101 protein-coding genes, 1 tRNA gene and 2 pseudogenes (1 of these 104 cut by a window edge) are annotated in these 114,071 nt (G+C 72.7%); 74 read left to right on the top strand and 30 right to left on the bottom strand.

Annotated features, from left to right (window positions below; translation table 11 throughout):
• Positions 1-233 precede the first annotated feature (233 nt).
• The 16 genes from ACIP84_RS11780 to ACIP84_RS11705 all read left to right on the top strand — a co-directional run bounded on the left by ACIP84_RS11780 (position 234) and on the right by ACIP84_RS11705 (position 17,162).
• Complete coding sequence (locus ACIP84_RS11780) at positions 234-752, top strand: DUF2617 family protein (RefSeq protein WP_073908232.1); 519 nt, start codon at positions 234-236, stop codon at positions 750-752.
• A 75-nt stretch (positions 753-827) separates the two neighbouring features.
• Positions 828-2,501: a polyamine aminopropyltransferase gene (locus ACIP84_RS11775; protein WP_401797494.1), complete on the top strand. Its 1,674-nt coding sequence runs from the start codon at positions 828-830 to the stop codon at positions 2,499-2,501.
• Positions 2,502-2,563: 62 nt separating this feature from the next.
• A complete protein-coding gene (locus ACIP84_RS11770) occupies positions 2,564-3,442 on the top strand; it encodes an SRPBCC family protein (protein ID WP_401797491.1) in 879 nt (292 codons plus the stop codon).
• Between the two features lie 106 nt (positions 3,443-3,548).
• Positions 3,549-4,334, top strand: a complete 786-nt coding sequence (locus tag ACIP84_RS11765; RefSeq protein ID WP_355970205.1) for an aldose 1-epimerase — start codon at positions 3,549-3,551, stop codon at positions 4,332-4,334.
• Between the two features lie 23 nt (positions 4,335-4,357).
• A complete protein-coding gene (gene pyrE, locus ACIP84_RS11760) occupies positions 4,358-4,897 on the top strand; it encodes an orotate phosphoribosyltransferase (RefSeq protein WP_073908223.1) in 540 nt (179 codons plus the stop codon).
• 222 nt (positions 4,898-5,119) lie between these two features.
• Positions 5,120-6,142 (top strand): class II fructose-bisphosphate aldolase, encoded by a 1,023-nt coding sequence (fbaA, locus tag ACIP84_RS11755; RefSeq protein ID WP_355964249.1) that lies wholly within the window; start codon positions 5,120-5,122, stop codon positions 6,140-6,142.
• 103 nt (positions 6,143-6,245) lie between these two features.
• Positions 6,246-7,436: a MalY/PatB family protein gene (locus ACIP84_RS11750; RefSeq protein WP_401797487.1), complete on the top strand. Its 1,191-nt coding sequence runs from the start codon at positions 6,246-6,248 to the stop codon at positions 7,434-7,436.
• 73 nt (positions 7,437-7,509) lie between these two features.
• Entirely contained in the window at positions 7,510-8,964 is a 1,455-nt protein-coding gene (locus ACIP84_RS11745; RefSeq protein WP_355964247.1) for an MFS transporter, read from the top strand.
• A 142-nt stretch (positions 8,965-9,106) separates the two neighbouring features.
• Positions 9,107-9,520: a DUF3151 domain-containing protein gene (locus tag ACIP84_RS11740; RefSeq protein WP_319315868.1), complete on the top strand. Its 414-nt coding sequence runs from the start codon at positions 9,107-9,109 to the stop codon at positions 9,518-9,520.
• A gap of 106 nt (positions 9,521-9,626) precedes the next feature.
• Positions 9,627-10,553, top strand: coding sequence for a DUF3152 domain-containing protein (locus tag ACIP84_RS11735; protein WP_401797483.1), 927 nt, complete (start codon positions 9,627-9,629; stop codon positions 10,551-10,553).
• 124 nt (positions 10,554-10,677) lie between these two features.
• Positions 10,678-11,535, top strand: a complete 858-nt coding sequence (locus tag ACIP84_RS11730; RefSeq protein WP_355964245.1) for a tryptophan 2,3-dioxygenase — start codon at positions 10,678-10,680, stop codon at positions 11,533-11,535.
• A gap of 10 nt (positions 11,536-11,545) precedes the next feature.
• Positions 11,546-12,745, top strand: a complete 1,200-nt coding sequence (gene kynU, locus ACIP84_RS11725) for a kynureninase (protein ID WP_401797971.1) — start codon at positions 11,546-11,548, stop codon at positions 12,743-12,745.
• A 136-nt stretch (positions 12,746-12,881) separates the two neighbouring features.
• Positions 12,882-13,751, top strand: coding sequence for an alpha/beta hydrolase (locus ACIP84_RS11720; protein ID WP_401797480.1), 870 nt, complete (start codon positions 12,882-12,884; stop codon positions 13,749-13,751).
• A gap of 147 nt (positions 13,752-13,898) precedes the next feature.
• On the top strand, positions 13,899-15,221 hold the full coding sequence (locus ACIP84_RS11715; RefSeq protein WP_355964243.1) for a histidine kinase: 1,323 nt from the start codon (positions 13,899-13,901) through the stop codon (positions 15,219-15,221).
• Positions 15,218-15,880 carry a response regulator transcription factor gene (locus ACIP84_RS11710; protein ID WP_355964242.1) on the top strand — a complete coding sequence of 221 codons (663 nt, stop codon included), beginning with the start codon at positions 15,218-15,220 and terminating at the stop codon, positions 15,878-15,880. Before ACIP84_RS11715 ends, ACIP84_RS11710 begins: the two co-directional genes overlap by 4 nt.
• 85 nt (positions 15,881-15,965) lie before the next feature.
• Entirely contained in the window at positions 15,966-17,162 is a 1,197-nt protein-coding gene (locus ACIP84_RS11705; protein WP_401797476.1) for a cytochrome P450, read from the top strand.
• Between the two features lie 121 nt (positions 17,163-17,283).
• Here ACIP84_RS11705 and ACIP84_RS11700 read toward each other — a convergent pair whose 3' ends face one another.
• Positions 17,284-18,729 carry a hypothetical protein gene (locus ACIP84_RS11700; RefSeq protein ID WP_401797474.1) on the bottom strand — a complete coding sequence of 482 codons (1,446 nt, stop codon included), beginning with the start codon at positions 18,727-18,729 and terminating at the stop codon, positions 17,284-17,286.
• Positions 18,730-18,875: 146 nt separating this feature from the next.
• Positions 18,876-19,673 carry a diacylglycerol kinase gene (locus ACIP84_RS11695; protein ID WP_355964239.1) on the bottom strand — a complete coding sequence of 266 codons (798 nt, stop codon included), beginning with the start codon at positions 19,671-19,673 and terminating at the stop codon, positions 18,876-18,878.
• Between the two features lie 142 nt (positions 19,674-19,815).
• Here ACIP84_RS11695 and ACIP84_RS11690 point away from each other — a divergent pair, with 142 nt between their 5' ends.
• Positions 19,816-21,099, top strand: a complete 1,284-nt coding sequence (locus ACIP84_RS11690; protein WP_355964238.1) for an adenylosuccinate synthase — start codon at positions 19,816-19,818, stop codon at positions 21,097-21,099.
• A gap of 133 nt (positions 21,100-21,232) precedes the next feature.
• Here ACIP84_RS11690 and ACIP84_RS11685 read toward each other — a convergent pair whose 3' ends face one another.
• Positions 21,233-22,063 carry an oxidoreductase gene (locus ACIP84_RS11685; protein ID WP_401797470.1) on the bottom strand — a complete coding sequence of 277 codons (831 nt, stop codon included), beginning with the start codon at positions 22,061-22,063 and terminating at the stop codon, positions 21,233-21,235.
• Between the two features lie 119 nt (positions 22,064-22,182).
• Here ACIP84_RS11685 and ACIP84_RS11680 point away from each other — a divergent pair, with 119 nt between their 5' ends.
• On the top strand, positions 22,183-23,136 hold the full coding sequence (locus ACIP84_RS11680; RefSeq protein ID WP_401797467.1) for a LysR family transcriptional regulator: 954 nt from the start codon (positions 22,183-22,185) through the stop codon (positions 23,134-23,136).
• Here the strand turns inward: ACIP84_RS11680 and ACIP84_RS11675 are convergent.
• The gene (locus ACIP84_RS11675; protein ID WP_401797464.1) at positions 23,133-25,082 is read right to left on the bottom strand and encodes a serine/threonine-protein kinase; all 1,950 of its coding nucleotides are present in this window, start codon (positions 25,080-25,082) and stop codon (positions 23,133-23,135) included. The two genes, ACIP84_RS11680 and ACIP84_RS11675, sit on opposite strands and share 4 nt — an antisense overlap.
• Before the next feature lie 294 nt (positions 25,083-25,376).
• Between ACIP84_RS11675 and ACIP84_RS11670 the strand changes: the two genes are divergently transcribed.
• The 3 genes from ACIP84_RS11670 to ACIP84_RS11660 all read left to right on the top strand — a co-directional run bounded on the left by ACIP84_RS11670 (position 25,377) and on the right by ACIP84_RS11660 (position 28,523).
• The gene (locus tag ACIP84_RS11670) at positions 25,377-26,318 is read left to right on the top strand and encodes an NADP-dependent oxidoreductase (RefSeq protein WP_355964234.1); all 942 of its coding nucleotides are present in this window, start codon (positions 25,377-25,379) and stop codon (positions 26,316-26,318) included.
• Between the two features lie 237 nt (positions 26,319-26,555).
• Entirely contained in the window at positions 26,556-27,404 is an 849-nt protein-coding gene (locus ACIP84_RS11665; RefSeq protein WP_401797462.1) for an FG-GAP repeat domain-containing protein, read from the top strand.
• Positions 27,405-27,608: 204 nt separating this feature from the next.
• Positions 27,609-28,523, top strand: coding sequence for a glycoside hydrolase family 19 protein (locus tag ACIP84_RS11660; protein ID WP_401797459.1), 915 nt, complete (start codon positions 27,609-27,611; stop codon positions 28,521-28,523).
• A gap of 4 nt (positions 28,524-28,527) precedes the next feature.
• Here the strand turns inward: ACIP84_RS11660 and ACIP84_RS11655 are convergent, their stop codons facing one another.
• Positions 28,528-28,761, bottom strand: coding sequence for a DUF397 domain-containing protein (locus ACIP84_RS11655; RefSeq protein WP_401797456.1), 234 nt, complete (start codon positions 28,759-28,761; stop codon positions 28,528-28,530).
• Positions 28,758-29,594 (bottom strand): helix-turn-helix transcriptional regulator, encoded by an 837-nt coding sequence (locus ACIP84_RS11650; protein WP_401797453.1) that lies wholly within the window; start codon positions 29,592-29,594, stop codon positions 28,758-28,760. The genes ACIP84_RS11655 and ACIP84_RS11650 overlap by 4 nt, the downstream gene beginning before the upstream one ends.
• 157 nt (positions 29,595-29,751) lie before the next feature.
• On the opposite strand from ACIP84_RS11650, the gene ACIP84_RS11645 reads away from it, so the two are divergent.
• The gene (locus ACIP84_RS11645) at positions 29,752-30,168 is read left to right on the top strand and encodes a hypothetical protein (RefSeq protein WP_401797970.1); all 417 of its coding nucleotides are present in this window, start codon (positions 29,752-29,754) and stop codon (positions 30,166-30,168) included.
• A gap of 9 nt (positions 30,169-30,177) precedes the next feature.
• Positions 30,178-30,511, top strand: a pseudogene (locus ACIP84_RS11640) (VapC toxin family PIN domain ribonuclease).
• A gap of 14 nt (positions 30,512-30,525) precedes the next feature.
• Here ACIP84_RS11640 and ACIP84_RS11635 read toward each other — a convergent pair.
• Positions 30,526-30,981, bottom strand: coding sequence for a MarR family transcriptional regulator (locus ACIP84_RS11635; protein WP_355964229.1), 456 nt, complete (start codon positions 30,979-30,981; stop codon positions 30,526-30,528).
• Entirely contained in the window at positions 30,978-31,601 is a 624-nt protein-coding gene (locus tag ACIP84_RS11630; RefSeq protein WP_401797450.1) for a DJ-1/PfpI family protein, read from the bottom strand. The genes ACIP84_RS11635 and ACIP84_RS11630 overlap by 4 nt, the downstream gene beginning before the upstream one ends.
• Before the next feature lie 199 nt (positions 31,602-31,800).
• Between ACIP84_RS11630 and ACIP84_RS11625 the strand changes: the two genes are divergently transcribed.
• The 3 genes from ACIP84_RS11625 to ACIP84_RS11615 all read left to right on the top strand — a co-directional run bounded on the left by ACIP84_RS11625 (position 31,801) and on the right by ACIP84_RS11615 (position 34,790).
• Positions 31,801-33,165 carry an aspartate aminotransferase family protein gene (locus tag ACIP84_RS11625; protein WP_209495572.1) on the top strand — a complete coding sequence of 455 codons (1,365 nt, stop codon included), beginning with the start codon at positions 31,801-31,803 and terminating at the stop codon, positions 33,163-33,165.
• 68 nt (positions 33,166-33,233) lie between these two features.
• A complete protein-coding gene (locus tag ACIP84_RS11620) occupies positions 33,234-33,941 on the top strand; it encodes a GntR family transcriptional regulator (protein WP_355964227.1) in 708 nt (235 codons plus the stop codon).
• A 198-nt stretch (positions 33,942-34,139) separates the two neighbouring features.
• Positions 34,140-34,790 (top strand): hypothetical protein, encoded by a 651-nt coding sequence (locus ACIP84_RS11615; RefSeq protein WP_355964225.1) that lies wholly within the window; start codon positions 34,140-34,142, stop codon positions 34,788-34,790.
• Between the two features lie 67 nt (positions 34,791-34,857).
• On the opposite strand, the gene ACIP84_RS11610 is transcribed toward ACIP84_RS11615, so the two are convergent.
• Positions 34,858-35,562: an SLATT domain-containing protein gene (locus ACIP84_RS11610; protein WP_355964252.1), complete on the bottom strand. Its 705-nt coding sequence runs from the start codon at positions 35,560-35,562 to the stop codon at positions 34,858-34,860.
• Positions 35,563-35,829: 267 nt separating this feature from the next.
• Between ACIP84_RS11610 and ACIP84_RS11605 the strand changes: the two genes are divergently transcribed.
• The 9 genes from ACIP84_RS11605 to ACIP84_RS11565 all read left to right on the top strand — a co-directional run bounded on the left by ACIP84_RS11605 (position 35,830) and on the right by ACIP84_RS11565 (position 44,654).
• The gene (locus ACIP84_RS11605) at positions 35,830-36,165 is read left to right on the top strand and encodes a YbaB/EbfC family nucleoid-associated protein (protein ID WP_015034576.1); all 336 of its coding nucleotides are present in this window, start codon (positions 35,830-35,832) and stop codon (positions 36,163-36,165) included.
• 105 nt (positions 36,166-36,270) lie between these two features.
• Entirely contained in the window at positions 36,271-36,870 is a 600-nt protein-coding gene (recR, locus tag ACIP84_RS11600) for a recombination mediator RecR (protein ID WP_041662562.1), read from the top strand.
• Positions 36,871-36,905: 35 nt separating this feature from the next.
• Entirely contained in the window at positions 36,906-37,568 is a 663-nt protein-coding gene (locus ACIP84_RS11595; protein WP_355964222.1) for a DUF5063 domain-containing protein, read from the top strand.
• A 50-nt stretch (positions 37,569-37,618) separates the two neighbouring features.
• Positions 37,619-38,056 (top strand): hypothetical protein, encoded by a 438-nt coding sequence (locus ACIP84_RS11590; protein WP_401797444.1) that lies wholly within the window; start codon positions 37,619-37,621, stop codon positions 38,054-38,056.
• A complete protein-coding gene (locus ACIP84_RS11585) occupies positions 38,053-39,951 on the top strand; it encodes a tetratricopeptide repeat protein (RefSeq protein ID WP_401797442.1) in 1,899 nt (632 codons plus the stop codon). The genes ACIP84_RS11590 and ACIP84_RS11585 overlap by 4 nt, the downstream gene beginning before the upstream one ends.
• Before the next feature lie 115 nt (positions 39,952-40,066).
• A complete protein-coding gene (locus ACIP84_RS11580) occupies positions 40,067-41,338 on the top strand; it encodes an aspartate kinase (protein ID WP_073908126.1) in 1,272 nt (423 codons plus the stop codon).
• Positions 41,335-42,393 carry an aspartate-semialdehyde dehydrogenase gene (locus ACIP84_RS11575; protein ID WP_401797438.1) on the top strand — a complete coding sequence of 353 codons (1,059 nt, stop codon included), beginning with the start codon at positions 41,335-41,337 and terminating at the stop codon, positions 42,391-42,393. The genes ACIP84_RS11580 and ACIP84_RS11575 overlap by 4 nt, the downstream gene beginning before the upstream one ends.
• Positions 42,394-42,654: 261 nt before the next feature.
• Positions 42,655-43,461, top strand: coding sequence for a SigE family RNA polymerase sigma factor (locus tag ACIP84_RS11570; RefSeq protein ID WP_401797435.1), 807 nt, complete (start codon positions 42,655-42,657; stop codon positions 43,459-43,461).
• Positions 43,458-44,654: a hypothetical protein gene (locus ACIP84_RS11565; RefSeq protein ID WP_401797432.1), complete on the top strand. Its 1,197-nt coding sequence runs from the start codon at positions 43,458-43,460 to the stop codon at positions 44,652-44,654. Before ACIP84_RS11570 ends, ACIP84_RS11565 begins: the two co-directional genes overlap by 4 nt.
• Position 44,655: 1 nt before the next feature.
• On the opposite strand, the gene ACIP84_RS11560 is transcribed toward ACIP84_RS11565, so the two are convergent.
• Together ACIP84_RS11560 and ACIP84_RS11555 are read right to left on the bottom strand one after the other, a co-directional pair.
• The gene (locus tag ACIP84_RS11560) at positions 44,656-45,396 is read right to left on the bottom strand and encodes an SURF1 family protein (RefSeq protein ID WP_355964215.1); all 741 of its coding nucleotides are present in this window, start codon (positions 45,394-45,396) and stop codon (positions 44,656-44,658) included.
• Between the two features lie 56 nt (positions 45,397-45,452).
• Positions 45,453-47,297: a prolyl oligopeptidase family serine peptidase gene (locus ACIP84_RS11555; protein WP_401797428.1), complete on the bottom strand. Its 1,845-nt coding sequence runs from the start codon at positions 47,295-47,297 to the stop codon at positions 45,453-45,455.
• A gap of 62 nt (positions 47,298-47,359) precedes the next feature.
• Between ACIP84_RS11555 and ACIP84_RS11550 the strand changes: the two genes are divergently transcribed.
• Positions 47,360-48,184 (top strand): class I SAM-dependent methyltransferase, encoded by an 825-nt coding sequence (locus tag ACIP84_RS11550; RefSeq protein ID WP_401797425.1) that lies wholly within the window; start codon positions 47,360-47,362, stop codon positions 48,182-48,184.
• 193 nt (positions 48,185-48,377) lie between these two features.
• Here the strand turns inward: ACIP84_RS11550 and ACIP84_RS11545 are convergent, their stop codons facing one another.
• Complete coding sequence (locus ACIP84_RS11545; RefSeq protein WP_355964208.1) at positions 48,378-49,403, bottom strand: Lrp/AsnC family transcriptional regulator; 1,026 nt, start codon at positions 49,401-49,403, stop codon at positions 48,378-48,380.
• A gap of 149 nt (positions 49,404-49,552) precedes the next feature.
• Between ACIP84_RS11545 and ACIP84_RS11540 the strand changes: the two genes are divergently transcribed.
• From ACIP84_RS11540 to ACIP84_RS11530, 3 genes are all read left to right on the top strand, one after another.
• Entirely contained in the window at positions 49,553-50,956 is a 1,404-nt protein-coding gene (locus ACIP84_RS11540; protein WP_355964207.1) for a tetratricopeptide repeat protein, read from the top strand.
• 20 nt (positions 50,957-50,976) lie between these two features.
• On the top strand, positions 50,977-51,993 hold the full coding sequence (locus ACIP84_RS11535) for a YdcF family protein (RefSeq protein WP_401797421.1): 1,017 nt from the start codon (positions 50,977-50,979) through the stop codon (positions 51,991-51,993).
• A 171-nt stretch (positions 51,994-52,164) separates the two neighbouring features.
• Complete coding sequence (locus ACIP84_RS11530) at positions 52,165-52,446, top strand: hypothetical protein (RefSeq protein ID WP_355964203.1); 282 nt, start codon at positions 52,165-52,167, stop codon at positions 52,444-52,446.
• Positions 52,447-52,485: 39 nt separating this feature from the next.
• Here the strand turns inward: ACIP84_RS11530 and ACIP84_RS11525 are convergent, their stop codons facing one another.
• Positions 52,486-53,688 (bottom strand): serine/threonine-protein kinase, encoded by a 1,203-nt coding sequence (locus ACIP84_RS11525; RefSeq protein WP_401797418.1) that lies wholly within the window; start codon positions 53,686-53,688, stop codon positions 52,486-52,488.
• Between the two features lie 278 nt (positions 53,689-53,966).
• Here ACIP84_RS11525 and ACIP84_RS11520 point away from each other — a divergent pair, with 278 nt between their 5' ends.
• Both ACIP84_RS11520 and xerC read left to right on the top strand, forming a co-directional pair.
• On the top strand, positions 53,967-54,845 hold the full coding sequence (locus ACIP84_RS11520; protein ID WP_355964199.1) for a glycosyltransferase family 2 protein: 879 nt from the start codon (positions 53,967-53,969) through the stop codon (positions 54,843-54,845).
• Positions 54,846-55,988: 1,143 nt separating this feature from the next.
• Positions 55,989-56,415 (top strand): annotated as a pseudogene (xerC, locus tag ACIP84_RS11515) (tyrosine recombinase XerC); the annotation flags it as partial.
• Between the two features lie 97 nt (positions 56,416-56,512).
• Here xerC and ACIP84_RS11510 read toward each other — a convergent pair.
• Both ACIP84_RS11510 and ACIP84_RS11505 read right to left on the bottom strand, forming a co-directional pair.
• Positions 56,513-56,586 (bottom strand) — tRNA-Pro (locus ACIP84_RS11510).
• 297 nt (positions 56,587-56,883) lie between these two features.
• Entirely contained in the window at positions 56,884-57,822 is a 939-nt protein-coding gene (locus tag ACIP84_RS11505) for a metallophosphoesterase (protein WP_319316004.1), read from the bottom strand.
• Between the two features lie 74 nt (positions 57,823-57,896).
• On the opposite strand from ACIP84_RS11505, the gene ACIP84_RS11500 reads away from it, so the two are divergent.
• A complete protein-coding gene (locus ACIP84_RS11500; RefSeq protein WP_355964191.1) occupies positions 57,897-58,361 on the top strand; it encodes a GatB/YqeY domain-containing protein in 465 nt (154 codons plus the stop codon).
• An 81-nt stretch (positions 58,362-58,442) separates the two neighbouring features.
• On the opposite strand, the gene ACIP84_RS11495 is transcribed toward ACIP84_RS11500, so the two are convergent.
• Complete coding sequence (locus ACIP84_RS11495; RefSeq protein WP_401797413.1) at positions 58,443-60,701, bottom strand: transglycosylase domain-containing protein; 2,259 nt, start codon at positions 60,699-60,701, stop codon at positions 58,443-58,445.
• 416 nt (positions 60,702-61,117) lie between these two features.
• On the opposite strand from ACIP84_RS11495, the gene ACIP84_RS11490 reads away from it, so the two are divergent.
• The gene (locus ACIP84_RS11490) at positions 61,118-61,462 is read left to right on the top strand and encodes a WhiB family transcriptional regulator (RefSeq protein WP_015034550.1); all 345 of its coding nucleotides are present in this window, start codon (positions 61,118-61,120) and stop codon (positions 61,460-61,462) included.
• Positions 61,463-61,535: 73 nt separating this feature from the next.
• On the opposite strand, the gene ACIP84_RS11485 is transcribed toward ACIP84_RS11490, so the two are convergent.
• A complete protein-coding gene (locus tag ACIP84_RS11485) occupies positions 61,536-62,894 on the bottom strand; it encodes an ArsA family ATPase (protein WP_401797410.1) in 1,359 nt (452 codons plus the stop codon).
• Positions 62,891-63,853, bottom strand: coding sequence for an ArsA family ATPase (locus tag ACIP84_RS11480; protein ID WP_401797407.1), 963 nt, complete (start codon positions 63,851-63,853; stop codon positions 62,891-62,893). Before ACIP84_RS11480 ends, ACIP84_RS11485 begins: the two co-directional genes overlap by 4 nt.
• A 122-nt stretch (positions 63,854-63,975) precedes the next feature.
• Here ACIP84_RS11480 and ACIP84_RS11475 point away from each other — a divergent pair, with 122 nt between their 5' ends.
• From ACIP84_RS11475 to ACIP84_RS11455, 5 genes are all read left to right on the top strand, one after another.
• A complete protein-coding gene (locus tag ACIP84_RS11475; protein ID WP_015034547.1) occupies positions 63,976-64,134 on the top strand; it encodes a DUF4177 domain-containing protein in 159 nt (52 codons plus the stop codon).
• Positions 64,131-64,601 carry a RidA family protein gene (locus tag ACIP84_RS11470; protein WP_355964182.1) on the top strand — a complete coding sequence of 157 codons (471 nt, stop codon included), beginning with the start codon at positions 64,131-64,133 and terminating at the stop codon, positions 64,599-64,601. The genes ACIP84_RS11475 and ACIP84_RS11470 overlap by 4 nt, the downstream gene beginning before the upstream one ends.
• 120 nt (positions 64,602-64,721) lie before the next feature.
• Positions 64,722-65,588 (top strand): NUDIX hydrolase, encoded by an 867-nt coding sequence (locus ACIP84_RS11465; RefSeq protein ID WP_355964180.1) that lies wholly within the window; start codon positions 64,722-64,724, stop codon positions 65,586-65,588.
• On the top strand, positions 65,585-66,415 hold the full coding sequence (locus ACIP84_RS11460) for an MBL fold metallo-hydrolase (RefSeq protein ID WP_401797402.1): 831 nt from the start codon (positions 65,585-65,587) through the stop codon (positions 66,413-66,415). Before ACIP84_RS11465 ends, ACIP84_RS11460 begins: the two co-directional genes overlap by 4 nt.
• 115 nt (positions 66,416-66,530) lie before the next feature.
• Entirely contained in the window at positions 66,531-67,415 is an 885-nt protein-coding gene (locus ACIP84_RS11455; protein WP_355964177.1) for a prohibitin family protein, read from the top strand.
• A gap of 101 nt (positions 67,416-67,516) precedes the next feature.
• Here ACIP84_RS11455 and ACIP84_RS11450 read toward each other — a convergent pair whose 3' ends face one another.
• Positions 67,517-68,191 (bottom strand): Crp/Fnr family transcriptional regulator, encoded by a 675-nt coding sequence (locus tag ACIP84_RS11450; RefSeq protein WP_015034542.1) that lies wholly within the window; start codon positions 68,189-68,191, stop codon positions 67,517-67,519.
• A gap of 254 nt (positions 68,192-68,445) precedes the next feature.
• Here ACIP84_RS11450 and nth point away from each other — a divergent pair, with 254 nt between their 5' ends.
• The 3 genes from nth to ACIP84_RS11435 all read left to right on the top strand — a co-directional run bounded on the left by nth (position 68,446) and on the right by ACIP84_RS11435 (position 71,570).
• Complete coding sequence (gene nth / locus ACIP84_RS11445) at positions 68,446-69,480, top strand: endonuclease III (protein WP_401797399.1); 1,035 nt, start codon at positions 68,446-68,448, stop codon at positions 69,478-69,480.
• A 119-nt stretch (positions 69,481-69,599) separates the two neighbouring features.
• The gene (locus ACIP84_RS11440; RefSeq protein ID WP_355964173.1) at positions 69,600-70,304 is read left to right on the top strand and encodes a CoA pyrophosphatase; all 705 of its coding nucleotides are present in this window, start codon (positions 69,600-69,602) and stop codon (positions 70,302-70,304) included.
• A gap of 66 nt (positions 70,305-70,370) precedes the next feature.
• A complete protein-coding gene (locus tag ACIP84_RS11435) occupies positions 70,371-71,570 on the top strand; it encodes a MarP family serine protease (RefSeq protein WP_355964171.1) in 1,200 nt (399 codons plus the stop codon).
• A gap of 109 nt (positions 71,571-71,679) precedes the next feature.
• Here the strand turns inward: ACIP84_RS11435 and ACIP84_RS11430 are convergent, their stop codons facing one another.
• The 6 genes from ACIP84_RS11430 to ACIP84_RS11405 form a co-directional block, all read right to left on the bottom strand.
• Entirely contained in the window at positions 71,680-71,877 is a 198-nt protein-coding gene (locus ACIP84_RS11430; RefSeq protein ID WP_355964169.1) for a hypothetical protein, read from the bottom strand.
• A gap of 213 nt (positions 71,878-72,090) precedes the next feature.
• Complete coding sequence (locus ACIP84_RS11425) at positions 72,091-73,029, bottom strand: alpha/beta fold hydrolase (RefSeq protein ID WP_073908085.1); 939 nt, start codon at positions 73,027-73,029, stop codon at positions 72,091-72,093.
• Positions 73,026-73,523 carry a phage holin family protein gene (locus ACIP84_RS11420; RefSeq protein WP_401797393.1) on the bottom strand — a complete coding sequence of 166 codons (498 nt, stop codon included), beginning with the start codon at positions 73,521-73,523 and terminating at the stop codon, positions 73,026-73,028. The genes ACIP84_RS11425 and ACIP84_RS11420 overlap by 4 nt, the downstream gene beginning before the upstream one ends.
• 57 nt (positions 73,524-73,580) lie before the next feature.
• A complete protein-coding gene (nhaA, locus tag ACIP84_RS11415; RefSeq protein WP_401797390.1) occupies positions 73,581-74,975 on the bottom strand; it encodes a Na+/H+ antiporter NhaA in 1,395 nt (464 codons plus the stop codon).
• A gap of 237 nt (positions 74,976-75,212) precedes the next feature.
• Positions 75,213-77,168: an acetate--CoA ligase gene (gene acs / locus ACIP84_RS11410; protein ID WP_355964164.1), complete on the bottom strand. Its 1,956-nt coding sequence runs from the start codon at positions 77,166-77,168 to the stop codon at positions 75,213-75,215.
• Positions 77,169-77,407: 239 nt separating this feature from the next.
• Positions 77,408-79,762, bottom strand: coding sequence for a SulP family inorganic anion transporter (locus tag ACIP84_RS11405; protein WP_401797387.1), 2,355 nt, complete (start codon positions 79,760-79,762; stop codon positions 77,408-77,410).
• Between the two features lie 313 nt (positions 79,763-80,075).
• Between ACIP84_RS11405 and ACIP84_RS11400 the strand changes: the two genes are divergently transcribed.
• Entirely contained in the window at positions 80,076-81,410 is a 1,335-nt protein-coding gene (locus ACIP84_RS11400) for a hypothetical protein (protein ID WP_401797384.1), read from the top strand.
• Here ACIP84_RS11400 and ACIP84_RS11395 read toward each other — a convergent pair.
• The gene (locus ACIP84_RS11395) at positions 81,398-82,384 is read right to left on the bottom strand and encodes an ATP-binding protein (protein ID WP_355964159.1); all 987 of its coding nucleotides are present in this window, start codon (positions 82,382-82,384) and stop codon (positions 81,398-81,400) included. The genes ACIP84_RS11400 and ACIP84_RS11395 overlap by 13 nt on opposite strands.
• A 102-nt stretch (positions 82,385-82,486) precedes the next feature.
• On the opposite strand from ACIP84_RS11395, the gene ACIP84_RS11390 reads away from it, so the two are divergent.
• Entirely contained in the window at positions 82,487-83,305 is an 819-nt protein-coding gene (locus ACIP84_RS11390) for an oxidoreductase (protein WP_355964157.1), read from the top strand.
• Between the two features lie 448 nt (positions 83,306-83,753).
• Here ACIP84_RS11390 and ACIP84_RS11385 read toward each other — a convergent pair whose 3' ends face one another.
• A complete protein-coding gene (locus tag ACIP84_RS11385; protein ID WP_401797380.1) occupies positions 83,754-84,620 on the bottom strand; it encodes an HAD family hydrolase in 867 nt (288 codons plus the stop codon).
• A 450-nt stretch (positions 84,621-85,070) separates the two neighbouring features.
• Here ACIP84_RS11385 and ssd point away from each other — a divergent pair, with 450 nt between their 5' ends.
• From ssd to ACIP84_RS11350, 7 genes are read left to right on the top strand one after another with little or no spacing between them, the layout of a single operon-like run.
• Positions 85,071-86,243 carry a septum site-determining protein Ssd gene (ssd, locus tag ACIP84_RS11380; RefSeq protein ID WP_401797377.1) on the top strand — a complete coding sequence of 391 codons (1,173 nt, stop codon included), beginning with the start codon at positions 85,071-85,073 and terminating at the stop codon, positions 86,241-86,243.
• A complete protein-coding gene (locus ACIP84_RS11375; protein ID WP_401797374.1) occupies positions 86,240-87,406 on the top strand; it encodes a TadA family conjugal transfer-associated ATPase in 1,167 nt (388 codons plus the stop codon). Before ssd ends, ACIP84_RS11375 begins: the two co-directional genes overlap by 4 nt.
• Entirely contained in the window at positions 87,403-88,293 is an 891-nt protein-coding gene (locus tag ACIP84_RS11370) for a type II secretion system F family protein (RefSeq protein ID WP_401797371.1), read from the top strand. Before ACIP84_RS11375 ends, ACIP84_RS11370 begins: the two co-directional genes overlap by 4 nt.
• Positions 88,290-89,129: a type II secretion system F family protein gene (locus ACIP84_RS11365; RefSeq protein WP_401797368.1), complete on the top strand. Its 840-nt coding sequence runs from the start codon at positions 88,290-88,292 to the stop codon at positions 89,127-89,129. The genes ACIP84_RS11370 and ACIP84_RS11365 overlap by 4 nt, the downstream gene beginning before the upstream one ends.
• Positions 89,130-89,134: 5 nt before the next feature.
• A complete protein-coding gene (locus ACIP84_RS11360) occupies positions 89,135-89,377 on the top strand; it encodes a DUF4244 domain-containing protein (RefSeq protein ID WP_401797365.1) in 243 nt (80 codons plus the stop codon).
• Positions 89,364-89,750 (top strand): TadE family type IV pilus minor pilin, encoded by a 387-nt coding sequence (locus ACIP84_RS11355; RefSeq protein ID WP_401797362.1) that lies wholly within the window; start codon positions 89,364-89,366, stop codon positions 89,748-89,750. The genes ACIP84_RS11360 and ACIP84_RS11355 overlap by 14 nt, the downstream gene beginning before the upstream one ends.
• Positions 89,747-90,178, top strand: coding sequence for an Rv3654c family TadE-like protein (locus ACIP84_RS11350; RefSeq protein ID WP_401797360.1), 432 nt, complete (start codon positions 89,747-89,749; stop codon positions 90,176-90,178). Before ACIP84_RS11355 ends, ACIP84_RS11350 begins: the two co-directional genes overlap by 4 nt.
• Here the strand turns inward: ACIP84_RS11350 and ACIP84_RS11345 are convergent.
• Complete coding sequence (locus ACIP84_RS11345; protein ID WP_401797357.1) at positions 90,063-92,597, bottom strand: DEAD/DEAH box helicase; 2,535 nt, start codon at positions 92,595-92,597, stop codon at positions 90,063-90,065. The two genes, ACIP84_RS11350 and ACIP84_RS11345, sit on opposite strands and share 116 nt — an antisense overlap.
• Before the next feature lie 81 nt (positions 92,598-92,678).
• Here ACIP84_RS11345 and ACIP84_RS11340 point away from each other — a divergent pair, with 81 nt between their 5' ends.
• The 14 genes from ACIP84_RS11340 (at position 92,679) to ACIP84_RS11275 (ending at position 113,000) form a co-directional block, all read left to right on the top strand.
• On the top strand, positions 92,679-93,032 hold the full coding sequence (locus ACIP84_RS11340; RefSeq protein WP_015034520.1) for an STAS domain-containing protein: 354 nt from the start codon (positions 92,679-92,681) through the stop codon (positions 93,030-93,032).
• Positions 93,033-93,047: 15 nt separating this feature from the next.
• Entirely contained in the window at positions 93,048-93,506 is a 459-nt protein-coding gene (locus tag ACIP84_RS11335) for an ATP-binding protein (protein ID WP_355964144.1), read from the top strand.
• A 293-nt stretch (positions 93,507-93,799) separates the two neighbouring features.
• Complete coding sequence (locus tag ACIP84_RS11330; RefSeq protein WP_401797353.1) at positions 93,800-96,109, top strand: sodium-translocating pyrophosphatase; 2,310 nt, start codon at positions 93,800-93,802, stop codon at positions 96,107-96,109.
• 257 nt (positions 96,110-96,366) lie between these two features.
• Complete coding sequence (locus tag ACIP84_RS11325) at positions 96,367-97,032, top strand: small secreted protein (protein ID WP_355964141.1); 666 nt, start codon at positions 96,367-96,369, stop codon at positions 97,030-97,032.
• Between the two features lie 252 nt (positions 97,033-97,284).
• The gene (locus ACIP84_RS11320; protein ID WP_401797350.1) at positions 97,285-98,847 is read left to right on the top strand and encodes a methyltransferase; all 1,563 of its coding nucleotides are present in this window, start codon (positions 97,285-97,287) and stop codon (positions 98,845-98,847) included.
• A complete protein-coding gene (locus ACIP84_RS11315; RefSeq protein ID WP_355964138.1) occupies positions 98,844-99,854 on the top strand; it encodes a helix-turn-helix domain-containing protein in 1,011 nt (336 codons plus the stop codon). The genes ACIP84_RS11320 and ACIP84_RS11315 overlap by 4 nt, the downstream gene beginning before the upstream one ends.
• Before the next feature lie 112 nt (positions 99,855-99,966).
• Complete coding sequence (locus ACIP84_RS11310; protein ID WP_401797347.1) at positions 99,967-100,968, top strand: ATP-binding cassette domain-containing protein; 1,002 nt, start codon at positions 99,967-99,969, stop codon at positions 100,966-100,968.
• Positions 100,965-101,759 carry an ABC transporter permease gene (locus ACIP84_RS11305; protein ID WP_401797344.1) on the top strand — a complete coding sequence of 265 codons (795 nt, stop codon included), beginning with the start codon at positions 100,965-100,967 and terminating at the stop codon, positions 101,757-101,759. The genes ACIP84_RS11310 and ACIP84_RS11305 overlap by 4 nt, the downstream gene beginning before the upstream one ends.
• A gap of 70 nt (positions 101,760-101,829) precedes the next feature.
• Positions 101,830-102,621, top strand: coding sequence for an ABC transporter permease (locus tag ACIP84_RS11300; RefSeq protein WP_401797341.1), 792 nt, complete (start codon positions 101,830-101,832; stop codon positions 102,619-102,621).
• Positions 102,622-102,815: 194 nt separating this feature from the next.
• Complete coding sequence (locus ACIP84_RS11295) at positions 102,816-103,013, top strand: hypothetical protein (protein WP_355964131.1); 198 nt, start codon at positions 102,816-102,818, stop codon at positions 103,011-103,013.
• A 237-nt stretch (positions 103,014-103,250) separates the two neighbouring features.
• Complete coding sequence (gene topA / locus ACIP84_RS11290; RefSeq protein ID WP_355964130.1) at positions 103,251-106,094, top strand: type I DNA topoisomerase; 2,844 nt, start codon at positions 103,251-103,253, stop codon at positions 106,092-106,094.
• A 124-nt stretch (positions 106,095-106,218) separates the two neighbouring features.
• Entirely contained in the window at positions 106,219-109,683 is a 3,465-nt protein-coding gene (gene tmk, locus ACIP84_RS11285; RefSeq protein ID WP_401797337.1) for a dTMP kinase, read from the top strand.
• 96 nt (positions 109,684-109,779) lie between these two features.
• Entirely contained in the window at positions 109,780-110,586 is an 807-nt protein-coding gene (locus ACIP84_RS11280) for an ABC transporter ATP-binding protein (RefSeq protein ID WP_401797334.1), read from the top strand.
• Positions 110,583-113,000 carry an FtsX-like permease family protein gene (locus ACIP84_RS11275; RefSeq protein ID WP_401797331.1) on the top strand — a complete coding sequence of 806 codons (2,418 nt, stop codon included), beginning with the start codon at positions 110,583-110,585 and terminating at the stop codon, positions 112,998-113,000. The genes ACIP84_RS11280 and ACIP84_RS11275 overlap by 4 nt, the downstream gene beginning before the upstream one ends.
• An 11-nt stretch (positions 113,001-113,011) precedes the next feature.
• Here the strand turns inward: ACIP84_RS11275 and ACIP84_RS11270 are convergent, their stop codons facing one another.
• Together ACIP84_RS11270 and ACIP84_RS11265 are read right to left on the bottom strand one after the other, a co-directional pair.
• Positions 113,012-113,656 (bottom strand): response regulator transcription factor, encoded by a 645-nt coding sequence (locus ACIP84_RS11270; RefSeq protein ID WP_355962573.1) that lies wholly within the window; start codon positions 113,654-113,656, stop codon positions 113,012-113,014.
• Positions 113,644-114,071, bottom strand: the final stretch of a protein-coding gene (locus ACIP84_RS11265) for a sensor histidine kinase (protein ID WP_401797328.1). The gene runs 910 nt beyond the window's last position; 428 of the gene's 1,338 nt are visible here — the last part of the coding sequence; its start codon lies beyond the right edge, outside the window — the gene reads right to left on this strand; its stop codon occupies positions 113,644-113,646. Before ACIP84_RS11265 ends, ACIP84_RS11270 begins: the two co-directional genes overlap by 13 nt.

Raw genomic sequence — 114,071 nt, 5'->3', positions numbered from 1 at the left:
TGTCGATCAGTTCTGATTGAACAAGTGAACTGTGGGGTCCCCGAAGGGGTTGGAAAACACAGCAAGTTGGGTAAAAACGCTGCGAGTCGTCCGGCGTCCGTGGTTCTCTCGCTCCTGACAGAGACAGCCCTCGGACCGTGTGTGGACCCGAGCCGGCGATTCCCCACTCCCGTTGAACCCTTCTCCGGGGCGCCCCCGGCCCACCCGTCAAACCGTGTTTGCGGAGCCGACCCATGCTCACCACCCTGAAAACGTCCTACACCGATACCCGCGCGGCCGATCTGGCCTGGGCCCTCGGGCGCGAGCCGCTGCCCGCACTGGCCGTGCTCGACCTCGAACTCTCCGGCGCCAAGCTGCAGTTGAGGCTGCTCGGCGCTTCCCACCAGGTGCTCCTGGAAGAGGAGGGCCGCAGCTGTTCGGAGACCGTCGCCTGCATGCCGGGCAGCAGCACCCCGCTGCCGCTCGGCGTCTCCAAGCGTGTCGGCGAATGGGAGTACGAATTCGCCGCCCGCGTCGAGACGCTCTCGCACGGCTCCTTCGCGGGCCGGGCGCAGGAGCTGCTGGCACTCGTCGCCGACCACCCGAACGGACTCGCGGGGACCTTTCCCGGCTCCCCGCACGCCTTCACGGCGATGCTGGCGCAGCGCCACGAGGGCCAGGTGCGCTGGCGCACCTGGCACGCCTACCCGCAGGAGGGGCAGTTGGTGGTGACCAGGACCCGTATCGGCGTACGTATGCCTGCAACGCTCTGATACGCCCTCCCGGCGCTCCAGATCCACTCGTGTGGGTGACAGGGGGCGCCCTGGTCGTGACGTAGCGTTACGGTCATGATCGAGCCGACCGTGACCATGCCACCCAAGAGGGTGCGGCGTGCGCCCGTGCGGCGGCCCGAGCCGCCGCGCGAGACGGTGCGGTTCCCGGTCCTCGCGGTGGTCTTCGTCTGCGCCGCCTGCGGCCTGGTCTACGAACTCGAACTCGTCGCGCTCGCGTCCTACTTGATCGGCGACTCCGTCACCCAGGCCTCCGTGGTGCTCTCCGTCATGGTCTTCGCCATGGGGGTGGGCTCGCTCCTCGCCAAGGCGCTGCGCTGCCGCGCCGCCGTCGGGTTCGGCCTGGTCGAGGCCGTCCTCGCGCTCATCGGCGGCACCTCGGCGATGGTGCTGTACGCGGCCTTCGCCTGGTTCGGCGAGTCGCGGTACGTCCTCGTGGCGTTCTCGCTCGCCATTGGGGTGCTCATCGGCGCGGAGATCCCCCTCCTGATGTCGCTCATACAGCGGGGCGACCGATCGGGCCGGTCCGGACGGAAGGCCTCGCTCGGGAAGCAGGACGACGCCGCCGGGACCGTCGCCGACCTCTTCGCCGCCGACTACGTCGGTGCCCTGGTCGGAGGCCTCGCCTTCCCCTTTCTGCTGCTGCCCTGGCTCGGCCAGCTCACCGGCGCCCTCGTCACCGGCGCGGTCAACGCCGTGGCGGGCGGCGGCCTCGTCCTCTGGGTGTTCCGCCGCGACCTGACCGTCCGCTCCCGGGCCCTGCTCGTCGCGGTGAACGTGTCGGTCCTCGCCGTCCTCGCCACGGCGACCGTGCTCGTCGACGACTTCGAACAGGCCGCCCGCCGGGCGGTGTACGGCGAGCGGGTGCGGGTCGCCGTCCACACCGAGCTCCAGGAGATCGTCGTGACCGGGGGCCGGGAAGGCCCGCCCGACCTCTTCCTCGACGGCCGCCTCCGGGTCGCCGGCCAGGACGAGTACCGCTACCACGAGGCCCTCGTCCATCCCGCGATGAACGGCCCGCACGCCCGGGTGCTGATCGTGGGCGGCGGGGACGGCATGGCCGCCCGCGAGGCCCTTCGCTACCCGAAGGTCCGCTCCGTCACCGTCGTCGAGCTCGACCCCGGCGTCGTCCGCCTCGCCCGGACGGACCCCGCCCTCGCCACGCTCAACGGGCAGGCGTTCCGGGACCCGCGCGTCCGGGTGGTCCACGCGGACGCCTTCCACTGGCTCCGGGGCGCCACCGATCCTCTGCAGGAACGGTACGACGTGGTGATCTCCGATCTGCCCGACCCCGGAATCACCCCCAGCGCCAAGCTGTACGCCCAGGAGTTCTACGGGCTCGTGGCCCGGATCCTGAGCCCCTCCGGACGGTTCGCCGTGCACGCCGGGTCCGTCACCGACCGGCCCCGCACCTACTGGACCGTGGACGCCACCCTGCACGCGGCCGGCTTCGCGACCCGCCCCTACAGCGCGAGCGGCCGCACCCCCGGCTTCGCCGCAGGACCCGACCGCGCCGACCGCGCCGACGGTACGGGGCGGGGCCCCGGCGACTGGGGCTTCCTCCTGGCCGTACAGGGCAGCCGCCCGCCCGCCCTCGGCCTCGCCCCCGACGCGCCCCGGCTGCGCTCACTCGGCGAGCACACCCTGGAGGCCGCGGCGCGCCGCGCCGAGCGCGGCCGGGGCGCCGAACCGCCCCCGTCGACGCTGGTGCACCCGCGGTACGGAGGGTGAGGGAACCGGGTTCCGCGCCGAACGGGCGACGCCGCGCCCCCGTCTGAGTAGGCTCGGCTTCCATGGAGCATGAGGTGTTCGTCCCGGTCCCGGCCGAGGTTCTGCGTGCGACGCTCACGGACCCGGCCCGGGTGGTCCGCTGCGTCCCCGGTCTCCAGCGCGACGCCGACGCGGAGGCCGGTCCTCTGACGGGTCGGCTCAAGGTGCGGGTCGGCGGCAACACCATCACCTACCGGGGCGCCCTCAAGGTCGTCGAGCGGGACGGTGCCATCACCTACGAGGGTCATGGGACCGAGGCCCGGGGCAAGGGCACGGCGGAGCTGTCGCTCACCGTCGTCCTCACTCCGGTGGCCGAGGGCACCAGCCTGAGCTTCACCGGCGGCCTGACGGCGGTCGGCCGGCTCGCCGAGGCGACGGACGAGGCCCGGTCCACGGCGGGCGCGCGGATGCTCGACAAGTTCGTGGAGGGGCTGGCGGCGCTGGCGGAGAAGCCGGACGCGCCGGAGAAGCCGGAGGAGCCGGAGGAGCCGGAGGCGCAGGCGTCTGCCGAATCAGCGGCCGCCGCTGCCGAGGAGGTCGTCGAGCCCGACTCCGACGACGACGGCGTCGACGACGGTGTCGAGGAACCGCGCCGGAGCTCCGTCTTCGACGCGCCGGTGCCGCCGCCCTCCCTCGATCCCCTCCTGGACGAGGACTTCGGCACCACACCCATCGAGTTCCCCGCCCCGCAGCCCGCCGCCGAGGCCGCCCACGCCCGCCGGACCATGATCGGCCGCAGCGCCGAGGAGGTCGACCACGCGCCGCCGCGCGGCCGGTACGCCCCGGTTCCCGCGCCCGAGGCGTCGAGCGCCGGTGCCACCCTGCGCTGGATCGCCCCGGCCGCGGCCCTCGCGCTCGCCTCCGCCGTGGTCGTCAGCCGCGCCCTGCGCCGACGCCGCTGACGCGATCTCGCGCCGTGCACGGCCCGCCGCTGACACGGTCACCGGCGGGCACTGCGCCGCTGCACTGCGCCGAAGCCGCCGCCGCGATTAGGGTCGGGGCGTGAGCATGCAGACGCACCTGACGGCGGGCGACGCCGAGTTGACCATCAGCCCCGAGAACGGCTGCCGGATCGAGAGCCTGCGCATCGGCGGCACCGAGGTGCTGCGCCAGGGCGAGCGGTTCGGCACCTTCCCGATGGTGCCCTGGTGCGGACGGACCGAGAACGGCCGCTTCCGCAACGGCGCCACCAGCCACCAGCTGCCGGTCAACGCACCCCCGCACGCCATCCACGGCACCGTCCGCGACCTCGCCTGGAAGACCGCGCGGGTCTCCGCGACCGAGGCCGTCTTCATCTGCGAGCTGGGTGACCCGTGGCCGTACAAGGGACGGGTCACCCAGGTCTTCGAGCTGGCCGAGGACGCCCTCACCCTCCGCTTCGGCGTCGAGACCTACGACGACTCCTTCCCGGCCCAGGCCGGCTGGCACCCCTGGTTCCTGCGGAACCTCGGGCAGGGCGGCCAGGACGTGCGACTCGACTTCACCCCGGCCTGGCAGGAGGAGCGCGGTGACGACCACCTCCCGACCGGACGCCGGATCGACCGCACCCCCGGCCCCTGGGACGACTGCTTCGGCATGCCCGAGGGCGTCGACGTCACCCTCACCTGGCCGGAGGAGCTGGAGCTGAAGGTCACCAGCCGCGCCGAGTGGGTCGTGATCTACGACGAGCCCGAGGAGGCCGTCTGCGTCGAGCCGCAGTCCGGTCCGCCGAACGGCCTCAACACCCACCCCCGGCTGGTCACCCCCATCGACCCCCTGGAGGTCGAGAGCACCTGGCGCTGGCGCCGCCTCTGAGCAGTGCCCTTTAAGCTCGGGGCATGACTGACGTACGCGCTGAGCTGCTCCAGCAGATCAAGGACAAGGCCGTGGTGCACGGCAAGGTGACCCTCTCCTCGGGTCTGGAAGCCGACTACTACATCGACCTGCGCCGGATCACGCTGGACGGCGAGGCCGCGCCGCTGGTGGGTCAGGTCATGCTCGACCTGACGGCCGACCTGGACTTCGACTGCGTCGGCGGTCTGACCCTGGGCGCCGACCCGGTCGCGACCTCGATGCTCCACGCCTCCGCCGCGCGCGGACAGCGCCTCGACGCCTTCGTCGTCCGGAAGGCGCAGAAGGCGCACGGCATGCAGCGCCGTATCGAGGGCACGGACGTCAAGGGCCGTCGCTGCCTGGTCGTCGAGGACACCTCGACCACCGGCGGCTCGCCGCTGACCGCCGTGGAGGCCGTCCGCGAGGCCGGCGGCGAGGTCGTCGCCGTGGCCACGATCGTCGACCGGGGCGCCGCCGAGGCCATCGCCGGGGCGGGTCTGGCGTACCTCACGGGCTACCAGCTGGCCGATCTCGACCTGGCGTAACCGCCGCGAAGTCGTGACTTAGGCCCCGGACATCGGCGATTGCTGTCCTGACCTGCGGTTTTACCGAGGGGCGGGGTGTTTCACGTGAAACACCCCGCCCCTCGGCATGCCGGGCCCGTGGGAGCCCGGAGAAGAGTCTGGAAGGATGGGCGTCGACGATGACGTCGCCCCCAGGTCAGGGACAGCAACGCACACACCCCGCACATCACAAGGAGCGGACGAATGCCCATCGCAACCCCCGAGGTCTACAACGAGATGCTCGACCGGGCGAAGGCAGGCAAGTTCGCCTACCCGGCCATCAACGTGACTTCGTCCCAGACCCTGCACGCCGCCCTGCGCGGCTTCGCGGAGGCCGAGAGCGACGGCATCATCCAGATCTCGACCGGCGGAGCCGAGTTCCTGGGCGGCCAGTACAAGAAGGACATGGTCACGGGCGCCGTTGCCCTGGCCGAGTTCGCGCACATCGTCGCCGCGAAGTACGACATCACGGTCGCGCTGCACACCGACCACTGCCCGAAGGACAAGCTGGACGGCTACGTCCGTCCGCTGCTCGACATCTCCGCCGAGCGCGTCGCCCGCGGCGAGAACCCGCTGTTCCAGTCGCACATGTGGGACGGCTCCGCCGAGACCCTCGCCGACAACCTGGCCATCGGCCAGGAGCTGCTCGCGAAGGCCGCCGCCGCCAAGATCATCCTTGAGGTCGAGATCACCCCGACCGGTGGCGAGGAGGACGGCGTCAGCCACGAGATCAACGACGAGCTGTACACCACCGTCGACGACGCGCTCCGCACCGCCGAGGCCCTCGGCCTGGGCGAGAAGGGCCGTTACCTGCTCGCCGCCTCCTTCGGCAACGTGCACGGCGTCTACAAGCCGGGCAACGTCGTCCTCCGCCCGGAGCTCCTCAAGGACCTCCAGGCCGGTGTCGCCGAAAAGTACGGCAAGGCCTCCCCGTTCGACTTCGTCTTCCACGGCGGCTCGGGCTCCACGGCCGAGGAGATCGCCACGGCCCTGGAGAACGGCGTCGTGAAGATGAACCTCGACACCGACACCCAGTACGCCTTCACGCGTCCGGTCGCGAACCACATGTTCAAGAACTACGACGGTGTCCTGAAGGTCGACGGCGAGGTCGGCATCAAGTCGACCTACGACCCGCGCACCTGGGGCAAGCTGGCCGAGGCCGGCATGGCCGTCCGCGTGACCGAGGCGTGCGCGGCGCTGCGCTCGACCGGCACCAAGCTGAAGTAAGCGCCGAGGCAGGCGTTGGACGAGCGGCCCGGCACCCCCGCCCTGGCGTGGGGGTGCCGGGCCCTCGGCATGTCGGGAGAAGAGCGATGTCGGGAGAAGAGCGATGTCCGGAGGAGAGACCACGGTGACGACGACGTACGACTTCGACCGGGAGATCGACCGGCGCGGGACCTGGTCGGTCCAGTGGGACGGGATCGCGGACCGCTTCGGCGTCCCCGACCTGCTTCCCTTCACCATCTCCGACATGGACTTCGCCTCCCCGCCGGAGGTCCTCGCGGCCCTGCGCGACCGCGTCGACCACGGCGTCTTCGGCTACACCGACTGGCGGCTCGGCGAGTTCCGCGAGGCGATACGCCACTGGTACGCCACCCGGTACGGGGCCGAGATCGACCCGGACACCCTGGTGTACGCGCCCTCCGTGCTCAACCAGCTCTCCCAGCTCCTGCGGATGTGGACCCGACCCGGGGACGGAGTCGTCGTCCACACCCCCACGTACGACGGCTTCGGCAAGGCCGTCACCGGGCTCGGACGCGAGCTGCGCGGCGTCCCGGTCGGTGACACCGAGGCCCTCGAACGGGAGCTGGCCCGGCCGGACAGCAAGGTCCTGCTGCTCTGCTCCCCGCACAACCCGACCGGCCGGGTGTGGACGGAGGACGAGCTCCGGGAGTTCGCCGCGCTCGCCGAGCGCCACGGCGCGGCCGTCGTCAGCGACGAGATCCACGCCGACCTGACCACCGAGGGCCACCGCCACATCCCGTGGACCAGGATCGCCGAGCGCGGCCGGGGCCACCGCTGGGCGCTGGTCACCTCGGCCACCAAGGCCTTCAACTTCCCCGCGCTCTCCGGCTCGTACGGGATCATCGGCGACCCCGACGAGCGCGCGGCCTTCGTCCGGCGCATGGAGACCGGGGAGGGGCTCGCCTCGCCCGCCGTGCTCTCACTGACCGCCCACATCGCCGCGTACCGGCACGGCGCGAACTGGCTGGACGAGCTGCGCGCCTATGTGGCGGGCACGATGACCATGGTCCGTGAGGAGCTCGCGCTCGGCCTTCCCGATCTCCGCTGGGCACCCCCGCAGGCGGGCTACCTGGCCTGGATCGACCTGCGGCCCCTCGGCATCGAGGAGACCCGGCTGCAGGAGGAGCTGATCACCGTCGAGAAGGTCGCGATCATGCCGGGCGGGGTGTACGGCACGCCCGGCTTCGTCCGGCTGAACGTCGGCTGTCGGCGGGAGAAGGCCCAGCGGGGTGTGGCCGCGCTGGTCCGGGCGGCGGGACGGTTGCGCACCGCCTGACACGGGCGTCCCGCGGGCGGCGGACGCCCGCACCGGGGTGCACGGGGTGGCCTCCGCGAGGACCATGGCTGGCATGGGCGAACGTGACGTGCGGATGGCCTCGAGGACCGGGCGATGGATCGTGTTCACGACCGTCCTCGGCTCCGGTATGGCGCTGCTCGACTCCACCGTCGTCAATGTGGCGCTGCCGCACATCGGCGAGGACCTGGGCGCCGACCTGGCCGTTCTCCAGTGGACGGTCAACGCCTACATGCTCACCCTGGCCGGGCTGATCCTGCTCGGCGGATCGCTCGGCGACCGGTTCGGGCGGCGCCGGATCTTCGTGATCGGCGTGGTGTGGTTCGCGCTCGCCTCGCTCCTGTGCGGCCTCGCCCCGAACGCCGGGGTGCTCATCGCCGCCCGCGCCCTCCAGGGCGTGGGCGGGGCGCTGCTCACCCCCGGGTCCCTGGCGCTGATCCAGGCGAGCTTCCACGAGGACGACCGGGCCAGGGCGGTCGGGCTGTGGTCCGGTTTCGGCGGGGTGGGAGCGGCGATCGGGCCGTTCGTGGGCGGCTGGCTGGTGGACGGGCCGGGCTGGCGGTGGGTGTTCCTGCTGAACGTGCCGCTCGCCGCCCTCTGCGTCCCCGTCGCGCTGCGGCACGTCCCCGAATCGCGGGACGAGACCGCGCACGGCCGCTTCGACGTGCTCGGCGCGGTCCTGGGCGCGGCGGCGCTCGCGCTCGTGACGTACGCGCTGATCGGCGAGGCCTGGTGGGCCGGGGCGGCCGGGGTCCTCGTCGGCGCCTGGTTCGTGGTCGTGGAGCGGCGGCGCGGCGAACGCGCGATGGTGCCGCCGTCGATCTTCGCGTCCCGGATGTTCACCGCGGTCAACCTGGTGACGCTGTGCGTGTACGCGGCGTTCGGCGGCTTCTTCTTCCTCGCCGCCCTCCAGCTCCAGGTGGTGGCCGGCTACTCGGCGCTCGGCGCCGGTACGGCCCTGCTGCCCACGACCGTCCTGATGCTGCTGCTCTCGGCGAAGTCCGGGGAGCTGGGGGAGCGGATCGGGCCCCGGATCCCGCTGACGGTGGGGCCGCTGCTGTGCGCCGCGGGCATGCTCCTGATGCTGCGGGTCGGCGAGGACGCCTCGTACGTACGGGACGTGCTGCCGGCGCTGCTGGTGCTCGGGCTCGGGATGACGGCCCTGGTCGCGCCGCTGACCGCGACCGTGCTCGCCTCGGTGGACGTGTCCCGGGCGGGTCTGGCCAGCGGCATCAACAACGCGGCGGCGCGGGCGGCCGGGCTGCTCGCGGTGGCCGCGCTGCCGATGCTCGCCGGGATGGGCCCGGAGGCGTACCTCTCGGCGGAGGAGTTCGGGTCGACGTTCCGGCGGGCGATGCCGATGTGCGCGGGGGTCCTGGTGGTGGGCGCGGCGATCGCGTGGACGACGATGCGGACTCCCGCGGCGGCGGACTGCCACCCGGAGTGCAAGGTGCACTGCGGGGTGACGTCCCCGCCGCTCGACCCGGGCCGGCGGGACGCCTCGGCCTGAGGAGGCCGGGGGGTACGTCCGCCGCAGGGTGTCCGGGGCCCGGGGGGCCGGTGCATCCCTGCCGTTGGGTGCCCGGGCCCCCGAAGCCGGTGCTTCCCCGCCGTGGGGCCTTCGGCAGCCGGGACTGAGGCAGACTGGCCCCATGGCCATGCATGAGAACCTCCTGGGGGGACCGGCCCCCACCCACCTGCCCGACGACCCGGGTCCGCGCGAGCTGCTCGCGAACGGGACGGCGCCGGCGGAAGTCGCCGCGAAGTACCCGACCTCCTCGCTCGCCTGGGCCCAGCTCGCGGACGACGCGTACGAGCGCGGCGCGGTCGTCGAGTCGTACGCCTACGCCCGTACCGGCTACCACCGCGGCCTCGACGCGCTGCGCCGCAACGGCTGGAAGGGCCACGGCCCGGTGCCGTGGGAGCACGAGCCGAACCGCGGCTTCCTGCGCGCCCTGCACTCGCTCGCCCGCGCGGCCGGCGAGATCGGCGAGAAGGACGAGTTCGAGCGCTGCACGACCTTCCTGCGGGACTCCTCGGAGACCGCGGCGGAGACGCTCGGCTGATGTTCCCCGCACCTGCCGAACGCCCTTTCCCTCCGCATGAGGGAAAGGGCGTTCGAAACGCCCGGTACGATCCCCGGGACCGCAGGACCCGAGGGGGGAGTCTGTCGTGGGCAAGCGTGGTGCGACCGCAGGACGGCGGCGAACGGGCAGGAGGCGCAGGTCCGGGCGCCGGCTCGTCCTGCCGACGCTGGCCCTGACGACGGTGGCGCTCGGCGCCGGCGTCGCCCTCGCCCACTTCGACGGCCCGCCCGCCGAGGTCACGGCTGCCCCGGCCATCACCCCCGCGCCGACGGCGACCACCGAGAGCCCGGCACCGGGGAAGACCACTCCCGCCCCCCGGTCCGCGACGGCGAAACCGAAACCGCCGCCGAAACCGAAGGGGACCTCGTCCCCGAAGCCGAAACCGAAGCCGACGCCCAAGCCGACGCCGAAACCGACGTCGGTCCCGGTGAAGCCGCCGACCGTGCCGAAGTCCGGCGCCGGGACCTTCGTCACCGCGCAGGCCACCGGCGCACCCGTCGGCGACAGCGGCGAACTGCGCCGCTACCGGGTCCAGGTCGAGGAGGGCATCGCGCTGTCGGCGCGCGACACGGCCGCCGAGATCCAGCGGATCCTGGCGCATCCGCGCGGCTGGGCCGCGCACGGCCGGGGCCGCTTCCAGCTGGTCTCGGGGGAGGCCGACTTCGTCATCCGGATCGCCACCCCGGACACGGCCGACGCGCTCTGCCTGCAGCAGGGTCTGGACACCCGCGGCGAGCTGAACTGCGAGACCACCGACGGGGTCGTGGTGAACCTCAGGCGGTGGATGCTGGGCTCGCCGACCTTCGCGGGGGAGGCCGCCGAGTACCGGCACCTGATCATCAACCACGAGGTCGGGCACGAGATCGGCATCCGGCAGCACATGGGCTGCCCGGGTCCGGGCAGGCCCGCGCCGGCGATGATGCAGCAGATCAAGGGCCTCGACGGATGTCGGTCGAACGCATTTCCGTATGACGAAGACGGGAGCTACATCACCGGGCCGATCGTGTCATGATGCGCTTGGGACGGCGCGCGACGAAGCCCGCCTCCCGAGGGGACCGGGGCTCCCGTGACGCACGGACGACCGTGCGCACGGTGGAGCAGACCGCTACCCGGTAGTTCGTATCGAGGAGACAGAAATGTCACTCTCCCCGGGTTCTCCCGACTCCGGAGCCGGTTCGGTCGCCAACGACCCGAACCTCGACTTCGCCGGCACGACGCCGTACGAGGACTATGTCCAGGCGGACGTCCTGACCCACCTCCAGCACCTCCGCTCGGACGACCCCGGCGAGATGGTCTTCCTGGTCACCACCCAGGTCATGGAGCTGTGGTTCACGGTCATCGTCCACGAGTGGGAGACCGCGAGCCGCGCCCTGCGCGAGGACCGCGTCCCCGTCGCGATGGACGCGCTCAAGCGCTCCGTGCGCGAGCTGGAGGCCCTCAACCACTCCTGGCGGCCGCTCGCCCAGCTCACCCCCGCCCAGTTCAACGCCTACCGCGCCGCGCTCGGCGAGGGCTCCGGCTTCCAGTCCGCGATGTACCGCCGGATGGAGTTCCTGCTCGGCGAGAAGTCCGCGTCCATGCTCGTCCCGCACCGGGGCGCCCCCCGCGTCCACGCCGAGCTGGAGAAGGCGCTCCACGAGCCGAGCCTGTACGACGAGGTCCTCGGGCTGCTCGCCCGCCGCGGCCTGCCCGTCCCGGCCGCCGTCCTCGGCCGTGACCTCGCGCAGCGGTACGAGCCCTCCGCCGAGGTCGAGGCGGTCTGGGCCGGGATCTACGCGGACGCCGACCAGAACGGCGAACTCGTGCGGCTCGGCGAGGCGCTCAGCGACGTCGCCGAACTGGTCTGGCGATGGCGCAACGACCATCTGGTGGCGACCCGCCGCGCGATGGGCTCGAAGACCGGCACCGGCGGCTCGGCCGGCGTGGCCTGGCTGGAGAAGCGGGCGCAGAAGAACGTCTTCCCGGAGCTCTGGACGGCGCGCAGCCATGTCTGACACCGATGCCATGGCAGACCTCCAGAAGAGGGCCCAGGCCCTCGACACCGCGGACGAACTCGGCAAGCACCGCGAGAAGTTCGCCCTCGACGCCGGGACCGTCTACCTCGACGGCAACTCCCTCGGCGCGCTGCCCGCCCACGTTCCCGCCCGGATGGCCGACGTCATCACCCGCGAGTGGGGCGAGCTCCGCATCCGCTCCTGGGACGAGTCCGGCTGGTGGACCGCGCCCGAGCGGATCGGCGACCGGATCGCCCCGATCGTGGGCGCCGCCCCGGGGCAGGTCGTGGTCGGCGACTCGACCAGCGTGAACGTCTTCAAGGCGGTCGTCGCGGCGGCCCGGCTGAGCGCCGGCGACCGCGACGAGATCCTCGTCGACGCGACGACCTTTCCCACGGACGGGTACATCGCGGAGTCCGCGGCGCGGATGACGGGGCACCGGATCGTGCCCGTCGACCCGGCCGGCATGGCCGCGGCGGCCGGTCCTCGGACGGCCGCCGCGCTCGTCAACCACGTCGACTACCGCACCGGCCGCCGCCACGACCTGCCCGGGATCACGGCCGCGCTGCACGCGGCGGGCGCGCTCGCCGTCTGGGACCTGTGCCACAGCGCGGGCGCCCTGCCGGTCGGCCTGGACGCGCACGGGGTCGACCTGGCCGTGGGCTGCACGTACAAGTACCTGAACGGCGGGCCCGGTTCGCCGGCCTACCTGTACGTCGCCGAGCGCCACCAGGCCGCCTTCGACTCGCCGCTGCCCGGCTGGAACTCGCACACCGACCCGTTCGCCATGACCCCCGGGTACGAGGCGGCCGCGGGCGCCGTACGGGGCCGGGTCGGGACGCCCGACATCCTCTCGATGCTGGCCCTCGAAGCGGCGCTGGACGTCTGGGACGGCGTCGCGATCGAGGACGTACGGGCCAAGTCCCTGGCGCTCACGGACTTCTTCCTGGAGTGCGTGCGCGCGTACGTGCCGGAGGGCCGCGTCACGTCCGTGACGCCCCAGGCGCACGACGAGCGCGGCAGCCAGACCGCGCTCGCCTGCGAGAACGCGCCCGCCGTCATGGCCGAGCTGATCAAGCGCGGTGTCGTCGGGGATCTGCGCCGCCCCGACATCCTGCGGTTCGGCTTCACCCCGCTGTACGTCGGCTTCGCGGACGCGGAGCGGGCGGCGCGGGTGCTCGCGGAGGTCCTGGCGGACCTGCCCGGCTGAGGCCCCGACCGGGTTCCGCGCATCCTCGCGCGGTCTCGTACGGTCCGATGATCGCCCGATCTGCGGGGGCTCCACTCCTGGTACCGTCCCCGCAGGTCAGGCCAATTCGGCCCCGTATCCGAGAGGTTGGAACAGCATGCCGGACCCCGCCGCGCGCGATGCCGCCGAAGAGGCGTCGGCCTTCTCGCACCCGGCCGTCCCCCCGGACGTCTCCGCCGCGTACGGCGACCACCCGGACCAGGTCATCGACTTCTACGCCCCGCGCGGCGGGGGTAACCGGGTGCCGCTCGTCGTCGCCCTGCACGGCGGGGCGTGGCGGGCGCCGTACGACCGGCAGCACCTGACCCCGTTCGTGGACTTCCTGGCCCGGCGCGGCTTCGCCGTGGCGAACGTCGAGTACCGGCGCGGCAGCGACATCCCCCGGCAGGGTGGTGCCACCCCGGTCGCCGGCCGCTGGCCCGAGACCTTCGACGACGTCGCGGCCGCCCTCGACGCCCTGCCCGAACTCGCCGCCGCCCACCTGCCGCAGGCCGACACCGGCCGGATCGTGCTCACCGGCCACTCGGCGGGCGGCCATCTCGCCCTCTGGGCCGCCGCCCGGCACGTCCTGCCCGCCGGCTCCCCGTGGCGACTGCCCGCCCCGCCCGAGCTGCGCGGGGTCGTCGCCCTCGCCCCCATCGCCCACTTCGGACGTGCGGTCGAGCTGGGGGTGTGCGGCGGCGCGGTCACCGAACTGCTCGGCGACCCGTCCTCGTACGAGGCGCGGGCGGCCCACACCGACCCCTCGGTGCTGCTGCCGACCGGGATCGCGACCACCGTCGTCCAGGGCCGTACGGACGTCGACGTGCCGTACGCCGTCGCCGACGCCTACGCCGAGGCGGCCGCGAAGGCGGGCGAGACGGTCGGCGTGACGCTCCTGGAGGAGGTCGGCCACTTCCCCCTGATCGACCCGGCGGCGGACGCGTGCGCGGTGGTGGCGGAGGAGATCGCCCAACTCGCCTGGTGAGCCGGAGCCTGACCCCCGCACCTTCGGGGATCCGGACCCGCGCTCCTCGGGCCGGCGGACGGACGCGCGCCGGGGGCCATAGTCCTCAAGGGGGACCCGGAAGGATCCGCATCGAGCGGGACGACCGGGTTCCCCGCCGCCCGTACCGTGGTGCGGGTGACCCAGACACAGACCCCCGAGACGAGCCGCGCCCCCGAGTTCCACCTGGTCCAGGTCGTCCTCGGCGGCCTGCGGCAGGACCTGTTCCGCGACGCGTCGGCCTACCGGCCGCTCCAGCCCGCCGAGGTGAACCCCAAGGTGGCGCGCTTCCTGCCGAAGACGATACGGCCGCATCTCGGCCTCTTCCCGCACGCTGTCGTCGCGTTCCTCGCCCTGATCGCCTTCGCGATGGGGTACGAGGAGTTCGACACCACCTTCGCCCCGCTGACGCTGTTGGTCGTCTGCACCCCGCCCGCCGTCGTGCTGCTCACCCTGGTGCGGCCGGTCCTCGCCTTCTGGGCCTCGCTCGCCAGCGCGCCCGTCATCGGCTACCTCACCGGCTACGACGCCGGCTGGCCCTGGTCGCACATCACGTTCTTCTCCCACCTCGCGGTCCTCGGCGTGGTCGCCGCCCGCTCCCGGCCCCGCGCCTCGGCGTGGATGTGGCTCGTGACGGCCGGCTTCTGCCTCTTCACGGAGATGTTCCTCGGGAGGGGATACAACTCCGACGCCGTCCCGCTGCTCTTCGTCGCCGCCCTGGTCCTCCTCGCCGTGACCGTCCTCCAGGTCCGCCGCCAGGCCGACCGCGAGGTCACCGCCCAGCAGACCGTCACCGCCCAGGAGCGCTCGAAGCGGACCCTGCTGGAGGAGCGCACCACCATCGCCCGCGAGCTCCACGACGTCGTCGCCCACCACATGTCGGTCGTCGCCATCCAGGCCGAGGCCGCCCCGTACCGGGTCGAGAACCCGCCGCCGGAGCTGGAGCAGGCCTTCCTCACCATCCGCGAGAACGCGGTCGCCGCACTCACCGAGCTGCGCCGCATCCTCGGTGTCGTCCGCGCCGAGGACTACGAGGCCCCCGACGCCCCGCAGCCGACCCTCGCCGACCTCGACTCGCTCGTCCGCAACGTCCAGGACGCCGGGCTCGTCGTCGAGAAGACCGTGACCGGCGCCGTGCGCGAGCTGCCGCAGGGCGTGGAGCTCTCCGCGTACCGCATCGTCCAGGAGGCCCTGTCGAACGTGCTGCGGCACGCGCCGGGCGCCGCCGCGAAGGTCGAGGTCAGCTATGTCCTCGGCGGTCTGGGCCTGCGCATCGCCAACGGCCCGGCCCGCGGCCTCGTGAAGCCTTCGCCGGGCGCCGGCCACGGCATCACCGGCATGCGGGAGCGTGTGACGATGCTGGGCGGGGAGATGACGGCCGAGGTCACCGAGGACGGTGGCTACGAGGTGACGGCCTTCGTCCCCGTGAGCCGTGAGGAGAGTGACCAGTGATCCGCGTGCTGATCGTCGACGACCAGATGATGGTCCGCGAGGGCTTCTCGGTGCTGCTCGGCGCGATGCCGGACATCGAGGTCGTCGGCGAGGCCGTCAACGGCCGGGAGGCCGTCACCCAGGTCGCCGCCCTCCACCCCGACGTGGTCCTCATGGACATCCGGATGCCCGAGCTGAACGGCATCGACGCCACCCGGGAGATCGTCGCCGCCGACGCGGACGCGAAGGTGCTCGTCCTGACCACCTTCGACCTCGACGAGTACGTCTACCAGGCGCTGCGCGCCGGCGCCTCCGGCTTCCTGCTCAAGGACGCCTCCGCCCGGCAGCTCGCCGAGGGGGTGCGGGTCGTCGCGGCCGGCGAGGCGCTGCTCGCGCCGACCGTCACCCGGCGGCTGATCACCGAGTTCGCGAAGGCGCCGGGGAGCTCTCCGCGCCCGCCGGCGATGGCGCAGATCGGGGAGCTGACGGAGCGCGAGACGGAGGTCCTGGTGCTCATCGCGCAGGGTCTGTCGAACTCCGAGATCGCCGAGCACCTGGTCGTCGCCGAGTCGACCATCAAGACCCATGTGAGCCGCATCCTGGTGAAGCTGGGGCTGCGGGACCGCACGCAGGCGGCGGTGTTCGCGTACGAGGCGGGCCTGGTGCGCGTCGGCGGTTAGGGCCTGGCCGGGCGGATCGCGGCCGGGGCCCTGATCCGCCGGACAGGCCCTGGAACGGGTTCGGGCGTGCGGGTAGCGTCCGGTCATGGACGCTGTCGAGGCCGTTTACGACCCCTTCTCCCCGGAGTTCGTCGCCGATCCGTACCCCGCCTACGCCGCACTGCGGGCGGCGGGCCGCGCCCACTGGCACGGCCCGACCCGCCAGTGGCTGATCCCGCACCACGAGGACGTGTCCGCGCTCCTCAGGGACCGCCGGCTCGGCCGGACGTACACTCACCGCTTCACCCACGAGGAGTTCGGGCGGGAGGCGCCGGACGCGGCGTACGAGCCCTTCCACACGCTCAACGACCACGGGCTGCTCGATCTGGAGGCGGCCGACCACAGCCGCATCCGGCGCCTGGTGTCGAAGGCGTTCACGCCGAGGACGGTCGAGAACCTGGCGCCGGCGGTACGGCGGCTCGCCGCCGATCTGGTGGGGGATCTGGTGGCGGCGGGCGGCGGCGACCTCCAGGCGGCGGTCGCCGAACCGCTGCCGGTCGCGGTGATCGCCCGGATGCTGGGCGTTCCCGAGGACGACGAGGAGCGGGGGCGGCTGCGGCCCTGGTCGGCGGCGATCTGCGGGATGTTCGAGCTGAACCCCTCGGAGGAGACGGCCCGGCGGGCGGTCGAGGCCTCCGTCGAGTTCTCGGGCTATCTGCGGGAGCTGATCGCGCGGCGGCGGAAGAGCCCGGGGGACGATCTGATCTCGGCGCTCGTCGGGGTGGGGGAGCTGACGGAGCAGGAGATGATCTCCACCTGCGTCCTGCTCCTGAACGCGGGCCACGAGGCCACCGTGAACACCACGGTCAACGGCTGGTGGACCCTCCTGAAGCACGGCGTCCGTCCGGATCCCGAAAAGTTGTCCACAGCTGTGGAAGAACTTCTGCGTTACGACACCCCGCTCCAGATGTTCGAGCGCTGGGTCCTCGACGACATCGAGATCGGCGGCCAGGTCATCCCGCGCGGCTCCGAGGTCGCGCTCCTCTTCGGCTCGGCCAACCGCGACCCGGCCCGCTTCGGCCCGACGGCCGACGCACTCGACCTCACCCGGGCCGACAACCCGCACATCACCTTCGGGGCGGGCATCCACTACTGTCTCGGCGCGCCGCTCGCCCGCCTCGAACTGACCGCGGTCTTCGGCGAGTTGCTCCGCCAGGCGCCGAACCTGCGGCTCGCGGCGGAGCCCGTGTGGAAGCCGGGGTACGTGATCCGGGGCTTCGAGGAGCTGCTCGTGGAGGTGTGAGCACCGCGGACGCGGACCTGATGGGGTCCAGGCCGTCTCCGGGCCCGGGAGGCAGGTGCCCGAAGGGGGAGAGGTTCAGGGCCGCCTGCGGCAGGCTGGGGATCATGGACCGCTGGGCGGTCTACAGGGCGGCCCGGGGGGCCGAGTCCTCCTCCTGACGGGCCGGAGCGTCCACGGCCGGGGCGTCCACGGGCGGGCTGTCCGCGGCCGGGGCGTCCATGTGCGGGGCGAGCCGGGCGAGGAGCGCGGCGCCCTCCACCCCTCCGGCCGGCTGGTACGGCCCCGCCGGCCACAGCGCGCGCTCCTCGAACCGCGGGACGACGAACGGCAGCCCACCGGCGGAGAAGTCGCGCCAGCCGCGCAGCTCGACGGTCCCGGTGGGCTCCGACGGCAGTCCGAGCCACGGGTGCTTGGCGGTGCCGGGCGCCAGCAGCGGCAGAAGCCCCTCGGGCAGGTCGTGCGGCCCGCCCTGGGCGGGGAAGGCGACCAGGACGGGAACCCCGTCCCGCGGGTCGTGGAGCAGGACGTACCGCCGCGGGACCGGTACGGGGGAGTGCGCGGCCCGCGCCATCAGGCGGACCGCGGGAATCCCGCGGGTCAGCAGCTGGTGGCCGGAGTACGCGAGTGCCGCGACCCCCACGATCGCCACCAGGAACAGCTTCATCAGGCCGCTCCCCTCGGGCCGGATGACCGCCGCCAGGGCCGCCGCCGCGCAGAGGGCCAGCGCCCCGAGGACCCGGCCGGCCCCGGAGGCCCGCCGCAGGCTCCGCACGCGCCACCACGGCACCTCGCGGACGTCCGCCTCCGGCCGCCGATCCCGGTTCCGGGGCCGCACCGGCGTCTGGTTCCGTGCCACGGCCTGCCGCCCGGCGTGGGCCGCGAGCCGCGCGTACGTCGGGGCGCCGGACGTGTCCGGCTCGGGCGGCCTGACCAGACTCACGCGGGGGCCGGGAACGGTGGTCGGGACCGGGCCGGGGACCCGCACCTCCGGAACCCTCACCTCCGGCTGGACCGGGTTCGCCCGGGCGAGGAGGCCCGTCCGCGCGGCCTGCTCCACGATCCGCCGTCGCGCCCGCCGGTGCTTCACCGGCCTGGTCCAGATCAGCGCCCCGCCGCCGGGCGGCGCGAGCACCCCGCCCCTGGTCGGGTCCCCGCACCACCACATCACCCCGTCGGGGCCCGGCCGCAGCGGCTCGTACCGATGGCGCATCGCGACCACCTCCAGCGCCCACAGCCCGTCCCCGGCCGGGGACCGCAGCACGACGGCCTCGGTGCTCCGCATGCTCCGCACGGCGACCGCGGCATGCGCCGACCAGGGCCCGGAGCCGAGCACGCGCCTCATCCGGCGGGCCAGCGCCCAGGACCCGGCACCGGCGCCGGCCACGAGCACGCCCAGGGCGACGAGCGCGCCGATCAGATCGTCCGCCCAGGGCTCCCCGGGTGCCACGAGCGCGACCCCCGCGGCGGGGACGAACAGGACGCACCCGCCCGTCATCACCCCGCTCGCTCTTCGCCCGTACCGGTCCAGAGCCTTCGCCGTCTCCGGCAGGTCCGACGCCCGTCCCATCCCGCATCCCCCGTCGCGCGTTCCGTCCACCCCGCGCGTGACGTTAGTCCGCCGCCGTGCCCCGGCACCACTCCTGGCGGTGCCGGTACCGGCCGGAGCGGTGCCGGCCCGGCCCAGCTCCGGCCCGGCTCCGCTCCGGGCCGGCGTCAGCCCCTGGGCAGCGTCAGCCCCCACGCCTCCCCCAGGACCGTCCAGGTCCGGCGGCGGACCGGTCCCGAGACGCGGCCGTCCGCGCGGTACCGGAAGTCCGGGCCCGAGACGGTGAGGACGCGGGCGGTCGTGTGCCGGGGCGGGGCGGCCGAGGGATGGACGACCACCTCGGCCGCACCGGCGACCGAGCGGACCGTGAGGCTCTCCAGCGGGGTGTCGACATCGGTGAGCAGCACCCCGTCCGCCTCCACCCGCAGCCGGTGGGCGCGGACCGCGAGGGCCGTCGGGGCCGGGCGGACCAGCGTGCGGACGAGGGAGCGGCAGGTGCCCCAGACGGTCGCGGACGCCGGGGCGAGGGCGGGTGAGGCCGGCACTTCGAGGTCGCCGAGGACGACGCCGTCGCTGTCGTCGACCAGCAGGTCGAGGCGGCGTACGGTCCCGTCGAGGACGGCGCGGGCGGCCGCCGGGGTGGAGCGCGGCACGCCGAGGGCGTGGGCGAGTTCCAGGGCGTCAGGGGCGCCGATCGGGACGAGGGAGAGGGCGCCCGCGGCGAGCTCCCGCTCACGGTGGAGGAGGGCCACCGTACGCAGCAGCGCGCGGTCGTCGCCGAGCACCACGGGGCGGCGGGAGCCGCGCCTGGCCAGGGCGCGGACGAATTCCTCCGGGCTGTCCGGCAGGCAGATCTTCGCCTCCGCGCCCGCGGACAGCACATCTTTCGCGATCCGTACGGACTCGCCGTCACTTCGGCGGGCGACCGGGTCGACGATGACCAGCAGCTGGTCGTGATCCGACACCTCGGTCCTTCCTCGGGTAGCATCTTTGTGCAAGAGCCCCTTGCGCTATTGCGCCAGGGGCTTCGTCTATTCCGGGGCACACCGGTGAGGCGGCCTCGGCCCCTGACCTTGGACATGCCCCACCCGGAAGGGGTGTACGCCTGTGCCCGCACTTGTGCTGCTCGGTGCTCAGTGGGGTGACGAGGGCAAGGGAAAGGCCACCGATCTCCTCGGTGGATCCGTTGACTATGTAGTGCGCTACCAGGGCGGCAACAACGCCGGCCACACCGTCGTCGTCGGCGACCAGAAGTACGCGCTGCATCTTCTCCCTTCCGGAATCCTCTCGCCGGGGTGCACCCCGGTGATCGGAAACGGTGTCGTCGTCGACCCGGCGGTCCTGCTCTCCGAGCTGAGTGGACTGAACGAGCGCGGCGTCGACACGTCGAAGCTCCTGATCAGTGGCAACGCCCATCTGATCACCCCGTACAACGTCACCCTCGACAAGGTGACGGAACGGTTCCTCGGCAAGCGCAAGATCGGCACCACGGGTCGCGGCATCGGCCCGACCTACGCCGACAAGATCAACCGCGTCGGCATCCGGGTCCAGGACCTGTACGACGAGTCGATCCTCACCCAGAAGGTCGAGGCGGCGCTGGAGGGCAAGAACCAGCTCCTCGCCAAGCTCTACAACCGCCGTGCCATCGACGCGGAGCAGATCGTCGAGGAGATGCTCCAGTACGCGGAGCAGATCAAGCCGTTCGTCGCGGACACCACGCTCATCCTGAACAACGCGCTCGACGAGGACAAGGTCGTCCTGTTCGAGGGCGGCCAGGGCACGCTGCTCGACGTCGACCACGGCACGTACCCCTTCGTCACCTCCTCGAACCCGACCGCGGGCGGCGCCTGCACCGGCGCCGGCGTGGGCCCGACGAAGATCAGCCGGGTCATCGGCATCCTCAAGGCGTACACGACCCGTGTCGGCGCCGGCCCGTTCCCGACGGAGCTCTTCGACGCGGACGGCGAGGCGCTGCGCCGCATCGGCGGCGAGCGCGGTGTCACCACCGGCCGTGACCGCCGCTGCGGCTGGTTCGACGCGGTGATCGCGCGCTACGCGACCCGGGTCAACGGCCTGACGGACTTCTTCCTCACCAAGCTCGACGTGCTGACGGGCTGGGAGCAGATCCCGGTCTGCGTCGCGTACGAGATCGACGGCAAGCGCGTCGAGGAGCTGCCGTACTCGCAGACCGACTTCCACCACGCGAAGCCGATCTACGAGATGCTGCCGGGCTGGTCCGAGGACATCACCAAGGCGAAGACCTTCGACGACCTGCCGAAGAACGCGCAGGCGTACGTGAAGGCGCTGGAGGAGATGTCGGGCGCACCGATCTCCGCGATCGGCGTGGGCCCCGGCCGCACCGAGACGATCGAGATCAACTCGTTCCTGTAGCGATACGAGTGGTGGGCACCCGTTCCGCTGGGGCGGGACGGGTGGGCACGACGGACGGCGCCCCCTGCCGGGCCCGGGCTTTGTAGCCTGGACCGGCAGGGGGCGCTGTCGTGCCCCCGACGGGGCGGCGACGCTACGCGTCCAGCTTCGTGTCGCGGCCGACCTTCTCCCAGGTCCTGAGGTCGTCCCGCACCTGGTCCAAGTGCCCCAGGATCGTGTCGATCGAGTCGTCCCCCAGGGCCAGCCGCAGCGGCGTCTCGTCCGCGTTCAGCGCGGCCAGCACCGCCGCCGCCGCCTTCGCCGGGTCGCCCCCCTGCAGGCCCCCGCCCGTCTCCACGAACGCGCGGGTCGCGCCCACCGTCTCCGTGTAGTCCGCGATGCCGTCGCCGCTCAGGCTGTGGTTGCCGAAGAGGCTCGTGCGGAAGGCGCCCGGTTCGACGATCAGGACGTCGATGCCCAGCGGCCGTACCTCCGCGGCGAGCGCCTCCGACATGCCCTCCAGGGCGAACTTCGTCGCGCTGTACGCGCCGAAGCCGGCCATCGACATCTGGCCGCCGACGCTGCTGAGCTGCACGATCGCGCCCGAGCGGCGGGCCCGCATGTGGGGCAGGACCGCGCGGGCCAGCGCCGCGGGGCCGAAGACGTGGACGTCGAAGAGGGAGCGCAGCTCGGCGTCGGAGGTCTCCTCGACCGAACCGACGTGTGTGCGGCCCGCGTTGTTGACGAGGACGTCGATGCGGCCGTGGCGCTCGGCGACCTCCGCGACGACCGTGTCGACGGCCGCCGTGTCGGTGACGTCGAGCGCGACCGGGTCGACCTGGTCGGGGTGGGCCGCGACCAGGTCGTCCAGGGTCTCGGTGCGGCGGGCCGCGGCGACCACGATGTCGCCGGCCGCGATCGCCGCCTCGGCGAAGGCGCGTCCGAAACCGCTGTTGGCGCCCGTGATCAGCCAGACCTTGCTCATGGGGATCCCTCTTCCTCTTGCTCGTTCCCGTTCTCGTTCTCGACTTCGCTTCCGCGACTCGACCAGCCTGTGTCACCGGGCCGTTGCCGGTCCAAGATCTGCTGTGATAACCCATGGTTATGACCATGGACGTGCACGGGCGTGACCTGAGGTACTTCGTCGCCGTCGCCGAGGAGCTGCACTTCACCCGTGCCGCCGAGCGGCTGTACGTCTCCCAGCCCGCGCTCAGCAAGCAGATCCGGGCCCTGGAGCGGCAGCTCGGCGCACCCCTCTTCGACCGCGACCGGCACGGCGTCCGCCTCACCGCCGTCGGTACGGCCCTGCTGCCGCACGCCCGGGCCGTGCTCGCCGCCTGGGCGGAGGCGGACGGGGCCGTGCGACGGGCCCGCGCCGCCGATCGGTCCACGCTCGTCGTCGGCATGTCCACCAGCCCCGGGCGCGGCGGGCTGCTGCCCGCGATCCGCTCCCGCTTCACCGAGGCCCACCCCGAGGCCGTGCTCAAGCTCCGTCAGGTGGGGTGGGAGGACCCGACGGCCGGGCTCGCCGACGGCGCGAGCGACGTGGCGTTCGTCTGGCTGCCGCTGCCCGCGGCGGAACGCTTCCGCTGGGTCGTCGTGGCCGCCGAGCCCCGGTTCGTCGCCCTCCCGGAGACCCATCCGCTGGCCGCCCGTGAGCGCCTCGACTTCGCGGACCTCCTGGACGAGCCGTTCCTCGCCCTGCCGGCCACCGGCCCCGAACTGCGGGACCACTGGCTGGCGCTGGACTCCCGGGGCGGCCGCCCGCCGGTCGTCGGCGCGGAGATCGCCAGCGCCGACGAGACGTACGAGGCCCTCGTCGGCGGCCTCGGCATCTGCCTGGTCGCGGCAGGGAACGCCCCGCTCCTCGCCCGCGACGGCGTCGTCACCCGCCCCGTCGACGGCGTCGGCCCCAGCCACTTCGTCCTCGCGCACCGCGCGGACGACACCCGCCCCCTGGTCCGCGCGTACGCCGAGGCGGCGGCGGGGCGGCCGGGCGGGCCAGGGCAGGCAGGCCGGACGTGGCCGTCGGATGCGGCGGGGCGGCCGGGCTCCTAGGAGCGGTAGTACTCGTTCGGTTCGCCGTCGAGCATCGGGTAGACGAGGAGCCGGTCCTTGCCGTTCAGCTTGTCGACGAGGAGGTAGCGGGAGAGGCCCTCCTGGCACTCGCGGTCCCAGGCGTTGGTGTCCCGGGTGGCGGGGCCGACGATCAGCAGGTTGCCGACGCCGGCGAGGACGGCCGTGGTGCCGCAGGACCAGTCCTCGTCCATGAGCACGCCGTCGACGGTGCGCGGATAGCCGTCGAGGACGCTGACCACGGGGGACCCGACCGGACCCTGGGTGATCGTCACCTGCGAGGTGTAGCGCTCGTCGTTCTCGCCGTAGATCTCCGGGGCGGGGATGCGCGTCCAGCGGCCGAGGAAGCGGGCGGGGACGACCTCGGTGCCGGTGGGGGCCTTGCGGAAGGTGGCCTTGGCCGTGCCCGAGGTCCACTCCAGGACGTCGGGGGAGCGCAGCGTCAGCGTCTGGTGGGCGGCGGGGACGCAGCGCTGGGCGGGCACGCTGGTCGTCACGTCGGACTCGCCGAGGACGACCTTGTCCTCGTCGGCGGAGACGAGCCGCGAGCGGCCCATGCACAGGCGGTTCTCGGCGACCTGGACGTAGACGGCGTTCTTGGAGCCCGCCGCGCCCTGGCTGATCTCGAACCGGGCGGTCTCCCGCGGGTGGTCCTGGGAGCCCTGGACGACGCCCTCCCAGGCGCCGAGGAACGCGGCCGGGACGATGCCGGCGGGGCGGGCCGCGACGTTGCCCGTGTCGCTCGGGGCCCGGTTCTTCCGGTCGTCCATGCCGGTGTCCGGGTCGGGCCAGAAGGTGTACGTGAGGGTGGCCGCGGCCGCCACCGCGAGGGCCGCGAGCCCGGCGACCAGGCCCGTCCGGCGCGGGCGCCCGGCCTGCGGCTGGGGCGCCGTGGAGGCGGTGGACGGGAGGGGCGTGGGCGGGGTCGGGTCACCGTCGGCACGGACGACGCCGCCGCCACGAGCGCCGGCGCCGGTACCGCCACCGGCACTGCCACCACGCCCGGCCGCCCCGCTCCCGGTTCCCGTCGCGCTCTCCGTCTCCGCGTCGAGGAGCCGCGCCGCGTGCCGGCCGAGCCGGGCCAGGACGTCCGCCGGGAGCCAGGGGTCGGGGATCGGCAGCGTCTCCGCGATCTCGGCGGCCGGGGGCCGCGCGGCCGGGTCCTTCGTGAGGCAGGCCCGGATCACCCCGGACAGCTCGGGCGCCAGATCCGTCAGGTCGGGCTCGTCGTGAGCGATCCGGAACATGGTCGCGTGCACGCCGCTGTCCGCCGTCCCGAAGGGGGAGCGGCCGGTCGCCGCGTACGCCAGGACGGAGCCGAGGCAGAAGATGTCCGACGCGGGGGTGAGCCGGTCGCCCCGCACCTGCTCGGGCGACATGAAGCCGGGGGAGCCGACGACCGCGCCGGTGGTGGTCAGGTTGCCGCCGTCGGCGACGGTGTCGACGGCGCGCGCGATGCCGAAGTCGATGATCTGCGGCCCGTCGACGGTGAGCAGGACGTTGGACGGCTTGAGGTCGCGGTGCACGAGCCCGGCGGCGTGGATGTGCACGAGGGCGCGGGCGAGGCCGGAGGCCAGTGCCTTCACGGTCGCGGGCGGCAGCGGCCCGAACTCGTCGCCGACCACGGTCCGCAGCGACGGCCCCGGTACGTAGCCGATGGCCACCCACGGCGCGTCGGCCGCGGTGTCCGAGCCGAGGACGGGTGCGGTGCCCGTGCCGCCGACCCGCTCCAGGGAGGCGACCTCGCGGGCGAACCGGCGCCGGAACTCCTCCTGGGCGGCCAGCTCCGCGTGCACGACCTTCACCGCGACGGTCCGTCCGCCGGCCGAACGCGCGAGGAACACCCGGCCCATGCCGCCGACCCCGAGGCGGCCGAGCAGACGGAACGGGCCGATGCTGACCGGGTCTTCCGCGTTCAATGGGTCCACGTCGTCAGAGCATGCCAGACCGTGGGGCGGCAGTCCCTACCGATCGCATGCCGGACCAGGGGCGTCCGTCCCCGTCCCGTCCCGGTCCCCCGCCCACCGGACCGGGGGTGGCGGCGCCTGACGGGTGTGCGGTCACGCCGGGGTGCGTCGTGTCCCGCCGACCGGAGTTCGTCCTTCCGTCAACGAGGTCCCGCCGTGGGCCGGGCCCTGCGCGGGCGGCCCATCAGAGGTTGCCGGGGCTGTGGTGCGTGGGTGTAATGGCCACGAGGGGGCCTTCAGTCTGAGGAGAACCCCATGCGTGTCGTCGAAGTGACCGCCTACGGCGGACCCGAGGTCCTCAGAATGGCCCGCCGGCCCGAGCCGGTGGCCGGGGAGGTCCCCGGCAGGGTGCGCGTACGGCTCAAGGCCGCCGGTGTGAACCAGGCCGATGTGCGGATCCGGGCCGGTCTGTACGCCGGCGCGGTCGGCGATCTCAAGCCCCCCTTCGTCCTGGGGACGGACTTCGCGGGGAAGCTGCTCGATCCCGTGCCCGGGATGGCCGAAGGCACCCGTGTGGCCGGTTACGTCAACTGGTACGAGGAGCTGACCGGCGAGGGCACGTACGCCGAGGTCGCCTGGGTCGATCCGGACTGGCTGGCGCCGATCCCGGACGACGTGGATTTCACCGTGGCCGCGTCCGTACCACTGGCCTCGGCCACCGCCCAGCAGGGCCTCGACCGGCTCGCGCTTCCGCCCGGGGCGACGCTGCTCGTGACCGGTGCGAGTGCCGTGGTGGGCCGATTCGCGGTCCAGTACGCCCATGCGGCGGGACTGCGGGTCGTGGCCGTCGCCCACGAGGGCGACGAGAGCGAGCTGAAGATCCTCGGCGCGGACCACGCCGTCCCGCGCGGTACGCCGGAGGAGGTGGCCGCCCGGGTGAGGGAGGTCGCCCCCGAGGGGGTGGACGGGATCTTCGACGGTGCGCTCTTCGGCGGCGGGTCCCTCCCGCTGCTGAAGGACGGCGGCGCCTTCGCCGCGATCGCTCCCGACCGGATTCCGGTGGCCGAGCGGAACATCCGCGTCGAGGTGGTCCGGGCCCGCCCGGACGCCGCCCGGCTGAAGGAGACGCTGCAGCAGGTGGCGGACCGCAAGCTGATCACCCGGGTGGCCGACGTCATGCCGCTCGAGGAGGTCGCCGAGGCCCACCGCCGCGCGGAAGCGGGCCACCGGCCGGGACGGATCGTGCTCCTGATCTGAGGGGCCGTCCCTTCCCTCGCGCGGTACCCCCCTGGCTCCACGGGGACGAGGCCCGGGCCGCTGGCCCGGGCCTCGCCGTGTCCCTCTCCAACCTCCTCCAGAGGCAGGCTCTTTGGGCACCTTCACGTCCTGCCCACAAGGCCTTCGAAATTTCGCCAAATTTCGAACAGGTGTGGCAAGATTTCAAGATCAGCGGCGCGAGAAGTGCGCCGCCGAAGAGTCCCAGGGGGGAACCTGATGACCATCGTTCGACGTCGTCGTGCGCTCAAGGGCGCGCTCGTCGCCACCGCCGTCGCGGTCGCGACCGCGACCGTGGCCGGTACGGCCTCCGCCGCCGGCACGGAGCTGCCGGTGCAGCCCACGTTCGAGATGTACGGCGCCAACAAGCAGACCCAGGAACTCCAGGTCTGGTTCCCCGTCGGCGACGACATCGACACCATCGGTCCGCTGGACAAGGTCGCCGACGTCGCGGACATCGTCGTCGCCGACAACGACAACGACGGTCACGGGGAAGCCGAGTGGACCGTCTACAAGAACGGCCGCCTGGACTTCTACTCCACCGACAGCGACGACATCGACGGGAACGTCGTCGGCCGGGGCTGGAACATCTACTCCACGGTCCTCTCGCCGGGCAACGTCGGCGGCGCCAAGCAGGCCGACCTGCTCGGTGTCGACAAGACCGGTGTGCTGTGGAGCTACCTCTCGTACGCGAACGGCACCCTCACCCCCCGCGTGCGGGTCGGTGGCGGCTGGAACGCGTACACCCAGATCGCCGGCCAGGGCGACCTGACCGGTGACGGCAAGCCCGACGTCGTCGCCCGCGACAAGACGGGTGTCCTGTGGCTCTACAAGGGCACGGGCAACTACAAGGCCCCCTTCACCGGCCGTACGAAGGTCGGCTCCGGCTGGAACGCCTACGACCGGGTGCTGTCGACGGGTGACATCAACCTCGACGGCAAGGCGGACCTGCTCGCCCGCAAGTCGAACGGCGACCTGTTCAAGTACCTGGGCACGGGCAACGCCTCGGCCCCGTTCAAGGCGCCGGTCCGGGTCGGCGGCGGGTTCCAGAAGTTCAACCTGTTCTAGTCGCACCCGTCCCACCTGCGTGGTGACCGCATGACGGCGGCCCCGGGCTCGGAACTCCGAGCCCGGGGCCGTCTTCCGTGGTCCCGGCAAGCGGAATCCCGACCGCCACGATTTCTGGTCTGGACCTTGACAGGTCCAGACCAATCGCGCTTCGCTGTGCTTCCCATCCGGCCCCACCCGGCCCCACCCGGAAGGAAGTTACGCATGCTGCGTAAGTTGGTCACCTCGCTGGCCGCGCTCTGTACGGCCGTCGGACTCGCCGTCCTCCTCCTCCCCACCGCCTCCGCCGGCGCGGCCGCCGCCTGCGCCGCCGCGTGGAACTCCTCCGCCGTGTACACGGGCGGGATGACGGCCTCGCACAACGGCCACAACTGGTCGGCCAAGTGGTGGACCCAGAACGAGACCCCCGGCACGACCGGCGAGTGGGGCGTCTGGGCCGACCAGGGCGTCTGCGGCGGCGGACCCACCACCCCGCCGCCCACCACCCCGCCGCCGGCCGGCGGATTCGTGGTCTCCGAGGCCCAGTTCAACCAGATGTTCCCGAGCCGGAACCCCTTCTACACGTACGCGGGCCTCACGGCGGCGCTCAAGTCGTACCCCGGCTTCGCCAACACCGGCAGCGACACGGTGAAGAAGCAGGAGGCCGCGGCCTTCCTCGCGAACGTCTCCCACGAGACGGGCGGCCTCGTCCACATCGTCGAGCAGAACACGGCCAACTACCCGCACTACTGCGACTCCGGCCAGCCCTACGGCTGCCCCGCCGGCCAGGCCGCCTACTACGGCCGCGGCCCCATCCAGCTCTCCTGGAACTTCAACTACAAGGCCGCCGGTGACGCCCTCGGCATCGACCTGCTGAACAACCCCTGGCGCGTCGAGCAGGACCCGGCCGTCGCCATGATGACCGGCCTCTGGTACTGGAACACCCAGAGCGGCCCGGGCACGATGACCGCCCACAACGCCATGGTCAACGGCGCCGGCTTCGGTCAGACCATCTGGGCGATCAACGGCAGCCTGGAGTGCAACGGCCGCAACCCGGCCCAGGTCCAGAGCCGGGTCACCAAGTACCAGCAGTTCACCCAGATCCTGGGCGTCCCCGCGGGGTCGAACCTGTCCTGCTAGTCGGCTACTGCCACGCGACGAACACGCGCCAGGCGACGGGCTCCACGGTGAACGTGGGCCCGTCGCTCTGCTTGGAGTCACGGAGGTGGACGGCGTGGGGGGAGGCGGCGACCTCGACGCACTCGCCGCCGCTGTCGCTGCTGTAGCTGGACTTGCGCCAGTCGAAGGCCACTTCGACGCAGTTGCCGCCGCTGTCGCTGCTGTGGCTGGACTTGAACCAGTGCAGGCTCTTGCTCATGTTCCCTCTCCCGCCAACCGCTCGATGAGGCCCAGTGAGTAGCGAGGGTCCAGGGCCTGTGCCCGGATCTTCGCATAACGCTGTGCGTACGTACTCACCTTTGCCGGGTCGCTGACCAGCACGCTCTCGTCCTGTACCTCCAGATAGACGAGCCGGGTGTGCTCGTCCGTCTCGACCACGTTCAGCTCACCGCGCGCGCCCGCGTTCTCGCCGCTCAAGCCGACGTCCAGAGGCAGGACCTGAATGGTGACGTTCTTGCGCTGCGCGCACTCGATCAGATGGCGGTACTGCTCCCGCATGATCGCCTCGCTGCCGTACTTCCGCAGCAACACGGATTCATCCAGGATGAGTTCGATGAGCCGCATCGGCTCCTTGTCGAAGATCGCCTTACGGGCGATCCGCGCTGCGACCAGCTCCTGGACCCGGTCTTCGGTGGGCGTCGGGTACCCGCCCGCCATCTGGGCCCGTGCGTAGCCCTCCGTCTGGAAAAGGCCGTGCACGTTGGGCGTCGCGTACAGCTGGAGCCCCAGAGCCTTCTGTTCGATCGGCGCGTACTCCCGGAACTGCTCCGGGAGCCTTTCCAGGCGTACGAGCTCCCGCATCGCCTCGAAGATCCCCGTCCCGTCGCCCAGGACCCGCTCCAGCTGGACCAGCATGTCGTCGCTCACCGGTTGTGAGAGCGTCTCCATCGCGCTGATGGCCGCGCCGGTATACCCCAGCAGCGCCCCCAGCTGCTCTTGTGTGAGCCCCTTCCGCAGTCGCATTTTCTTGGCCAGGGCCGCAACCGTCCGCGCCGCAGGCCCCGCCGTTTCCTTGTTGTCCGCTCGCGCCATTCCCGCTCCCCATTCGGACTCAACCGATCTCAACCGGTCTCAACTGCTCCCCGCCGAATTCGACTGCCCGCAAGGCGCGTTGGTGCAGGTCAAGGGGTTGCCGACGCGCCCGGCACAGTCGTGGAAAACGCTAGCTTCGGCGCGGGAACATGTCCTCGTGAATGAAGAGAATCGGGACGTAAACGTGGATTGGATTCCAGTCTCCGGATTCCAACTCCGCAAGGCCGGGGTGCAATTCGACGCCGTTCGCGTCGACGGTGACGAGGGGCGGCGCCTCGCCGACCGGATGGAGGCGCTCACCGGGGGCGACCCGGGGCCGGTCGTGATCGAGGCGAACGGACGGCGCGGGGTCTACTTCCTCGTGCCGCCGGGGTCGACGGCGCGGAAGGCGTGGCCGCGCGGGGTGACCCGGTTCAACGCGGGACCCGCCCACGTGAGCTACGTTCCCGTGCCCGCCCTCACCGGGCGGACCTGGCCGCTGTCGTGGCGCTTCCCGCCGTCGTCGCCGGATCGCTTCGTCCATCCACTGCTGCTGAGGAGCGCCGTGACCGAGCAGTTCAACGGTGTGTCCTGACCACCCGGGCTGCTGGCCGCTCTTGATTCCACCCACCCCGAGAACGCGGCTGCCACCGAGGCGGGCCACGCGTGAGCTCGGCCGCGAAGCCGTGCTCAGCGCGGTGGACGACATCCGGCACTGGATGCGCCGGGGGCGGGTTTCCCTGCCGGAGATCACCGAGGATCATCTGGGCGCCGCCCCGATGACCCGGCTGCGCTACGCGGCGCACGACCTCGACCTGGCGGCTGCCGAGTACGACACGGATGCGATGCTCACGCTCGACCGTCGCGACTTCCGTGCTGTCCGCCCTCTCGGGCGGCCCAAAGCGTTCCGGGTGCTGCCCGACGACCTTCCGCTCTGAGTGCGGCCGACCGCCTACCGGGGCCCGGCCTCGACGGCCTCGAGGGCCGCCGACAGCCGGTCCAGGACCCGGACCGTCTCGTCGAAGGCCTCCTGGCCGCCCAGCTCGCGGACGAGCGCGGCCGCCAGTTCCGCGTGGCCCGGTTCGATGCGGGCGATGGCCGCCCGGCCCGGCTCGGTCGGGGTGAGGAGCTTGGCGCGGCGGTGGGCCGGGTTCGGCTCGTACGCCGCGAGTCCCTCCCGTACGAGCAGGTCGGCGATCCGCTGGACGCTCTGCCGGGTGATGCCCATGGCCCGGGCGATCCCGGCGACCGGGAGGGGTTCGGGGAGGACGGCTCCCAGGACCTGCCACCAGGCGGCGGTCAGCCCGGCCGGCTCGGCCAGCTTCTCCGAGACGGCGAGGAACTGGCCGTTGAGGCGGAAGACGCCCAGGGCCGTGCGCGAGAGGGCGTCCTGCTGCTCGCGGCTCATGAGTTCAGCTCGACGAACGCCGCCGGGTCCGAGTCGTGGAAGAGGCGGTACCAGGCGTCCCGCTTCCCCTCGTACGCGCCGAGCACCGCGAAGACCTCGCGGGCGAACGCGACGGGCTCCGTCGGGCCCGCCGTGATCAGGTCGCCGGTCCCTGCCTCGCCCTCGGCGGTCACCGCGTCCGTGTCGACGTAGTGCTCGCCGCCCTTGTAGCCGGTGGCGGCCAGGTAGAAGGAGACCGCGCTGGTGTGCGGGCGGTCGTCGAGCAGGCCCTCCTTGGCGAGCCCGGCGGTGGCGCCGCAGATCGCGGCGACCGGAACCCCGGCGTCGAGGAAGGCACGGGCCGCGGCCGGGAAGGCGGCGAGCTCGTCGCCCTCGTCGTACTTCTCGGCGCCCGGAAGGATCAGCAGCTCGCTGTCCTCGGGCCGGAGGTCGGCGAGCGCGAGGTCCGGGATGATCCGGAGGCCGGCGAGGGTCGTGACGGGCTCTCCGGCGACCGGGCCGACGGTCCGGACCGTGTAGCCGGCGCGGGCGAGCCAGGCGGTGGCGTGGCCCGTCTCCCAGTCGGCGAGCGTGTCGTAGACGGCGAGGTGGACGGTCTTCGTACCGGTTTTCGTTCCCATGGCTGACCCCTTGGTCGGTGTGGTCGGTCCCTCGGTTCCGCTGATGACAACAGACTGTCATGTCGACAGGATGCTGTCAATCATGTGAAGGGATGCCGCGCGGATTCCGCGGCACGGAACAAGGTGTCGCGTCCGCCCCGGTCTCGGTGGACAAGATGGCCATGGCCCGCCCTACCTGCGGTTCCTTACCCTCGACCCCATGACCCCTCATGTCATCGAACCCGATCCCCAGGCCGGGGCCGCCGTCAAGGCCGCCGACCGCGCGCACGTGTTCCACTCCTGGTCCGCCCAGGGCCTGATCGACCCGCTCGCCGTCGCCGGCGCCGAGGGTTCGTACTTCTGGGACTACGACGGGAACCGCTACCTGGACTTCACCAGCGGCCTCGTCTACACCAACATCGGCTACCAGCACCCCCGCGTGGTCGCCGCCATCCAGGAGCAGGCCGCGAAGCTCACCACCTTCGCGCCCGCCTTCGCCATCGACGTCCGCTCCGAGGCCGCACGCCTCATCGCCGAGCGCACCCCGGGCGACCTGGACAAGATCTTCTTCACCAACGGCGGCGCCGAGGCCGTCGAGAACGCCGTCCGCATGGCCCGGCTGCACACCGGCCGTACGAAGGTGCTCTCCGCCTACCGCTCGTACCACGGCGCCACCTCCACCGCGATCAACCTGACCGGTGACCCGCGCCGCTGGGCCTCCGACAACGGCTCCGCCGGCGTCGTGCGCTTCTGGGCGCCGTTCCTCTACCGCTCGCCCTTCTACGCCACCACCGAGGCGGAGGAGAGCGCGCGGGCCCTCCAGCACCTGGAGGACACGATCGCCTTCGAGGGTCCGGCGACGATCGCCGCGATCATCCTGGAGACCGTGCCCGGCACCGCCGGCATCATGACCCCGCCGCCCGGCTACCTCGCCGGCGTCCGCGAGATCTGCGACAGGTACGGCATCGTCTTCGTCCTCGACGAGGTCATGGCGGGCTTCGGCCGCACCGGCAAGTGGTTCGCCGCCGAGCACTTCGACGTCGTGCCCGACCTGATGACCTTCGCCAAGGGCGTGAACTCCGGTTACGTGCCGCTCGGCGGCGTCGCCATCAGCGAGAAGATCGCCGCCACCTTCGACAAGCGGCCCTACCCGGGCGGACTGACCTACTCCGGTCACCCGCTGGCCTGCGCCGCCGCCGTCGCCACCATCCAGGTGATGGAGGACGAGAAGGTCGTCGAGAACGCCGCCCACATCGGCGAGAACGTCCTCGGCCCCGGCCTGCGCGAGCTCGCCGAGCGCCACCCCTCCGTCGGCGAGGTCCGCGGCCTCGGCGTCTTCTGGGCGCTCGACCTGGTCAAGAACCGCGAGACGCGCGAGCCGCTCGTCCCGTACAACGCGGCCGGCGAGGCCAACGCGCCGATGGCCGCCTTCGGCGCGGCGGCGAAGAAGAACGGCCTGTGGCCCTTCGTCAACATGAACCGCACCCACGCCGTCCCCGCCTGCAACGTCACCGAGGCGGAGGCCAAGGAGGGCCTCGCAGCCCTCGACGCGGCCCTCACCGTGGCCGACGAGCACACCGCGTAACCACGGAAACGGGGCGGCCCCTTCCGTCTGGACTAGGGTGTCCGGAGCCGGACGGAGGGGGCCGACCCATGCCCGCGAGCGGAGCTGTCACCCGCAACACCTTGCGACAGCAGATCGCGGACGCGCTGCGTGACGAGGTGCTCGCGGGCCGTCTCCGGCCCGGCGAGGAATTCACCGTCAAACAGATCGCCGACCAGTACGGCGTCTCCGCGACCCCGGTGCGCGAAGCCCTCGTCGACCTCTGCGCGCAGGGCCTCCTCGACTCCGACCAGCACCGCGGCTTCCGCGTCCACCAGTACTCGGTCGACGACTACCGGGGCATGGTCGAGGCCCGGATGCTCGTCGTCGACGGCATCTTCCGCCGCGACGCCGCCATGGTGCCGCCCCGCTCCGCGGTCACCGAACCCGACCTCGGGATCGGCGTCGCCCTCGTCTCGATCCGGCGCAGGGGCGAGGCCGCGGCCCGCGCCGCCCGCGCCGGCGACCTCGACATCCTCATCGGCTACGACATCCGCTACTGGCGCGAACTCGCCCGGCTCGTCGCCGCCAACGACCACATCGCCGACTTCCTCCACCGGCTCCGCGTCCAGGCCTGGGTGTTCTCCGTCCCCTACCTGCGCTCCGAGCGGGACGTCCTCGGCTGGCTGTGGAGCGGGCACGTCGACCTGGTCGACGCGATCACCCGCGGTGACGCGCAGGCGGCCGTCGCGGTCGTACGGGAGTACAACGCGCACTCGATGGAATGGGCGGGGTATCTGGAGGCCCGGGCCCGCTGAGGCCGGGGCCGGCCGGCGTGTACCAGGGGCGGGGTGCGTGGGGCCGGGGCCGGAGTTCGGGTTGAGGCCGGGCCTCCGGGGGCAGTTCCTCAGCGGGTGGACGGTGTCCGTGGGGCGCCGACTAACCTGGCCGTCCCTGCAAAAGCCTGGCGTACGCCCTGCGAGCGTCCCCCGCAACTGACGGAGAGCGAGCCTCCCTTGGCCTGTGACCTGTGGCTGGTCCCCCTCGTCGACGTGCTGTGCCACAGCCCCGACAACCCCTTCGCCGAAGAGATCGCCGCGTACGACGCCGTGCTCAGCGCGTCCGGTCTGCCGACCGTGCCCGTCTACGCGTACATGCCGGGACTCTCCGGCGACGTCGCCCCGATCGCCGGCTTCGACTACGAGGCCCTGCACTTCCTGCGCCGCGCCTACCTCCTCCAGATGTGCGGACTGCCGGTCGAACCGGTCGGCGAGCTCGGCGGGGACTACGAACAGCTCCTGGAGATGTTCGAGGCGACCGCCCAGCAGTCGCACCTGGTCTGGCACTACGACCACGCGGGCGCGTACGTGCCGGTCGACTTCCCGGTCCCGCTCGCCAGCGACGAGCTCCTGGAGGGCGGCGGGCCGCTCGGCTCCTCGTACGGGCTGCTGCGCGAGCTGGAGTTCGTCGCGCCCTCGATCGGCATCGACCCGTCGAACCCGCCGGCGCCCCCCGTACCGCCGGAGCGGCCGACCACCCTGGAGGAACCGGCCGTACCGATTCCGCTGGACGGCGGCCCCTTCGCCCGGGAGCGCCATGTGTGGCTGGGGCTGCACGCGGCGGCGACCCGGAGCCTGGCCCAGGGCTCGATGATCATCCTGAGCTGAGCTCCGCGCGTCCGGCCCCGAGCCGGCCGATCCGCGCCCACGGCCCCGAGGGGCCCGGAGGCCTGCGTCAGCGGGCCTCCGGGGGCCGCTGACGCGGCATGTTCGGCCGGGTGCCCGGCGGCAGCGGGAAACGGCCCGAGGGGTGATGGCTCTCGGCCCGCGCGGGCATCACGCCCACCGACTGGAGCGCCAGCGGCGCGGGGCCCGAGCGGAACTCGACCATCCAGTCCGCGGTCTCCGCCCGTACGAGCTCGGTCACGTCCTCCGAGAAGCGGCGCAGCACGCCCAGACAGCGCTCGGCGGCCTCGCTGGCGGTGCCCTCCGTGGGCCCCAGGACCTCCCTGACGCTCTCCGAGGCCCAGTCGAACTGCAAGGCCTGGAGACGCCGCTGCACGGCCTGTGCCGTCGCCACGTCCCTTATCCAGCCGGACGTCAGACCGAAGTACCGGTCGCAGGCCAGGCAGGCGGCGCCGAGCAGCAGCGAGAGGTAGCCCCAGCCGGCGGTGCCCTCCGCGACGCCGGTCAGGTCGAGCAGCGGGAGCGCGGCGCCCGCGATCACCCCGGCGGCCGTGCCGATCCGCAGGATCCGGGCGCTGCGGCGCTTCCAGACGCGGTCGGAGAGGTACCACTCGGCGGTGCGCAGGGCATGGGACTCCACCCAGCGGTACAGCTCGTCGAGCCGCTCGGCGGGCTCGCCCCAGTCGCCCAGGGGGAACGGCGTACCGGTCAGATCGCGGTGGACGTCTCCCCCGGGGGGCCCCGGTGGCTGCATCTCCGGCTGCTGGCTCACCGGGGGACTCCTCTGTTCAGCTCAGTGCTCGTGTCCTTCTGTGACGTGCGGTGCACGTGGTGCCTGCCCTTCCTACCGCCGAATGGTGGGCGGCGGGCCCGGAATCCCAGGATCTCCGCCCGCAAGGGGGTCTTGATCAGGTAGAGGAGCCCGCAGTTTCTCACCCGAAAGAGTGGTGGAGCAGGGGGGCCGGGGACCACGTAGGCTCGGCGTACCGACATACGGACGTACCGAACCTCAGGAGTGACCGTGATTCCCGGTGGTGGTCAGCCCAACATGCAGCAGCTTCTCCAGCAGGCCCAGAAGATGCAGCAGGACCTCGCCCGCGCCCAGCAGGAGCTGGCGGCGACCGAGGTCGACGGACAGGCGGGCGGCGGCCTGGTCAAGGCGACCGTGACCGGCTCCGGAGAGCTGCGCGGCCTGGTCATCGACCCCAAGGCGGTCGACCCGGAGGACACCGAGACGCTCGCCGACCTGATCGTGGCCGCCGTGCAGGCCGCCAACGACAACGCGCAGCAGCTCCAGCAGGCCAAGCTCGGCCCGCTGGCCCAGGGCATGGGCGGCATGCCCGGCCTCGGCTTCTGAGGCCTTCCGGGCGCGGGCCTTCCCAGGCCTCTCCTCCCGTGGGCTTCTTAGGCTCGCTTTAAGCCACTACCGTAAGAATCAAGCACTCCCGTGAAAGGGCGTTCCGTGTACGAAGGCGTGGTTCAGGACCTCATCGACGAACTGGGCAGGCTGCCCGGCGTCGGTCCCAAGAGCGCGCAGCGGATCGCCTTCCACATCCTCCAGGCCGAGCCGACCGACGTACGGCGTCTCGCGCACGCGCTCCTGGAGGTCAAGGAGAAGGTCAGGTTCTGCGCGGTCTGCGGCAACGTGGCACAGCAGGAGCAGTGCAACATCTGCCGGGACCCGCGCCGCGACCTGACCGTCATCTGTGTGGTCGAGGAGCCGAAGGACGTCGTCGCGATCGAGCGGACCCGCGAGTTCCGGGGGCGGTACCACGTCCTCGGCGGCGCGATCAGCCCGATCGAGGGCGTCGGCCCGGACGACCTCCGCATCCGCGAGCTGCTCGCGCGGCTCGCCGACGGCACCGTCACCGAGCTGATCCTCGCGACCGACCCGAACCTGGAGGGCGAGGCCACCGCGACGTACCTGGCGCGGATGATCAAGCCCATGGGACTCAAGGTGACCCGGCTCGCGAGCGGGCTCCCGGTCGGCGGCGACCTCGAGTACGCCGACGAGGTGACCCTCGGCCGTGCCTTCGAGGGACGGAGGCTGCTAGATGTATGACGACCGGGCCGGCGCGCTCTCAGGGAGGCTCCTCGATGTCTGACCCCACGCTGCACGCGATCACGCAGAACCCCGACGACTTCGCGGTCCAGATCGCCGACTCCATCGAGAGCTTCATCGTGGCGACCACCGAGGTCGCCAAGGGCGACGAGCCGGACAGCGCGGTCCCCTTCATGCTCCTGGAGATCTCGCAGCTGCTCCTCGCGGGCGGACGGCTCGGCGCGCACGAGGACATCGTCCCGGACGAGCGGTACGAGACGGACACGGGCCCGGAGCCCGACATGGACGACCTGCGCGAGCGCTTCGCCGTGCTCCTCGAACCGGTCGACGTGTTCTCCGAGGTCTTCGACCCGTACGAGCCCCGCAAGGCCCCGGTCCCGGCCCGTATCTCCGACAACCTCGCCGACATCGTCGCCGACCTCCGCCACGGCCTGGCCCACTACCGCGCCGGCCGTACCAGCGAGGCCCTGTGGTGGTGGCAGTTCTCGTACTTCTCCAACTGGGGCCCCACCGCCTCGGCCACCCTCCGAGCCCTCCAGTCCCTCGTCGCCCACGTCCGCCTCGACCAGCCCCTCGCGGCCCTCGACGGCCTCGACACGGACGAGGACCTCACCGAGGACGACCTGGCCGAGGAGGCGGGCCGCGTGATGGCGGAGGAGATCGGCGCACCGCTGGGCATCCGGACGCTCAAGAGCTGACGAACGACGAACCGCTCCCGCCCGACGGCCGATTGCCCCATGATGTGCTCATGGCAGCAACGGCCCGGTCACAGGCCCTCCTCCGGAGCGGAGTCGGCGTAGCGGCGGCCGGCGTCGTCGCGCTCCTCGTCGTCGCCTTCGTCGACCTCGGCAAGGCCGACCAGATCGCCAGCGTCACCGGTGTCGTCCTCGCCGTCGCGGGCCTCGGGCTCTCCCTCTGGGCGCAGTTCGGGCACAGCGGCGGCCGGGCCGCCCCGGTCGAGGCGTCCGGCACCCGCTCCGTCGCCGCCGGCGGAGGCATCGGGACGGTCGTCACCGGCGACGGCGTGCGCACCCCGCCGGCCTCGCCTGCCCCGCCCGCCGGCGCCCCGCCCGCCGGTGGCCCCACCGCCGGGCCCGTCACCGCCTCCGGCCCCGTCACCGCCTCCGGCGAGCGGTCCGTCGCCGCCGGCGGGGACATCGGGAACGTGTCCACGGGCGACGCGTGAGCGGGGGCGTCGAGGCGTCGGGGGAGCGGTCCGTCGCGGCGGGCCGGGACATCGGCTGGGTGCACACGGGGGACCGGGTGACGGTGCTGCCGCCCGCCGCCCTCGCGCCGGTGCTCTGCCCGCCGGGGCTGGTCAACGTGCCGCGCAGGGCCGCCCACTTCGTGGGGCGCGGCGCTGAGGGCGCCGTGCTGGACGGGGAGTCGGAGACCGTGGTGATCTGCGGCCTCGGCGGGGTGGGGAAGTCCTCGCTGGCCGCCCGCTGGGCGCTCCGGCAGGCGGTGCACCGCAACCCCGTCTGGTGGATCAGGGCGGAGAGCCGGGTCGACGTGGACGCGGGGCTCGCGGGCCTGGCCGCCGCGATGCAGCCGGAGTTGATCGACGTATTCCCGCAGGAGGCCTTGCGGGAAAGGGCGTTGCAGTGGCTGTCGACGCACGACGGATGGCTGCTCGTGCTCGACGACGTCACCGATCCGGGCGATGTGGAGGGCCTGCTGGCCAGGGCCGGGGGCCGGGGACGGGTCGTGGTCACGAGCCGGACGACGGACGGCTGGTGGGGGATCGGACGGGTTCTGGCGCTGCCCGTGCTGGCGGCGGCCGAGGCCGTCGAGTTGTTCACCCGGGTCGCCACCCACGCGGGACCCCGGGACACGACCGGCGCCGAGGAGCTCTGCGAGACCCTCGGGCAGCTGCCGCTGGCCGTGGAGATCGCCGCCGCGTACTGCGGACGTACGGCCACGGCCCCGCGCGCGTACCTGGCGGAGCTGGGCCGGAGCGGCGGACTGGGCAACGCGGAGGAGGCCGTCGCCCGGGCGCTGCGCGTCACGTTCAACCGGCTCTCCGCCACGAACCCGTACGCGACGGGGATCCTCCGGTTCCTCGGCTGGTTCGCCCCCGACCGGATTCCCGTGCTGCTCCTGCCGCCGTTCCCCCGCGTCCGGGAGGCGCTCGGCGAGCTTGCCGCGCACAGCATGGTCACCCTGCACGAGGACGGCTCGGTGTCCGTCCACCGGCTCGTGCAGGCCGTCGCCCGGCGTCCGCCCGCCGGGGACGAGCATGTGCGGCGGGAGGCGGCCGCGTGGGCCCGCGGTCTCGCGGAGACGGCGTTCGCCCACGCCGCCCCGCTGGACGAGGCGGACCCGGCCCACTGGGAGACCTGGCGGGTGCTGCTGCCGCACGTCGAGGCGTACCTGCGGCACACTGACCCCGCGGAGGACGGCGAGGCCCTGCTCGCCGTGCTGGCCGCCGCGGGTGGGTACCTGAGTCTGAACGGGCTGTACGAGGAGGCGGCCGACGTGGCCGGGCGCGCGCTGGCCGGCTGTGAGCGGCTGCTCGGCCCGGAGGATCCGGTCACCCTCGACCTGCGCGGCGCACTGGCCGAGACCCTCGCCTCGGCGGGACGCGCGGACGAGGCGATCGAGGCGGCGGCCGCGGTGGTGCGGAGCACGACCGAGGTGCTGGGGGCCGACGACGTACACGCGCTCAGGGCGCGGTGCTGCCTCGCGAAGGCCCATCTGAAGGCCGGGCTGCCCCACCGGGCGGCCGTCCTCCAGGAGAGCGTGCTCGTGGACATGGCCCGTGTCCTGGGCGCGAAGGACCGGGAGACGCTGCTGGCCTGCTCCGAGCTCGCCGGGATCTACCAGGCCCTGAACCGGACCCGCCGGGCGGTCTCGCTGGGCGCGCACGCGGCGGCCCGGATGAGCGTCGTCCTCGGCGAGGAGGACATCGACACCCTGGTCACCCGGATCAATCTGGCCGGCCTCTACGCCGCCGGGGGCGCGACCGACCGGGCCCGCGCCGACTACGAGGAGCTGCTGACCGTCTGCGCACGCCTCTTCGGCGAGCACCACCCGTACACCGTGCACGTGACGGAGGCGCTCGCACTGCTGGACCGATGATCACTACGTGAGCGCTCCGTCTCAGCATCCGATATCACGTAGGCGTTCGCGGGTCCCTCGTTAGACTGAGCCGATCGCAGCGCCGGCTGCGGCACACACTGAGCGAGGAGCGCACGTGGGCCTTGTCGTGCAGAAGTACGGAGGCTCCTCCGTTGCCGATGCCGAAGGCATCAAGCGCGTCGCCAAGCGGATCGTGGACGCCAAGAAGAACGGCCACCAGGTGGTCGTCGTGGTTTCCGCGATGGGCGACACGACGGACGAGCTGATCGATCTCGCCGAGCAGGTATCCCCGATCCCTGCCGGGCGTGAGTTCGACATGCTGCTGACCGCCGGAGAGCGGATCTCCATGGCCCTGCTGGCCATGGCGATCAAGAACCTGGGCCACGAGGCCCAGTCGTTCACGGGCAGCCAGGCAGGTGTCATCACCGACTCCGTCCACAACAAAGCGCGCATCATCGATGTCACGCCGGGCCGGATCCGCACCGCCCTCGACGAGGGCAACATCGCCATCGTCGCCGGGTTCCAGGGCGTGTCCCAGGACAAGAAGGACATCACCACGCTCGGCCGGGGCGGTTCGGACACCACCGCCGTGGCGCTGGCCGCCGCGCTGGACGCCGAGGTCTGCGAGATCTACACCGACGTCGACGGTGTGTTCACGGCCGACCCGCGCGTGGTGAAGAAGGCGAAGAAGATCGACTGGATCTCCTTCGAGGACATGCTGGAGCTCGCCGCCTCCGGCTCCAAGGTGCTGCTGCACCGGTGCGTCGAGTACGCACGCCGATACAACATCCCGATCCACGTCCGCTCGTCCTTCTCGGGGCTGCAGGGCACCTGGGTCAGCAACGAGCCGCAAGGGGACCGCAAGGTGGAGCAGGCCATCATCTCGGGCGTCGCCCACGACACCTCCGAGGCGAAGATCACCGTCGTCGGCGTGCCGGACAAGCCGGGCGAGGCCGCGGCCATCTTCCGGGCCGTCGCGGACGCCGAGATCAACATCGACATGATCGTGCAGAACGTGTCCGCCGCCTCGACCGGCCTCACGGACATCTCCTTCACCCTCCCCAAGGCCGAGGGCCGCAAGGCCATCGACGCCCTGGAGAAGGCGAAGACCGCGATCGGCTTCGACTCGCTGCGCTACGACGACCAGATCGGCAAGATCTCCCTGGTCGGCGCCGGGATGAAGACCAACCCGGGCGTCACCGCGGACTTCTTCCGCGCGCTGTCCGACGCGGGCGTGAACATCGAGCTGATCTCCACCTCCGAGATCCGCATCTCGGTCGTCACCCGCGCCGACGACGTCAACGAGGCCGTGCGCGCCGTCCACAGCGCCTTCGGCCTGGACAGCGACTCGGACGAGGCCGTCGTCTACGGAGGCACCGGCCGATGACGCCGAAGCCGACGCTCGCGGTCGTCGGTGCGACCGGAGCCGTCGGCTCGGTGATGCTCCAGATGCTCACGCACCACGCGGACGTCTGGGGCGACATACGCCTCCTCGCCTCCCCGCGCTCGGCCGGCCGCAAGGCCGCCGTGCGCGGGGAGGAGTGCGAGATCGTCGCGCTCGACGAGGAGGCCCTGGAAGGCGTCGACCTGGCGCTCTTCCTGGTGCCCGAGACGGTGGCCGCCCGCTGGGCGCCCATCGCCGCCACCAAGGGTGCCGTCGTCGTGGACACCTCCGCCGCCTTCCGCGCGGACCCCGACGTCCCCCTCGTGGTCCCCGAGACCAACGCCCACGCGGCGCGCGTACGCCCCCGCGGCATCGTCGCCAGCCCCGGCAGCACCACCCTCGCGCTGGTCGTCGCCGTGGGCGCCCTGCACGCCGAGTTCGGGCTCTCCGAACTGGTCGTCACCGCCCAGCAGGCCGCCAGCGGCGCGGGCGCCGGACAGGCCGGCGTCGACGCGCTCCGCGCCCAGCTCGGCCTGGTGGCCGGCGACGGCGACCTGGGCAACCACCCCGGAGACGTACGGCGGGCCGTCGGCGAGAACACCGGGCCCTTCCCCGGTCCCCTCGCGCTCAACGTCCTGCCCTGGTCGGGCACGGCGGGCGCCGACGGAGCCTCGTCGGAGGAGGAGCACGTACGGGACGAGACCCGGCGGATCCTCGCGCTCCCGGCGCTGCGGGTCGCCGCCACCTGTGTGCGCGTGCCCGTCGTCACCGGACACTCCGTCTCCGTGCACGCCCGGTTCGAGCGCCCCGTGCCGCTCGACCGCGCGCACGAGATCCTCGCGACCGCGCCCGGGGTCGTGCTGTACGACGACCCGGCCGCGGGCGACTTCCCCACCCCCGCCGACGTAGTCGGCACCGATCCCGCCTGGGTCGGACGGGTGCGGCGCTCCATGGACGACGAGCGGGCGCTCGATTTCTTCGTCTGCGCCGACAATCTCCGCAAGGGGGCCGCCCTCAACGCCCTCCAGATCGCGGAATCGGTTGTCACGTATTTGTAGGATCTGTGAACGACCTGTGAGCAATTAGGCGTCAGATACCTCTTGAACTGCGATGATGCCGTGGCTGACGATGCTCTTCCCCCTTGCTGCAACCAGTAGTTGGGTGGGAGGCGTCTCTGCGTGCACTCACCAATGTGGCGTGGAACACGCTGTGAAGCGGGGCATCGGGGGAGAACGGTTACGCATGAGGACAAACAACTCACCGTCGAAAAGGGTGGCGTACGCGTACAACCCTGCCGGGGGGAAGCGTGTCCAACATGCGTGGCAGACGTACTCGACATCGCGACCGTCGCTCCGCTGCGCGGGGCGGGCACCGCTGTGCTCCCCGCGCGGAGCGTCGCCGTCGTCCCCGCACGCGGCACGGCCGTCGTCCCCGTACGCGGCACGGCGGTCGTCCCGGCTCGCGGCTCCGCTGCCGTTCCCGTTCCCGTACGCGGATCCGTGGTGGTCCCCTACCGCCGGCCGCGCGCGCTCGGCGGCATGCCGGTGATCGCCCCCGTGCCCACCGGATCCCGCGCGAGCTCCGTGGACGGCATCCCCTCGCCCCGGACCAGCGACGAAGGCGCCCCTGCGGCCGGAACGACCGTCGACCACCTGACCGAGACCTACCGGGCCCACTACCGGTCCCTCCTCGGCCTCGCCGCCCTGCTCCTCGACGACACCGCCTCCTGCGAGGACGTCGTCCAGGAGGCCTTCATCCGGGTCCACTCCGCCCGCAAGCGGGTGCGCGAGCCGGAGAAGACCCTCGCCTATCTGCGCCAGACCGTCGTGAACCTCTCCCGGTCCGCACTGCGCCGCCGCATCCTCGGACTCAAGCTGCTGTCCAAGCCGATGCCGGACATGGCCAGCGCGGAGGAGGGCGCGTACGACCAGCTGGAGCGCGAGGACCTGATCAAGGCGATGCGGGGACTCCAGCGCCGGCAGCGCGAGGTGCTGGCCCTGCGCTACTTCTCGGACATGACCGAGGTGCAGGTCGCCGAGGCGCTCGGGATATCCCTGGGTTCGGTGAAGGCGTACGGTTCGCGGGGCATCGCGTCGCTGCGCGTCGCGATGGGAGCGACGTCGTGAGCGAGGCACCCGGCAAGGACGTCGAGAACGGCGACGACAGCGTCGAGAACGACGTCCCTGAAGAACGTGACGACCTGAGTGGACAGCGCATGGTGAACATCGAGCCCGGCCCCGGCGAGGGCGACGGGGACGACGAACTCGCGCTGCGGCAGCTGTTCCAGAGCGCCGTGTCCGGCCTGGAACCCTCCCACGGCTCGCTCGAGCACCTCCGCCGTGCCGTACCCGCACGCCGCGCCCGCAAGCGGCAGGCCGTCGTCGGCGCCGCCGCCGCCGCGGTCCTCATCGGCACCGCCGTACCCGCCTTCGTGCACGTCGCCTCCTCCGGCGGCGTCACCGCCGCCGGCAACCCGGTGAACGCCGGCCACGGCGAGGAGGCCCAGGGCGGCACCGGCGCCGAGACCGGCATCGAGGGCGGCCAGAGCGCCGCGCCCCCCGCGAGCACCGCGTCGCCGAGCCAGGGCACCGCCGACGGCTCCGCGGGCAAGCCGGAGCGACCCGGTCCCGGCGTGTCCTCCACCATCCAGCGGGAGGCGGAGGCCCGGCCCGGATCCTTTCCGGCGTGCGCGGCCGAGCAGCTCGGCGTCAGCTCGGCCGGAGCCGGCGCACCCGACGGCGAGGGCAAGGTGCACGGCGCCTTCCGCGTCGCCAACGTCTCCGACCGGGTGTGCATCGTCGAAGGCAGCGGCATCGTCGGTTTCGAGGCCCGCGGCGCCGCCGACCCGGCGCGGATCTCGGTGATCCGGCACACCTCGGGGGACGGGGGCAGCGGACTGCCCGACCCCTCCCAGGAGTTCTCCCGGCTGGCCCTGAAGCCGAACGCCTCCTACGAGGTGAAGTTCGTCTGGGTGCCGAGCGAGACCTGTCCGACGGCGCCCACCACCCCGACCCCGACGGTGCCGCCGCCGACCGAGCCGCCGACGACGCCGCCGACGACCGACACCCCGACCAACGGCACGGGTACCCCCGACCCCAGCGAGGGCACGGGCTCCGGAGGGAGCGGCACCGATCCGGGCACCGGCCCGGACACCGGCTCCGGCACCGCGCCCCAGCTGCTCCACGAGGACGGCGGACCCGCCGACGGCAGCGTCCTGGTCAGCCATGTCGCGGAGCCGGGCAGCCCCTCGGCGTCGGCGACCATCCCCCACGCCTGCGCGGGCACGATCTACCGGACCGGGGTCCTGGCCGGCTCCTGACCTACAGCCCCAGCGCCTCGTCGCGCGTCGCCTCCGCCTCACGGCGGACCAGCCGGAACCACATGAACAGCACGAAGCCGGCGAAGACGAACCACTCCGCGGTGTAGCCGAGGTTCTGGAAGGCCTTCGCGTCCAGGCTCGTGCCCGCCGCGGCCGCCGCCGGGACCGGGGTGAGCCCGGCGGGGGAGTCGGCGAGGGTGATCCAGGCGTCGTAGACGTCGTCCGCGACCACGTTCACCAGGGACGCCGCGCTGATCATCCCCAGCTGGCCCTCGGGCAGCCCGCCGGCCGTGCCGACGCCCTTGCTGCCGCTGTTCTCCGAGGCCTGGAGCGCGCCCACCACCGTGACCTCGCCGGACGGCGGAGCCGGGGCCTTCGCGCCCGTGGGGAGCCAGCCGCGGACCACCGGAAGCGACCTGCCCCCGTCCGTCCGCAGCAGCGTCAGCACATAGCTGCCGGTCCGGCCGTCCAGATCACGGTCCGGGACGAGGAACTGCTCCCCGAACCGGCCGCGCGCCTCGGCCGACCGGCCCGAGGTCTCCTTGTCCACCGGGAGCAGGGCGTCCAGCGGCTCCGCCTTCAGCGTGCTCGCGGCGGGTCGCTTCTCGGCCGCCTCGTGGGAGTCGACACGATCCTCGAACTTGCCCAGCTGCCAGGTCCCCATGAACACGCAGAACGGGATCGCCAGCAGGACGAAGACGTTGATCCCCCACCAGCGGGGCGTTCTCAGGAACCGGTACACGCCCCCCACGGTACGCAAGCGGCCCCGGCCCCCCGTCGGCCGGGTCCCCGGCCGGCTCAGCCCTCCACCGGACCACCCCCCAGGTGCTTCGCGGCGAACGCCAGGTCCAGGCCCACCTGCTTGATCCGCTCCTCCACCACCAGCGAGCCGTGGCCCGCGTCGTAGCGGTACACCTCGTGGACCGCGCCCCGGGCCTTGAGACGGTCGACGTAGTTGTCGATCTGGCGGATCGGGCAGCGCGGGTCGTTGACGCCGGCCGAGATGTGCACCGGGGTCCTCACCGCGTCCACGTACGTCAGCGGCGACGAGGCCGCGTACCGCTCGGGCACCTCCTCGGGGGAGCCGCCGAGCAGCGTCCGGTCCAGCGCCTTGAGGGCCTCCATCTCGTCCTCGTACGCCGCGACGTAGTCCGCGACGGGGACCGCGGCGAGCCCGACCGCCCAGGCCTCCGGCTGGGTGCCGAGGCCGAGGAGGGTCAGATAGCCGCCCCAGGAGCCGCCGGAGAGCACGAGCCGGGACGGGTCGGCGAGGCCGCTCGCCACCGCCCAGGCGCGGACCGCGTCGATGTCCTCCAGCTCGATCAGCCCGACCCGGTGCTTGAGCGCGTCCGTCCACTCCCGTCCGTACCCCGTGGAACCCCGGTAGTTGACCCGCACCACCGCGTACCCGTGGTCCACCCAGGCCGCCGGGCCCGACGCGAAGGCGTCGCTGTCGTGCCAGGTGGGGCCGCCGTGCACCTCGAAGACCGTGGGGAAGGGGCCCTCGCCCGCCGGGCGCTGCACGAGCGCGTGGACCCTGCCGCCCGGGCCCTCCACCCACACGTCCTCCACCGGCACCGACGGCGGCGCCTTGGGGCCGGGCGGGTCGAGGACGACGCCGCCGGCCGTGGACCGCACCACCGGCGGCTCGGCGGCCGACGACCACAGGTACTCGACGCTGCCGTCCGGCCGGGCGGTCGCGCTCGACACCGTACCGGCCGGGGTCTCCACCCGGACCAGGGCACCGGTGGCGATCTCGTACCGCCACAGCTCGCTGCGGGCCTCGAAACTGTGCACGATGAGCAGGCCCGAGCCGTCCGGGTACCACTCCGCCGACACGTCGCCCGGCAGGTCGAGCCGGAGATCGGTCTCCGTGCCCGCCGCCACGTCCCAGATCATCGGCTCCCAGCGGCCGCGCCGCTGGTGCCCGACGAGCAGCCGGCCGTCGCCCTCCACGGGCGCGAAACCGAGGACCGCGAGCCCCAGCTCCTCCGTGCCGCCCTTGGTGTCGTCGAGCTCGGCGAGCACGCTCGCGTCCGAGGAGCGCAGCACCCGCAGCGCCGAGTGCATCGCGTCCCCGTGCTCGGTGTGCTCGATGGCGATCAGGGACCCGTCGTACGACAGGTCGCCGACCCCGGCCGACTCCCGGTGCCGGTAGATCTCGACCGGGGCCCCGGCCCCGGGGCGTACGAGATGGACCGTCGAGCCGTCCTCGTCCGTGGAGCGGCCCACCAGGAGCGTGCCGTCCCGGCCGATGGCGAGCCCCGCCGGGTAGGAGGCGGCGAGGCCGGGCACGGCCGGCTCGTCCGCGCCGCCGGCGAACGGCTGGCGCATCCACACCCCGAACTCGTCCCCGTCGGTGTCCGCGAACCACCAGATCCAGGCGCCGTCCGGCGACAGGGTGCCGTCCGTCGTGCCGTTCGGCCGGTCCGTGACCTGGCGCTGCTCCCCGCTCGCCCGGTCCCACGCGTACAGCTCGTACGTCCCCGTCGCGTTCGACACGAAGAGCGAGCGGTCCGGGGCCTCCTCCGCCCACTCGGGCAGGGAGACGCGCGGCGCGCGGAAGCGCCGCTGCCACGCGGGGGCCTGGTCGGTGAGCTCGCCGTCGGGCTCGGAGTTCTTGCTCTCAGTCATGGCACCCATGATGCTCCGCGCGGCGGACAATCGGGTCGCGTCGCCCTCAACCTGTGGATAACCTCGCCGACATGTACTCGCCGACGCCCGAAGACTGGCACGAGGCCAACCGCGCACGCTGGGACGAGCGCGTCCCGATCCACGCCGCGAGCGACTTCTACGCCCTCGACGCCTTCCGCGCGGGCAAGGACGCCCTGCGGGACTTCGAGCTCGCGGAGGTCGGCGACGTCACCGGACGCTCGCTGCTGCACCTGCAGTGCCACATCGGCCTCGACACCCTCTCCTGGGCCCGTCACGGCGCCTCGCACGTCGTCGGCCTCGACTTCTCCGAGCCGGCCGTCGAGACCGCCCGCTCGCTCGCCGCCGACCTGGGCCTCACACAGGACCGGGCGGCCTTCGTCGCGGCCGACGTGTACGACGCCGCGGAGGCCGTCCCGGACAGCGCGTACGACATCGTCTACACGGGCTGCGGAGCGCTGAACTGGCTGCCCGACATCGAGCGCTGGGCCGAGACCGCCGCCTCGCTGGTCGCCCCCGGCGGCTTCCTCTACGTGGCCGAGTTCCATCCGCTCACCGACTCGCTCGACGACGAGACCGGCAGCCGGATCGTGAACGACTACTTCGTCCGCGATCCCTGGGTGGACACCAGCCCGGGCACGTACGCCGAGCTCGACGCCGCGACCGTCCACAACCGCAGCGTGGAGTGGGTGCACCCGGTCGGCGAGGTCGTCACCGCGCTCGCCAGGGCCGGTCTGCGGATCGAGTTCCTGCACGAGCACGACGCCTCGCTGTACCCCCGCTACGGCGCGCTCCAGCGGCACGAGGACGGCTACTACCGCTTCCCGGCGGACCGGCCCCGCATCCCGATGATGTACTCGATCAAGGCGACCCGCTGACGCTCGCGTACCCGATCAGGGCGACGGGCTGAGGCACGCGCTCCGGGCCGCCCCCCAGGCGGCCTGTCGGACCGCCCGCCAGGCCGCCCGAGCGGGTTGCCCGACCGCTCACGGAAGCCGGATGACCAGACCGGGCAGCGTCACGAAGACGGCGAACTCCATATCGCCGTCAGACCACGCCCGGACGGGCGTGTCAGGGGGTGTCGGGGCGAATGTGGTGCGTCCGCCGCCCGTCGGGGCCGAGGACCTGCGCCCCGATCTTGTGCGTGCGCAGGGCGAGCGCGGTGCCGGCTATCCGCAGCGCCGGTGCGGCCCGTACGAACGCGGACGTGACCTCGTGCAGTTCGTCGACCGTACGCAGCCACATGGCGACGGCCAGGTTGTGCGGGCCGGTGACCGAGGTGACCAGACGGGTCTGGGGCAGCCGGGCGAGCGCCGCCACCGTCGCCGGGACTTCGAGGGGCGGGACGTCGGTGGTGACCATCGCCCACATCGGGCGCCCGGAGAACCTCGGGGCCGGCAGACAGTGGTGGTGGAGGGCGCCTCCCGCCGAGAGCACGTCCAGCCTCCGCCGTACCGTCGACTCGCTCGTAGCGCACTGCCGGGCCAGTTCGGCGGCGCTGCGCCGGGCGTCCCCCGACAGTTCCGCGATCAGCCGGAGGTCGAGTCTCGTGAGGTTCGGAAAGGTACGCGCGCGCGGCCGCCGGTCCCCGCCCGTGAGGTCGGTGAGGAGCTGGACCTGGCCCGGGGTGAGCTGCTCGATCCTGGACCGGTACGGGCGGTTGTGCATCCGGGTGACGACCTGGGTGCGGCACCGGAGCACCCCGGGCAGCCGCCGCACGCGTCCCGCGAGGTAGCCGTCGAGGGCGTACAGATCGGGGCTGATCACGAGCAGGACGAGGTCGGCGTCACCGGTCACCTGGTGGACGCCGAGGGTGCGCCGATCGCCCGCGACCTCGGTCGCGATGGCCTCGGAGGTGCCCGCGGCGCACTCCAGCTCGACCCAGGAGTAGAGCATCTCGTCCGAGCCGTGGCGGGCGGCGAGCAGCGAACTCCAGGCGTACCCCCCGGCCGTGAGGTGCTCCCAGCGCCGGGCGAGGGTGTCGGGACTCGCGCCCAGTACGGCCGAGAGCTGGGTCCAGCTGGCGCGCGGGGCCATCTGCAGTGCGTGGATCAGCGAAAGATCCGCCTCTCCCAGGACGGATTCCCCGGTCGTCATTTCCCTCCCTGGTCGATCCCCGGCAAACCGTGGGTGTGGGTTCCGGGGCGCCCCAGGATGGTGAACCGAGGCATTCGCATTCAAGCGGCAACGGCGGTCGTCCGCCATGCACTCGGGCACAAGTCACACACGGGGAGAGGACGGGGGCGATGCGCATGGGGTTCGAGGATCCACCCGGGACCGCGGAGCGGACGTTCTGGGGCGAGCCGGTGAGCGCCGACCAGCTCGCCGCCGCCGAGCGCGGATACGCCCGCTGCGGGCCCGCCGAACGGATCCTGTGGGAGCGGCTGTCCGTCTTCGAGGGGACCTTCGGCCGGGACGCCGTCCACGAGGTGTGCGCGTCGTGGACGCTGCCCCCGGGGACGATCCTGGCCGTCCTCGACCGGCTCGTGCCGCTCGCCCTCCTTCCCGTCGACGACCTGTTCGCCGGCGAGGACGACGTCCCCCGCTACTGGATGCCGCACCCGATGCGGGCCGTGGGCGCCCGCCGGCTCACCGAACGCGGCGACCGCCCGGACCTCGTCCTGCGCCACCGCCGGTGGTGCGTGAAGCTCGCCCGGCGGGCCGCCGACCGGTGGCAGAGCGGCCGGCAGCTCGACGCCCGCGACCTGGCCCTGCGCGAACTCCCCGACCTGGCAGCCGCCATGGACCCGACGACCGCGCCGCACGCGCGGGACGAGGAGGCGGCCACCGCCGTCGAGATCGCCGTCTCGCTGTGGTTCCTGTGGGTGGTCTGCGGGCGGGTCGCCGAGGGCCGGACCCGGCTGCGGCACGCCCTCGCCCTGCTCGACGGGGAGCCGACGGCCCGCGCCCTGTGGCTCGCCGCGTTCCTCGAGCTGGAGTCGGGCCGCCCGGAGGAGGCCGATCCGCTCCTCGTCCGGGCCTGGGCGGCGGCCGTACGGGACGGGGACGACGGAGCCCTGGGGCTGCTCGCCCATCTGCGCGGCTCGACCGCGCTCTACCAGGGGCGCACGCGCGCGGCGGCGGACGAGTTCCGGGAGGCCCTCGCGCTGATGGGGGAGTACCCGGAGTTCGGCCCGACCCGGCACGCGTGCTGGGCGGGCATCGCGCTCGCCCTGTGCCGCACGGACCCGGAGGCCGCACAGGAGGCCCTCGACCAGGCCGACCTGGACCGGAAGAGCCGCTGGTCGTGGCGGGGCCGCGACCAGCACGCCGAGGCCTGGTCGTCCATCGCCCGCGCCGAGCTCGCGGCGTGGGACGGGGATCCGGAGCGGGCCGCCGAGCACGCCCGGTGGGCCCTCCGGGAGCATCTGCGCATGGGCTCGGCGGCGGGCGCGGCCGGTGCGGCGGAACTCCTCGCCCAGATCCGGGTGTCGGCGGGCCGGCGGGACGCGGCGGCCCATCTCCTGGGCGCGGTGGACCTGCTGCGGAACTCGGTCTTCGACACCTCGTACCGGCCGGCGGAGTTCTGCGTGGCGACCCGGGCACGGAGTGAGCGGGCGCTCCGGCTGCTGCTCGGCGGCCGGGAACTCCGGTACGCCTACGAGGAGGGCGCGCGGCGCGGCCTGTTCACCCTGGCGGGGGAGGCCTGAGGGCCGCCTACGATGCCGTCATGTCGTACGCCTTCGCCGTCGCCGTGGTCTTCCTGCTGTTCTTCGCGCTCGGTGTACGACGGGACCGGCGCCGTTTCGGCAACGCCGTGCTCCTCGGCCTCGCCGTCACGTTCTTCGGGATCGGGCTGCTCGCCGGGATCGAGGACGCTCCGCCCGGCGTCGCCGAGACAGTGATGATCTGCGGGCTGCTGGTGCTCGGCCTCGGCCCGGTCGTCCTCGCGGGGCTGCTCACCGCGAACGGCGTGAAGATGGTCCGCAAGGAGGGCAGGAGCCCGTCCAACCTGCTCTCGCTCCTCGCCGGCCTCGGCATGTTCGGCGTGATGGTCCTGGCGGCGACGGCCGCCGCCACCGACTCGTGGGCCCTGCGGATAGTCGTCGTCACCCTCCTCCTCGTCCTCGGCTACGTCTCCTTCCTTTTCGTCTGCTTCGTCGGCTACTCCTTCCTGTACGGCCGCATGAGGATCCGCCGCGACGCCGACTACGTCGTCGTGCTCGGCTCCGGCCTGATCGGTGGCCGCCGGGTGCCCCCGCTCCTCGCGAGCCGCCTGGACCGGGGGCGCGAGGTGCACGAGACGCTGGCCGCGTGCGAGCGGCGCGACGGCGCCCCCGTCCTCGTCGTCTCGGGCGGCCAGGGCCCCGACGAGGAGGTTCCCGAGTCCCACGCGATGGCCGACTACCTCGTCGAGCGCGGCTTCCCGCAGGGCGCGCTGGTGCGTGAGGACCGCTCCCGCACCACCGAGGAGAACATGATCTTCAGCAAGGAGCTGATGGAGCGGGACCGGCCGGGCTCCTCGTGCGTGATCGTCACCAACAACTACCACGCCTTCAGGGCCGCCATCCTGGCCCGCCGCGCGGGTGTGGACGGCCAGGTGGTGGGCTCGCCGACCGCCGCCTACTTCTGGCCGTCGGCGATCATGCGCGAGTTCGCCGCGGTCTTCCTCCAGTACAAGGTGGTCAACCTCGGGACCCTGGGGACCCTGATCCTGCTCGGTGCACTCGTCTGGGCGAGTCGCTGAGGCCGGCGCTCGGTCATGCGGGGGCTCCGTTCCGCGGGGGCGCTGATCGGCGTACCGGTCCATCTGACCACCGGGCCGGTGGGGCCGCACCCCGGCCGTGATCCCTCCCGGGCGCCGCGGGAGCGGCGGGATCGGGGGTCCGTACCTACTCTGGAGGGACGGAGGTCACCCATGAGCCGACGGCACCACTTCCACATCGACCACCTCGGGCACTCGGTCTCCGCGACCGTCCAGACCGGGCACAGGTCCGTCGTCGAGATCCTCGTCGACGGCAAGGAGACCGGCCATGCCGCGATCAAGGGCGACCAGCCGGTCCCGGTCCCGGTCGAGCTGCCGACCGACCCGCCGACGACGGTGACCGTGCTGGCCGCCACGGGCCCGGACGAGCCGCGCTGCCTGCTGCTCGCGACGGCGGACGGGGAGCCGCGCGCGATGACACCGAGGCCGTACTGAGAGGAACCCGTGCCGCCGACGCCGTACGGCAGCCGGGGATCAGGAGAGCCAGGCCATCCCGATGATCAGGAAGACCACGAAGGCGATGGCGCCTGCGACGGCGGCCGTCTTGCGGGGGCGGCGCCGGGAGAGCTCCGCGAGCGCGCCCGTGGTGCTGCCGGCGGGCCGCTCACGACGCCGGGAGGCGGGCGCCCCGGCCGACGGGGGTCTGTGCGCCTGCGCGGGCGCCGGTCTGCGGGCCTGCGGGGGCATCGGCGCGGGTACGGGCAGGGGCCCGGAGCCATGCATCGGGGCGGCCCCGGGTATGTGTCCCGCTCCCGGCACCCGACCGGACCCCGGCATCGGGCCGGAGCGGCCTGCGGCGCCCGCCGGGAGGCCGGTGGTGTGGTGCGGGGCATGCCGCGCGGGCCGTGCCGGGGCGGGTGCGGCATAGGCGCGCCAGGCGCCGGAGGAGAACCAGTCCGCGATCGCCTGCGCCGGCGGCCGCTGCTCCGGCTGCTTGGCCAGCAGGCTCAGCAGATACGTCTCGAACTCGGGCGGCAACGCCACCCCGAGCCGGCCGGGCGGCACCGGCGCGGTGTCGATGTGCTGGTACAGCAGGGCCGTGGCGGTGTCCGCGCGGAACGGCGGGCGGCCGGTGAGGAGTTGGTAGAGCACGCAGCCGAGCGAGTACACGTCGGAGGCGGGCGAGGCAGGCTGTCCGAGGGCCCGCTCGGGGGCGAGGTACAGCCCCGTGCCGACGATCTGGCCCGTCGTGGTGAGCGCCGCCGAGGGGTCGTCGACGAAGCGGGCGATGCCGAAGTCGGCGAGCTTCACCGTCCCGTCGGCGTCGACCAGCAGGTTCCCCGGCTTGATGTCCCGGTGCACGACACCCTGCCGGTGCGCGGCGGCGAGCCCGGCGGCGGCGTGCGCGGCGACCACGGCGACCCGCTCGGCGGGCAGCAGCAGCGGGTCGGACGGACTGTCGGCGAGGCTGTCGCCCTCCACCAACTCCATGACGAGGAACAGCTTTCCGTCCCAGGTGCCGAAGTCGAAGACGCCCACCACGTGCGGGTGGCTCAGCCGGGCGGCGGTCTGTGCCTCCAGCCGGAACCGGTCGGCGGCGGAGGGGTCGGTCCCGTGCGCCAGCATCAGCTTCACGGCGACGTCCCGGCCGAGCACCTCGTCGGTGGCCTGCCACACCTCACCCATACCGCCCCGGCCGATACACACATGAAGCCGATATCGGTCCGCGACCAGCACCTGGAGACCACTCCTTCGACGATCGATCAACTTGACGGAAGGGAACCAGCGTAGAGCCGCCGGGCGACACCGTTCGCCGCGCTCCCCCCGGGGCGTCCGCCGGCCCGCGTGAAGAAGCCCACGTCCGGCGCCCCCGCCCCGGTGATACGGGCGGGGCGATGGACGACAACCGAGGCTCGGGTGAACGGAAGGTGGCGCCGGCCGGTTAGCATCGCGGACCGGAACGAGTCCGGAGATGAGTGCCGGCGGACGCCGGTGACCGTGGAACGGAGAGAGTCGTGGCGCGACCTCGTGTGGGTGTGGCGGTACTGACGATGGGCACGCGCCCCGACGAGCTGCGGGCACTGCTCGACGCCGTGGCGGCGCAGGACGAGGCCGCCACCCGGATCGTGGTCGTCGGCAACGGCACCGGCACCCTGCCGGAGCTCCCCGAGGGCGTGACCGGGGTCGAACTGCCCGAGAACCGGGGCGTGTCCGGGGGCCGGAACGTCGCGATCGAGACCCTGCGCGCGTTCGGCGACGTCGACGTGCTGGTGGACCTCGACGACGACGGCCTGCTCGTCGACAAGGACGTCTTCCGCCGTCTGGCCGACCTGTACGAGGGGGACGACGCGCTGGGCGTCGTGTCGTTCCGCATCGCCGACGAGACGGGCGAGACGCAGCGCCGCCACGTCCCGCGCCTCGGGGCGAAGGACCCGATGCGCGGCGGCGAGGTCACGACCTTCCTGGGCGGCGGCCACGGCCTGTCGATGGCGATGCTCGACGAGATCGGCGGCTGGCCGGAGGACTTCTTCTTCACCCACGAGGAGACCGACATGGCCTGGCGCGCCCTCGACGCGGGCTGGAAGGTCGTCTACGAGCCGAAACTCCTCCTCCAGCACCCGAAGACCAGCCCGGCCCGGCACGCCGTCTACTACCGGATGACGGCCCGCAACCGGGTCTGGCTCGCCAAGCGCAACCTGCCGGCCCTGCTCGTCCCCGTCTACCTGGGCGTCTGGACCCTCCTCACGCTGGCCCGCACCCGCTCCCTGCCGGGCCTCGCGTCCTGGTTCGCCGGCTTCGCCGAGGGCGTCCGCCGCTCCTGCGGCCCCCGCCACCCCATGCGCTGGTCCACGGTCCGCCACATGACCCGCCTGGGCCGCCCGCCGGTCATCTGACCCGCCGACCGCCGCCCGCCCACGGGCGACGGCCCACCCCTGAGACCCCGGGAGCCCCGGCAACACAGAGCCCCGGAACCCCGGAACCCACTCAGGGGCCTGACCCGCTTTCGCGGATCAGGCCCCTGAACTGGTCATACGGCTGACGGGGTGGCGGGATTCGAACCCACGAGCTCTTGGTCCCGAAGCAACTCGGGTGCGTGTTCATCCTTGGGCTGCTGGGCCTCTCACCTGCGCTGATGGTCCGTAGACGTTCCCGCTCGTCCGCCGCTGTTCGTCGGCGTTGTCACGCAGTTGGACACTCACCACTCAACGGACATCACCGGCGCCCCCTTGCCAAGCAGCACGTCACCCCTCGCGGGATGTGGAGTTCTTCCCCTGCCTATCTACTGCGGCAGCAAGCGCAAGAAGTGCTTCAACCTGAGCCATTCGTATGCGGGTCTCGGCGGAGAGCCCTCGCTTCTCCCCTCGCTCGGCCGCTTCGAGCAGCTCCTGAGCTTTGTGCGCATGTGCAGCGTAGTCAGCCATGGGACCTCCGATGTGGGTGATCAATACCGTAGCGACCTGCTGATGGCGATGGGATGGCTTCGGCTGAGCTCTCACGCCCCACCAGACCGCTGACCTTTCCCGTAACTCGCCCCAACTCCCATCCCGTCTGCCGTCGACCCACACGCCGTGGAGTAGGCGCGGTGCCGGGCGTCCAGGAGGAGCGCGCCACTGTACGAACGACCTGGACGCCCGGTGCCGTGTCTGCTCGGCTCTGCCTGGGTCGACGGCAGACGGGATGGGAGTTCCCCACCGCCACACCCCACTGCCGGCACCCGCCCACGAGCCCCCTTCATCCCGGAGCCTGAGCGCCCCCGCCGGAGGCATCGTTCTGAGCCGCACCCGCATACTGCCTCGGCCGCATCGTGGTTCGTCGCCCATCAACCCAAGCCGTCAGGCGTGCGGCCGGCGCCCGGGCTGGAGCGGGGCGCAGACAGGAGCGCAGGCCCGGGCGACGGGCCGCGCGCGCCGCGCCGTGCGCGGCGGGTGCCTTGATGAGGTAGAGAAACCTGTAACAGCTCCCCTTGGTCCTACAGCTACTCCGTGGTGAGTGCGTCAGCGATGGCTTGCATGTCCTCGGTGACGACATCGGCCTGCGACGCTAAGACCCGGAAGTCCCGGCGGACGCTCGCCCTGCCGGCGTGCTGCGTCGAAGCCCTCTGGTATCGAAGATCAGGGCTGGGACCGGCTCGCCGCGGACGAGAAGTGGGAGGAACACGGCCTCGTCTTCTCCTCGGCCGTGGGCAAGCCGCTCGACGCGGCCAACGTCCGCCGCGCCTTCCGCCAGGCGCTCAAGGGCATCGTCGGGATCAATCCCGACGAGTGGACGCCCCGGGAGCTCCGGCACAGTTTCGTATCCCTGCTCTCCGACCGGGGCGTCCCGCTGGAGGTGATCTCTCGCCTCGTCGGGCACTCCGGGACGGCATTGACCGAGGAGGTGTACGGGAAGTAGATCCGGCCCGTGATCCAGACCGGTGCCGTGGTCATGGACGGGATCTTCGGCGGCGATCCGCAGCGGTCGTAGACACGCGAGGAGCGGTAGTCACGCAGATACACACGCAGACAGAAACAGGTGAGCCACCTAGCAATGTTGCTAGGTGGCTCACCTGCTGTTTCGGCTGTCGGGGTGGCGGGATTTGAACCCACGACCTCTTCGTCCCGAACGAAGCGCGCTGCCAAGCTGCGCTACACCCCGATGTCGCTGCTCTGTTGTTCACGTCGCGGCGACATCGATTACTTTAGCCCACGCGCGCGCTGAGGCGAAATCCGGTTTTCCGGCGGTCGCGGCGCAGGTCGGATGCGGTCCAGGCCCGGGATCGTGAGCCACTGGGCGGCGTGGCGCCGTCGGAGGGTGCCCGGGGCGGTGAGGAGCAGGAGGTCCAGGACCGTCCGCGAAGGAACGCGGCGTACGGCCTGCGGGCGGCGGGGAGCACGGCGGACGCCGGGACGGTGGTCGCGCGGTTCGGCGTGATCATGCTCCCCACCGTGGAGGTCAGGCGCGGGCCGTCAGCGTGAGGAGGGTGACCTCGGGCGGGCAGGCGAAGCGGACCGGGGTGTAGCGGCTGGTGCCGCAGCCCGCCGAGACGTGGAGGTAGGACGTGCGGTCGCCCACCGTGTGGGTGGAGAGGCCCTTCACCCGGTCGGTGTCCAGGTCGCAGTTGGTGACGAGCGCCCCGTAGAAGGGGATGCACAGCTGACCGCCGTGGGTGTGCCCGGCGAGGAGCAGCTCGTATCCGTCGCCCGTGAAGGCGTCGAGCGCGCGCAGGTACGGGGCGTGGACCACGCCCACCGAGAAGTCGGCCGACGCGTCGGGGCCGCCGGCCACCCGCTCGTACCGGTCGCGCTTGATGTGCGGGTCGTCGACGCCGGTGAACGCGAGGTCCGCCTGTGGGAGCTTCAGCCGGCCGCGGGTGTTGGTGAGGTCCACCCATCCGGCCGCGTCGAAGCCGTCCTTGATGTCCTCCCACGGGTTGTGGACGGCGCCGACGACCGGCTTGTTGCCGTTGAGGCCGTGCCGGCCCTGCGCCCTCTCCAGGAGGTAGCGGGCGGGGTTGCGGAGCCGGGGCCCGTAGTAGTCGTTGGAGCCGAAGACGTACACGCCCGGGAACTCCATCAGCGGGCCGAGCGCGTCGAGGACCTCCGGCACCGCTTCCGGGTCGGAGAGGTTGTCGCCGGTGTTGACGACGAAGTCCGGGCGGAGCCCGGCGAGGGACTGGAGCCAGGCGCGCTTCTTGCGCTGGCCGCTGACCATGTGGATGTCGGACACCTGAAGGACCCGCAGATCGGCCATGCCGGGCGGGAGCACCGGGACCGTCACGCGGCGGAGCCGGAACGAGCGGGCCTCGAAGCCCGCCGCGTAGACGATTCCCGCGGCCGCCGTGGCCGTGAGGCCTGCCGTGATCTTCAGGGGGATGCCGTACCGTGCGCGCATCCCCCCATCGTCGCAGACCCTCCGGGCGTAAATGCGCGGGCGGGTGGGGCGCCGCACCTGCCACACTTGACCCCATGACCACGCTGAAGGCGAAGCTCCAGGCCGACCTCAACGCCGCGATCCGGGAGCGCGACGAACTGCGCTCCTCGACCCTGCGGCTGACCATCACCGCGATCCAGAAGGAGGAGGTCGCGGGCAAGACCAAGCGCGAACTCTCCGACGACGAGGTGCAGAAGGTGATCGCCAAGGAGGCGAAGAAGCGCCGCGAGGCCGCGGAGGCCTTCGCCCAGGGCGGTCGCCTGGAGTCGGCCGAGCGGGAGAAGGCGGAGGGGGTCCTCCTCGACGCGTACCTGCCGAAGCAGCTCAGCGACGAGGAGCTCGACGGGATCGTCGCGGCGGCCGTCGCGGAGGCGAAGGCGGCGGGCGCCGAGGGCCCGCGCGCCATGGGCGCCGTCATGAAGATCGTGAACCCGAAGGTGGCCGGCCAGGCCGAAGGCGGGCGGGTCGCCGCCTCCGTGAAGAAGCTCCTCGCGGGCTGATCCCCCGGGAGCAGCGGCGGACCGAAGCGAAGAGGGCGCCCCCACCGAGGTGGGGGCGCCCTCACGCGTATCCGTGTGCCGTCAGCGGTTTCCGCCGCGGCCGTTGCCGCCGCCGATGACGCCGTCCGGGAGGGTGATCGGCGGGAACGTGTTGGCCGGGGGCTTGGTGTCGCCCGGCTTGCCGTCGCCCGGCTTGCCATCGCCCGGCTTACGGGGCTTGTTCGGCTTGTTCGGGCCCTCGTCGCCTTCCTTCGGGTCCTTGGGCTTCTCGGCCCGCGGTACGGAGATGGGGGCGAAGCCCGGAGTCTCCGAGGCGTTGAGGGCCCCGGTCATCGCGATCTTCCAGATGGGGCCGGGGAGGCAGCCACCGCAGACCTTGTCGTAGGTCACGCCGCCGATGGTGATGTCGTACATCGACTGCTTCTCGCCGACGTCGTCACCGACCCAGACGGCGGTGGAGAGGTTCGGGGTGTACCCGACGAACCAGGCGTCCTTGCGGTCGTTGGTCGTACCGGTCTTGCCCGCGTTGTCGCGGTCGCTGAGGCCGGCCTTGGTGCCCGTGCCGTCCTCGACGACGCCCTTCAGCATCTGGTTGATCATGTCGGCGGTGCGCTCGCTCATGGCGCGGGTGCACTTGGTGTCCGGCACGTTGAGCTTGTCGCCGTTGGCGGCCTTGACGGACTCGATGGCGATCGGGGTGCAGTGCATGCCGCGGTTGGCGAAGGTCGCGTAGACGGTCGCCATGTCGAGCGGGGTGCTCTCCTGCGCGCCGAGGGTGATCGAGGGGAGTTCCTTGACCTTCTTGCCGAGCTCACGCTCGTACCCGACGTTCTTGGCCATCGTGATCGTCTCGCACAGGCCGGCCATCTGCTCCAGCTTGGCGAAGTACGTGTTGATGGACTTGCCCAGGGCGCTGGTCATGTCGAAGGAGCCCTCCTCCGACTTGAGCTCGTTGCCGATCTCCCAGTTCTGGTAGCCGGCCGGCTTGCCGTCGCAGCGGGTGAAGTCGCCCTCCGGGATGTTGATCTTCCAGGGGGTGTCGAAGCTCTGCGCCGGGCTCAGGCCCTTCTCGAGTGCCGCCGCGGCCGTGATCGGCTTGAAGGTCGAGCCGACCTGGAAGCCGTACGTCGTGCCGCCCATCTTGCTGCCGACGGCGAGGTTCAGCGTCGTCTGGTGCTGCTTCTGGTCCAGGCCGTACGGGCGGGACTGGCCCATCGAGAGGATCTTGCCGGTGCCGGGCTGGACCTGCACGACGGAGGCGGCGACCGGGTCGTCCTTGTTGATCTTCGCGACGGCGGCCTCGTTGGCGGCGGCCTGCGCGCGCGGGTCGAGCGTGGTCTTGACGGTGAGTCCGCCCAGGTTCCACAGCTTCGTCCGCTCCTCGGCCGTCTTGCCGAAGACCGGGTCGCCGAGGATCGTCTTGCGGACGTAGTCGCAGAAGAAGCCGGCGCCGTCGACGGCGGTGATGCAGCCGTTCTTCGGGGTCCTGACCTTCAGCTTGAGCGGAGAGGCCTTCGCCGTGTCCGCCTCGGCCTGGCTGATGTCCTTCACGTCGGCCATCCGCTGGAGGACCACGTTGCGGCGCTTGGTGGCTTCCTGGATGTCGTTGATCGGGTCGTAGCGGCTGGGCGACTGGACGAGACCGGCCATCATCGCCGCCTCGCCGAGGCTCAGGTCGGCGGCGTGCTTGGAGAAGTACCGCTGGGAGGCCGCCTCGATGCCGTACGCCTGCTGCCCGAAGAACGTGATGTTGAGGTAGTTCTCCAGGATCTTCTTCTTGCCCAGCTCCTCCTCGACCTGGATCGCGAACTTCAGCTCGCGGACCTTGCGGCCGATGGTCTGCTGGGTGGCCTGCGCGACCTTCTCGGGGTCGTCACCGGCCTCCTCGACGAAGACGTTCTTCACGTACTGCTGGGTGAGGGTGGACGCGCCCTGCGAGACCCCGCCCGACTGCGCGTTGCGGTTGATCGCGCGCAGCACGCCCTTGAGGTCGATCGCCCCGTGCTCGTAGAAGCGGCCGTCCTCGATCGCGACGATCGCCTTCTGCATGTACGGGGAGATCTTGTCGAGCGGGACGACCGTCCGGTCCCGCGAGTACACCGTCGCGATCAGACCGCCCTCGGAGTCGAGGATCTTGGTGCGCTGACTCAGCGGTGGGGTCTTCAGGTTGGAGGGGATCTCGTCGAACCCCTCGACCGTGCCCTTCGCGGCCAGGCCCAGTGCGCCGGCCGCGGGCAGGGCGATGCCCGCCAGCACGGCTCCCGCGAGCACACTGACACCGAGGAACTTGGCGGCCTGCTGGGTCCCGGTCAGACCACCGCCGGAGCGCTTCTTTGCCATGGGGGCAGCCTACGTTCTCATTCGCCGGACACACGTATATGCCTTGGCCTAAGCTGCTCCCAACTGTCACAGCAGTGTGGTCTGGCATCAAGACCCGGGTGTGACTTCGGCATGAATCCCCGTGACCCCGAAACATGGGGACCTTGTGTCCGATTCCGGCTCATGCGTCACACGGTGCCCGAAGTGGCATCGTCGAAGTCGGACGTATCCAGGTGATATGTCCGCTTGCTCACGCATGTCCTTCGATCACTCCCCTGGGTGATCTGACGCGCACGCATAGTCCGTTCGGGCCATCCAAGATTGGGCCCGAAGGGGGTGTTGCGCTGTGCCCACCTTCCGTAACGTCCCAACTGGCAGCGGTGAATATGCCGCTGCCGCCGTGGGGGAGCCTCGATTCGGGAGAGGACGGCGCCGGTATGGGCTGGGTAGCTGACTGGAGTGCGCAGGCGGCCTGCCGCACTACCGATCCGGATGAACTTTTCGTACAGGGAGCGGCACAGAACAGGGCGAAGGCGGTGTGCACCGGATGCCCGGTGCGCACCGAGTGCCTCGCCGACGCCCTCGACAACCGCGTGGAGTTCGGCGTGTGGGGCGGCATGACGGAGCGCGAGCGCCGCGCCCTGCTGCGCCGCAGGCCGACCGTCACCTCGTGGCGCCGGCTCCTGGAGACCGCGCGCACGGAGTACGAGCGGGGAGCGGGCCTGCTGCCCGTGGCGATCGAGGACGACGCGACGTACGAGGCGTACGCCGCGGTCGGCTAGGCCGCGGTGGGCCGGGGCCCGACGGGTCGGGCCCTGAGGGGCCGGGCCTCGACAGGGCTCCGTACGACCAGGGTCACCGCCCGGCCGTGAGCCGGTCGCCGATGGCCCGCAGCCCGGCGAGGTCGTGCACGTCGCCGGGCAGGGCCGCCACTTCGGTCACCGCCACCTCGGGGTGAAGCGCGGTGAAGCGGTCACGCGTGCGCTGCTCACGCGCGAGCACCCGCATGCGCTCGGCATGCAGGCGCAGAAGTCCCGCGGTGAGATGTCGTACGTCGGTGTCGTCTCCGTGCTCGGTGTGCTCTGCGACGTCTCCAGCTGATTCCTGTGCCGGGTCGGCTGTGGGGGCAGCCTGGTGTACGGGAGGTGCTGCGGTGGCGGCGGTGGCGAGATCTGACGGCTCGTGCTCGGGCTCGGTGGCCGGGGAGCCACCTCGCTCAGTCTTCCCGGCCCCCTGATCCACAATGCGCCCCTCGTCAAGATTTTCCGCCGCGGCCCGCGCCCGCTCGGCCGAAAGCCGGGCGGCGGCGCTGCCGTGCACGCGGTTGAGGACGAGACCCGCCAGCGGCATCTCCTCGGCGGCCAGCCGCTCCACGAAGTACGCGGCCTCCCGCAGCGCGTCCCGCTCCGGCGTGGCGACCACGAGGAAGGCCGTGCCCGGGGCCTGGAGCAGCTTGTACGTGGCATCGGCGCGGGTCCGGAAACCGCCGAACATGGTGTCCATCGCCGCGACGAACGTCTGCACGTCCTTCAGGAACTGACCCCCCAGCAGCTTGCCGAGGGTCCCCGTCATCATCGACATGCCGACGTTCAGGAACTTCATCCCGGCCCGGCCGCCCACCTTCGCCGGGGCCATGAGCAGCTTGATGAACTTCCCGTCGAGGAAGGACCCGAGCCGCTTCGGCGCGTCCAGGAAGTCCAGCGCGGAGCGGGACGGCGGGGTGTCCACGACGATCAGGTCCCACTCGTCGCGCGCCCTGAGCTGGCCCAGCTTCTCCATCGCCATGTACTCCTGCGTGCCGGCGAATCCGGCCGAAAGAGACTGGTAGAAGGGGTTCTCCAGGATCGCCCGCGCCCGGTCGGGCTCCGCGTGCGCCTCGACGATCTCGTCGAAGGTCCGCTTCATGTCCAGCATCATCGCGTGCAGTTCGCCGCCGTCGGAGCCCTTGATCCCGTCGACCTTGCGCGGGGTGTTGTCGAGCGAGTCGATGCCCATCGACTGGGCGAGCCGGCGGGCCGGGTCGATGGTGAGGACGACGACCCGGCGGCCGCGCTCCGCCGCCCGCACGCCGAGCGCCGCCGCCGTCGTCGTCTTTCCGACCCCGCCCGCGCCGCAGCAGACGATGATGCGGGTGCCGAGGTCGTCGATCAGCGGGTCGAGGTCCAGGACCGGAACGGCGTCGAGCCCGTGCGCCTCGGGGGACTTCTCCGTCACGCGCCCACCCCTTGCTTCCGCAGTTCCTTCGCCAGTCGGTAGAGCCCCGCGATGTCCGCCCCGTCCCCCAGGAACGGGAGTTGGTACGAGGGGACGCCGATGTCGTCCAGGACCGCGCGCTGCGCCCGCTCCAGCTCCACCCGCCGGGCATGCTCGGACGCCTGGTCCAGGAGCGGCTCGACGAGCGTCGTACCGCCCGCGACGCCCACGGAGGCCAGCGTCCTGGCGATCGCGTCCCGGTGGTCGCCGGAGGCGGCCCGTACCGCCGCCTCGTCGAGGACGTGCGGCCGGACCATGTTCACCACGACCCGCCCCACCGGCAGTTCGGCCGCGCGGAGCTCCGCGATGCCGTCGGCGGTCTCCTGGACCGGCATCTCCTCCAGGAGGGTCACCAGGTGCACGGCCGTCTCGGGGGACTTGAGGACCCGCATCACGGCCTGCGCCTGGTTGTGTATCGGGCCGATCCTCGCCAGCCCGGCCACCTCGTCGTTGACGTTGAGGAAACGGGTGATGCGGCCCGTGGGCGGCGCGTCCATGACCACGTGGTCGTAGGTGTGGCCGCCGTGCTTCTCGCGCCGCCGGACCGCCTCGCACGCCTTGCCGGTCAGCAGGACGTCCCGGACGCCCGGCGCTATCGTCGTCGCGAAGTCGATCGCGCCGAGCTTCTTCAGGGCCCGCCCCGCGGTGCCCAGTTTGTAGAACATCTGGAGGTAGTCGAGGAGCGCGCGCTCGGCGTCGATCGCCAGCGCGTACACCTCCCCGCCGCCCGGGGCGACGGCGATCTTGCGTTCCTCGTACGGAAGGGCCTCCGTCTCGAAGAGCTGTGCGATGCCCTGTCTGCCTTCGACCTCGACGAGAAGGGTGCGCTTGCCCTCCGTCGCGAGGGCGAGCGCGAGGGCGGCGGCGACCGTCGTCTTACCGGTACCGCCCTTGCCGCTGACGACCTGGAGCCTGCTCACGCTGTCGAGCCTAACCACTGGCGGCCGTGCCCAATCAGGAGGCCGCCCCTGAGAAGCCCCCAGGGGGCGGCTTCAGGGCGGCCTCGGAGAGCCGCCCCGCGTCAGCGGATACAGTCGGGCCCATGACCAAGTGGGAGTACGTCACGGTGCCGCTTCTGGTGCACGCGACCAAGCAGATTCTGGACACCTGGGGCGAGGACGGCTGGGAGCTCGTCCAGGTCGTGCCCGGGCCGAACAACCCCGAGCAGCTCGTGGCCTACCTGAAGCGGGCCAAGTCGTGAGCGGGGCCGTCGAGGCGAAGCTCGCCGAACTCGGCCTGACCCTGCCCGCCGTGGTGCCGCCGCTGGCCGCCTACCAGCCGGCCGTGCAGTCGGGCGTGTACGTCTACACCTCGGGCCAGCTCCCGATGGTGGGCGGCGAACTCCAGCTGACCGGCAAGGTCGGCGCCGAGGTCACCGCCGAGGAGGCCAAGAAGCTCGCCGCCACCTGCGCGCTGAACGCCCTCGCGGCCGTGAAGTCGGTCGCCGGTGACCTCGACCGGATCAAGCGGGTCGTGAAGGTCGTCGGCTTCGTCGCCTCGGCCTCCGACTTCACCGGGCAGCCGGGCGTCGTCAACGGCGCCAGCGAGCTGCTGGGCGCGGTCCTGGGCGACAAGGGCGTGCACGCGCGCAGCGCCGTCGGCGTGACCGTGCTGCCGCTCGACGCCCCGGTCGAGGTCGAGGTCCAGGTCGAGCTGGTCGAGGCCTGAGCCTCCGCCTGCGGCCGTCCGCACACGTCACAGAGCCGGTTCTTCCGCCCGGGCCCGCAAGGGTCCACCCGGCGGGAACCGGCTCTCGTGCATTCAAGTACTTGCGCATAGCATCCGGCCATGTCGAATGGTCAGTGGTACCCGCCCGAGTGGCCCGACCGCATCCGCGCCCTCGCCGCCGGTGAGCTCACCCCGGTGACCCCGCGGCGCGCCGCCACCGTCCTGCTGCTGCGGGACGGGGCCGCAGGTCCCGACGTCCACATGCTGCGCCGCCGCGCCTCGATGGCCTTCGCCGGCGGGGCGTACGCCTACCCCGGCGGCGGGGTCGACCCGCGCGACGAGCACCCGGTGCGCTGGGCGGGGCCCTCCCTGGAGACCTGGGCGGCCCGGCTCGGCCTCGACGACCCCGCGCAGGCCCAGGCCGTGGTCTGCGCCGCCGTACGCGAGACGTACGAGGAGGCGGGCGTCCTGCTCGCCGGGGAGACCGAGGACGAGGTCGTCGGCGACACGACCGGCGAGGACTGGGAGCGGGACCGGGAGGCGCTCGTCGCCCGCGAGCTGTCCTTCGCCGACTTCCTGGACCGGCGCGGGCTCGTCGTCCGCTCCGACCTGCTCGGCGCGTGGGCCCGCTGGATCACGCCGGAGTTCGAGCAGCGCCGGTACGACACCTGGTTCTTCGTGGCCGCCCTGCCGGCCGGGCAGCGCACCCGGAACGCCTCCACGGAGGCCGACCGGACCGTCTGGATCCGCCCGGCGGACGCCGCCGCCGGCTACGACCGGGGCGAGCTGACGATGATGCCGCCGACGATCTCGACCCTGCGCACCCTGGAGCCGTACGGCACGGCCGCCGACGCCCTCGCGGGGGCGCGGGAGCAGGACATGACCCCGGTGCTCGCACAGGCCCGTCTGGAGGGCGACGAGCTGGTCCTGAGCTGGCCGGGCCACGAGGAGTTCACCAAGATCATTCCGATGGGAGGCGCGCGATGAGCGACGCCGCCGCCCTGCCCGGCCAGCCGCGCGGACTCGTGGTGTCCGGGCCCGCGACCGAGCGCGCCGTGAACGTCCTCGCGCCGAACCCGTCCGCGATGACCCTGGACGGCACCAACACCTGGCTGCTCTCCGAGCCGGGCTCCGACCTCGCCGTGGTCGTCGACCCGGGGCCGCTCGACGAGAGCCATCTGCGGCACGTGATCGACACCGCCGGGAAGCTCGGCAAGCGGGTCGCGCTCACGCTGCTGACCCACGGACACCCGGACCACGCCGAGGGCGCCGGGCTCTTCGCCGAGCTGACCGGGACGGCCGTACGGGCCCTCGACCCGGCGCTGCGGCTCGGCGACGAGGGGCTCGGCGCGGGGGACGTGGTGACCGTCGGCGGCCTTGAGCTGAGGGTCGTCCCGACGCCCGGCCACACCTCCGACTCGCTCTCCTTCCACCTGCCGGCCGACCGGGCCGTCCTGACGGGCGACACGATCCTGGGGCGCGGGACGACGATGGTGGCCCATCCGGACGGGCGCCTCGGCGACTACCTGGACTCGCTGCGGCGGCTGCGCTCGCTCACCGTCGACGACGGGGTGCACACGGTCCTGCCGGGGCACGGACCGGTCCTGGAGGACGCGCAGGGGGCCGTGGAGTTCTATCTGGCGCACCGGGCGAGCCGGCTGGCCCAGGTGGAGACGGCGGTCGAGAACGGCCACCGGACGGCCGCGGAGGTCGTTTCCCATGTGTACGCGGACGTGGACCGCTCGCTGTGGCCGGCGGCCGAGCTGTCCGTACGGGCGCAGCTGGAGTACCTGAGGGAGCGCGGTCTGGTCTGAGGGCCGGGCGGAGATGTCACGATCCGGAACCGAGCGGGGCCCCGGCGCGTCGGTCGTCTTGACCTGTGCTTTACGCTCCGCTTACTTCTGGCCGTAGCTTTCGGGGGGAACGCCCGTGTTCGTCATTGCCATCCTGCTGGTCATAGCCGCAGTGGTGCTCTTCTTCGTCGGTCGTGCCAACGACTCCAAGGGGCTGAAGTTCGGCGCCCTCGGAGCGGTCCTGGCCGGCGTGTTCTCGTTGATCGTGAGCATGACGTACGTGATCAGCGCGTACGAGGTCGGCGTGCCGGTCGCCTTCGGCAAGGTCGGCTCGCCCATGACCTCCGGCATGCACGTGAAGTCGCCCTTCACCGACGTCACGACCTTCTCGACCCGCCCGGTCGACCTCAACCTCTCCGACAAGGACGTGGTCGAGGTCCGGTCCTCGCAGGGCGGTGTCATGTACGCCGAGGTCACCGTCAAGTGGGCCGTCGTCCCGACCAAGTCCGTGGAGCTCTACAAGCTCGCGGGCAGCGAGGACGCCATCCAGCAGCGCCTCGTCTACCCGGACAGCCGGGAGATCGTCCGTAACGTCTTCGCCCGCTACACCAGCGAGCAGGGCTACGCCTCCGACCGCGAGAAGATCAACGCCGAGATCGGCGCCCTGATCAAGGAGCGCCTGGCCCCGCGCGGCATCGACGTGACCACGGTCAACCTGCGCAACGTGAAGCCCTCGGACTCGCTCCAGGGCCAGATCGACCGGAAGATCCAGCAGCAGCAGGCCACCGAGCGCGCCACCGAGGCCGCCCGCACCGCCAAGGCCGAGGCCGACCGCCGCCGGATCGAGGCGGAGGGCATCGCCCGCGCCAACAAGATCCTCAACGACTCGCTGACGGACCGGGTCCTCATGAACCAGTGCATCGACGCGTTCAAGGAGGCCGCGGCGAAGAACCCGATCTACACCGTGCCCTGCGCGAACGGCTCCTCGGCGCCGGTGATCGTGGACGGCTCGAAGCGCTGACGACGAGCCCGTAGGCGGCGTACGGGAAGGGCCGCCCCCGTCTGTCGACCGGGGCGGCCCTTTCTCGTACGAGGATGCTCGTCGCGTCCGTACGAGGATGCCTAGCGCGAGCGCTTCGCGAGACGCTCCACGTCCAGCAGGATCACGGCACGGGCCTCCAGGCGCAGCCAGCCGCGCTGGGCGAAGTCGGCGAGCGCCTTGTTGACCGTCTCGCGGGAGGCGCCGACCAGCTGGGCCAGCTCCTCCTGGGTGAGGTCGTGGACGACGTGGATGCCCTCCTCCGACTGCACGCCGAAGCGGCGCGACAGGTCGAGGAGCGCGCGGGCGACACGGCCCGGGACGTCGGAGAAGACCAGGTCGGACATCTGGTCGTTGGTCTTGCGCAGCCGGCGGGCGACGGCGCGCAGCAGCGCGGTGGCCACCTCGGGGCGCGCGTTCAGCCAGGGCTGGAGGTCGCCGTGGCCCAGGCCGAGCAGCTTGACCTCGGTCAGCGCGGTGGCGGTGGCGGTACGCGGGCCCGGGTCGAAGAGCGACAGCTCACCGATCAGCTCGCCGGGGCCGAGGACGGCCAGCATGTTCTCCCGGCCGTCGGGGGAGGTGCGGTGCAGCTTCACCTTGCCCTCGGTGACCACGTACAGGCGGTCGCCGGGGTCGCCCTCGTGGAAGAGCGCGTCGCCACGGGCGAGCGTCGCCTCACTCATCGAGGCGCGCAGCTCGGCAGCCTGCTCGTCATCGAGCGCCGCGAAGAGCGGGGCGCGCCGCAGAACGTCGTCCACGAGTTCTCTCCATACTGTCGACCTGCTCAGGGACCTGCGTCCCATGATGCCGGACGTACAAAACCGTGCGATCAATCACAACAAGTTTGACGTACCGAGTCGCTCGTCCGTACGTCAGGGGCCCGATTGGGCGCTGATCGGCCACGCCCGGGGCGGATGTCGGTGGTGGCCCCTAGGCTGGCCGGGTGTCCAACTCGCCGGTGAGAGCGCAGGCCAAGGGGGCTGAAAGAGTGTCGGCCGAAGGTAATTCCGCTGTGGGCGAACACGGCGTGTCGAAACAGGCGAAAGTCGCAAATCGGAAGCCCGTGAAGCCTGTGGAGTCCGCGAAGACCGCGAAGACCGCGAAGACCGCGAAGACCGCGAAGACCGCGAAGACCGCGAAGACCGCGAAGACCGGCAAGGCCGCCAAGGCGGCCGAGCCCGTGGAGGCGGCGAAGCCCGTGAAGGCGGCGAAGACCACCGAGCCCGGGAAGACCACCGAGCCCGCGAAGGGCGCCAAGCCCGTGAAGCCCGCCAAGCCCGAGTCGCGGCTCGCGATGGTCCGCCGGGCCCGCCGGATCAACCGCGAGCTCGCCGAGGTCTTCCCGTACGCCCATCCGGAGCTCGACTTCCGCAACCCCTTCGAGCTGCTCGTCGCCACGGTCCTCTCGGCGCAGACCACCGACCTGCGGGTCAACCAGACCACCCCGGCCCTCTTCGCGAAGTACCCCACCCCCGAGGACCTCGCCGCCGCCGTGCCGGAGGAGGTCGAGGAGCTCATCCGCCCCACCGGCTTCTTCCGCGCCAAGACCAAGTCGATCATGGGTCTCGCCGCCGCGCTCCGGGACGACTTCGGCGGCGAGGTCCCCGGCCGCCTCGAAGACCTCGTCAAGCTCCCCGGTGTCGGCCGCAAGACCGCCTTCGTCGTCCTGGGCAACACCTTCGGGGTCCCCGGCATCACCGTCGACACCCATTTCATGCGGCTCGCCCGGCGCTGGCGGTGGACCGAGTCCGACGACCCCGTGAAGATCGAGGCCGAGGTCGCCACGATCTTCCCGAAGAGCGAGTGGACGATGCTCTCGCACCGGGTGATCTTCCACGGCCGCCGCATCTGCCACGCCCGCAAGCCGGCCTGCGGCGCCTGCCCGATCACCCACCTCTGCCCGTCGTACGGGGAGGGTGAGACCGATCCGGAGAAGGCGCGGAAGCTGCTCAAGTACGAGATGGGCGGCTTCCCCGGCCAGCGGCTCGACCCGCCGCCCGGCTACCCGGGCCGCCCGGCGCCCCCACTGGGCGCGGGCGAAGGCTGAGACCCCGTTCCCCGACCCGCCCGGAAGAGCTCCGAAGGGAGCTTCGGAGGGAGCTCCGAAGGGAGCTGCAGAGGGAACGAACCCGTCCATCGATCGCGTTGTGAAACTCGGGGGTGCCTATGACGCGCACTGACGAAGAGATCCACGGGCCCGGCACCGGCGGGCTGCTCAGCAGGGACGGGCTGCCCGACTGGCTCGGGCCCGTCGACCGGGCCGCCCGCACGGTCGAGCCCGAGCAGCTGAGCCGCTTCCTGCCGCCCGCGAGCGGCGCCGGACGGCAGTCCGCCGTCCTCGTCCTCTTCGGCGAGGGCGACCGCGGTCCCGAGCTGCTGCTCATGGAGCGGGCCGGCAGCCTCCGCTCGCACGCGGGACAGCCCTCCTTCCCCGGCGGCGCCCTCGACCCCGAGGACGGGCCCCCGGCGGACGGCGGGCTGCTGCGCGCCGCCCTGCGCGAGGCCCAGGAGGAGACCGGGCTCGACCCGTCAGGCGTCCAGCTCTTCGCCGTCCTTCCCCAGCTCTACATCCCGGTCAGCGGCTTCGTCGTCACCCCGGTCCTCGGCTGGTGGCGCGCTCCCAGCCCCGTCGGGGTCGTCGACCCCGGCGAGACCGCCCGGGTCTTCACCGTGCCCGTGGCAGATCTCACGGATCCGGCGAACCGCGCGACCGCGGTCCATCCGAGCGGCCACCAGGGCCCCGCGTTCCTGGTCGCATCGGCTCTGGTCTGGGGTTTTACCGCCGGAGTGATCGACAGACTGCTCCACTTCTCCGGCTGGGAGCGCCCCTGGGACCGGTCGAAGCAGGTCCCGCTCGACTGGCGCTCATGACAGGCTGAACCCCGGCGGAACGGCTGATCCCCGGCGACCGGAAACGAATCTGCGAGGCAATTGACGGTGAACGTGCTGGACATCCTGCTGCTGCTCGCCGCCGTCTGGTTCGCGATCATCGGTTACCGCCAGGGATTCGTGGTCGGCATCCTGTCGGTGATCGGCTTCCTCGGTGGCGGCCTCGTCGCCGTACTGTTGCTGCCGATCCTCTGGGACCAGCTCACCGACAACAGCGAGGTCTCGACCACGGCGACGGTCGTCTTCGTGATGGTGGTCATCATCTGCGCCTCCGTCGGCCAGGCCTTCACCACCCACCTGGGCAACAAGCTGCGCCGCCACATCACCTGGTCGCCCGCCCGCGCCCTCGACGCCACCGGCGGCGCCCTGGTCAACGTCGTCGCGATGCTGCTCGTGGCCTGGCTGATCGGCTCGGGCCTCGCCCGTACCACCATGCCCACCCTGGGCAAGGAGGTACGCAACTCCAAGGTGCTGCTCGGCGTCGAGCAGGTGATGCCCGATCAGGCGTCCCGCTGGTTCGACGACTTCAGCTCCACCCTGGCCCGCAGCGGCTTCCCGCCGGTCTTCAGCCCCTTCGCCAACGAGCCGATCACCCCGGTCATGCCCCCCGACCCGGCGCTCACCCAGAGCCCGGTCGCCGCCCGCGCACAGCGCTCCATCGTGAAGGTCGTCGGCACCGCGCAGAGCTGCGGCAAGGTCCTCGAAGGCACCGGATTCGTCTTCGCCGACCGCCGCATCATGACCAACGCCCACGTCGTCGGCGGCGTCGACGAGCCGACCGTCCAGATAGGCGGCGAGGGCAGGCTCTACGACGCCAAGGTCGTCCTCTACGACTGGCAGCGCGACATCGCCGTCCTGGACGTGCCGGACCTCGAGGCCACGCCGCTGACCTTCACCGACGAGGACGCCCGCAGCGGCGACAGCGCGATCGTCGCCGGGTTCCCGGAGAACGGCTCGTACGACGTGCGCTCGGCGCGCGTGCGCGGCCGTATCAACGCGGACGGACCCGACATCTACCGCCGGGGCGAGGTGCGCAGGGACGTGTACTCGCTGTACACGACGGTCCGCCAGGGCAACTCCGGCGGCCCGCTCCTCACCGTCGACGGCGAGGTGTCCGGCGTGATCTTCGCCCGCTCCCTCGACGACGCGAACACCGGCTACGCCCTGACCGTCGACGAGATCCGCGAGGACATCGAGCGCGGCAGGACCGCCGACCAGGAGGTCGACACCCAGGCCTGCGCGCTGTAGGCCCGCTGCTCCTCCCCCCACCGCGACCGGGGCGCCCGCCGCTGGAGGCGACGGGCGCCCGCGGCGCTGTCAGGGGTGCTGTCAGAGGTGCTGTTACGAGGAGGTGCTGTTACGGGGTGTCGCGGGGATGCCTGAGCCGGGCCGAGACCCAGCGGGCCCGGCGGCGGAGGATGCGTGAGATCCCCACCCCCTGCGCGGCGTGCGCACCGCCCGGATCCGGCGGTCCGGCCCCCTCGCGGAAGCCCTGCCCGGCGGCCGAGCGGCGGTTGCGTGCTGTCGTGTCACCGTAGTCGTGCGTCCAGCCCATACCTCGACGTGTGCCCGTGCCCCAAGGTCGGTAACCGCCCCGGGGCCCGCCAATCGGAGTATGCGCGAGGCACATGGCCGTTCGAAGGAAGTCTGTACGCACCGGAGCGGCCAGAGGGGCCGTCAGCAGCCGGCCGGAGGCCGTCGGCGGGGTCGACCGACGAACGTCGGCGGGGTCGACCGACGAACGTCAGCGGGACCGGCCTGCGACCCGTCAGCGGTCGGGCTCGGGGTCCTTCAGCCAGTTGACGAGCTCCGTCGAGAAGGCCACCGGGTCCTCCTCGTGCGGGAAGTGACCGAGCCCGTCGAAGAGCCGCCAGCGGTACGGCGCCTCCACGTACTCGCCCGATCCCGCGGCGCTGCGGGTCCGCATCACCGGGTCCAGGGAGCCGTGCAGATGCAGGGTCGGCACCCGCACCGGCCGCTTCATGCGCCGGTTGAACTGGATGCCGTCCGGGCGGGCCAGCGACCGCACCATCCAGCGGTACGGCTCGATCGAGCAGTGCGCCGTCGACGGGACCAGCATCGCCCGCCGGTACACCTCGATCGCCTGCTCCTCGGAGGCACGGACGGGCCGCGGCCCCGACCAGTCCCGGATCAGCTCGCCCACCAGCGCCGCGTCGTCCGCGACGAGCTGACGCTCCGGCAGCCACGGCCGCTGGAAGCCCCAGATGTGCGAACCGGCCCGCGACTGGGCGAAGTCGGAGAGCATCGCCGAACGCCAGCGGCGCGGGTGCGGCATCGAGGAGACCACGAGCCGGCGCACCAGCTTGGGCCGCATGACGGCCGCCGTCCAGGCGAGGTAGCCGCCCAGGTCGTGCCCGACGAGCGCCGCGTCCGGCTCGCCCAGCGAGCGGATGACACCGGTGACGTCGAGGGCCAGGTTGGCCGGGTCGTAACCCCGGGGGGTGCGGTCGCTGCCGCCGACCCCGCGCAGGTCCATCGCGACGGCCCGGAACCCGGCCTCGGCGAGCAGGGGCAGCTGATGGCGCCAGGTCCACCAGAACTGCGGGAAGCCGTGCAGGAGCAGCACCAGGGGGCCGTCGCCCATCTCGGCGATGTGGAAGCGGGCGCCGTTGGCGGCCACGTCGCGATGGGTCCACGGCCCGTCGAGCCGGACGGGCCCGCCGTTGCTGCTCTCGGGGAGGGTCATACCGACGAGCGTGCCACAGTGGGGGCCGTGTCCAGCGCCTTGTCCAGCGCCTTGGCGGGCTCCGGGCGCGGGTGCGGCTTGACGGTGGAGATCACCGCGGCCGTCTGCTTGACCGAGGCGATGGACTTCTCCGGCGGCTTGACCTTCTTGAACTTGGCGTACGCGATCACGCCGAGCAGCACCGCGAGCAGCACGTTCGCCGCGAAGGAGAGCAGGAAGCACCAGACGAGGTTCCAGCCCCCGTTCCCGTTGTGCCCGCCGGTCCAGGTGTTGATGGCGTACGCGAGCGCGAAGCTCAGCATCGGCAGGGAGAACAGCAGCACGACCGCGGCCGTGATCCCGGCCGCGCTCCCGATCACACCGCGCTTGACGTCCTGCCTGATCTCGGCCTTGGCCAGGGCGAGCTCGTCGTGCACCAGCGCGGACATCTCGGCGGTCGCCGAGGCGACCAGCTGGCCGAGGCTGCGCTCGGTGCCGTCGTACGGGTCGCTCATCGCTGCTCCCTCTTCTCTTCTGCGGTCCGAGTTCTCTTCTACGCGGTCCGACTCAGATCATGCCGGACGGTCGGCCCCGTCGCGCGGTGCCCCCGCCAGTTGGGCGCGCTGACGGTGTTCCGCGGCCTTCTTCTCGTAGATCTCGGCCATCCGCAGGTGGTACGCCGGGTCGTGCTCCTCGTAGATGTCGGGGATGCCGTCCTGGTCGTCGTCGCGCTCCTCCGCGGAGACCAGGGCCTGGTACCGGCGGACCCGCAGTTTGAGTAGCACGGAGGCGAGGACGGCCGCGATGAGCGAGCCGATGAGGACCGCGGCCTTCACCTCGTCGGTGAGGGCCTCGTCGCCGGCGAAGGCGAGCTCGCCGATGAGCAGCGAGACGGTGAAGCCGATACCGGCCAGGGTGGCGACGGCGAGGACGTCCGGCCAGGTCAGGTCGGGGTTGAGCTCCGCACGGGTGAAGCGGGCGGCCAGCCAGGTGCCGCCGAAGATGCCGACCGCCTTGCCGACGACGAGACCGAGGACGACGCCGAGGGTGACGGGCTGGGTGAAGACGTCGTGGATCGCGCCGCCGGAGATGCTCACGCCGGCCGAGAAGAGCGCGAACAGCGGGACGGCGAGACCGGCCGAGAGCGGGCGGACGAGGTGCTCGATGTGCTCGCCGGGGGAGTGCTTCTCACCCTCCCGGGTGGTGCAGCGGAGCATCAGGCCCATGGCGACACCGGCGATGGTGGCGTGGACGCCGCTGTTGTACATCAGACCCCAGATGACCAGGGCCAGCGGGACGTACACGTACCAGCCGCGGACCTCCTTGCGGAGCAGCACCCAGAAGAGGAGGAGTCCGGCGAAGGCGCCGCCGAGCGCGGCGAAGTTCAGATCGCTGGTGAAGAAGATCGCGATGATCAGGATCGCGAAGAGGTCGTCGACGACGGCGAGGGTGAGCAGGAAGGCGCGCAGCGCGGAGGGCAGCGAGGTGCCGATCACGGCGAGGACGGCGAGCGCGAAGGCGATGTCGGTGGCGGTGGGGACGGCCCAGCCGTCCATCGAGCCGTCGCCGAGGGTGTTGACCAGGGCGTAGACGAGGGCGGGCGCGGCCATGCCGCAGAGGGCGGCGATGACGGGGAGCGCGGCGGCCCTGGGGTCGCGCAGTTCGCCCGCGACGAGTTCGCGCTTGAGCTCGATGCCGGCGACGAAGAAGAAGACCGCGAGGAGGCCGTCGGCCGCCCAGTGCTGGATCGACAGGTCGAGGCCGAGGGCGGCGGGGCCTATGTGGAAGTCGCTGACGGACTCGTAGCTGCCGCTCAGGGTGTTGGCCCAGACGAGGGCGGCGACGGCGGCGAGGAGGAGCAGGACACCACCGACGGTCTCGGTGCGCAGGGCGTCGGTGAGGTACTGGCGCTCGGGCAGCGGGAGACGGCCGAGGAACTTGCGGTCGGTGGGTGCGGGCGCGGCCACGGGGGAGAACCTCCGGTCGGGTGGGCAGGACTGAGCACATGCCGACCAGACTTCCCGGCGCACCTAGGCTTTCTTGTCGCGTCGTCGACGCGGTCCTTACTTTACCTAACGAGCGGGGGTTGGGTCCGGTGAGATTCACTTTAGGGACGTTTGCGGCTTTCGTCCCTCCGGAGAAGGGCAGACGACACGCCCGCCCCCACGGGATCGGGGCGGGCGTGGCGCTTCGTACGGCCGGGCTCAGTCCTCGCTGGAGGCGGCCGGCAGCTGGGTCTGGATGAGCGACATGACCGAGGAGTCGGTCAGCGTCGTGACGTCGCCCAGCTCGCGGTTCTCCGCCACGTCGCGCAGCAGACGGCGCATGATCTTGCCCGAGCGGGTCTTGGGCAGCTCCGCCACCGGCAGGACGCGCTTCGGCTTGGCGATCGGGCCGAGGGTCGCGCCGACGTGGTTGCGGAGCTCGGCGACCAGACTGTCGTCCTCGCTGGCCGTGCCGCGCAGGATGACGAAGGCGACGATCGCCTGACCGGTGGTCTCGTCGGCGGCACCGACGACGGCCGCCTCGGCGACGGCCGGGTGCGAGACGAGGGCCGACTCGACTTCGGTGGTCGAGATGTTGTGACCGGAGACGAGCATGACGTCGTCGACCCGGCCGAGCAGCCAGATGTCGCCGTCGTCGTCCTTCTTGGCCCCGTCACCGGCGAAGTACTTGCCTTCGAAGCGGGACCAGTACGTGTCGATGTAGCGCTGGTCGTCGCCCCAGATGGTGCGGAGCATCGACGGCCACGGCTCGGTGAGGACCAGGTAGCCACCGCCGCCGTTCGGCACCTCGTTGGCCTCGTCGTCGACGACGGTCGCGGCGATGCCGGGCAGCGGGCGCTGGGCGGAGCCCGGCTTGGTCTCGGTGACGCCCGGCAGCGGCGAGATCATCATCGCGCCGGTCTCGGTCTGCCACCAGGTGTCCACGATGGGGGTCTTGCCCGCGCCGATGTGCTCGCGGTACCAGACCCAGGCCTCGGGGTTGATCGGCTCGCCGACCGAACCGAGCACCCGGAGGCTCGACAGGTCGAACTTGGCGGGGATGTCGTCGCCCCACTTCATGAACGTGCGGATCGCGGTCGGCGCCGTGTAGAGGATGGTGACGCCGTACTTCTGCACGATCTCCCAGAACCGCCCCTGGTGCGGGGTGTCCGGGGTGCCCTCGTACATGACCTGCGTCGCGCCGTTGGCCAGCGGGCCGTAGACGATGTACGAGTGCCCGGTGACCCAGCCGATGTCGGCGGTGCACCAGTAGACGTCGGTCTCCGGCTTGAGGTCGAAGACGGCGTGGTGGGTGTACGCGGCCTGGGTGAGGTAGCCGCCGGAGGTGTGCAGGATGCCCTTCGGCTTCCCCGTGGTGCCCGAGGTGTAGAGGATGAAGAGCGGGTGCTCCGCCTCGAAGGCCTCCGGGGTGTGCTCGGCGGGCTGGCGGGCGACGATGTCGTCCCACCACACGTCGCGGCCCTCGGTGAACGCGGTGTCCTGGCCCGTACGGCGGACCACGAGGACGTGCTCGACCTGCGGGCACTTGGCGACGGCCTCGTCGATGGCCGGCTTGAGGGCGCTCGGCTTGCCGCGGCGGTAGCCGCCGTCGGCGGTGACCACCAGCTTGGCGTCGGCGTCCTGGATGCGGGAGGCCACGGCGTCGGCCGAGAAGCCGCCGAAGACCACCGAGTGGGCGGCGCCGACGCGGGCGCAGGCCAGCATCGTGATGGCCGCCTCGGGGATCATCGGCAGGTAGACGGCGACGCGGTCGCCCTTGCGGACGCCCAGCTCGGTCAGGGCGTTGGCCGCCTTGGAGACCTCGTCCTTGAGCTCGGCGTAGGTGATCGAGCGGCTGTCGCCCGGCTCGCCCTCGAAGTGGATGGCGACCCGGTCGCCGTGGCCGGCCTCGACGTGCCGGTCGACGCAGTTGTACGCGACGTTCAGCTCGCCGTCCGCGAACCACTTGGCGAACGGCGGGTTCGACCAGTCGAGGGTCTCGGTCGGCTCGGTGGCCCAGGTCAGGCGCTTGGCCTGCTCGGCCCAGAAGCCCAGCCTGTCCGCCTTGGCCTGCTCGTACGCCTCCGCCGTCACGTTGGCGTGCGCGGCCAGCTCGGCGGGCGGCGAAAATCGACGCTCTTCCCGAAGCAGATTGGCCAGGCTTTCGTTGCTCACGACATCTCCCTTTCCCAGGGCGTCCTCTGTGCGTATGTGTCCCGCGTCATAGCTCATCAGTCGGAGGCCCGGGTGACAAGAGCCTCCAGGCAATTGGTTTAGACCTGTGAGTCGTCTGGTGTGCGGGGGCCCCTCCTCCCGAGCGGTGGGAGAAGGGGCCACACAGTCTCACGGACCGGGGGAGCGGAAGGTTCAGGACGCGCTGCCCCGACCGCGATCGGGACGGCGCCGCCCTGCGATCAGGAGGCCTTCGCCGCTTCCAGGGGTTCCGTCGGCATGACCTGGGTGAACACGTCGTCGTACGAGTGCACCTCGTCCGTCCCGGAGAGGAGGTAGGCCTGTGCCTCTCCCACGTGGAAGTACACGCCGTGCAGTGAGAGCGTGCCCTCGGCGAGCCGCCGTGCCACCGGCTCGTACGCCCGCAGGTGCTCCAACTGCTGGACCACGTTGGTCAGGCAGAGCTGCTCGACCGCGTCCGCCGGAAGCCTCCCGGAGATCCGGGCCCAGGCGTGTCTCTTGCTCACCATCCGCTCCAGGCTGGGTCTGCCGTGGCGCAGCCAGCGGCGGAGCGGGGTCGGCGGGTCGTCCGGGCCGGCGTTGAGCAGGGCCTGCATCGCGCCGCAGCCCGAATGGCCGCAGACGGTGATCGACTCGACCCTCAGCACCTCCACCGCGTACTCGATCGCGGCCGCCACCGAGTCGTCGCCGCTCTCCTCGCCCGGCAGGGGGACGAGGTTCCCGACGTTCCGCACGGTGAACAGGTCACCGGGGCCGCTCGACGTGATCATGCTCGTGACGAGGCGGGAGTCGGCGCAGGTCAGGAAGAGCTGCGAGGGGGTCTGGCCCTCCCGGGCGAGCCGCGCGAGCTCGTCCCGGACCAGGGGGGCCGTGTTCCGCTGGAACTTGCCGATGCCGCTGGCCAGCTTCAGACCCGTCGTCCGAGGGGCCTCCACGGCCTCGTCGGCCCGCTCGTCCGGCTGCTCGCCGCACTGGTGGTTGTGCCACGGCGTCCAGGGCCGGCAGCAGGTGTGCGCGGCGGCGGCCGAGGGAGTGGGCTCGGCGATCCTCGTCCCGGCGGGTCCGGTCGTCTCGACCGTCCCGCCATGGGCGAGGTGCCCCGCGGTCCAGTCGCTGAGCGTCTCGTAGGCGGCGTGGTCCATGAAGGAGCCGTCGAGCTCGACCACCACGTCGGATCCGTGGGGCAGTTGGTGCAGGGCGCGGCTCAGCCGGGGCACGGCCAGGAAGGTCAGCTGGCCCCGGACCTGCAGATGCTGGCGCCCGTCCCGCTCCTCGCGGGTGATCCTCGTCCGGGCGAGCCGGTGCAGGGCGACCGCGATGGCCACGCCGATGCCGAGGGCGACGCCCTCCAGGAGGCCGATGAGGACGACGCCGGACAGCGTCACCGCGTAGACGACGACCTCGCGGTGCCGGGTGACGGTGCGGATGTGGGTGATGCTGACCATCTGGATGCCGACCACCATGACGAGGGCGGCGAGCGCGGGCAGCGGGATCAGGTCGAGCACGGGCACGAGCAGCAGGGCCGCGAGCACGATCCACAGACCGTGCAGCATCGTGGAGGCGCGGCTGACCGCGCCCGCCGAGACGTTGGCGACGCTGCGGACCGCGACGCCGGCGACCGGCAGGCCGCCGAGCGCCCCCGAGACCACGTTGGCGGCACCCTGACCGGCGAGTTCGCGGTCGAGGGCGGAGCGCGGGATGCCCCGGCCGCCGTCCGGGCGGGCGGCGACCAGCTTGTCGACCGCGACGGCGGACAGCAGCGACTGCACGCTGGTGACCAGTGTGATCGTCAGCACCCCGGCCGCGATGCCGAGCACCGGGCCCTCGGGCAGACCGGGCAGGGCGTGGCTGCTCCAGGAGGGCAGGTCGACGCGCGGGACGGCGAGCCCGGCGAACGTCGCGACCGCCGTCGCGCCGAGCACCGCGACGAGCGCGGCCGGGACCTTGCGTACGAGCTTCCCGGCCCGGCCCGGCAGCCGGGGCCAGCACAGCAGCACGGCCACGGTGAGGGCGCTGATGCCGAGCGCCGCCGGGTGGATGTGCGCCAACTGGGCGGGCAGGCCGATGACGTTGTCGACGGCGGAGCTCTGCGGGGTGCTGCCGAGCACGATGTGGAGCTGGGCGAGGGCGATGGTGACGCCGATGCCGGCGAGCATGCCGTGCACGATCGCGGGCGAGACGGCGAGCGCCGAGCGGGCCACGCGGAGTGCGGAGAGTCCGAGTTGGACGAACCCGGCGAGCACGGTGATGGCGCAGGTGGTGCGCCAGCCGTACAGCTGGATGAGCTCGGCGGTCACCACGGTGAGGCCGGCGGCGGGGCCGCTGACCTGGAGCGGGGAACCGCCGAACCGGCCGGCGACCAGACCGCCGACGGCGGCGGCGACCAGGCCGGACTGGAGCGGGGCTCCGGTGGCGAGCGCGATGCCGAGCGAGAGCGGCAGCGCGATCAGGAAGACGGCGATGGACGCCGACAGGTCGGCGCCGGCGACACGGAAGCGTCGCGGCGGCTCCGGCGGGCTGTGGGGCCGCTGGACGCGGGGTCGGTTGGTCGTGCGGTCAGGGGTGCAGAGGGTCATTCCCGTCTCCTCCGGGGCGGCGCGGTCGCGGTTCGTGCGGGACGAACGTGGGGGCTCGCGGCCGTGGGTCACGGCGTGCAGCGGCGGGATGCATGGCGGCGGCAAGGCGGGATCGCCGCCGGGGCGAGGATCAACGCTCGGTAAATGGATCGTAATGGAGAGTAAAGACTCCGGCATTATTTTCGGGGCAAACAGGGCAATGATTCACCGGTTCCGGTGAAGGCTGAACGGATTGCCGCTTGTCGTTTCATCACTCCGGCTCTCGCGGTGCGACGTTGACGCCGCTCGCACGGAACCGAGGAGAGGTGCGCGGATGACAGCCGCCGGGAGAAGGACCACTGCCCAGAGGAAGGCGCTCGCCGCCGGTGCCCTCGCCGTCGCCCTGATCGGCGGCCTCGCCGGCTGCTCGGGCTCCGACGGCACTGCCACGAAGAGCGCGCCGGGCGGTGAAGGCGCCAAGAAGGCGCCGGCCGCCGCCCCGCAGAACGCGGTCCGGCTGATCGGCGACGGCTCCACCGCCTTCACCGGCGTCCAGCCCCACCAACCCGCCTGGCAGCGCCTCAAGCCGGGCGAGACCCCGCCGCAGTTCGTCGTCTTCTCGTGGGACGGCGCCGGCGAGGACAGCCAGAAGCTCTTCTCCCACTTCCGCAAGGTGGGCAGGAAGTACGACGCCACCATGACGTACTTCCTCAGTGGCGTGTACCTGCTGCCCGAGGAGAAGCGGGAGCTCTACGACCCGCCGCAGCACAGCGCCGGGCGCTCCGACATCGGCTTCAACGACACCGAGGGCATCCGTGCCACCGTCCGCGAACTGCGCGGCGCGTGGCAGGAGGGCAACGAGATCGGCACCCACTTCAACGGGCACTTCTGCGGGGCCGAGGGCGGCGTCGGCACCTGGTCCGTCGAGGAGTGGAAGAGCGAGATCCGGCAGGCCAAGTCCTTCGTCAAGAACTGGAAGACCAACTCGGGGCTGCGCTCCGAGCAGCCGCTGCCGTTCGACTACGACAAGGAGCTCGTCGGCGCCCGCACCCCCTGCCTCGAAGGCCGGACGAACTTCGTGCAGGCGGCCGCGCAGCTGGGCTTCCGCTACGACACGAGCGGCGTCAACGACCACATCTGGCCCAAGAAGGACCTGGGCCTGTGGGACCTGTCGCTCCAGCTCGTGCCGGTCCCGGGCCGCGCCTTCCAGACGCTGTCCATGGACTACAACTTCATGGTCAACCAGTCCCCGGGCACGACCCAGGGCGACCCGTCCCAGCGTGAGCGCTGGGGCGACCAGATGCGGGACGGCCTGGTGCAGGCCTTCGAGCGCTCCTACCGGGGCAACCGTGCGCCGCTGATCATCGGCAACCACTTCGAGTCCTGGAACGGTGGCGTGTACATGCGGGCCATCGAGGAGACCATCGCCACGGTCTGCGTCCAGAAGGACGTGAAGTGCGTGTCCTTCCGGCAGCTCGCCGACTGGCTCGACGCCCAGGACCCCGACGTCATCGCCAAGATGCGCACCCTGAAGGTCGGCGAGGCCCCTGCGGCCGGTTGGAAGGCCTTCCTCGCCCCCCAGCCGGCCACGACCCCGGCCGCCCCGGCGGCGGCAGGCGCCCCCGCCCCGGCGGCCGGCCGCGGCGCCGGGGGACGTCAAGCAGGCTGAACGGCGCCGAGACTCTCGGCGAGTACGAAGTCGGGGTCGACCTGCGCAGCCAGGTCGGCCCCGGTCTTGGCGTTGCCCCAGCTCTCCGCGTTGCGCAGGTGGAAGTGGACCATCTGGCGCGTGTAGCGGTCCCAGTCGCGTTCGGCGTACGAGTCGTCCGCCGCGTCCTGGAGAGCCTGGAGCGACATGCGGTTGTCCGCCTCCAGGAGCTCGAAGCGGGGCGGGCGGCCCTTCTCCATCGCGCGGACCCAGTCCGAGTGGCCCACCGTCACGAGCAGGTCGTCGCCGACCTCCGCGCGCAGGAAGTCCAGGTCGTCCTGGCCCTGCACCTTGTTGCCGACGACCTTCAGCGCGACGCCGAAGTCCCGCGCGTACTCCTTGTACTGGCGGTAGACCGAGACGCCCTTGCGGGTCGGCTCGGCGACCAGGAACGTCATGTCGAAGCGGGTGAAGAGGCCGGAGGCGAAGGAGTCCGAACCGGCGGTCATGTCGACCACCACGTACTCGTCGGCGCCGTCCACCAGGTGGTTCAGGCAGAGCTCCACCGCGCCGACCTTCGAGTGGTAGCAGGACACCCCGAGGTCCGACTCCGTGAAGGGGCCGGTCGCCATCAGACGGATCTCACCGTCGTCGAGCGGCACCGTCCGCGCGCAGGCCTCGTAGACCGGGTTCTCCTCGCGGACCCGCAGCAGCCGCGAGCCCTCCCCGGGCGGCGTCGTCTTGATCATGGTGTCGGCGGAGACGATCCGCGGGTTGCTGCCCCGCAGGTACTCCTTGATGAGCGGCAGATGCGCGCCCATCGCGGGTAGCGCGGCTGCGTCCTCGTCGGGCAGGCCGAGCGCGGTGCCCAGATGCTGGTTGATGTCGGCGTCGACGGCTACGACCGGGGCTTCGTTGGCGGCGAGGTGGCGGATGAAGAGCGAGGACAGCGTGGTCTTGCCGCTGCCGCCCTTCCCCACGAAAGCGATCTTCATGTTCACCTAGGGTAGTGGTATGAACGCGCCGCGTGGCCGGGATGCGTGAAGAAGACCACTCCATCGTGGGGCGGGCCGCCCGGGCGCGTAGCCTCCCTACTTATGAGTACGCACGCCTCTGACCCCTTGGCCGCCCTCGGCTCCCTGCCGGGCGTCGCCGACGCGGTGGACTCCGTACGCAAGGCCGTCGACCGGGTCTACGGCCACCGTGTGATGCGCCGCCGCAGCAACGAGATCTCCTCCGAGGCGGCCCTGCGCGGGGCGCGCGGCTCGGCCGCGCTCTCCGGGGCCGACTGGGCCCTGGAAGAGGTCCGCCGCCGCACCGACTTCAGCGCCGACGCCGAGGCCCGCACGGTCGGCGCCGCGCTGCGCCTCGGCGCGGAGGCCGGTCAGCTGCTCTCCATCTGGCGCCAGTCGCCGCTGCGGGTCCTCGCCCGGCTCCACCTGGTCGCCGCGGGCGACCCGGGCGCATCGGTGGGCCGGCCCCGGCTGGACGGCGAGTCGGTCGACGAGCCGCTGGTCACGGCCCCGCTGCCGACGCCCGCCGAGGTCGGCGGACGACTCGACGGCCTGGCGGAGCTCATCGTCGCGGGCGGCGAGGCCCCCGCGCTCGTGACGGCCGCCGTGGTCCACGGCGAGCTGCTCGCACTGCGCCCCTTCACCTCGTACAACGGCCTGGTGGCACGCGCCGCCGAGCGGATCGCGCTGGTCGGCAGCGGCCTCGACCCCAAGGCGATCTGCCCGGCGGAGGTCGGTCACGCGGAGCAGGGACGGGCCGCTTACCTCGCCGCCTTCGAGGGCTACCTGTCCGGGACGCCGGAGGGCGTGGGCGGCTGGATCGCGCACTGCGGACGCTCGGTCGAACTCGGTGTCCGCGAGTCGACGGCCGTGTGCGAGGCCCTCCAGCGCGGCGCGGCCTGATCTGGAACGGCGGGGGCTGCACCGGGACGGCGCGGCCTGGCCCGGAACGGCGGGGACGGCGGCGCGGGCCCGAATCCCCGGGCTCGTGCACGCGGTCGGCTGCCCGGGTCCGAATCCCGGTCCCGGCAAACGAATCCGGGCCCCTCGCGGGGCCCGGAACGGGTTGCGGCGGCACCAGTTCTGGTACCGCCGCTGGCACGTCTACCCAGTTACCAGGCGTCCTCGAATATGTGCCCATCAGGCCGGGAACTTTGCCCGTGGCCTGGTGCGGCTGGCCCGTAATCGACGGGTCGACGTCGCGTGGGTGCTCGGTTTCTGTGCTAGGTCCGTGGGGCCTTCATGCTCAACAGGTGATCCTCTCGGATGTCCTCGGTCTCGCGGGCCTGATTCCTTTCTACTCCTGTCGGGGTAGAAGCGAAAGTGCTGGGTCCACTTCTCTGCTCATTGCTCAAATTCGGGCAAAGTCATCCGTGAGCCGAGGGGCGAGCGCGGCCTGCCGGCGCCGGGCGGCGTACCAGACGAGTCCGGCCCCCACGGCCGCCGCGCCCACCGCCGCCGCGGCGACGAGCGTGGGACGGGGCGGCATGCGGAATTCGGGCAGCCGCTGCTTGAGCCGTACCGGCTTCTCGAAGGCGAGAACCGGCCATTCCCGAGCCACGGCCTCACGGCGCAGCGCCCGGTCCGGATTGACCACGTGCGGGTGGCCGACGGCCTCCAGCATGGGGATGTCGGTCGCCGAGTCGCTGTACGCGTAGCAGCGCGAGAGGTCGTAGCCCTCGGACTTCGCGAGCTCCCGGACGGCCTCCGCCTTCGTCGGCCCGTAGGCGTAGTACTCCACCTCACCGGTGAAGCAGCCGTCCTCGCCGACCACCATCCGGGTGGCGACGACCCGGTCGGCGCCGAGCATCTCGCCGATCGGCTCGACGACCTCGGCGCCGGAGGTCGAGACGATCACGACGTCGCGGCCGGCGGCGTGGTGCTTCTCGATGAGAGAGGCGGCCTCGTCGTAGATGATCGGGTCGATCAGGTCGTGAAGGGTCTCGGCGACGAGCTCCTTCACCTGGGCCACGTTCCAGCCTTTGCAGAGCGCGGAAAGATATTCACGCATCCGCTCCATCTGGTCGTGATCGGCCCCACCTGCCAGGAAGACGAACTGGATGTAGGCCGTCCGCAGGGCGGCGCGGCGGCTGATCAGTCCGCCCCGGTAGAAGGACTTGCTGAAGGTCAGCGTCGAGGACTTCGCAATGACCGTCTTGTCCAGGTCAAAGAAGGCGGCTGTGCGCGGCAAGGAGTGGTTTTCCACAAGCCTGAGCATAGGTGCCCGCCATTCGGCGTACGCTGGGGCGCGTGGGTTTGCCTGAGAAGGCTCTCGGGTACACCATGGAAGTCACGGATCGTTCGCGACCGTGCTAACCCGGTCCGGCTCCTCCCCCCCCGAGTCGGCCGGAGAGACGACCCCCGCTCTCCCCCCCGGCGGGGGTCGTCGCATGTCCGGAGCCGTTTCGGCGCTCTGGGGCATCGCCCGCCTCCTTCCTCCCGGCCGTCGGCCGCGCATCGTCCGGCGCTCTGCCGGGCCTTCGATTCCTCACTCACAGTAACCGGCAGGATGCGTTCCGGGCAGCCCCCGGAGGGGTGACGAAGTTATTCACAGGGCTTCGGATATCCCCAGTTTTTCGGCAAGATCCCCAGGATTTCCGGTTCGGCCCCACGGTGATTCCTGTCGCGAAGTTCGCGAACGGCAGGAATCACGAGAGGGGTGTGGGCCATGGAGGCATCCAGGACTTCCGGGGGCAGGGGTGCGAGGCGGACCTCGGTGCCGGGCGGGGCGGACCGGGCCCCGGTGCCGAGTGGTCCGGACCGGCCCGGCACCCGAGAGCAGCTCCGCACGGGGCCGTTGATCGTCACCGAGGACCTCGGCCTGCTCGACGACCTCCTGCGGCTGTGCGCGGCGGCCGGGGTCGAACCCGAGGTGCACCACCGCGTGCCGGAGCGGCGGGCGAGCTGGACCGATCCGCCGCTCGTCCTGGTCGGCGACGACGTCGCGGAGCGATGCCGGGGAGCGGCGCGTCGCCCGGGGACCGTCCTCGTCGGGCGCGACCGGGACGATTCGGGGGTGTGGCGGCTCGCCGTCGAGATCGGGGCCGAGTGCGTCCTGCGGCTGCCGGACGCCGAGGGCCTCCTCGTCGACCGCATCGCCGACGCGTCCGAGGGTGTGGGCCGGCAGGCCATGACCGTCGGGGTCGTCGGCGGGCGAGGCGGCGCGGGCGCCTCCACCCTGGCCTGCGGTCTGGCCCTGGCTGCCGCGCGATCCGGGCGGCGCACCCTGCTCGTCGACGGCGACCCCCTGGGCGGGGGACTCGACGTGTTGCTCGGCGGCGAGCGCGAGCAGGGCAGACGATGGCCCGACTTCACGGCCTCGAAGGGCCGGCTGGCCGGCGGCGCCCTGGAGGAGTCGCTGCCGTCCGTGCGGGGTGTCCGGGTGCTCAGCTGGGGCAGGGAGCCCGCGGCGTCGGTGCCGGCCGAGGCCGTGCGGTCCGTGCTCGCCGCGGCCCGCCGCCGGGGCGGGGTCGTCGTGGTCGACCTGCCGCGCGCGGCCGACCGGGCGGCCGTCGAGGCCCTGGCCCAGCTCGACCTCGGACTGCTCGTCGTGCCGGGCGAGTTGAGGGCCGTCGCGGCCGCGCACCGAGTGGCGTCGACCCTCTCCATGGGGGTGCGCGACCTGCGGGCCGTGGTCCGCGGACCGTACGCGGCCGGGCTCGACGAGCGATGGATCGCCGACGCGCTGCGGCTGCCGCTCGCCGGTGAACTCCCCTACGACCCGGGGATCGTGGCCGACCAGGACGCGGGTGTACCGCCGGGCGCCGAGCCCCGCGGCCCCCTCGGCCGGTTCTGCGACGCCTTCTGGGCGCACGCCCTCGCCTCAGGTGGTGCGGTGTGACCGGGGGCGCGGGCGGCGGCGCGGGGCTGCTCGACGCGGTGCGGCAGCGGCTCGCGGCAAGCGGGTCCGAGCCCACCCCGGCGCGGGTCGCGGCGGCGCTCAGGGCGCAGGGTCGGCTGCTCGGTGACGCGGAAGTGCTGGGTGTGGCAGAGGAGTTGCGGTGTGAGCTGATCGGCAGCGGACCGCTTGAACCGCTGCTCGCCGACCCGGCCGTCACGGACGTCCTGGTCGCCGCACCCGACCGGGTGTGGGTGGACCGGGGCGCCGGACTGGAGCGGGCACCGGTGTCCTTCACGGACGCCGCCGCCGTGCGCAGGCTCGCTCAACGGCTCGCGGCGGTGGCCGGCCGCAGGCTCGACGACGCCAGGCCCTGGGTGGACGCGCGACTGCCCGACGGCACCCGGATGCACGCGGTGCTGCCACCGGTGGCGGTCGGTTCGACCTGTCTGTCGCTCCGGGTGGTCCGCCCGCGCGCTTTCACCCTGGAGGAGCTCGCGGCGGCGGGGACGGTGCCGCCGGGCGGCGCCCCCATCCTGCGCGCGCTCATCGACGCCCGGGTGTCGTACCTGGTCAGCGGTGGGACGGGGACAGGGAAGACCACACTGCTCGCCTCCCTCCTCGGCCTGGTGGGAGAGCGGGAGCGGATCGTCCTGGCCGAGGACTCGGCGGAGCTGCGGCCCGACCATCCGCACGTGGTGCGTCTGGAGGCGCGGCCCGCGAACCAGGAGGGCGCCGGACTGGTGACGCTGCGGGACCTGGTCCGGCAGGCGCTGCGGATGCGGCCGGACCGGCTGGTGGTCGGCGAGGTCCGGGGCGGTGAGGCGGTCGATCTGCTCGCCGCTCTCAACACCGGCCATGAGGGCGGCTCGGGCACGGTCCACGCCAACACCGCGGCGGACGTGCCGGCGCGTCTCGAAGCCCTGGGGACGGCGGCCGGGCTCGACCGGGCAGCGCTGCACAGCCAGTTGGGGGCGGGTCTGTCGGTCGTGCTCCATCTGGCGCGCGACCGGGACGGGCGGCGGCGGATCGCCGAGGCGCACGTCCTGGAGCGGGACCGGGACGGCCTGGTGCGGACGGTTCCCGCGCTGCGGTGGGACCCGGCCGGGTTCGTGCGGGAGCGGGGCTGGGAGCGGCTGAGGTCGCTGATCGGAGGGGGATCGTGAGTACGACGGGGTGGTCGGTACGGGACGTGGCCCAGGCGGCGTTGGCGGTCTGCGCGGTCGTGGCGTTGTGGGAGGCGGCCGAGCGGAGGCGCGTCACGGGCCGGGCGCGGATGCTGCTCGCCGGTGGGGGCGCCGGGCTCCCCGCGGTCGCCGGTGGCCCTGCGGTGTGGTCGGCGGTGGCCGCGCGCTGGTGGGCCGTGCTGCGGGGGCGGAGGGCCTGGCTGTGTCTGCCGGCGGCGGGAGTCGTCGCGGTGCTCGGAGAGTCGCTGCTGCCACTGGTGTTGGGGGCGGTCGCGGTGCCGGTCGTCGGGCGGCGGTTGCGGGAGGCCGGGCGCCGGAGGGAACGCGAGGCGCGGGCCGAGCGCGTGGTGGCCCTGTGCGGGGCCGTCGTGGGGGAGCTGAGGGCCGGTTGGCAGCCCGCGCAGGCCCTGTCCTTCGCGGCCCGTGAGACGGGCGCGCTCGGCGGCGAGGAGGCGGCGGTGCTCGCGGCGGCCCGGTTCGGCGGGGACGTGCCGGAGGCCCTGCGGAGAGCGGCCGGGCAGGACGGCGCCGACGGGCTCGCGGGCATGGCGGCGTGCTGGCAGGTGGCCGTGGACGGCGGCGCGGGCCTGGCCGCCGGGCTCGACCGGCTCGAAGCGGCCCTGCGGGACCACCGTGAGCAGGGCGAGCGGCTGCGCGCCGAACTTGCCGGGGCCTGGGCGACGGTGGCCGTCCTCGCGGTGCTGCCGCTCGCCGGTGTCGCGCTCGGCGCGGCGCTGGGCGCGGACCCGCTGCGGGTGCTGCTGCACACACCGGCGGGCCTGGGCTGCCTCGTCGTGGGCGGGGCTCTGGAGGCGGCCGGACTGTGGTGGGCCGCGCGGATCGTCCGAGGAGGGGAGCGGGCGTGAGGGGGGCCGTGCAGGCGGCCGCGGTGGCGGCCTTGGCGATCGTCTGCTGCGAGCAGGGGGTGCGGGAGCTGGTGTGCCGGCGGAGGGCGCGCGGGATGCGGCGGAGGCTCCGAGACCTGCTGCCGACCCAGACCCAGAGCCAGACCCCGACCCCGACCTCGACCTCGACCCCGGCCCAGCCCTCCACCCCGACGCCGGCCTCGGCCACGCGACTGCGGAAGGTTCCGTCCGGGCTGCCGCGGTGGGTGGGGTACGGGGCGGCGCCCCTCGGGGCGGCCGGGCTCGGCTGGGTGCTCTTCGGCGTGTTCGGCGGTCTGGTGGCGGCTGTCCTGGTGGCCGCGGCCGCCAGGCGCGGCCAGGCGCGCGGGGCCGCCGCGCCGGCGGAGGCCGAGGACGACGCGGTGCGGCATCTTCCGCTGGCCGCCGATCTGTTGGCTGCCTGTGCCTCGGCAGGAGCCGGGCCCGGTGAGGCGGCGGAGGCCGTCGGACGGTCCCTCGGCGGCGCGCTGGGCGAACGACTGACCCGTACGGCGGCCGAACTGCGGCTCGGCGGCGAACCGGCCGAGGTGTGGCGGAGGTTCGGCGCGATACCGGGTGCCTTAGGCCTTGCCCGCTGCATGGAACGGGCCGGCTCCTCGGGAGCGCCCGCGGCGGAGGCGGTGGCCCGGCACGCGGCCGCGCTGCGAGCGGCCCGCGCCCGGACGGCGGCGGCCGGGGCGCGCCGGGCGCAGGTGCTGATCAGCGGGCCCGTGGGGCTCTGCTTCCTGCCGGCCTTCCTGGCGGTGGGTGTGGCCCCGGTGGTGATCGGCCTGGCGACGGGACTTCTGGACGGATGAACGGCATGGCACGACGAGAACGACGGATCGAGGAGGTCGACATGGGAGTCAAGGCGGCGAGGGCCGGTTGGTGGCGGGCGCGGCGGGAGGCGGCGCGCCGGGACGAGGGGATGACCACGTCCGAGTACGCGGTGGGGACGATCGCGGCGGCCGGGTTCGCCGCGGTCCTGTACAAGATCGTGACCAGCGACGCGGTCTCGGGAGCGCTGGAGTCGATGATCGGAAAGGCTCTCGATGCGCCGTTCTGACCGGGGTTTCGTGACCGTGGAGGCGGCGCTGGTGCTGCCTGTCCTCGCCCTCTTCACGGTCACCCTGCTCTGGGCGCTGGCGGCGGCCGCCGCGCAGATCCGCTGTGTGGACGCGGCGCGGGCCGGGGCACGGGTCGCGGCCCGTGCCGAGCCCGTGGCCTCCGCCGAGTCGGCCGCGAGGTCCGCCGCGCCCCAGGGTGCCCGGGTCGCGGTGACGCGGTCGGGGGAGCTGTGGCGGGTGACGGTGGAGGTTCCGGCGCCGGGTCCCGGGGGCATGGGGCTGACCCTGCGGGCGGAGGCAGCGGCGCTCGCGGAGGACACCGCGTTCGGCGGCTCGGCGCCGGGCGTCCCGGAGAGCGGAGCCCCGTCGTGACGGCCGGCGCGCGGGACCGGGACCGGGGCGCGGCGACCGTGTGGGTGGCGTTCGCGGCCTGTGCGCTGTGCGTGGTGTTCGGGGCGGTGCTCGCGCTCGGGCAGGCGGTGGCGGCCAGGCACCGGGCGGGCGGGGCGGCGGACCTGGCGGCGCTCGCCGCCGCCGACCGGGCGCTGTGGGGTGAGGCGGAGGCCTGTGCCGCCGCCGTCCGGGTGGCTGCGGCACAGGGCGCCGAGCTGGTGGGCTGCGCGGTGCGGGGCGAGCTCGCGGAGGTGACCGCCCGGGTCGGGCGGGGCCCCTACCGGCCGGAGGTCAGGTCCCGGGCGGGACCTCAGGCACCTCCACCGGCGGCGTCTCAGGTCTCTCGGGTGTCTCCGGCGCCTCAGGTGTCTTCGGGGGCTCCGGGGCCTCGCGGAGGATCTCCGTGAGGAGGCGGACCGCACCGCGCTTGTGGAGGGGGTCGTTGCCGTTGCCGCACTTCGGGGACTGGATGCAGGACGGGCAGCCCGCCTCGCACTCGCAGGAGGCGATGGCCTCCCGGGTGGCCGTCAGCCAGGCGCGGGCCGTGTGGAAGGCGCGCTCGGCGAACCCCGCGCCGCCCGGGTGGCCGTCGTACACGAAGACGGTGGGCAGCAGGGTGTCCGGATGGAGCGGTACGGAGACTCCGCCGATGTCCCAGCGGTCGCAGGTGGCGAAGAGCGGCAGCATGCCGATGGAGGCGTGCTCGGCGGCGTGCAGGGCGCCCCCGAGGATCTCCGGGGTGATCCGGGCGGCGTCGAGCTGGTCCTCCGTGACCGTCCACCACACGGCCCGGGTGCGCAGGGTGCGGGGCGGCAGGTCGAGCTTGGTCTCGCCGAGCACCTCGCCCGTGATCAGACGGCGGCGCAGGAAGGAGACGACCTGGTTGGTGACCTCGACGGAGCCGAAGCAGAGGCGGCCGGATCCCCAGGGGATCTCGGTCTCGGTGTCCAGGACGGCGATGGAGGTGGTGTCGCGGGCGGTGGTGGAGTACGGCGGGACCGCCTCCTCCACGAGCGCCACGGAGTCCTTGAGGTCGAGCTCCCGCACCAGGTAGGTGCGGCCCTGGTGGAGGTGGACGGCGCCGTCGTGGACGGCCGTGTGGGAGGCGGCCTCGTCGACGGTGCCGAGCAGCCGGCCGGTGCCGGCCTCCACGATCCTGACGGGGCTGCCGCCACCGCCCCGGATGTCCGTGAGGTCGGCGGCCCGCTCGCGGCGGGTCCAGTACCAGCCGGCGGAGCGGCGGCGCAGCAGGCCGGCGCCCTCCAGCTGGGGCAGCAGGTCGGGGACCGCAGGGCCGAAGAGGTCCAGGTCCGCCTCGGTCAGCGGGAGCTCCGCGGCGGCGGCGCACAGATGGGGGGCGAGGACGTACGGGTTGTCGGGGTCGAGGACGGTCGACTCGACCGGCTGGTCGAAGATCGCCTCCGGGTGGTGGACCAGGAAGGTGTCCAGCGGGTCGTCGCGGGCGATCAGGATCGCCAGGGCGCCCTCGCCCGAGCGGCCGGCTCGGCCCGCCTGCTGCCACAGGGAGGCCCGGGTGCCCGGGTAGCCGGCGATCAGGACCGCGTCCAGACCCGAGACGTCGACGCCCAGCTCCAGGGCGGTCGTGGCGGCCAGGCCGAGGAGTTCGCCGGAGTGCAGGGCCCGCTCCAGGGCCCGGCGCTCCTCGGGGAGGTAGCCGCCGCGGTAGGCGGCGACCCGGCGGGCGAGGGCGCGGTCGGTCTCGGCGAGGCGTTCCTGGGCGATCACCGAGATCAGTTCGGCGCCGCGCCGGGAGCGGACGAAGGCGACCGAGCGGACGCCCTGGCGGGTCAGGTCGGTCAGCAGGTCCGCGGTCTCCGCGGTGGCCGTGCGGCGCACGGGCGCGCCGCGCTCGCCGTGCAGGTCGGTCAGCGGCGGCTCCCACAGGGCGAAGACCAGCTCGCCGCGCGGGGAGGCGTCGTCGGAGACCTCGGTGACCGGCAGGCCGGTGAGGCGGCCGGCGGCGAGGGCGGGTTCGGCGGAGGTGGCGGAGGCGAGGAGGAAGACCGGTGCGGAGCCGTACCGGGCGCAGATCCGGCGCAGTCGGCGCAGCACCTGGGCGACGTGGGAGCCGAAGACGCCCCGGTAGGTGTGGCACTCGTCGATCACGACGTAGCGCAGGGAGCGCAGGAAGGAGGCCCACCTGGGGTGGGAGGGGAGTATGCCCCGGTGCAGCATGTCGGGGTTGGTCAGCACGTGGTTCGCGTACTGGCGGACCCACTCGCGTTCCTCGACGGGCGTGTCGCCGTCGTAGACGGCGGGGCGGATCCGGTTGCCGAGCGGGGCGGCCAGTTCCCGGACGGCGCGCCGCTGGTCGGCGGCGAGGGCCTTGGTGGGCGAGAGGTACAGGGCGGTGGTCCCGCGGCCGTTCGGGGCCTCCGAGCCGTCCAGGAGGGTGCTCAGGACCGGGGCGAGGTAGGCGAGCGACTTGCCGGACGCGGTTCCGGTGGCGATCACCACGTTCTCGCCGTCCAGGGCGTGCTCGGCGGCCGCCGCCTGATGGGCCCACGGGTGCTCGATTCCGGCCGCCTCGATCGCCGCGATCACTTCCGGACGGATGCGATGCGGCCAGACTGCATGACGACCCTCCCGGGCGGGCATGTGCTCCATATGAGTGATGCGCGCGGCCCGGCTCTCGCCCGAGGAGAGCCGGTCGAGGACCATGCCGGGAGAGGGGCGGCTGCCCGTGTCTCCGGCCGGTCGACGGGGGCGCTGATTCTTGGCCATCGGCTCCGAGTGTGTCACTGCCATGACGGACAATGCTTCCAAGGCGTCGTGCATGGCTGCTGGTAAGTGATTGAATGCCATCGCGGCTGGCGATCAGTGCCCTGACTCCGCCCGGGAGACCCAGTGGGAACGATCGTTCGATAGCAAGGTGCTGGAGGATCCGTGGACCTGTCCCTGTCGACTCGCAATGTGTCCGGCGCTGGTGGTGACCGTACGGTCGTCGAGGTCGGTGGCGAGATTGATGTGTATACCGCGCCCAAGCTGCGCGAGCAGTTGGTCGAGTTGGTGAACGACGGCAGCTACCACCTGGTCGTCGACATGGAGGGCGTGGACTTCCTCGACTCCACCGGCCTCGGCGTGCTCGTCGGCGGCCTGAAGCGCGTTCGTGCCCATGAGGGCTCGCTGCGTCTGGTCTGCAACCAGGAGCGCATTCTGAAGATTTTCCGGATCACGGGTCTCACCAAGGTGTTCCCGATCCACACCTCGGTCGACGAGGCCGTCAACGCCGTCGACTGAGTCCAGGGGGTTCGTATGGCCACCGTTGAACTCCGCTTCAGCGCTCAGCCCGAGCACGTCCGTACGGCCCGCCTGGTGGCGGCCGCGGTGGCGCGCCGGGCGGGGGTCGACGAGGCGGTCCTCGACGAGGTGCGGCTCGCCGTCGGCGAGGCGTGTTCGCGTGCCGTCGGGCTGCACCGCAGCAACGACGTGACGACGCCCATCAGGGTCGTGCTGACCGAGGAGGAGAAGACGTTCTCCATCGAGGTCGGCGACGAGGTCCCGGGTGCGGGGGTCGCGGCGGCCGATGCCGCCGGTGTCCCCGGCGCGCGGGAAGCGGCCCCGGCCGAGGATTTCGACGACGCCGACGGTGAGGACGAGATGGGGCTCGCGGTGATCCGCGGGCTCGTCGACGATGTCGAGGTGAGCGCCGGCGAGGACGGCGGCACCATCCGGATGAGTTGGCCGGTGAACTCGGCGGACGTCCTGTCCTGACCCGAACGGAGCCACGAAGCGCAACGAGAAGAGGCCCTGCCCCGCAGGGCCTCTTCTCGTTGCGCCGGAACCGCCCGCCGCCCGAGAGCCCGGCCCGGCCTCCCGGCCCGGCCTCCCGGCCCGAGACCCCGGCCCGGCCTCCCAACCTGTCCTCCCGGCCCTGAACCCGAATCCGACCTGCCCCCTGCCCTCCCTGCCGCCGCCCCCCGCCCCCCGGCCGCTGATTGGTGCATCCGCGCGGGGGTTTCCGGCATCCCCGTACGTTCCGGTTTGTCTCCCTATGATCCGTCCCCATGTACCCCACATCTCTCGCCGCGGCGGTGCTCACGAGCGGGAACCGGACGATCGTGTATGTGGTCGGCGCCGTCGCCCTCGCCGCGCTGGTCGTCGCGCGGCTTCTCGTCCGCCAGGTGCTCAGGGCCGGTGAGGGCACCGAGCGGATGAGGGAGATCGCCGCCGCCGTGCAGGAGGGGGCCAACGCCTACCTCGCGCGACAGCTGCGGACCCTCGCCGTCTTCGCGGTCGCCGTGTTCCTCCTGCTGATGCTGCTGCCCGCGGACGACTGGTCTCAGCGCGCCGGGCGCTCCCTCTTCTTCCTGGTCGGGGCGCTCTTCTCGGTGCTCACCGGGTACATCGGCATGCGGCTCGCCGTACGGGCCAACGTGCGGGTCGCCGCGGCCGCCCGGGAGGCCACGCCGGCCGAGGGCGAACCGGAGAGGAACCTGACGGAGGTGGCCCACCGGGCCACCCGGATCGCGTTCCGCACCGGCGGGGTCGTCGGCATGTGCACGGTGGGCCTCGGACTGCTCGGGGCCGTGTGCGTCGTGCTCGTCTACGCCGCCGACGCGCCCAAGGTCCTGGAGGGATTCGGCCTCGGCGCCGCGCTCATCGCCATGTTCATGCGTGTCGGCGGCGGCATCTTCACCAAGGCCGCCGACGTCGGCGCCGACCTGGTCGGCAAGGTCGAGCAGGGCATCCCGGAGGACGATCCGCGCAACGCGGCCACCATCGCCGACAACGTGGGCGACAACGTCGGCGACTGCGCGGGCATGGCGGCCGACCTCTTCGAGTCGTACGCCGTCACCCTGGTCGCCGCGCTCATCCTCGGCATGGCCGCCTTCGGCGACCACGGCCTGGCGTTTCCGCTGATCGTGCCCGCGATCGGCGTGATCACCGCGGTGATCGGCATCTTCGCCGTCTCCCCGCGACGCTCCGACCGCGGCGGGATGAGCGCGATCAACCGCGGATTCTTCGTCTCCGCCGTGATCTCGCTCGCCGGAGTCGCCGCCGCGGCCTTCCTGTACCTGCCCTCCTCCTACGCCGAGCTCGAAGGCGTCACCGAGCCGGGCATCCGCGAGCACGCCGGGGATCCCCGGGTGCTCGCCCTGGTCGCCGTCGCCCTCGGGATCGTGCTCGCCGCGCTCATCCAGCAGCTCACCGGCTACTTCACGGAGACGAGCCGCCGGCCGGTCAGGGACGTCGGCAAGTCCTCGCTCACCGGCCCCGCGACCGTCGTCCTCGCGGGCGTGGCCCTGGGCATGGAGTCCGCCGTCTACACGGCGCTCCTGATCGGCCTCACCGTGTACGGGGCGTTCCTGATCGGCGGCTCCTCGATCATGCTCGCGCTGTTCGCGGTCGCCCTCGCCGGTACGGGCCTGCTCACCACCGTCGGCGTGATCGTCGCCATGGACACCTTCGGCCCGGTCGCCGACAACGCCCAGGGCATCGCGGAGATGTCCGGGGACGTGCGGGGGGCGGGAGCCCAGGTCCTCACCGATCTGGACGCCGTCGGCAACACGACGAAGGCCATCACCAAGGGCATCGCCATCGCCACCGCCGTCCTCGCGGCCGCGGCGCTGTTCGGCTCGTACCGGGACGCCATCGCCACCTCGGTCGCCGAGGTCGGCGCGAAGGCGAACGAGCTGACCCTCTCGATGGACATCTCCCAGCCCAACAACCTCTTCGGCCTCATCCTCGGCGCGGCGGTGGTGTTCCTCTTCTCGGGGCTCGCGATCAACGCCGTGTCGAGGTCGGCCGGATCGGTGGTCTACGAGGTGCGGCGGCAGTTCCGCGAGCACCCCGGGATCATGGACTTCACCGAGAAACCCGAGTACGGACGGGTCGTCGACATCTGCACCAAGGACGCGTTGCGCGAACTCGCCACGCCCGGGCTGCTCGCGGTGATGGCGCCGATCGCGGTCGGCTTCGCGCTGGGCATCGGCGCGCTCGGGGCGTACCTCGCCGGTGCGATCGGCACGGGCGCCCTGATGGCCGTCTTCCTCGCCAACTCCGGTGGCGCCTGGGACAACGCGAAGAAGCTGGTCGAGGACGGGAACCACGGCGGCAAGGGCAGCGAGGCGCATGAGGCGACCGTTATCGGGGACACGGTCGGCGACCCGTTCAAGGACACGGCGGGACCGGCGATCAACCCGCTCCTGAAGGTGATGAACCTGGTCGCGCTGCTCATCGCCCCTGCGGTCGTGCGGTTCAGTTACGGGGACGACGCCAGCGCAGGGCTCCGGGCGGCGGTCGCGGGGGTCGCGCTGGTCGTCGTCATCGCCGCCGTACGGGTCTCCAAGAGGCGTTCCGTGACGGTGTCCTGACGTGGCGTCCGTACGGGCCCTGCGGGAGTGATGCCCGTACGGCTCCGGGAGTGATGCCCTTACGGCTCCGGCCGCGCGGTCCGCGCCGGCTTCCTGCGTGGTGTCCGTCTCATTCCCGGGCGCGTCGGGGGCGCGTGAGAGGTCTCTCCCTTGGGTCAAAAGACTGCAATACGGGGTGAATCGGTCGCACGAAAGGTGGAAGTAGCCCGTTCGGCGTGTATGTTCCGGGGCCGAGAGCCTTGGAAGGGACCGATCCGGTGAACAAGAAGCTTGCGGCCGCACTGTCCGGCGGCGCGGTACTCGTGCTCGCGCTGTCCGGTTGCAGCGACGACGAGGGCAACAAGGTGGACGACTGGGCGAAGACGTTCTGCGACCAGGCCAAGCCCCAGATCCAGAAGCGGGCCGACGCCCACCAGATCATCATCTCGACGGCCGCGGACAGCAAGCCCGCCGAGATCCAGGCGGCCGACTCGAAGGCGTTCCAGGACATCGCCGACGCCGACCGGGCGCTGGCCAAGGCCGTGGAGAGCGCCGGCGCGCCGCCCGTGGAGAACGGCGAGACGGTCCAGCAGGACGCGATCAAGGAGCTCAACGCCACCGCGGTGGCGTACGAGGGCCTCAAGAAGCAGGTCGACGCGCTGGACCCGACGAACCAGCAGAAGTTCGCGGACGGCCTCCAGGGTGTCGCCGACGGTCTGACCAGGATCGAGAAGATGGACCAGAACGCCCTGTCCAAGCTGGAGGAGGGCGAGCTGGGCCAGGCGATGGCCAAGCAGCCCGGCTGCCAGAAGCCCACGGCCTCGACCCCGCCGAAGGCCTCCGGCTCGGCGTCCCCGCAGCCCGGCTCCACCGCCTCCGGCTCCTCCGACAAGGCAGCGACGAAGCCGGCCAAGCCGAGCTCGTCGGCGAAGACCGAGGAGTAGCCCCGCCCGGGGCATCCTGCCCGGGGTATCCGCCCGGGGCCGTCTGGCGGGCCATCCGCCCGGAGCCCCCCCGCCCCGACCCGGTGGCAGCGGCGATTCGTCGCCCGCCGCCGGGTCGACTGCCGTTCTCCGCCGCCCTCCGTCGGGTCGGCCGCCGTCCTCGGCCGCCCTCCGCCGGGTCGGCCGCCGTCCTCGGCCGCCCTCCGTCGGGTCGGCCGCCCGGTTGTCGGTGGCGGCGGTCACAATGGAGCGGTGAGTACGACCAGCCTGCCTCCCCGCCTCCCGGTGCCCGCGCACGCCGCCCGTCTGCGCGAGACGCTCCTCGCAGCCGACTTCACCGCCGACGGACTCCTCGATCTGCTCGGCGCCCCGGCCTACGCCGCGCTCGCGCGCAGCGAGACCGTGCCCGCGCTGCGCGCCACCCGCGGTGACTCCCCGCTGGAGACCCTCGTCCGGCTCTTCCTGCTCCAGCAGGGCGTCGCGCACGAGCAGGCCGCCGCCGCGCTCCCGCTCGACGAGGCCCTCGCCGACGGCTGGGTGGTGCGCGAGGACGACACCGTCTCCGCCACGGTCGACATCCGGCCGTACGGCGGGCCCGAAGGCGAGGACTGGTTCATCGTCTCCGACCTGGGCTGTGCCGTCGGCGGAGCCGGCGGGATCGGCAGGAAGGACGAAGGGGTCGTCCTCGGCGTCGGCGGTGCCTCCACCACCCTCGCCGGGATCACGGTCCGTACGCCGGTGTCCTCCGCGCTCGACCTCGGCACCGGCTCCGGCATCCAGGCGCTGCACGCCGCCCAGCACGCCACCCTGGTCACGGCCACCGACCTCAACCCGCGTGCCCTGGACTTCACGCGGCTCACCCTCGCGCTCTCCGGGGCCCGGGAGGCCGAGCTGCTGACCGGCTCGCTCTTCGAGCCGGTCGACGGGGACACGTACGACCTGATCGTCTCCAACCCGCCGTTCGTGATCTCCCCCGGCGCCCGGCTCACCTACCGGGACGGCGGGATGGGCGGCGACGACCTGTGCCGCACGCTCGTGCAGCAGGCGGGCGACCGGCTCAACGACGGCGGACACGCCCAGTTCCTCGCCAACTGGCAGCACGTCGAGGGCGAGGAGTGGCAGGACCGGCTGCGGTCCTGGGTGCCCGCGGGCTGCGACGCGTGGATCGTGCAGCGCGAGGTCCAGGACATCACCCAGTACGCCGAGCTGTGGCTGCGCGACAGCGGCGACCACCGCGGCGACCCGGACGCGTACGACGAGGCGTACGGGCGCTGGCTCGACGAGTTCGAGGCCCGCAGGACGCGCGCGGTGGGCTTCGGCTGGATCACGATCCGGCGGAACGAGGCCGTGGCGTCCGGCGCCCTCGAACCGTCGATCGTCGTCGAGGAGTGGCCGCACCCCGTCGAGCAGCCCCTCGGCCCCACGGTCCTCGCCCACTTCGAGCGCCAGGACTATCTCCGCTCCCACGACGACGCGGCCCTTCTCGCCGACCGGTTCACGCTCGCGCCCGAGGTCGTGCAGGAGCAGGTCGGGCTCCCCGGCGCCGAGGACCCGGAGCACGTCGTGCTCCGGCAGAACCGGGGCATGCGCCGCGCCACCCGCGTCGACCACGTCGGCGCCGGGTTCGCCGGGGTCTGCGACGGCACCCTCAGCGCGGGCCGCATCCTCGACGCGATCGGGCAGCTGATGGGCGAGGACCCGGTGATACTGCGGGACCGCACCCCGCAGGCGATCCGGCTGCTCGTGGAAGAGGGCTTCCTGCTGCCCGTCGGTGACGGGGACGGCGCCCCGGCCGCGGGAGGGGACGGCGCTTGATACGGATCGAGCTGGACGAGGCCTCGCTCGGGGCGACCCGGATCGCGATCAGCCCGCTGCGGGACGCGTTCTGCTCGATGCACCTCGCGCTGCCGCACCGGCACCCCTCCTGGCCGTACCAGGAGTGGGTCGGGCAGGCGCGGGTGGTGTGGCGCGAGGACGACCGGCTGCGGCCGCTGTGGGACCTGTTCGCCGACGGGCGGTACACGGTCTCCGACTTCCTGCTGCCCCGGCCGTTCGGCACGGTCCACGTCCACGAGGAGCTGGCCGCGCTGCGGGCCACCGACCCGGAGTTCGTCCGGGCCCAGGTCGCCGTCTGCTACCCCGGCATGGCCGAAGCGCCCTTCGTGCAGCCCTATCTGAAGGACCCGGAGGCCGCCTGCGCGGCGCTCGCCGACGCGTACGCGGCCTACTGGGAGGGGGCGATCGAGCCGTACTGGCCGACGATGCGGCGGCTCGTCGAGGACGAAGTGCTCGTCCGCGCCAGGACGTTCGCGACCGAGGGCGTCGACGCGCTGTTCACCGGCCTGGAGGCCCGGGGGCGGTGGCAGCCGCCCGTGCTCGAACTGACCAAGCACATCGAAGCGGAGTACGCGCCGGGCGAGCGGCGTCTCGTCCTCGTTCCGCTGGTCTTCGCCGAGGGCTGCCGGCTGTACTCGACGGACGACCCCGAGGTGTTCGCGCTCAGTTTCCAGGCCCGGGGCGCGGGCGCCCTGCGCGAGCCGCCCGAGCCCGTCGCCGAGGACCGGCTCGGGCTGATGCTCGGCCGCGGCCGGGCGGCGGTCCTGCGCGAGCTGGGCGGGCCGCTGACCACGGCGGGCCTCGCCGACCGCCTCGGCCTCGCGCCCAGCACGGTCTCCGAGCACCTGTCGGTGCTCGCGGAGGCGGGCGTCGTGACCCGCCACCGGGTCGGACGCTCGGTGTACTACCAGTTGACGGACACCGGCCGTTCGCTGCTCGCGCTGCTCGCCGGCGAGGGCGTCCTCGCGGCCGCGGCCGCGGCCTGACGACGGGCCGGTTCTACGGCCGGCAGGGGTCGTCGGACCGGCCGTGGCCCGAGGATTCGGGGCGTTCCGAATCGATGGCCGGGCCCCTCCCCGGGCTCCTACCGTCCGGCGCATGCTCGCAATCGAGGCGGACGCGCTGCGCCGCACCTTCACCGGCAGGACCGTGTGGCCGAAGTCCCGGCGGACCGAGACCGAGGCCGTCCGCGGCGTCACGTTCGACGTGGCGCCGGGGGAGCTGTTCGGGCTCCTCGGGCCCAACGGCGCCGGTAAGACCACCACCATCAAGATGCTCAACACCCTGCTCCTGCCGACCTCCGGCACGGCCCGGGTGTTCGGCCACGACGTCGCCCGCGACCCCGTCGCCGTACGTCGCAGGATCGGGTACGTCTTCGGCGGCGACCGGGGCCTGTACGACCGGCTCTCCGCGCTCGACAACCTCCGCTACTTCGCCGAGCTGTACGCCGTCCCGGCCCGCGAGCAGAAGCGCCGCATCACCGAACTCCTCGACCTGGTCGGCCTCCTGGGCCGGGAGAAGGAGCGCGTCGAGGGCTACTCGGGCGGCATGCGGCAGCGCCTCCACATCGCCCGCGGCCTGCTCCACCGCCCCGATGTCCTCTTTCTCGACGAGCCGTCCATCGGCGTCGACCCCGTCGCCGCCCGCGATCTGCGCCGTACGGTCGCCGACCTGGCCGCCGCCGGGACGACCGTCCTGCTCACCACGCACTACATGGCCGAGGCGGACGAGCTCTGCGACCGGATCGCCGTCATCGCGGGCGGCCGGATCCGCGCCCTCGGCACCCCCGACAGCCTCAAGTCCCTCGTACGGGACCGGGATGTGCTGGAGATCGAGGCGTACGGCGTCGACGACGAGCGGCTCGACCGGCTGCGGCGGGTGCCGGGCGTGCGGGGCGTGTCCGCCGAGGACCGGGGCGCGCTGCAGACCGTGACCGTGCAGGCCGGGCGGGGGGCCGCCGAGCTGCACGGACCGGTCCTCGCCGCGCTCGACGGCGTACGGATCGGGCGGGTCACCAGCCGCGAACCGTCCCTGGAGGACGCGTACATCGCGATCGTGGAGGACGCGGCGGGCACCGCGAAGGAGGTGTCGCCGGCATGAGCGGCCGTACCGTCGACCCGCGGCGCGTCCCGCGGCTGATCCTCGTCGGAGTCCGCACGCACGTCTCGTACATGTCGCGCTCCCCGATCGAGATCACCTTCGCCGTCCTCGTCCCCCTCGTCTACGCGACGCTCGCCGTCTATCTGTTCCGCGCCGCGGGGGACCCCGACAGGCTGCTGACCGCCTCCGTCGGGGCCGGACTCATGGGCATCTGGGGCTCGGTGCTCTTCGGTTCGGGCGGGGCGGTGCAGAACCAGCGCTGGCTCGGCACCTTGGAGACCCTGGTCGTCGCGCCGACGCCGCTCGCGCTCGTGCTGCTCCCGATCACCCTCGCGACCGCCGTCATCGGCACGTACGCCATGGGCGCGACCGTCCTGTGGGGCGTCCTCCTCTTCGACGTGCCCCTGGACCTCGCGCACCCGCTGCTCTTCCTGGTCGCCGTCCCGGTGTGCGTCCTCGCGCTCGGCATGACCGGGCTGCTGCTCGCCGCCACGTTCGTGCTGCTGCGCAACGCCAACGCGCTCGCCAACCCGCTCGACACCCCCGTCTGGCTGCTCTCCGGGCTGCTCGTGCCGGTCACCGTGCTGCCCGCCTGGACCCACCCGGTCTCCTGGGCCCTGCCCACGACCTGGGGCGCGCGGGCCGTGCACGCGGCGACCTCGGGCGGCGACGTGCTCACCCCGCTGCTGGCCGCCGCCGCGCTCGGCGCCGGGTACGCCCTGGCCGCCGTCCTCGTCCTCGGGCGGGTGGAACGGCGGGCGCGCGCCGCCGCGACCCTCGCCCTCACGTGAGACCGCCGAGAACCCCCACCCGTCCCAAGCCGGCCCCACCCCCACCCGACCTTCGAGAGGCACGACAACCATGTTCCGTTTCCTCGCCACCGCGCGGCTCGTCGTCGTCGGCGGGGCGATCTCCTACCGGGCCCTCTTCAACTGGACGACCCCGCCGATGTTCATCGGAACCCTGCTGGTCGGGCCGCTTCTCCAGGTCTTCTTCTTCGTCTACCTGGGGCGCGAACTGGGGGTCGCCGACGACCGTTTCCACCTCGTGGGGAACGCCGTCCTCGCCGCTTCCGCCTCCGGTGTGTACGGCGGCACGATGGCCGTCGCCAACGAGCGCCGGTACGGCACGCTCGGCGCGGTCCTGCTCTCGCCCCGGCACCGGATCCCGCTCTGGACCGGGCGCGCCCTGCCGTACGTGCTCAACGGGCTGTTCGTCAGCGCCTTCGTGCTCACCGCCGCCTCGCTCGTCCTCGGGCTGCCGGTGCCCGCCGGGGCGCTGCCCGGCCTCGGCCTCGTCCTGCTCGTCGCGGCCGGCGCCTGCTCGGCGTTCGGGCTCGCGCTCGGTGCGCTCGGGCTCCGCTTCCGTGATGTGTTCCTGGTGTCGAACGTGGCCAGTTCCGTGCTGCTCCTGCTGACCGGCGCGGCCGTGCCACGGGAGACGCTGCCGGAGTGGATGCGGGCCGCCGGTGAGCTGCTGCCGCTCACGCACGCGGCGGACGCGGCGCGCGGGCTGACCGCCGGCGGTGGTCTGGACGGTTCGCTGCTCGGGGCCGAGCTCGCGGTGGGCGCCGGCTGGGGGCTGCTCGCCGTCGTCCTGCTCGGTGTCTTCGAGCGGGGCAGCCGCCGCCGGGCCACCCTCGACACGATGTGACGGACGAGACGGGCGGGCAGCCCGGGCAGTACGAGAACTGCGAGAAGTGACGAGTGGGTCACTACCGGCCATCTTCGTGAAACCGTACGGGATGCTCCGCGGCGTTCACCCGGAATTCGCACCCAGGACGCCGGGAGGTGTCAGCCTCGGCTGCGGGAGACCAACACCGCACGTGGACGGAACGGGGTACGGGCATGGAGAGCGGGCCGGCGATCTTCGCGGGGGCGGCGTTCACGCTGTTCGGAGGCGCGCTGCTGCTGTGGACCACCATGCGGACACTGCACGGCGAGCCCGTCGCCCACGGGGTCGCCCCTCGTGCCGCCGTCGCCCTGACGAGCCTCTCCGGGACCGTCTTCCTCGCCGTCGGCGTCTGGTGCTTCGGCCGCCTCTGACGCCCTCGCCGATCCCCTCCTGATTCTGTCGCGCCCCGCCCGACCGGGAGTCCGGGCGGCAGGAATGCCAGGACTCGGGTTACCGTTCGAGTGGCCGTTGCGGGCTTTCGCCGTTTGACACGGGGGCGGGTTGTACCGTCACACTCCGCAGCGACGGGAGCGTCACCGTCCGTGCCGCTGCCGTGCGTGCCAGCGCCGTACGTGCCAGAGAGTGTCGATCCGGAGAGAAGAGCGAAGTTGTCCCCGACCAGCGAAGCCGCACACGGCGGCCGCCGACTCGTCATCGTCGAGTCGCCTGCCAAGGCGAAGACGATCAAGGGTTACCTCGGCCCCGGCTACGTCGTCGAGGCGAGCGTCGGGCACATCCGAGACCTCCCCAGCGGCGCCGCCGAGGTGCCCGAGAAGTACACCGGCGAGGTGCGCCGTCTCGGCGTCGACGTCGAGCACGACTTCCAGCCCATCTACGTCGTCAACGCCGACAAGAAGGCGCAGGTCAGGAAGCTCAAGGAGCTCCTGGCCGAATCCGACGAGCTCTTCCTCGCCACCGATGAGGACCGCGAGGGCGAGGCCATCGCGTGGCACCTCCAGGAAGTCCTGAAGCCCAAGGTCCCGGTCCACCGGATGGTCTTCCACGAGATCACCAAGGACGCGATCCGCGAGGCCGTCGCCAACCCGCGCGAGCTGAACCAGCGCATGGTCGACGCCCAGGAGACCCGCCGCATCCTCGACCGCCTCTACGGCTACGAGGTCTCGCCGGTCCTGTGGAAGAAGGTCATGCCGAAGCTGTCGGCGGGCCGCGTCCAGTCGGTGGCCACCCGCCTCGTCGTCGAGCGGGAGCGCGAGCGCATCGCCTTCCGTTCCGCCGAGTACTGGGACCTCACCGGCACCTTCGCCACCGGCCGCACCGGTGACGCCTCCGACCCGTCGCAGCTGGTCGCGCGCCTCGCCGCGGTCGACGGCAAGCGGGTCGCGCAGGGTCGCGACTTCGGCGCCGACGGCCGGCTGAAGAGCGAGAGCGTCCTCCACCTGGACGAGACGAACGCCCGCGCCCTGGCCGCCGCGCTCGCCGACACGGCGTTCGCGGTGCGCTCGGTCGAGTCGAAGCCGTACCGGCGCTCCCCGTACGCCCCCTTCCGCACCACCACCCTCCAGCAGGAGGCGAGCCGCAAGCTGGGCTTCGGTGCGAAGGCGACCATGCAGGTGGCGCAGAAGCTGTACGAGAACGGCTTCATCACCTACATGCGTACGGACTCCACGATCCTCTCCGACACCGCCGTCTCGGCGGCGCGGGCGCAGGTCACGCAGCTCTACGGCGCCGACTATCTGCCGGAGAAGCCGCGCGTCTACGCGGGCAAGGTCAAGAACGCGCAGGAGGCGCACGAGGCGATTCGCCCTTCGGGTGATCGTTTCCGCACCCCGGCGGAGACCGGTCTGACCGGCGACCAGTTCCGGCTGTACGAGCTCATCTGGAAGCGGACCGTCGCCTCCCAGATGAAGGACGCCACCGGAAACTCGGTCACCGTGAAGATCGGCGGCCGGGCCGCCGACGGCCGCGACGCCGAGTTCAGCGCCTCCGGCAAGACGATCACCTTCCACGGCTTCATGAAGGCGTACGTCGAAGGCGCCGACGACCCGAACGCGGAGCTCGACGACCGCGAGCGGCGCCTGCCGCAGGTCGCCGAGGGCGACGCGCTGACCGCCGACGAGATCACCGTGGACGGTCACGCGACCAAGCCGCCGGCCCGCTACACCGAGGCCTCGCTGGTCAAGGAGCTGGAAGAGCGCGAGATCGGCCGCCCGTCGACGTACGCGTCGATCATCGGCACGATCCTCGACCGCGGCTACGTCTTCAAGAAGGGCACGGCCCTCGTGCCGTCCTTCCTGAGCTTCGCCGTCGTCAACCTCCTGGAGAAGCACTTCGGGCGGCTCGTCGACTACGACTTCACCGCCCGGATGGAGGACGACCTCGACCGCATCGCCCGCGGTGAGGCCCAGTCCGTGCCGTGGCTGAAGCGTTTCTACTTCGGCGAGGGCGAGGCCGGTACGGCCGCGTCCGGCGGTGCCGCGGACGCCGGCAACGGCGACGGGGACCACCTCGGCGGCCTCAAGGAGCTCGTCACCGACCTCGGTGCGATCGACGCCCGCGAGATCTCGTCCTTCCCCGTCGGCAACGACATCGTGCTCCGCGTCGGCCGCTACGGCCCCTACGTCGAGCGCGGCGAGAAGGAGGCCGAGGGCCACCAGCGCGCCGACGTCCCCGAGGAGCTCGCGCCCGACGAGCTGACCGTCGAGCTCGCCGAGGAGCTGCTCGCCAAGCCGAGTGGCGACTTCGAGCTGGGCGCCGACCCGGTCAGCGGCAACCAGATCGTCGCGAAGGACGGCCGCTACGGCCCGTACGTCACGGAGATCCTGCCCGAGGGCACCCCGAAGACCGGCAAGAACGCGGTGAAGCCGCGTACGGCCTCCCTCTTCAAGTCGATGTCCCTCGACACCGTCACCCTGGAGGACGCGCTCCGGCTGATGTCCCTGCCCAGGGTCGTCGGCGCGGACGCCGAGGGCGTCGAGATCACCGCGCAGAACGGCCGCTACGGCCCGTACCTGAAGAAGGGCACGGACTCGCGGTCGCTCACCGAGGAGGACCAGCTCTTCACGATCACCCTCGAAGAGGCGCTCGCGATCTACGCCCAGCCGAAGCAGCGGGGCCGGGCCGCGGCCAAGCCGCCGCTGAAGGAGCTGGGCACCGACCCGGTCAGCGAGAAGCCCGTGGTCGTCAAGGACGGCCGCTTCGGCCCGTACGTGACGGACGGCGAGACCAACGCCACCCTGCGGACCGGCGACAGCGTGGAGGAGATCACGCCGGAGCGCGGTTACGAGCTGCTCGCGGAGAAGCGGGCCAAGGGGCCGGCGAAGAAGGTCGCCAAGAAGGCCCCGGCCAAGAAGGCGACCACCGCGAAGAAGACCGCCACGAAGGCCGCGGCGAAGAAGACGACGACGGCCGCGAAGAAGACGGCCGCGAAGACGACCACGACGGCCAAGAAGACGACCGCCGCGAAGAAGACGGCGGCCGCGAAGCCGGAGTAGTCCTCGCAGGGGAAGGGCGGGGTGGAGGCACGCGCCTCCACCCCGCCCTTCCCGTTGTCACAGGCTCGTCCGGATGTTCGGGCGGAGGCCACGGGGAGCAAGGCCGTCCGGATAGGGTGGACGGATGACGCGAGCAGAGCAGCCAGACCGCCTCGGCGATTCCGACGCCGCACTCGTCGCGGATTCCAGGGAGCGCGCCGTACGCGCCCTCTTGCGCCACCAGCCGCTGCGCAGGTTGTGGAGCGCCCACTCCGTCGGCGGCACCGGCGACGCGCTCGCCCTGCTCGTACTCGTCCTCCTCGGCCTCCAGGCCGCGGTGGCCGAGGGCGCGCTCGGCGGGGGCGAACGGGGTGCCGCGTTCGCCGTGGCCGCCGTCGTCGGCGCCCGGCTGCTCGCCTCGGTCCTCTTCGGAGCCGTCCTCCTCGGCCCGCTGACCGCGCTCACCGGACCCGGCGGCGCGCTCGACCGGCGCTGGACCATGATCGGCGCCGACGGCGTCCGGATCGCGCTCCTCGTCATCGCACCGCTGTGGATCGACTGGACCCCCGGCAGCGCCCTCTGGTACCTGCTCGGCACCGTCTTCGTCACCGGCGCGGCCGAGCGGCTCTGGACCATCAGCCGGGAGGGCGCCGCGCCCGCGCTGCTGCCCGCCCCGCCGATCGAGGGCGGAGCCGTACGGCCGCTGCCCGACCACCTCGGCCCGCTGCGCCGGCTCTCCCAGCGCACCACCTTCCTCGCCGTCCCGGCCGCGGCCGCCGTCCTGCTCGTCGCCACCCTGATCGGCAACCTGCTCGGCGCTGGAATCAACTGGTTCTCGCTGCACCAGGCCGCCCTCGGCTCGTACGTGGCCGCCGGCCTGTTCGCCGCCTCCGTCACCGTCCTGTACGCGATGACGCTGCCCGGCGGGGACACCCCCCGGCCCCGCTCGCCCCTGGAGGGGCTGCGCCGGCCGACCGGGAAGGGTGCCGAGGGCAGCGCAGAGAAGGGCCGTACCGGAGCCCTCTCGCTGCTCGTCCTGACCTGCGCGACGGTCGCCGGAGCCATCGCCGCGGCCGCCTCCGTCGCCGTACTCCACGCCTACGACCTGGGCGGCGGGCCCGTCACGTACGCGCTGCTCGTCCTCGCCCTCAGCGGCGGCACCGCCGTCGGCATCCGCACCGCCCGCTCGGTCCTGCCCGTCCTGTCCCGGCGCCGGCTGCTCGCGCTCGTCACCGCCGTCACCGGCGTCGCGCTGATCGCGATGGGCCTGGTACCGGACACGGCGACCGTGCTGCTCCTCGCCGTCCTCGCCGGATACGCCGCCGGGGTCGCCGCGAACACCGGGCACACCCTCGTCGACCAGGAGACCGAGGAGCCCCGCAGGGCCCGCACCACCGAGCACCTCCAGGCCACCGCCCGCGTCGGCATGGCGATCGGCGCGCTCGCCGCGCCGCTGCTCGCGGCCGCGATCGGACCGCACCGGCTCGCCTCCGACTCGGGGACCTTCCTCTTCGAGCACGGCGGCGCCGCCTTCACGCTCGCCCTGATCGGCGCCCTGCTGCTGCCGGTCGCCGCGCTCGTCCTCGCGAAGACCGACGACCGGGCGGGCGTCCCGCTCCGCCGCGACCTGCGCGACGCGCTGCGCGGCTCCGACCCGGTGCAGGCGCCCTCCCCGACCGGCTTCTTCATCGCCCTGGAGGGCGGCGACGGCGCCGGCAAGTCCACCCAGGTCCAGGCGCTCGCCGAGTGGATCCGGGCCAAGGGCCACGAGGTCGTCGTCACCCGCGAGCCCGGCGCCACCCCCATCGGCAAGCGCCTCCGCTCGATCCTCCTCGACGTGTCGTCGGCGGGGCTCTCGAACCGCGCCGAGGCCCTGCTGTACGCGGCCGACCGCGCCGAGCACGTCGACTCCCTCGTCCGGCCGGCCCTGGAGCGGGGCGCGATCGTCCTCTCCGACCGCTACATCGACTCGTCCGTCGCCTACCAGGGCGCGGGCCGCGACCTCTCCCCGACCGAGATCGCCCGTATCTCGCGCTGGGCGACCGACGGGCTCGTCCCGCACCTGACCGTGGTCCTCGACGTCTCCCCCGAGACCGCGCGGGAACGGTTCACCGAGGCGCCCGACCGCCTGGAGTCCGAGCCGCCGGAGTTCCACGCGCGCGTACGGGCCGGATTCCTCGCCCTCGCGGCCGCCGACCCCGGCCGCTACCTCGTCGTCGACGCCGGGCAGGAGCCCGAGGCCGTCACCACCGTCGTACGCCACCGGCTCGACCGGATGCTGCCGCTCTCCGAGGCCGAGGTGAAGGCCGTCGAGGAGGCCCGCCGGAAGGCCGAGGAGGAGGCGCGCCGCCGCGCCGAGGAGGAAGCCGCCCGCAAGGCCGAGGAGGAGCGACTGGAGCGCGAGCGCCAGGAGCAGCTCGCCAAGCTCCGTGCCGAGGAGGAGGAGCGCAAGCGGCGCGAGGAGGAAGAAGCGCGCCGCCTGGAGGCCGAGCGTCAGGCGGAGGAGGCGCGGCGCAAGGCCGAGGAGGCCCGCCTCGCCGCGGAGGAGGAGCGCAGGCGCCTCGCGGCCGAGGAGAAGGCCCGCAAGGAGGAAGAGGAGCGGCTTCGCAAGGAGGCCGAGGAGGAGGCCCGGCTGCGGGCCGAGGCGGAGGAACGCCGCCTGGAGAAGCAGCGCAAGGCGGAGGAGGCCCTGCTCCGCGCCGAGGAGGCCCGCCGGATGGCCGAGGCCGCGGCTGCCGCGAAGGCGGCGGAGGAGGCCGCGGCGAAGGCGGCCGCCGAGAGGCTCGCGGCCGAAGCCGCGGCCAAGGCGGCGGCGGAGCGTGCCGCGGCCGAGCGTGCCCAGGCGGAGGCCGCCGCCGCCCTCCGCGCCGAGGCGGCCAAGGCCGCTGCCGAACGGGCCGCCGCCGAGAAGAGGGCGGCGGCCGAGGCGAAGGCCGCCGCCGACGCGAAGGTCGCGCGGGAGAAGGCCGAGGCCGAGGCGGCCGCCGCCGCCGAGCGGGCCGCGCGTGCCGCCGAGGCCGCGGCCGTCGAGCTCTCGGCCAACGAGGTCACCCAGGCGACCCCGATCGTGAAGCCGGACCCGCGGATCGCGGAGCCGGGCACGACGCGGGCCGGGACGCCGGCCCGGACCTCGACCGGGACGTCGGCCAAGGCGCGGGAAGGGAAGCCGGCCGCCGAGCCGGACGAGCCGACCGTGTCGCCCGAGGAGGTCACCGTCGCCACGCCGATCGTGAGGACCACGAAGCCGGAGGCGGAGACGAGCGTCCTGCCCCGGATCGGCGAGGAGCGCGCGGCCGACGAGACCGCCGTCCTGCCTCCCGTGCGGGACACCGAGTCGACCGCCGTGCTGCCGTCCGTCCGGGACACCCCGTCGTCCGACCCGGTCGACCGGGTGCCGCAGGGCATCTTCCGGGACGCCGGCCCCTCCCGGCAGCAGCCGCAGGGGGCGAACGACCGGACCCGCGAGCTGCCCCAGCTCGACGAGGACGGCCGGCCCCGCCGCCGCTCCGACTGGGCGGAGGAGACCCCGCTCGACGATCTGCCGACGCTCGCGGACGAGCTGTTCGGACCGCACGACGACGAGGACGAGGGCCGGCGGCGCCGCCGCTGACCCTCTGCCTCTCCGGCGGGGGTGGAGCTAGCTCCACCCCCGACCGGGCAGCCAGCCCCATACCGCTCTGACCTGCTGTTTTCTAGCGTTGTCGGTATGACGACGACAGCAGTGACGGAGAGCGGTGCCGCCCGCGCCCTGGACGCGGCCCTCACCCTCGACAGGGTGGGCCGGACGTACGGGCGCGGTGCCCCCGCGCTCGACGGGGTGAGCCTGACCGTGCCGCGCGGCCGGTTCGTGGCCGTGATGGGCCCCTCGGGTTCCGGCAAGTCCACCCTGCTGCGGTGCGCCGCGGGACTCGAACGGCCGACGACCGGAACGGTACGGATCGGGGGCACCGACCTCGCCACGCTGAAGGCCGCCGGACTCACCCGGCTCCGCCGCGACCGGATCGGCTTCGTCTTCCAGTCGCTGAACCTCGTCTCCGCCCTCGACGTGCGCGAGAACGTCACCCTGCCGCTGCTCCTCGCCGGAGCCCGGGAGGGGCGGGAGCTCGACGCCCGCGCGCTCGCCGGTCTGGCGGCCGTCGGCCTCGCGGACCGGGCCGGGGACAGGCCGGAGAACCTGTCCGGCGGTCAGCGCCAGCGGGTCGCCATCGCCCGCGCCCTGGTCAACGAACCCGAGGTCGTCTTCGCCGACGAGCCGACCGCCGCCCTCGACCCGGTCACGGCGGCCGGCGTCCTCGCCCTGCTGCGGCGCGCGGTCGACGAGCGGGGGACCACCGTCGTCCTCGTCACCCACGACCCGGTGGCGGCCGCCTGGACGGACGAGGCCGTGTTCCTCGACCGGGGCAGGCTCGCCGGACGCCTCGACCGTCCGGACGAGTCGGGCGTGCGGGAGATGCTGGGCGCGCACCTTCCGGGCGCCGCTCACGGGTTCCGCCGGATGGCGGTGGCCGGATGAAGCCGCTCGGGAACCCCGCTGTCCGGCTGCTCGCAGCCCGCTCCCTGCGGGCGCACCGGAAGGCGTGGGCGGCCGTGTTCGCCGCCGTCGCCGTCACCGCCGTGCTGCTCGGCGCCCTGGCCCTCGCCGCCGGCTCGGCTGGCCTCGGCCACGCGCGCGTGGAGCGGTACGCGGCCGCGGCCGTCGTCGTCGCCGGTGACCAGGAGGTCCGCTGGACGACGAAGCCGTGGGGGAGCGAGGCGCAGACGCAGTCCGCAGGACTGACCGAGCGGGTACGGATTCCGAGCGCGACCGTCGACGTGGTGCGGGCGGTCCCGGGGGTCCGGGCCGCGGTGCCGGACCACACCTTCGTCGTACGGGAGCCGGGCACGGGCGCTCAGGCGGACCCGAAGGCCTACACAGGGCGGTCCTGGGAGGCCGCCCGGCTGGCCCCGTACCGGCTGGTCGACGGGCGCGGGCCGCGCGGCGCCGGAGAGGCCGTCATGGGCTCCGGTGCCGGGGCGCGGATCGGGGACACCGTCGCCGGGCGGAAGGTCGTCGGCCTCGCGGACGGGCCCGCCGCCCTGTACGTCACGGCGGCCGAGGCGCGGAGGCTCGCGGGGCACCCGGGCTCCGTCGACGCCGTCGGCGTGCTCGCCGAACCCGGCGTACCGGTGGACACCCTCCACGCGCGCGTGCGGGCGGCCCTGGACGAGGCCGGACTCAAGGACACCGCCTCCGGGCAGCCGCTGCGGGCACTCACCGGCGACGGCCGGGGCGGTCCCGAGCACCTCGCCGCCGCGCCCGCGCGCACGGAGCTCCTCCAGCTCCTCGCGGCGATCTCGGGGACCGTCGTGCTCGTCGCCGTCCTCGTGCTCGCCTCGCTCGTCGCGCAGGCGCTGCAGCAGCGGGCCGCCGAGCGGGAGTTGCTGCTCTCGGTGGGCGCGACGGCCCGTCAGGTCCGGGCGGCGGCGGGCCGGGAGGTGACCCGGGTGGCGGGGCTCGCGGCGCTGTGCGGCGCGGTCGCGGCCGTACCGGTGTTCCTCGGGCTGTGGGCGGCGCTGCGGGCCCGTACCGGAGTCGTTCCCGAGGGGCTCGAACTCCCGGCACCGCCCTGGCTGTTCGTCGCCTCGCTCGTGGTCGCCGCCGTGGTCGTGGGCATCACCAGGCTCGTCGTCCTCTTCGCCGCCCGGCAGCCCCGGCGGCCGGGGAAGGGCGGCGCGCGGCGGGTCGTCGGGATCGCGCTGATCCTGCTGGGCGTGGCGTCGGCCGTCACCGCCACGGCCCAGGGCGGCGAGGCCGCCGGCGCCGCCGCCGGAGCGGCCACGGTGACACTGGTCGCCGGGTGCGCGGTGCTCGGCCCCTGGATCGCCGGGGCCGCGATGAAGGTCCTCGACCTGCCGTTCCGCCGGCTCGGCGGCGCGCCCGGACGGCTCACCGCCGCGGGTGCGAGCGCCCACTCGCGGCGCCTCGGGGCGGCGCTCGTACCGGTCGTCCTCGTCACCGCCTTCGCGCTCGTGCAGCTCTCGGCGGGCACGACGATGGGGCGGGCCGCCGACGAGCAGGCGCGGACGGCGACGACCGCGGACCTCGCGCTCACCGGGACGACGGCGGAGCAGGCGCGACGGCTGCCGGGGGTCGACGCGGCCACGGACGTGCTGCGTTCGACGGTCGTCCTGGCCCGCACGGAGGCCGGGACGCCGCGCCTCGACCGGCTTCCGGTGCTCGGCGTGGACGCGTCGGGCCTGGCGGGCACGCTCGACCCCGGGGTCGTCACGGGTGACCTCGCCGGACTCGCCCGCACGGGCACGGTCGCGGTCGGCGCGGACATGGCCGACTCGCTGGACGTACGGCCCGGTTCTACGGTGGACCTGCGGCTCGGGGACGGCACCCCGAAGCGGCTTCGCGTAGTGGCGGTGTACGAACGCTCGCTCGCACTCGGCGAGTTCCTGCTCCCGAAGGCCGAACTGGCCCCGCACATGAGTGATCCGTACCCCGCGCGCGTCCTGGCGTCCACGGCGAGGGCGGCCGCGGGTTCCGCCGTGCCGCCCGAGCAGGTGAGTCCGCCGGGCGCCGCACTCCACGGCATCGTCTCGGCTGTCATCGTCTCCGCGATCGGCGGCCTCACCCTCCTCTCCGTCCTCAGTACCCTCACCCTCATCGGAGCGGGACGGCGCGGCGAACTCCACCTCCTCGGCCAGGTGGGCGCGTCGGCCGGTCAGCTGCGCCGGATGCTCGGCCTGGAGGCGGGATTCCTGACCGCCGCCGGACTGCTCGTCGGCGTCGTGGTGGCGGCGCTGCCACTGACCGCCTTCGCCTGGTCGCTCACGGGCGGGCTGCCGTACCTGCCGCCCCAGCAGGCGGCCCTGATCGCCGGCACGGTGGTGGTCACCGTGGTGGCGGGCGTGTTCCTGCCCTCGCGTCGGCGGACCTGATCCCGCGTGGCTCAGGCGTCGAGGTAGGCGAGGACGGCCAGGACCCGGCGGTGGCCGCCGCTGTCGCTCGGCGGCAGGCCGAGCTTCAGGAAGACATTGCCGATGTGCTTGTGCACGGCCCGCTCGGTGACCACCATCGAGCGGGCGATCGTGCCGTTGTCGTGCCCCTGCGCCATCAGTTCGAGGACCTCGCGCTCCCGGGGGGTGAGGGAGTCCAGCGGGTCGTCACGGCGGCGGGAGAGCAGCTCGGTGACGACCTCCGGGTCCAGGGCCGTACCACCGGCGGCGACCCGTTCCAGGGCGTCGAGGAACTCGTCCACCCGGCCCACCCGGTCCTTCAGGAGATAGCCGACGCCCCGCGCGCCGCCGCCCAGGAGTTCGGCGGCGTACGTCTCCTCCACGTACTGGGAGAGTACGAGGACCGGAAGGTCCGGCAGCTGCTCGCGGGCCGAGAGCGCCGCCCGCAGCCCCTCGTCGCGGAAGCCGGGCGGCATCCGTACGTCGAGGACGGCCACGTCCGGGCGGTGCTCCAGGAGCAGCGGCAGGACCTCGGGACCGGTGGCCGCGACCCCGGCGACCTCATGCCCTGACGAGGTCAGCAGCAGCACGAGGCCCTCCCGCAGGAGGGCGTTGTCCTCGGCGATCACCACACGCACGGAAGCTCCACTTCGATCACGGTCGGGCCCCCTTCGGGGCTGGTCAGTCGTACGGTGCCGTCGAGCGCGGCGACCCGCCGGCGCATGCCGAGGAGCCCGGAGCCGCCGCTCTCGCCGGCCTCGGCGCCGCCCCGGCCCTCGTCCGCCACGCGCGCGCGGAGAGCGGTCGGTTCGCGGATGAGGGCGACGGAGGCGCGGGTCGCGCCGCTGTGCTTGGCGGCGTTGGTGAGGGCCTCGGCGACCACGAAGTAGGCGGCGGCCTCGACGGCGGCGGGGGCGCGGGGGGCGGTCGCGGCGGCGCTGCCGAGCTGCTCCGGCCCGGCTCCGGGGGTTCGGGCGGTGCCGGGCTGCTCCGGCCCGGCTCCGGGGATTCGGCCGGTGCCGAGCCGATCCGGCCGCCCGCCGGAGGTGCCGG

Origin of the sequence: Streptomyces sp. NPDC088707 (assembly GCF_044752725.1) — a bacterium.
In the GTDB taxonomy this organism is placed as follows: Bacteria; Actinomycetota; Actinomycetes; order Streptomycetales; family Streptomycetaceae; genus Streptomyces.
This window is presented reverse-complemented; position numbering and strand designations above follow the sequence as displayed.

Excerpts from the sequence above, each read along its gene's own strand:
- ACIP84_RS11780 (WP_073908232.1), top strand. The coding sequence starts at position 234 with ATGCTCACCACCCTGAAAACGTCCTACACCGATACCCGCGCGGCCGAT.
- ACIP84_RS11775 (WP_401797494.1), top strand. The coding sequence starts at position 828 with ATGATCGAGCCGACCGTGACCATGCCACCCAAGAGGGTGCGGCGTGCG.
- ACIP84_RS11770 (WP_401797491.1), top strand. The coding sequence starts at position 2,564 with ATGGAGCATGAGGTGTTCGTCCCGGTCCCGGCCGAGGTTCTGCGTGCG.
- ACIP84_RS11765 (WP_355970205.1), top strand. The coding sequence starts at position 3,549 with ATGCAGACGCACCTGACGGCGGGCGACGCCGAGTTGACCATCAGCCCC.
- pyrE (WP_073908223.1), top strand. The coding sequence starts at position 4,358 with ATGACTGACGTACGCGCTGAGCTGCTCCAGCAGATCAAGGACAAGGCC.
- fbaA (WP_355964249.1), top strand. The coding sequence starts at position 5,120 with ATGCCCATCGCAACCCCCGAGGTCTACAACGAGATGCTCGACCGGGCG.
- ACIP84_RS11750 (WP_401797487.1), top strand. The coding sequence starts at position 6,246 with ATGTCCGGAGGAGAGACCACGGTGACGACGACGTACGACTTCGACCGG.
- ACIP84_RS11745 (WP_355964247.1), top strand. The coding sequence starts at position 7,510 with ATGGGCGAACGTGACGTGCGGATGGCCTCGAGGACCGGGCGATGGATC.
- ACIP84_RS11740 (WP_319315868.1), top strand. The coding sequence starts at position 9,107 with ATGGCCATGCATGAGAACCTCCTGGGGGGACCGGCCCCCACCCACCTG.
- ACIP84_RS11730 (WP_355964245.1), top strand. The coding sequence starts at position 10,678 with ATGTCACTCTCCCCGGGTTCTCCCGACTCCGGAGCCGGTTCGGTCGCC.
- kynU (WP_401797971.1), top strand. The coding sequence starts at position 11,546 with ATGGCAGACCTCCAGAAGAGGGCCCAGGCCCTCGACACCGCGGACGAA.
- ACIP84_RS11720 (WP_401797480.1), top strand. The coding sequence starts at position 12,882 with ATGCCGGACCCCGCCGCGCGCGATGCCGCCGAAGAGGCGTCGGCCTTC.
- ACIP84_RS11705 (WP_401797476.1), top strand. The coding sequence starts at position 15,966 with ATGGACGCTGTCGAGGCCGTTTACGACCCCTTCTCCCCGGAGTTCGTC.
- ACIP84_RS11700 (WP_401797474.1), bottom strand. The coding sequence starts at position 18,729 with ATGGGACGGGCGTCGGACCTGCCGGAGACGGCGAAGGCTCTGGACCGG.
- ACIP84_RS11685 (WP_401797470.1), bottom strand. The coding sequence starts at position 22,063 with ATGAGCAAGGTCTGGCTGATCACGGGCGCCAACAGCGGTTTCGGACGC.
- ACIP84_RS11680 (WP_401797467.1), top strand. The coding sequence starts at position 22,183 with ATGACCATGGACGTGCACGGGCGTGACCTGAGGTACTTCGTCGCCGTC.
- ACIP84_RS11670 (WP_355964234.1), top strand. The coding sequence starts at position 25,377 with ATGCGTGTCGTCGAAGTGACCGCCTACGGCGGACCCGAGGTCCTCAGA.
- ACIP84_RS11665 (WP_401797462.1), top strand. The coding sequence starts at position 26,556 with ATGACCATCGTTCGACGTCGTCGTGCGCTCAAGGGCGCGCTCGTCGCC.
- ACIP84_RS11660 (WP_401797459.1), top strand. The coding sequence starts at position 27,609 with ATGCTGCGTAAGTTGGTCACCTCGCTGGCCGCGCTCTGTACGGCCGTC.
- ACIP84_RS11655 (WP_401797456.1), bottom strand. The coding sequence starts at position 28,761 with ATGAGCAAGAGCCTGCACTGGTTCAAGTCCAGCCACAGCAGCGACAGC.
- ACIP84_RS11650 (WP_401797453.1), bottom strand. The coding sequence starts at position 29,594 with ATGGCGCGAGCGGACAACAAGGAAACGGCGGGGCCTGCGGCGCGGACG.
- ACIP84_RS11635 (WP_355964229.1), bottom strand. The coding sequence starts at position 30,981 with ATGAGCCGCGAGCAGCAGGACGCCCTCTCGCGCACGGCCCTGGGCGTC.
- ACIP84_RS11630 (WP_401797450.1), bottom strand. The coding sequence starts at position 31,601 with ATGGGAACGAAAACCGGTACGAAGACCGTCCACCTCGCCGTCTACGAC.
- ACIP84_RS11625 (WP_209495572.1), top strand. The coding sequence starts at position 31,801 with ATGACCCCTCATGTCATCGAACCCGATCCCCAGGCCGGGGCCGCCGTC.
- ACIP84_RS11620 (WP_355964227.1), top strand. The coding sequence starts at position 33,234 with ATGCCCGCGAGCGGAGCTGTCACCCGCAACACCTTGCGACAGCAGATC.
- ACIP84_RS11610 (WP_355964252.1), bottom strand. The coding sequence starts at position 35,562 with ATGCAGCCACCGGGGCCCCCCGGGGGAGACGTCCACCGCGATCTGACC.
- ACIP84_RS11595 (WP_355964222.1), top strand. The coding sequence starts at position 36,906 with ATGTCTGACCCCACGCTGCACGCGATCACGCAGAACCCCGACGACTTC.
- ACIP84_RS11590 (WP_401797444.1), top strand. The coding sequence starts at position 37,619 with ATGGCAGCAACGGCCCGGTCACAGGCCCTCCTCCGGAGCGGAGTCGGC.
- ACIP84_RS11575 (WP_401797438.1), top strand. The coding sequence starts at position 41,335 with ATGACGCCGAAGCCGACGCTCGCGGTCGTCGGTGCGACCGGAGCCGTC.
- ACIP84_RS11555 (WP_401797428.1), bottom strand. The coding sequence starts at position 47,297 with ATGGGTGCCATGACTGAGAGCAAGAACTCCGAGCCCGACGGCGAGCTC.
- ACIP84_RS11550 (WP_401797425.1), top strand. The coding sequence starts at position 47,360 with ATGTACTCGCCGACGCCCGAAGACTGGCACGAGGCCAACCGCGCACGC.
- ACIP84_RS11545 (WP_355964208.1), bottom strand. The coding sequence starts at position 49,403 with ATGACGACCGGGGAATCCGTCCTGGGAGAGGCGGATCTTTCGCTGATC.
- ACIP84_RS11540 (WP_355964207.1), top strand. The coding sequence starts at position 49,553 with ATGCGCATGGGGTTCGAGGATCCACCCGGGACCGCGGAGCGGACGTTC.
- ACIP84_RS11535 (WP_401797421.1), top strand. The coding sequence starts at position 50,977 with ATGTCGTACGCCTTCGCCGTCGCCGTGGTCTTCCTGCTGTTCTTCGCG.
- ACIP84_RS11530 (WP_355964203.1), top strand. The coding sequence starts at position 52,165 with ATGAGCCGACGGCACCACTTCCACATCGACCACCTCGGGCACTCGGTC.
- ACIP84_RS11505 (WP_319316004.1), bottom strand. The coding sequence starts at position 57,822 with ATGCGCGCACGGTACGGCATCCCCCTGAAGATCACGGCAGGCCTCACG.
- ACIP84_RS11500 (WP_355964191.1), top strand. The coding sequence starts at position 57,897 with ATGACCACGCTGAAGGCGAAGCTCCAGGCCGACCTCAACGCCGCGATC.
- ACIP84_RS11495 (WP_401797413.1), bottom strand. The coding sequence starts at position 60,701 with ATGGCAAAGAAGCGCTCCGGCGGTGGTCTGACCGGGACCCAGCAGGCC.
- ACIP84_RS11490 (WP_015034550.1), top strand. The coding sequence starts at position 61,118 with ATGGGCTGGGTAGCTGACTGGAGTGCGCAGGCGGCCTGCCGCACTACC.
- ACIP84_RS11475 (WP_015034547.1), top strand. The coding sequence starts at position 63,976 with ATGACCAAGTGGGAGTACGTCACGGTGCCGCTTCTGGTGCACGCGACC.
- ACIP84_RS11465 (WP_355964180.1), top strand. The coding sequence starts at position 64,722 with ATGTCGAATGGTCAGTGGTACCCGCCCGAGTGGCCCGACCGCATCCGC.
- ACIP84_RS11460 (WP_401797402.1), top strand. The coding sequence starts at position 65,585 with ATGAGCGACGCCGCCGCCCTGCCCGGCCAGCCGCGCGGACTCGTGGTG.
- ACIP84_RS11440 (WP_355964173.1), top strand. The coding sequence starts at position 69,600 with ATGACGCGCACTGACGAAGAGATCCACGGGCCCGGCACCGGCGGGCTG.
- ACIP84_RS11430 (WP_355964169.1), bottom strand. The coding sequence starts at position 71,877 with ATGGGCTGGACGCACGACTACGGTGACACGACAGCACGCAACCGCCGC.
- ACIP84_RS11425 (WP_073908085.1), bottom strand. The coding sequence starts at position 73,029 with ATGACCCTCCCCGAGAGCAGCAACGGCGGGCCCGTCCGGCTCGACGGG.
- ACIP84_RS11420 (WP_401797393.1), bottom strand. The coding sequence starts at position 73,523 with ATGAGCGACCCGTACGACGGCACCGAGCGCAGCCTCGGCCAGCTGGTC.
- ACIP84_RS11405 (WP_401797387.1), bottom strand. The coding sequence starts at position 79,762 with ATGACCCTCTGCACCCCTGACCGCACGACCAACCGACCCCGCGTCCAG.
- ACIP84_RS11400 (WP_401797384.1), top strand. The coding sequence starts at position 80,076 with ATGACAGCCGCCGGGAGAAGGACCACTGCCCAGAGGAAGGCGCTCGCC.
- ACIP84_RS11395 (WP_355964159.1), bottom strand. The coding sequence starts at position 82,384 with ATGAAGATCGCTTTCGTGGGGAAGGGCGGCAGCGGCAAGACCACGCTG.
- ACIP84_RS11390 (WP_355964157.1), top strand. The coding sequence starts at position 82,487 with ATGAGTACGCACGCCTCTGACCCCTTGGCCGCCCTCGGCTCCCTGCCG.
- ACIP84_RS11385 (WP_401797380.1), bottom strand. The coding sequence starts at position 84,620 with ATGCTCAGGCTTGTGGAAAACCACTCCTTGCCGCGCACAGCCGCCTTC.
- ssd (WP_401797377.1), top strand. The coding sequence starts at position 85,071 with ATGGAGGCATCCAGGACTTCCGGGGGCAGGGGTGCGAGGCGGACCTCG.
- ACIP84_RS11360 (WP_401797365.1), top strand. The coding sequence starts at position 89,135 with ATGGCACGACGAGAACGACGGATCGAGGAGGTCGACATGGGAGTCAAG.
- ACIP84_RS11355 (WP_401797362.1), top strand. The coding sequence starts at position 89,364 with ATGCGCCGTTCTGACCGGGGTTTCGTGACCGTGGAGGCGGCGCTGGTG.
- ACIP84_RS11345 (WP_401797357.1), bottom strand. The coding sequence starts at position 92,597 with ATGGCATTCAATCACTTACCAGCAGCCATGCACGACGCCTTGGAAGCA.
- ACIP84_RS11335 (WP_355964144.1), top strand. The coding sequence starts at position 93,048 with ATGGCCACCGTTGAACTCCGCTTCAGCGCTCAGCCCGAGCACGTCCGT.
- ACIP84_RS11330 (WP_401797353.1), top strand. The coding sequence starts at position 93,800 with ATGTACCCCACATCTCTCGCCGCGGCGGTGCTCACGAGCGGGAACCGG.
- ACIP84_RS11310 (WP_401797347.1), top strand. The coding sequence starts at position 99,967 with ATGCTCGCAATCGAGGCGGACGCGCTGCGCCGCACCTTCACCGGCAGG.
- ACIP84_RS11305 (WP_401797344.1), top strand. The coding sequence starts at position 100,965 with ATGAGCGGCCGTACCGTCGACCCGCGGCGCGTCCCGCGGCTGATCCTC.
- ACIP84_RS11300 (WP_401797341.1), top strand. The coding sequence starts at position 101,830 with ATGTTCCGTTTCCTCGCCACCGCGCGGCTCGTCGTCGTCGGCGGGGCG.
- ACIP84_RS11295 (WP_355964131.1), top strand. The coding sequence starts at position 102,816 with ATGGAGAGCGGGCCGGCGATCTTCGCGGGGGCGGCGTTCACGCTGTTC.
- tmk (WP_401797337.1), top strand. The coding sequence starts at position 106,219 with ATGACGCGAGCAGAGCAGCCAGACCGCCTCGGCGATTCCGACGCCGCA.
- ACIP84_RS11280 (WP_401797334.1), top strand. The coding sequence starts at position 109,780 with ATGACGACGACAGCAGTGACGGAGAGCGGTGCCGCCCGCGCCCTGGAC.
- ACIP84_RS11275 (WP_401797331.1), top strand. The coding sequence starts at position 110,583 with ATGAAGCCGCTCGGGAACCCCGCTGTCCGGCTGCTCGCAGCCCGCTCC.